This window comes from Imperialibacter sp. (genome assembly GCF_040222385.1).
Classification (GTDB): domain Bacteria; phylum Bacteroidota; class Bacteroidia; order Cytophagales; family Cyclobacteriaceae; genus Imperialibacter.
In genome coordinates, this window is the sequence record NZ_JAVKDF010000022.1 from 519044 (window position 1) to 613888 (window position 94845).

At 47.0% G+C, this 94845-nt stretch carries 80 protein-coding genes and 1 tRNA gene (1 of these 81 running past the window's edge); 45 read left to right on the plus strand and 36 right to left on the minus strand.

The window, feature by feature from the left end:
- From RIG68_RS09795 to RIG68_RS09810, 4 genes are all read right to left on the minus strand, one after another.
- Positions 1-1944, minus strand: the 5' portion of a protein-coding gene (locus RIG68_RS09795; protein WP_350121684.1) for an SNF2-related protein. Its footprint begins 1272 nt before the window's first position; the window shows 1944 of its 3216 coding nt (coding positions 1-1944); it begins with the start codon at positions 1942-1944; its stop codon lies beyond the left edge, outside the window.
- An 808-nt stretch (positions 1945-2752) separates the two neighbouring features.
- Positions 2753-4117: an FISUMP domain-containing protein gene (locus RIG68_RS09800; protein WP_350121686.1), complete on the minus strand. Its 1365-nt coding sequence runs from the start codon at positions 4115-4117 to the stop codon at positions 2753-2755.
- Positions 4118-4895: 778 nt separating this feature from the next.
- Entirely contained in the window at positions 4896-5420 is a 525-nt protein-coding gene (locus RIG68_RS09805; RefSeq protein ID WP_350121688.1) for a hypothetical protein, read from the minus strand.
- Positions 5417-5908 (minus strand): hypothetical protein, encoded by a 492-nt coding sequence (locus tag RIG68_RS09810; RefSeq protein WP_350121690.1) that lies wholly within the window; start codon positions 5906-5908, stop codon positions 5417-5419. Before RIG68_RS09810 ends, RIG68_RS09805 begins: the two co-directional genes overlap by 4 nt.
- A gap of 311 nt (positions 5909-6219) precedes the next feature.
- Here RIG68_RS09810 and RIG68_RS09815 point away from each other — a divergent pair, with 311 nt between their 5' ends.
- The 5 genes from RIG68_RS09815 (at position 6220) to RIG68_RS09835 (ending at position 10283) form a co-directional block, all read left to right on the plus strand.
- Entirely contained in the window at positions 6220-6546 is a 327-nt protein-coding gene (locus tag RIG68_RS09815) for a hypothetical protein (protein WP_350121692.1), read from the plus strand.
- A 10-nt stretch (positions 6547-6556) separates the two neighbouring features.
- Positions 6557-7030, plus strand: a complete 474-nt coding sequence (locus tag RIG68_RS09820) for a hypothetical protein (protein WP_350121694.1) — start codon at positions 6557-6559, stop codon at positions 7028-7030.
- Between the two features lie 313 nt (positions 7031-7343).
- The gene (locus RIG68_RS09825; RefSeq protein ID WP_350121696.1) at positions 7344-7955 is read left to right on the plus strand and encodes a hypothetical protein; all 612 of its coding nucleotides are present in this window, start codon (positions 7344-7346) and stop codon (positions 7953-7955) included.
- Positions 7952-8542, plus strand: a complete 591-nt coding sequence (locus tag RIG68_RS09830; RefSeq protein ID WP_350121698.1) for a hypothetical protein — start codon at positions 7952-7954, stop codon at positions 8540-8542. Before RIG68_RS09825 ends, RIG68_RS09830 begins: the two co-directional genes overlap by 4 nt.
- Positions 8543-8564: 22 nt before the next feature.
- A complete protein-coding gene (locus RIG68_RS09835; RefSeq protein WP_350121700.1) occupies positions 8565-10283 on the plus strand; it encodes a hypothetical protein in 1719 nt (572 codons plus the stop codon).
- Between the two features lie 193 nt (positions 10284-10476).
- On the opposite strand, the gene RIG68_RS09840 is transcribed toward RIG68_RS09835, so the two are convergent.
- The 3 genes from RIG68_RS09840 to RIG68_RS09850 form a co-directional block, all read right to left on the minus strand.
- A complete protein-coding gene (locus RIG68_RS09840) occupies positions 10477-13086 on the minus strand; it encodes an ABC transporter permease (RefSeq protein ID WP_350121702.1) in 2610 nt (869 codons plus the stop codon).
- A gap of 1 nt (position 13087) precedes the next feature.
- Positions 13088-13426, minus strand: a complete 339-nt coding sequence (locus RIG68_RS09845) for a PadR family transcriptional regulator (RefSeq protein WP_350121704.1) — start codon at positions 13424-13426, stop codon at positions 13088-13090.
- A gap of 152 nt (positions 13427-13578) precedes the next feature.
- Positions 13579-14223 carry a YceI family protein gene (locus RIG68_RS09850; protein ID WP_350121706.1) on the minus strand — a complete coding sequence of 215 codons (645 nt, stop codon included), beginning with the start codon at positions 14221-14223 and terminating at the stop codon, positions 13579-13581.
- 279 nt (positions 14224-14502) lie between these two features.
- Between RIG68_RS09850 and RIG68_RS09855 the strand changes: the two genes are divergently transcribed.
- Both RIG68_RS09855 and RIG68_RS09860 read left to right on the plus strand, forming a co-directional pair.
- Positions 14503-14576: transfer RNA gene (locus RIG68_RS09855), tRNA-Asp, on the plus strand.
- 1048 nt (positions 14577-15624) lie between these two features.
- A complete protein-coding gene (locus RIG68_RS09860) occupies positions 15625-16143 on the plus strand; it encodes a HEAT-like fold family protein (RefSeq protein WP_350121708.1) in 519 nt (172 codons plus the stop codon).
- A gap of 6 nt (positions 16144-16149) precedes the next feature.
- Here RIG68_RS09860 and RIG68_RS09865 read toward each other — a convergent pair whose 3' ends face one another.
- The 3 genes from RIG68_RS09865 to RIG68_RS09875 all read right to left on the minus strand — a co-directional run bounded on the left by RIG68_RS09865 (position 16150) and on the right by RIG68_RS09875 (position 19118).
- Complete coding sequence (locus RIG68_RS09865) at positions 16150-16860, minus strand: LytR/AlgR family response regulator transcription factor (RefSeq protein WP_350121710.1); 711 nt, start codon at positions 16858-16860, stop codon at positions 16150-16152.
- On the minus strand, positions 16850-17887 hold the full coding sequence (locus RIG68_RS09870) for a sensor histidine kinase (protein WP_350121712.1): 1038 nt from the start codon (positions 17885-17887) through the stop codon (positions 16850-16852). Before RIG68_RS09870 ends, RIG68_RS09865 begins: the two co-directional genes overlap by 11 nt.
- A gap of 76 nt (positions 17888-17963) precedes the next feature.
- Positions 17964-19118 carry an acyltransferase family protein gene (locus tag RIG68_RS09875; protein WP_350121714.1) on the minus strand — a complete coding sequence of 385 codons (1155 nt, stop codon included), beginning with the start codon at positions 19116-19118 and terminating at the stop codon, positions 17964-17966.
- A gap of 339 nt (positions 19119-19457) precedes the next feature.
- On the opposite strand from RIG68_RS09875, the gene RIG68_RS09880 reads away from it, so the two are divergent.
- Positions 19458-19829 (plus strand): hypothetical protein, encoded by a 372-nt coding sequence (locus RIG68_RS09880; RefSeq protein WP_350121716.1) that lies wholly within the window; start codon positions 19458-19460, stop codon positions 19827-19829.
- A 23-nt stretch (positions 19830-19852) separates the two neighbouring features.
- Here the strand turns inward: RIG68_RS09880 and RIG68_RS09885 are convergent, their stop codons facing one another.
- The 3 genes from RIG68_RS09885 to RIG68_RS09895 form a co-directional block, all read right to left on the minus strand.
- Positions 19853-20269, minus strand: coding sequence for a hypothetical protein (locus tag RIG68_RS09885; protein WP_350121718.1), 417 nt, complete (start codon positions 20267-20269; stop codon positions 19853-19855).
- 127 nt (positions 20270-20396) lie between these two features.
- Positions 20397-20936: a peptide-methionine (S)-S-oxide reductase MsrA gene (gene msrA, locus RIG68_RS09890; RefSeq protein WP_350121720.1), complete on the minus strand. Its 540-nt coding sequence runs from the start codon at positions 20934-20936 to the stop codon at positions 20397-20399.
- Positions 20937-21056: 120 nt separating this feature from the next.
- A complete protein-coding gene (locus tag RIG68_RS09895; RefSeq protein ID WP_151996778.1) occupies positions 21057-21284 on the minus strand; it encodes a hypothetical protein in 228 nt (75 codons plus the stop codon).
- Positions 21285-21491: 207 nt separating this feature from the next.
- On the opposite strand from RIG68_RS09895, the gene mnmH reads away from it, so the two are divergent.
- The 8 genes from mnmH (at position 21492) to RIG68_RS09935 (ending at position 32964) form a co-directional block, all read left to right on the plus strand.
- Complete coding sequence (mnmH, locus tag RIG68_RS09900) at positions 21492-22523, plus strand: tRNA 2-selenouridine(34) synthase MnmH (protein WP_350121721.1); 1032 nt, start codon at positions 21492-21494, stop codon at positions 22521-22523.
- On the plus strand, positions 22516-23550 hold the full coding sequence (gene selD, locus RIG68_RS09905) for a selenide, water dikinase SelD (protein WP_350121723.1): 1035 nt from the start codon (positions 22516-22518) through the stop codon (positions 23548-23550). The genes mnmH and selD overlap by 8 nt, the downstream gene beginning before the upstream one ends.
- Positions 23551-23625: 75 nt before the next feature.
- The gene (locus RIG68_RS09910; protein ID WP_350121725.1) at positions 23626-26304 is read left to right on the plus strand and encodes a TonB-dependent receptor; all 2679 of its coding nucleotides are present in this window, start codon (positions 23626-23628) and stop codon (positions 26302-26304) included.
- Positions 26305-26309: 5 nt separating this feature from the next.
- A complete protein-coding gene (locus RIG68_RS09915; RefSeq protein ID WP_350121727.1) occupies positions 26310-27404 on the plus strand; it encodes a DUF4249 domain-containing protein in 1095 nt (364 codons plus the stop codon).
- Positions 27313-28455, plus strand: a complete 1143-nt coding sequence (locus RIG68_RS09920) for a DUF4249 domain-containing protein (RefSeq protein ID WP_350121729.1) — start codon at positions 27313-27315, stop codon at positions 28453-28455. Before RIG68_RS09915 ends, RIG68_RS09920 begins: the two co-directional genes overlap by 92 nt.
- 4 nt (positions 28456-28459) lie before the next feature.
- Positions 28460-29521 (plus strand): DUF4249 domain-containing protein, encoded by a 1062-nt coding sequence (locus tag RIG68_RS09925; RefSeq protein ID WP_350121731.1) that lies wholly within the window; start codon positions 28460-28462, stop codon positions 29519-29521.
- Positions 29522-30583, plus strand: coding sequence for a DUF4249 domain-containing protein (locus RIG68_RS09930; protein WP_350121733.1), 1062 nt, complete (start codon positions 29522-29524; stop codon positions 30581-30583). It begins immediately after the preceding gene.
- Between the two features lie 2 nt (positions 30584-30585).
- Positions 30586-32964, plus strand: a complete 2379-nt coding sequence (locus tag RIG68_RS09935) for a hypothetical protein (protein ID WP_350121735.1) — start codon at positions 30586-30588, stop codon at positions 32962-32964.
- An 89-nt stretch (positions 32965-33053) separates the two neighbouring features.
- On the opposite strand, the gene RIG68_RS09940 is transcribed toward RIG68_RS09935, so the two are convergent.
- The 4 genes from RIG68_RS09940 to RIG68_RS09955 all read right to left on the minus strand — a co-directional run bounded on the left by RIG68_RS09940 (position 33054) and on the right by RIG68_RS09955 (position 38685).
- On the minus strand, positions 33054-33509 hold the full coding sequence (locus RIG68_RS09940; protein ID WP_350121737.1) for an Hsp20/alpha crystallin family protein: 456 nt from the start codon (positions 33507-33509) through the stop codon (positions 33054-33056).
- A gap of 298 nt (positions 33510-33807) precedes the next feature.
- Positions 33808-35511 carry a glutamine--tRNA ligase/YqeY domain fusion protein gene (locus RIG68_RS09945; protein ID WP_350121739.1) on the minus strand — a complete coding sequence of 568 codons (1704 nt, stop codon included), beginning with the start codon at positions 35509-35511 and terminating at the stop codon, positions 33808-33810.
- A 151-nt stretch (positions 35512-35662) separates the two neighbouring features.
- A complete protein-coding gene (locus tag RIG68_RS09950; protein ID WP_350121741.1) occupies positions 35663-38068 on the minus strand; it encodes a TonB-dependent receptor in 2406 nt (801 codons plus the stop codon).
- An 86-nt stretch (positions 38069-38154) separates the two neighbouring features.
- Positions 38155-38685 (minus strand): hypothetical protein, encoded by a 531-nt coding sequence (locus RIG68_RS09955; RefSeq protein WP_350121743.1) that lies wholly within the window; start codon positions 38683-38685, stop codon positions 38155-38157.
- Positions 38686-38935: 250 nt separating this feature from the next.
- Here RIG68_RS09955 and RIG68_RS09960 point away from each other — a divergent pair, with 250 nt between their 5' ends.
- From RIG68_RS09960 to RIG68_RS09980, 5 genes are read left to right on the plus strand one after another with little or no spacing between them, the layout of a single operon-like run.
- Positions 38936-41968 carry a SusC/RagA family TonB-linked outer membrane protein gene (locus RIG68_RS09960; RefSeq protein ID WP_350121745.1) on the plus strand — a complete coding sequence of 1011 codons (3033 nt, stop codon included), beginning with the start codon at positions 38936-38938 and terminating at the stop codon, positions 41966-41968.
- A gap of 11 nt (positions 41969-41979) precedes the next feature.
- Positions 41980-43338, plus strand: a complete 1359-nt coding sequence (locus RIG68_RS09965; protein ID WP_350121747.1) for a RagB/SusD family nutrient uptake outer membrane protein — start codon at positions 41980-41982, stop codon at positions 43336-43338.
- A 14-nt stretch (positions 43339-43352) separates the two neighbouring features.
- Positions 43353-44141: a hypothetical protein gene (locus RIG68_RS09970; RefSeq protein WP_350121749.1), complete on the plus strand. Its 789-nt coding sequence runs from the start codon at positions 43353-43355 to the stop codon at positions 44139-44141.
- Between the two features lie 3 nt (positions 44142-44144).
- A complete protein-coding gene (locus RIG68_RS09975) occupies positions 44145-44633 on the plus strand; it encodes a hypothetical protein (RefSeq protein WP_151996794.1) in 489 nt (162 codons plus the stop codon).
- 6 nt (positions 44634-44639) lie between these two features.
- Entirely contained in the window at positions 44640-47057 is a 2418-nt protein-coding gene (locus tag RIG68_RS09980) for a M43 family zinc metalloprotease (RefSeq protein ID WP_350121751.1), read from the plus strand.
- A gap of 112 nt (positions 47058-47169) precedes the next feature.
- Here RIG68_RS09980 and RIG68_RS09985 read toward each other — a convergent pair whose 3' ends face one another.
- On the minus strand, positions 47170-47697 hold the full coding sequence (locus RIG68_RS09985; protein WP_151996796.1) for a hypothetical protein: 528 nt from the start codon (positions 47695-47697) through the stop codon (positions 47170-47172).
- A gap of 188 nt (positions 47698-47885) precedes the next feature.
- Here RIG68_RS09985 and RIG68_RS09990 point away from each other — a divergent pair, with 188 nt between their 5' ends.
- Complete coding sequence (locus RIG68_RS09990; RefSeq protein ID WP_350121753.1) at positions 47886-49037, plus strand: tetratricopeptide repeat protein; 1152 nt, start codon at positions 47886-47888, stop codon at positions 49035-49037.
- On the opposite strand, the gene RIG68_RS09995 is transcribed toward RIG68_RS09990, so the two are convergent.
- A complete protein-coding gene (locus RIG68_RS09995; RefSeq protein ID WP_350121755.1) occupies positions 49034-49807 on the minus strand; it encodes a type III pantothenate kinase in 774 nt (257 codons plus the stop codon). The two genes, RIG68_RS09990 and RIG68_RS09995, sit on opposite strands and share 4 nt — an antisense overlap.
- Positions 49807-50844 carry a zinc-binding dehydrogenase gene (locus tag RIG68_RS10000; RefSeq protein ID WP_350121757.1) on the minus strand — a complete coding sequence of 346 codons (1038 nt, stop codon included), beginning with the start codon at positions 50842-50844 and terminating at the stop codon, positions 49807-49809. Before RIG68_RS10000 ends, RIG68_RS09995 begins: the two co-directional genes overlap by 1 nt.
- A 130-nt stretch (positions 50845-50974) precedes the next feature.
- Between RIG68_RS10000 and RIG68_RS10005 the strand changes: the two genes are divergently transcribed.
- Entirely contained in the window at positions 50975-51331 is a 357-nt protein-coding gene (locus RIG68_RS10005; RefSeq protein ID WP_151996799.1) for a hypothetical protein, read from the plus strand.
- 74 nt (positions 51332-51405) lie between these two features.
- Positions 51406-51609, plus strand: a complete 204-nt coding sequence (locus RIG68_RS10010) for a hypothetical protein (protein ID WP_350121759.1) — start codon at positions 51406-51408, stop codon at positions 51607-51609.
- Positions 51610-51657: 48 nt separating this feature from the next.
- Here RIG68_RS10010 and RIG68_RS10015 read toward each other — a convergent pair whose 3' ends face one another.
- Entirely contained in the window at positions 51658-52254 is a 597-nt protein-coding gene (locus RIG68_RS10015) for a YkgJ family cysteine cluster protein (RefSeq protein WP_193217749.1), read from the minus strand.
- Positions 52255-52378: 124 nt separating this feature from the next.
- Here RIG68_RS10015 and RIG68_RS10020 point away from each other — a divergent pair, with 124 nt between their 5' ends.
- Complete coding sequence (locus RIG68_RS10020) at positions 52379-53035, plus strand: ankyrin repeat domain-containing protein (protein WP_350121761.1); 657 nt, start codon at positions 52379-52381, stop codon at positions 53033-53035.
- Here RIG68_RS10020 and RIG68_RS10025 read toward each other — a convergent pair.
- Genes RIG68_RS10025 through RIG68_RS10040 form a run of 4 tightly spaced genes read right to left on the minus strand, consistent with a single transcriptional unit; the run spans position 53032 to position 57173 of the window.
- Entirely contained in the window at positions 53032-53754 is a 723-nt protein-coding gene (locus tag RIG68_RS10025; protein WP_350121763.1) for an N-formylglutamate amidohydrolase, read from the minus strand. The two genes, RIG68_RS10020 and RIG68_RS10025, sit on opposite strands and share 4 nt — an antisense overlap.
- The gene (locus RIG68_RS10030; RefSeq protein ID WP_350121765.1) at positions 53751-54992 is read right to left on the minus strand and encodes a carboxylate-amine ligase; all 1242 of its coding nucleotides are present in this window, start codon (positions 54990-54992) and stop codon (positions 53751-53753) included. Before RIG68_RS10030 ends, RIG68_RS10025 begins: the two co-directional genes overlap by 4 nt.
- A gap of 4 nt (positions 54993-54996) precedes the next feature.
- A complete protein-coding gene (locus RIG68_RS10035) occupies positions 54997-56457 on the minus strand; it encodes a RimK family ATP-grasp domain-containing protein (protein WP_151996805.1) in 1461 nt (486 codons plus the stop codon).
- Complete coding sequence (locus RIG68_RS10040; RefSeq protein ID WP_317491948.1) at positions 56454-57173, minus strand: C39 family peptidase; 720 nt, start codon at positions 57171-57173, stop codon at positions 56454-56456. Before RIG68_RS10040 ends, RIG68_RS10035 begins: the two co-directional genes overlap by 4 nt.
- A gap of 110 nt (positions 57174-57283) precedes the next feature.
- Here RIG68_RS10040 and RIG68_RS10045 point away from each other — a divergent pair, with 110 nt between their 5' ends.
- Positions 57284-57649, plus strand: a complete 366-nt coding sequence (locus RIG68_RS10045) for a methylglyoxal synthase (protein ID WP_350121767.1) — start codon at positions 57284-57286, stop codon at positions 57647-57649.
- A 109-nt stretch (positions 57650-57758) separates the two neighbouring features.
- Here the strand turns inward: RIG68_RS10045 and RIG68_RS10050 are convergent, their stop codons facing one another.
- Entirely contained in the window at positions 57759-58799 is a 1041-nt protein-coding gene (locus RIG68_RS10050; RefSeq protein WP_350121769.1) for a PA0069 family radical SAM protein, read from the minus strand.
- Between the two features lie 148 nt (positions 58800-58947).
- Here RIG68_RS10050 and tyrS point away from each other — a divergent pair, with 148 nt between their 5' ends.
- Positions 58948-60234 (plus strand): tyrosine--tRNA ligase, encoded by a 1287-nt coding sequence (gene tyrS / locus RIG68_RS10055; RefSeq protein ID WP_350121771.1) that lies wholly within the window; start codon positions 58948-58950, stop codon positions 60232-60234.
- A 107-nt stretch (positions 60235-60341) separates the two neighbouring features.
- Here tyrS and RIG68_RS10060 read toward each other — a convergent pair whose 3' ends face one another.
- The 5 genes from RIG68_RS10060 to RIG68_RS10080 form a co-directional block, all read right to left on the minus strand.
- Entirely contained in the window at positions 60342-61721 is a 1380-nt protein-coding gene (locus RIG68_RS10060) for an efflux RND transporter periplasmic adaptor subunit (protein ID WP_350121773.1), read from the minus strand.
- A 3-nt stretch (positions 61722-61724) separates the two neighbouring features.
- Positions 61725-63191, minus strand: a complete 1467-nt coding sequence (locus RIG68_RS10065) for a TolC family protein (protein ID WP_350121775.1) — start codon at positions 63189-63191, stop codon at positions 61725-61727.
- A gap of 15 nt (positions 63192-63206) precedes the next feature.
- On the minus strand, positions 63207-63884 hold the full coding sequence (gene sdaAB, locus RIG68_RS10070; RefSeq protein ID WP_350073877.1) for an L-serine ammonia-lyase, iron-sulfur-dependent subunit beta: 678 nt from the start codon (positions 63882-63884) through the stop codon (positions 63207-63209).
- A gap of 55 nt (positions 63885-63939) precedes the next feature.
- Positions 63940-64845 carry a thymidylate synthase gene (thyA, locus tag RIG68_RS10075; protein ID WP_151996812.1) on the minus strand — a complete coding sequence of 302 codons (906 nt, stop codon included), beginning with the start codon at positions 64843-64845 and terminating at the stop codon, positions 63940-63942.
- Positions 64846-64913: 68 nt separating this feature from the next.
- A complete protein-coding gene (locus tag RIG68_RS10080) occupies positions 64914-65456 on the minus strand; it encodes a phosphoglycerate mutase family protein (protein ID WP_350121778.1) in 543 nt (180 codons plus the stop codon).
- Between the two features lie 73 nt (positions 65457-65529).
- Here RIG68_RS10080 and RIG68_RS10085 point away from each other — a divergent pair, with 73 nt between their 5' ends.
- Together RIG68_RS10085 and RIG68_RS10090 are read left to right on the plus strand one after the other, a co-directional pair.
- Positions 65530-66003 carry a peroxiredoxin gene (locus tag RIG68_RS10085; protein ID WP_350121780.1) on the plus strand — a complete coding sequence of 158 codons (474 nt, stop codon included), beginning with the start codon at positions 65530-65532 and terminating at the stop codon, positions 66001-66003.
- The gene (locus RIG68_RS10090; RefSeq protein WP_350121782.1) at positions 66000-67142 is read left to right on the plus strand and encodes an amidohydrolase; all 1143 of its coding nucleotides are present in this window, start codon (positions 66000-66002) and stop codon (positions 67140-67142) included. Before RIG68_RS10085 ends, RIG68_RS10090 begins: the two co-directional genes overlap by 4 nt.
- A gap of 51 nt (positions 67143-67193) precedes the next feature.
- Here the strand turns inward: RIG68_RS10090 and RIG68_RS10095 are convergent, their stop codons facing one another.
- Positions 67194-67994 carry a hypothetical protein gene (locus RIG68_RS10095; RefSeq protein WP_350121784.1) on the minus strand — a complete coding sequence of 267 codons (801 nt, stop codon included), beginning with the start codon at positions 67992-67994 and terminating at the stop codon, positions 67194-67196.
- A 318-nt stretch (positions 67995-68312) separates the two neighbouring features.
- Between RIG68_RS10095 and leuS the strand changes: the two genes are divergently transcribed.
- A complete protein-coding gene (gene leuS, locus RIG68_RS10100; RefSeq protein ID WP_350121786.1) occupies positions 68313-71084 on the plus strand; it encodes a leucine--tRNA ligase in 2772 nt (923 codons plus the stop codon).
- A gap of 81 nt (positions 71085-71165) precedes the next feature.
- On the opposite strand, the gene RIG68_RS10105 is transcribed toward leuS, so the two are convergent.
- The gene (locus RIG68_RS10105; RefSeq protein WP_350121788.1) at positions 71166-72296 is read right to left on the minus strand and encodes a PQQ-dependent sugar dehydrogenase; all 1131 of its coding nucleotides are present in this window, start codon (positions 72294-72296) and stop codon (positions 71166-71168) included.
- Positions 72297-72562: 266 nt separating this feature from the next.
- Here RIG68_RS10105 and treF point away from each other — a divergent pair, with 266 nt between their 5' ends.
- From treF to RIG68_RS10120, 3 genes are all read left to right on the plus strand, one after another.
- Complete coding sequence (treF, locus tag RIG68_RS10110; protein WP_350121790.1) at positions 72563-74173, plus strand: alpha,alpha-trehalase TreF; 1611 nt, start codon at positions 72563-72565, stop codon at positions 74171-74173.
- A 52-nt stretch (positions 74174-74225) separates the two neighbouring features.
- Positions 74226-75116, plus strand: coding sequence for a 3-hydroxyacyl-CoA dehydrogenase family protein (locus RIG68_RS10115; RefSeq protein WP_350121792.1), 891 nt, complete (start codon positions 74226-74228; stop codon positions 75114-75116).
- Positions 75117-75453: 337 nt separating this feature from the next.
- Positions 75454-76629, plus strand: a complete 1176-nt coding sequence (locus RIG68_RS10120; RefSeq protein ID WP_350121794.1) for a porin family protein — start codon at positions 75454-75456, stop codon at positions 76627-76629.
- A 37-nt stretch (positions 76630-76666) separates the two neighbouring features.
- Here RIG68_RS10120 and RIG68_RS10125 read toward each other — a convergent pair whose 3' ends face one another.
- Positions 76667-77890, minus strand: a complete 1224-nt coding sequence (locus tag RIG68_RS10125; RefSeq protein ID WP_350121796.1) for a BaiN/RdsA family NAD(P)/FAD-dependent oxidoreductase — start codon at positions 77888-77890, stop codon at positions 76667-76669.
- Positions 77891-77978: 88 nt separating this feature from the next.
- Between RIG68_RS10125 and RIG68_RS10130 the strand changes: the two genes are divergently transcribed.
- Both RIG68_RS10130 and RIG68_RS10135 read left to right on the plus strand, forming a co-directional pair.
- Positions 77979-79013 (plus strand): DNA/RNA non-specific endonuclease, encoded by a 1035-nt coding sequence (locus tag RIG68_RS10130; RefSeq protein ID WP_151996824.1) that lies wholly within the window; start codon positions 77979-77981, stop codon positions 79011-79013.
- On the plus strand, positions 79010-79723 hold the full coding sequence (locus tag RIG68_RS10135; RefSeq protein ID WP_350121798.1) for a tetratricopeptide repeat protein: 714 nt from the start codon (positions 79010-79012) through the stop codon (positions 79721-79723). The genes RIG68_RS10130 and RIG68_RS10135 overlap by 4 nt, the downstream gene beginning before the upstream one ends.
- 6 nt (positions 79724-79729) lie before the next feature.
- Here RIG68_RS10135 and RIG68_RS10140 read toward each other — a convergent pair whose 3' ends face one another.
- Positions 79730-80335, minus strand: a complete 606-nt coding sequence (locus RIG68_RS10140) for a tetratricopeptide repeat protein (protein ID WP_151996826.1) — start codon at positions 80333-80335, stop codon at positions 79730-79732.
- A 94-nt stretch (positions 80336-80429) separates the two neighbouring features.
- The gene (locus RIG68_RS10145) at positions 80430-81242 is read right to left on the minus strand and encodes a 2,3,4,5-tetrahydropyridine-2,6-dicarboxylate N-succinyltransferase (RefSeq protein ID WP_151996827.1); all 813 of its coding nucleotides are present in this window, start codon (positions 81240-81242) and stop codon (positions 80430-80432) included.
- Between the two features lie 486 nt (positions 81243-81728).
- On the opposite strand from RIG68_RS10145, the gene RIG68_RS10150 reads away from it, so the two are divergent.
- From RIG68_RS10150 to RIG68_RS10195, 10 genes are all read left to right on the plus strand, one after another.
- A complete protein-coding gene (locus tag RIG68_RS10150; protein ID WP_350121800.1) occupies positions 81729-82415 on the plus strand; it encodes a glycosyltransferase family protein in 687 nt (228 codons plus the stop codon).
- A 126-nt stretch (positions 82416-82541) separates the two neighbouring features.
- A complete protein-coding gene (locus RIG68_RS10155; protein WP_350073907.1) occupies positions 82542-83198 on the plus strand; it encodes a metal-dependent transcriptional regulator in 657 nt (218 codons plus the stop codon).
- A gap of 2 nt (positions 83199-83200) precedes the next feature.
- A complete protein-coding gene (locus RIG68_RS10160; RefSeq protein ID WP_350121802.1) occupies positions 83201-84133 on the plus strand; it encodes a metal ABC transporter solute-binding protein, Zn/Mn family in 933 nt (310 codons plus the stop codon).
- 9 nt (positions 84134-84142) lie between these two features.
- Positions 84143-84937: a metal ABC transporter ATP-binding protein gene (locus RIG68_RS10165; RefSeq protein ID WP_350121804.1), complete on the plus strand. Its 795-nt coding sequence runs from the start codon at positions 84143-84145 to the stop codon at positions 84935-84937.
- A 21-nt stretch (positions 84938-84958) separates the two neighbouring features.
- Positions 84959-86248, plus strand: a complete 1290-nt coding sequence (locus tag RIG68_RS10170) for a metal ABC transporter permease (RefSeq protein WP_350121806.1) — start codon at positions 84959-84961, stop codon at positions 86246-86248.
- A 3-nt stretch (positions 86249-86251) separates the two neighbouring features.
- A complete protein-coding gene (locus tag RIG68_RS10175; RefSeq protein ID WP_350121808.1) occupies positions 86252-87148 on the plus strand; it encodes a metal ABC transporter permease in 897 nt (298 codons plus the stop codon).
- Complete coding sequence (locus tag RIG68_RS10180; RefSeq protein ID WP_350121810.1) at positions 87145-87594, plus strand: thioredoxin family protein; 450 nt, start codon at positions 87145-87147, stop codon at positions 87592-87594. Before RIG68_RS10175 ends, RIG68_RS10180 begins: the two co-directional genes overlap by 4 nt.
- Before the next feature lie 178 nt (positions 87595-87772).
- The gene (gene mnmE, locus RIG68_RS10185) at positions 87773-89155 is read left to right on the plus strand and encodes a tRNA uridine-5-carboxymethylaminomethyl(34) synthesis GTPase MnmE (RefSeq protein WP_350121812.1); all 1383 of its coding nucleotides are present in this window, start codon (positions 87773-87775) and stop codon (positions 89153-89155) included.
- Positions 89156-89265: 110 nt separating this feature from the next.
- Positions 89266-90219: a sugar phosphate isomerase/epimerase family protein gene (locus tag RIG68_RS10190; protein WP_350121814.1), complete on the plus strand. Its 954-nt coding sequence runs from the start codon at positions 89266-89268 to the stop codon at positions 90217-90219.
- A 442-nt stretch (positions 90220-90661) separates the two neighbouring features.
- Positions 90662-94845: choice-of-anchor D domain-containing protein (locus RIG68_RS10195; protein ID WP_350121816.1), on the plus strand; the 4184-nt coding region annotated here is incomplete at its 3' end.

Here is a 94845-nt window from a genome sequence, read left to right on the forward strand (position 1 = left end):
CCCTCGAATCTCCCCAACTTTCGACCTTTCTCGCTGGGAGCTCATTTCATTGAGTTGTGAAATGATGTCTTGATAAATAGAAATCTCTTCTTTACATGCTTGATTATATTCTTCTTGATTCAGTAACCAAGAAGGAAAACTGTTGCTAATGAAATTCTTCTCTGGAAGCTTGTCGATCAACTGAGTGATCGTCTCAACTACATTCCCCGTTAGATCCTTATTGGTATCTAAATCGTAATCTGTCTTTGCTTTTTCAGTTCCTTGAAGGTATTCTATAAGTGCAGGCTTTGAAGATCGAAGGCAAGCTCTAATATTGTATATAGCCAAGCTTTTCGCCGCTTCAAGCCTTTGTTTGATATACCTATCCTTGTCCTTTTCATTATTAACGAGGTAATGGGCAGGTTCAAAATGAGTCAAAAAGTTCACGCCTCTCAATTTGGTCGCCAGAACCGAAATATCCTCTGCTATAATCTTATCTTTATTAGTTTCTCCAGTATTGTAGACAGGGTTCTCGGCATCAGGGAACCTACATTTCCTGCCGGCTTTGTTTCTATACTTGTCCGGGTCTCTAAATATGATCTGGTTCAGCTCTGTTTTTGTCCTTCGAACTAGAAAATTGTCAATAAACCCCTTCAGCCTATCTCTTTCGTCCTTGTTGGCGGCCTCAAAACGATTCTCTTTAATTTCTTTGAAAAAATCAAAATCTTCATCGCTAAGATTGTCGACATCAAGCAATTCTATCATTCTCAAAAGATCCTCCAATCGCTTATTTACCGGAGTAGCGGTGATCAAAATTTTATAATCCGCTTTGTTAGAAGCAAGCTTTTTACTCCTTTTTGAAATTGGATTCAAAAGGTTGTGGGCCTCGTCTACGACTAGTAGGTTAGCCAAACTCAATTCGGTAAGAATATCTTTCAAATTATCCTCTGAGGCATTGCTTAGAATCCCCAAGGAACGAAAAGTGTAATTCAAAAAATCAAGGCTCCTTAGCTCCTGTTCCCAATTTGACTTAACAATTGGTGGTGAAAAAATCAGAAGATTTGAACTGAATTTTTCACCTATTTGCCAAAGCCAGTAGATGAACGAAATTATGATAGCCGAACACATTTTTGTCTTTCCAGACCCAGTAGGGTCAGCTATAAGCACATTTCCTTTATCAATTAATATATTAATCGCCTCAATCAGCCCCTCATACTGAGTGGGCCAAAATTTCTTTGAAGACAGCTTTTCGAAGAAATCATTATTATCAGAGAACCACCTCCCTTCCAGCACTTCTGCGATCGCTCTCGCCAAAGCTTCTTGCCAGGTTACATCTGCGAGTAGCTCTTTCAGAAGGGATACTATTTCTTCATTATGTTGCGCACCTTCATGGTAAATCAATTCGGCGAGTCCTTTTATCTCCTCATACTTCCCTTCTGCCGACTCCCTTATATTTGCTTCAATTTGATCCTCAAGCCCCGATTTACTGAAATTCGAAGATCCTAAAAGCGCATGATGCTTTCCAACATATATTTTAGCATGAGCCCTCTTCTTGAATTTAATATTTATATCGCCTCTTTCAATTCTTTCGATAACATTCAGTACTGAAGAGCCTAGATAGAGTGAAACACCCTTTTGTATCCAATAGTCTCTGAGATTTAGATCAATATACCCGAATGGATATTTGTTCCGTTTTCTGACGATTGGATCATTTCCAAGAAGAATCTTAATAGCTCTCAAGTTTGGAAACTTGTCTGTACCGAACCATTCAATAATTCTTATCAAAGAAGTAAATCCTGTTATGATAATACACTCGGTCGATTCACTCAAATCTCCCTCTAGAACATTTCCAACTTTTCTGTTCTGATCTGGGACATTCAAAGGAAATACACTTTGCTTTGGCCATTTTGGCTTCTCAAAGTCAAGAAATCCTTGGATTGAATCTGTCCAGTTAGAATTGTCCATTTACTAAAATTAATACAAAATAATCCAATTGTACCAGCCTAGCTGTCAATGTGTTTTCCATTTTATTTCGGATTCGATCCATCATCAGAACACTGTAGTCTCTCTGGATATGTTGTAAAAGCTTTTATACAGCATCCGACAGGCAACTTTCCACCCTCACTTCATAGCTAAACAGGTAATCGCCATCTCTTCGCACATGCACTGAATAGCTTCCTACGTTATCCCACTTCCTGACAAGCCTTTGTCTCAATAGCAGTGAAGCCCTTATCTGGGTAGGTGATAAGCCTTTACGTCACTACCTGTTAAGCCCTTATCACATATACAGTAAAGGCGTTAAAAGACCTGAGACAACGCCTTATCGGAGGTGAGACAAGCGCTTATCAGGAGGCTGTGGTGCGCACCAGACATAGTGAGTGGTGCGCAGCAAAAGTAGTGAGTGGTGCGCAGCAAACGGGCTTGCTAAGGGCTGAGTGGAAACGGAGCAAAAAATAAGGTGAAATGGCTCTTGTATGTATGAATATACGGAAATCAGGCCAGTTTAGGTGGTTGAAAGGGTAATAAATATGGCATTGGCATTGGCTTAAAACTCAGCATTCTTTGTGGGAGACGCTGAGGGAAAGCAAATTCGTTCTGTCACAGAGACTACAAAAGTTTCGGCGGATACTGGCTGCCCCGATGGGTAGGCAGCAGGGTATCAAACCCGCAGGAAGACGGGGCTACAAACTTTTGTAGTCTGAGGTCGTCCAGCCATCCTCAAATAATGGCTTTGAACTCACTATTGATGAAGGCTCAGCGTCCCTTGCAGCACCTACTCTTTGATACAGCGAACGTTAAGACCAACCCCGTATGTATAGTCACCCCAGGGAAAGAAATCAGCGGTAATGCCGGATGAATAAGGGCCCGTATAGTAGGCATCTGGAGCGATCCACCAATAGGCAATTTCTCCTACGTAGCCAAAAGTGGGGCCTCTGTAGCCAGCGGCTACAGCCGAGAATCCGAACGCATTTGTACCATTGTTGTTGTTGGCCCAGCCTGAAGTTGTCTTCAGGGCTTCTCCCACCGAGCCTGGGTAGCCATCGTTGACGACAAAACTCTCCAAATCTGTCCAGTCTTGAATGGTTGGCATATGCCATCCGGCCGGGCAAAGCTCTTTGTGCTCGATGACATAATAGTTATAATAGGCTCCATACGGTTTTTCATAAGTCGCCTTGTCATTGTAAAGCCAGCTGTATGCCGGCGTATTTAAACTCGGCCACCAGACAGCATCGGCCTGCACTTCTGGGATCGGCTCACCATCAGGATAGGCGACTGCCCGCAGGTTTTCGTTCATCCATACCTGGCTACCAATTTCCACTGTGCCATAGGCTTCACCGTCCCTTTCATCGATCCATTCATCTCCCGGCGCCCAATTGGCATTTGGGTTGCCTGTCGCATCTCCCAAATCAATATCTACTGTATCAAAACCTTCATCCACGATGATATTGAAGACAATCTTTCCATCTTCCAGCGTAGCATCCACATTGATATTGTACAAAGTCTTCGGCTGAGGATCGGCAATCGAAGCTGTGAACGTGCGGTCGATGGTGGTGCCGTCCAGTTTGGTGTAGCTCAGGTTCACTTCAATATCGAACGGAGAGGTTAAAAAATAGCCTTCTCTCGTTTCGCCCTGGGCGTAGAAAAGGCTGGCTCCGCTGCTTACTACTGTTACCGTGCCGGTGTAGCTGTGGAACGTGTTCACCACATTCGCTGAATAGTTGATCGCCACTTTGGTATTAGCCAGTTCAGCTTCAATGTCGATGGATTTGAGTTCCTCCTTGTCGATGGTAAAGTTGTCGGATCGGCCGAAATAGTAGGGATTTTCGAAAGCGGCATCCACCAGGTTGTTGCTGTGGGCCTCTACATAGTATTCGCCCGTCGGCAGTGATACTTCCGCCGGAGCCGACGAAAAGGGATCGAAGACCATCACTTCGGTGCCGTCAGCGGCGAAGATAGTGACCCGGAAATCGTCGGTATTCACCGCCAGGGTTCTGCCGTTGGCTGGTTCGGAGGTGATGGTGAGGGATAGGTTGAGCGACAGGTAGCCGTAGTCGAGGGGCTCCGGTGTTTCGCTTTGCTGCTGGCAGGCAACAGTTAAAAACAGGAAACTTAAAAGGAGAGCTTTTAAGGCTTTCATGGTGGTAGGGGATTAGTTTAAAAACCACTAAGAAAGGGAAAATGCTGGCAGTCAACGGCTAGCTTTTGTAGGTGGCCCGATATCCTTCGTGAAGGCGCCAAAAAGTTTTGTGAATGCCTTGGCCTGTATCGGGATACTTGCTGAGGGACGACGAGTTCGTTCTGTCACAGAGACTACAAAAGTTCCGAGTGATACCAGCGGCGCTGATGGGTCGGCAGCCGGGTATTCAATTCGCAGGAATGTGGGGCTACAAACTTTTGTAGTCTGAGGTCGTCCAGCCATCCTCAAATAATGGCTTTGAACTCACCATTGATGAAGGCTCAGCGTCCAAACCCTTTTAAAGGTTTTGTGAATGCCTCGGCTTAAGTCTGGACACATGCCAAACGACGACAAATTCGTTCTGTCACAGAGACTACAAAAGTTTCGGCTGATACTGCCTGTCCCGATGGGTAGGCAACAGGGTATCAAACCTACAGGAAGACGGGGCTACAAACTTTTGTAGTCTGAGGTCGTCCAGCCATCCTCAAATATTGGCTTTGAACTCACTATTGATGAAGACTCAGCGTCCAAACCCTTTTAAAGGTTTTATGAATGCCTCGGCTTGTGTCGGGACACATGCCAAACGACGACAAATTCGATCAGTTGCAGAGACTACAAAAGTTTCGGCGGATAATGGCTACCCCGACGGCTCGGCAGCCTGGTATCATACTCGCAGGAAGACGGGGCTTCAAACTTTTGTAATCTGAGGTCGTTGGGCTCCAGGGTTTCATTTCAAAAATCATTTTGCTAAAAAACTCAAAATCGTTTCCTCCATTTCCACACTTTCGCAGGCACCCTGCACCGTATATTCGAAAACCTTCCCCTCAGGCTTGTACTGGCAAAAAACAATCAGCAGCGCTGCTTCGGTTGGCTTTATGCCGCCTTCATAGTCCTGATAGATGGGGATTTTGCGAATACCCTTGTTGTAGTACAGCTTGTGAACCGTGAGCTTTCGTGAGTAGTCGGCCATTCTAACTTTGAGATTCACTGCCGCCACCTCAGGCACCTCCTCCCTGCTACTCCGAAAAAGCACTTTTTCGATCACATAATGGTGGTAAATGACCTCAAACGGCGGCTTCCAAAGCCACAGCGACGTTCTTTTCTTCGTCCCCGAAGTGAATGGTTCCGCCCGGCTCACGATCACTATCAGGTCCGACTGCGAGACCAATTCTTCTGTCGTAACAGTGTCATCATGCGCTTGCGACATTATATTAGTAGCGTTTAGTAACAGCCAGGGGATCAAAAAGGCCAGTCTTATGTTCATAGCGTCAGGCATTTTTGTAAATACTCCTCATAAGATCCGGCAGCTAGTTTCATTTCGCTGTAGTCGTTCCAGGGAGAGTTGTTGACCCCCAAAAGTACCTGCCCAAAGTAGTTGCTGCGGGGTGTGCAGCACAAAAAGGCCATTGACCGCTCCCCCTGCTGGCCTATGCACAGCCAGCCCTCTCGTTCAGAAGAACCTTCATAATAGTCTTGAGTGGCCCAATATTGCGTATGCTTAATGATGCTTTCAGCGCCCCAAAGAACTCCTCCCTTTGTTCCTGGCAAGTATACGTCCTGGTCGCCCAAATAGTCAATGCCGTCTCTGAAATCAGTCGGCAGCTCAAAATCATCGTCCTCCAGACGGAAGTAGGTCCAGAAGTAGTTGTACATCTTGTCTGAGACCGTTTGGTGGCAAGCAGGATCGGGACGCTGTTCGGTCGGCGGCACCCCTGCTATCGAGCGTAGTCTGGTGATAAGTTGCGCAATCATTGTTATATTTAACTAACAGGTGCTCAGGCTGTCATGGCCTCAATCAGCTTCGACAGCTTTTATACTACAAGATGCAAACATTGTGGTATTTCCATATTTCCAGGTCTATTAATTTAGTCAGTGCAAAGCCTCACAGCGTCCCTGGTTGACACAAGGTTAAAAAAGTTTGATCTGAATTATGGAATAGCTGGCCTGACTGCATCTTACCTATAATGTACGCAAAAAATCTCTTCATCCTTTTAATCGTCCAGACCGGATATACCGCTATGGCACAGGAAAACTGCAAAAGCTTGTTTGATAAAAATCAGCAAATGGACAGTATCACGCTGAGTGGTTTGAGTAGTGTTTTCAGAACACTAAAGTTTGAAAATGGCCCGTGCAACAGCCGATGGGGAAGCGATTTGCAGCTGGTGATGGAGGCGCTGGGGAAGCAATTGGGTGTAAAAGGAACTCCTTACGGTGAGGTGTTCAAAAGGATAGGTCCGCCTGATGAGCAGTCGGATGCCTCTGAAATAGTGAAGCTGCTACCGGGAGAAAGCATTTTGATCTACTACTGGCGGGGAAGGCACGACTTCCTGTATTTTATCACGGAAAACAAGGTGATAAAACGAAGTGACTGGTGGTACGCTTACGAATAAATTTAATGATATGACTTTAATTACGCCCAACTTGATCCAGTTCGAAGGCAATTATTATCAGCTCGTGAGACCTTTCAACCTGAGCAGCCCGAAAGACGTGGGCCTGTTTATTGGCCGTTTTGCTTCAACCGACAATCCATCCGGGTTTCTGTTCACTTATATGATTGAAAAAGGCCAGCTATTTCTGGACACTATTTTCTGTAGACCAGGCCCTCCAAAGGGATGGAAATACAAATTTCTTTACCGGTTCAAAAGCTATCCCCCGGCGATCAATGGAGTCAAGCCGGAACAGGACAAAGCTATGGACGATTATTTCCGATACGAAAATTTGTCAGTGCCATTAAAATATTCGGGTGAGTTAATCATTGGCAATAGTCGCTACGGAATGGATTCAGAAATTCATCCTGATCACCCGGGTAGCTATGCCGAGTTGCTGACACTCACGTTTGAAAAAGGAAAGCTTGTACAACGTCGTATGCACTGAAGTAACATTGAATAATACATTGAAAATCAATATCTTGAATAGATGAAATAGCCATAGGGAATACCATACCCAACGGAACCGGCGTGGAACGATGAATAAGTGGATCGAAAAGCTAAATATTCATTCTAATTGGTAAAAGCTATTCCATCGCACCGGCGAACAGGTGGCCGCTGAGAAATAAATTATATACACATGAAATAGCCATGAGGAGTACCACACCCAGCGGAATGAATAGAGCCATTTAGACAAGTGATTTTCATTCTCAAAGGGTTTGGGCTATTCCATCTGGCCGCTAAAATTAAATTTTATACAGATGAAAGCGCTGATGGTAAGCATGTTGGCAATGGTCTCACTGGCGGCCCACGCCCAACGGACAGATGCGGTGGAAAAACTGCTTGAACTAGGCAAGGACTCTGTGGTCCGGCTGGCCATTGCACGGCTTGGGGAAGCTGGCTTTGCTGATATTGCCCCTGATCAATTCGACTGGTTGAAAGTGCAAACGGATGGCCACGATGTGAGGGTGATTTTTGACAGAAGCATCCAGTATTTCCCGATGAACACATTTGTAGTACACACGGCGACGGTGGAGCTGGTAAGTACAGCTGTTGGCTGGATGCCGTACGGAGAGCCCAAAGACCCGTTTGCTCCGATCCATTTGTATGAATACACAGCAGCGGACAGAGAGGTAATTGCCATGGTACTCAGTGTGCAAGATTGGCAACACGACGAAATCGCTCTGATGATTGCAGAAGAAAACGATAGCTACCTGATCACTGAGTCGACCGGTAGCGGTGAAACTGTATATAGGTGGCACAAGACTAGCGGAGCGCTGAGTGAAGAAGGCCACGGCGAGTTTGCCCCCGACGACTTCGATGATGGTTTCAGGGAGGTGGATTGGGAGAAAATCAAAACATCGAACAAATGAAAACCCTGACCTCCCTCCTCCTCGTAGCCTGCTCGGTCACTGCCCATGCCCAACTATTCGAAGATCCGGACAAAATACTCGCCCTGGGGAAAGATTCGGTGATACAACTTGCAGTTGCACAACTTGAAAAGTCGGGCTTTACAGAGATTGACCCTGCCCGGTTTGACTGGCTAAAAGTCCGCACCAATGGACAGGAAATTCAGGTCATTTTCGATAGAAGCATTCAGTATTTCCCTCGGGACACCTTTGTCATTCACACTGCCGCTGTAGAAATCATGTATGGCGATGCCGGCTGGGAGCCACGTGGGATTGAAAACGACCCACCCGAATCGAGAAAATTTTATTCTTACACCGCTAACGACAAAAAGAACCTCGATTTTGTCATGGCTCATATTCATACCGCTCCCGGAAGCAGACTCATCATCAATGAGTCGGAGGACTATTATAGCGTTTCAGAAATCACGCAATATTGGGAAACAGGGTTTAAGGTGGAGAAGCTCACTGGAAATGTAAAGGACAAGTGGCATGCTCAGTCCGGGGCTGGATCCGGAAAAATTGACGATGGCTTTAAAGAAGTTGACTGGTAATGGCAACCCATAACGCAACACAATGAACTTAAAAAACCTAACACTCATCTGGCCGTTGGCGTTTTTGCTGGTTGGCACATTGCAAGCGCAAACTAACTGGCCGCTGAAGCAATTCAGGAAAGCGCAGCCGGCAGCGGAGCTTATGCCCTACGCTATGGATCAACTCTGGGGATTCGGGAAACCAGGAAGTCGTGGCATATATAGCCAAAGCCAGGCGGCCGTAGTAGTGCCCCCTGCCTACGACCTGGTGCTCCCCACCATGGAAAAAGATCTTTTTTATGTAGTAAGAGGCGATTTTGCAGGACTTTACGCAGCCAACGGTGGGGAGCTGGTGCCTCCTGATCAATTCCAGAACTTTAGAATTTTCACCAATTCAGAGGGTAAATTGATCGCCGAGAATGCAGTAGAAGTCCGCAGTGAAGGCGCAGGCTATGCAACAACCTCAGTCAAAAAAGTGGCTTTTTCACTGCTGCGTCTGGCTGACAGTGCCTGGCAGGCTGTTGAAATCAAGCCAGCCTTTTGGCTTTCAGAGGATTTAAACCGGCAGGAGGATCGCATAGAGCGCTATGCCAAAGGCCAGTGGATTCATCACCACTCATTGCTGGGGATTAAGCCGGTAGACATGGCTGGCTTTGTGGAGCCTGGCACGCAGGTAACGAAAGTGGTGCAGGAATCGTCCATTATCACCACAGGCAATGCTGGCTATCTCATACCGCCCAGCTTTGTCTACATCCTCCCGCAGGACACCTATTTGGAGGTGGGCGTAGTGAAACCCCTGGCACACGAACCGTCTCAGTCCAGTGTTTACACCCAAAAGGGCGTATACTCGATGGTCTTCAAAGAGGTCATTCCGCCCACATCAGGGTCGGTATTCCCAACAGAGCCAAGTGGTTTTGCTGTCTACAACAATCCATCCCTTTCCATATTTGACACTGAAGGTTCAAAAATTGGTGACATAACAGGATTTGAACAAAGTATTGATCATATAGCCCTGATAGGCGACAAGGTATATATTGCCTGCTTTTCCGAGGATGAAGAGCAGCTGGAGATGAGCATTTTCGATCAGCATATTTACAAGCTGACAGGAGATTTCCTGGGTTCCTTTCCCTTCACTTTTCTTTTTGTGCCAGAGAACGGGACAATTGCCTCAATCGAAAAAATAGACCCAACCACGCCCTTTGGACTAGCTTATGGGCTTTTTGACCTCCAGGCCAGCCAATGGGTAAGCGATCCAACCTACAGTAGGGTTATCCAGCCGCACTTCAGGGAAACCCTATCACCATGGGAAAATGGTAAGTGCAGCTACTACTTTGATCTCTCGAAAGCTGAAAAGCACGATTATTTTGACTGCGAGGGGCACCCAATCAATGGCGTAGCGGCAACAGTCATTGGCTCGACCTACAAAATTATTACTGCCGAAGAAGATGCCTCCATGGCTTTTCACGAGCCAGCCACGGCCCCGTTTGAGTTTAGCCATGTGCTTATTTCCATCGAAGAAGAGGTGGATTTTGAGCCAGGGATGGCAGCAGTTAAGGAAGCAGAGAAAAGAGGACTGGTTATTTACAAGGCCTATTCAGCGTACAACGACACCACTAAATACGGGCTCGGCTATTCTGATGAAGACCATTTGCTACTTGCACCAGTATTTGACAGCATCCAGTTCATAGATGCTACAGAAGAGATAAACCTGACATATCGTGGCGAAGTCTACAAATTTCCCCTCAGCCGGTATCAAAGATGAGTCGTTATCGGATAAAAGTAGTTGAATGGCCATGAAGTATATTCTCTTCGGCTTGACCTTGTTGCCCCGCTCGATCTGGAGGGCATACATTAGGGACACTTTTGGTCGCCAGTGCGGGAAATGGAATACCGAAGGCACCCTGGCTCTTTCCAAGACACACCTTTTAGCGCTCAACAATAAAACTCCGGCCGACTTATTCCACCCTTAGCCCATTCACAGGGTTGAACTTGCGCAGGCGAGCCACCTGAATGGCCACGGTGAGCAGCAGCACGCCAATGAGCACAAACACCGCCACCGCCACACCGGAAAACCCAATAGGCATATGGTAGGTATAGGCTGCATCGAACAATAGGTTCATCGCCTGGTAGCTCAGCGGGGCTCCCAGCCCCAGGGCTATGGCAAAAAGTGCGGCATAACGACGGGTGATATTAGTGGCAATGCTGCTCAGCCCGGCACCCAGCACCTTCCTGATGCTGAACTCCCTGATTCTTCCCACCACATTGAGGCTAATGAGCCCATAAAGGCCCAGGCCTGCAAGCAAAATGGCCATGGTAGCCACCACCTGCCACACGATGGCGTGGATGTCAATCACTTCGTAGTAAAGGCCCCACACGTCTTCCTGGTAGCCGCCCATAAACGGGGTTTCAGGAAACAAGGTCGCCCACTGCCCCTGCAATGCCTCGTAAACTTCCTTTTCGGTGCCATGCTTCGTTTTCATGGTGAGGTAACGGTAGTTGTTTTTGTCGGCCAGACTGAAAAAGGCGGGTTCGACCTTGTTGGAAAGGTCGTAGGCGTGGAAATCGGCCACCACGCCCACCACCTCATACCGTGTACTGTCGATATCGAAGACCTGCCCAAGCACCTCGCTGGTCGGTACGCCTGGCGCTATACTGGCCGCCAGGGTAGCGTTGAGTACCACGGCCTGCTTGTCGTTCGCAGCATTTTCCCGGAAGGCTCTGCCCTCTACCAGCTGCAAACCCAAGGTTTCAAAATAGCGGGCATCCACCTTTAGCTCCATGGCCTCATATTGTCTGTCGGGGAAGTGCAGCACAGCTGTTTGCTCGCTGCGACCCAGGTGATGAAATGATCCAGAGATAGAGACAATGTCCGGATGACTGCTGAGGGCATCCCGTAGCTGGGTAAACGCCTGCGCATCGGGCAAGCCGGTATAAAGCGCTTCGTGCTGGCTATAGCCCCAGCTTCTGGCACCTAGCCAGGCACTGTTTTGGGTGAAAGTAACAGCGCTGGTGATGAACACGCAGGCAAACACAAGCTGTAAGCCCAGGAAAACCCTGGTGAGGGTATTCTTTTTGCCAAACTTCACCGACCCCTTGATGATGCTCACCACCTGGAAACGGGAAATGTACAGAGCTGGATAAATACCCGACACCAGGCTGGTGAACAGCAGCGTGGCCGACAGAAAAACCCAGAGAGACGTGTCGCTGAAACGAAAGTCCATATCGAAACCCCACATTTGTTCAAAACCCCGGATGAAAAAGCCCATCGCCAGGCCAACGCCCAGCAACATGGCGAAAAAGGTAATCAATACATTTTCAGCCAGAAACTGAACGGCTACTGTGCGCCGGGTTGCACCAATCGTTTTCCTGATACCAATCTCTTTCAACCGTTTGGCGGCTGACACAATCGCAATATTGATATAGTTAAGGCAGGCGAGGGCCAGCATCAGCACCGCCACAATGGCCATGAACACAATCGACATATAGTTATCTTTCGAGCTTCTTGAAATGCCATCTTTGATATACTCCGACGTTTCGTGCAGCGTGACCAGGGGCCGAAAGGCGAAGGAGGTAATTGCCCAATCGGGCTGCACGGCACTGTTTTGCATCGCCATGTATTTGTCCATAGCAGGCTCGATAGATGAAATATTGAAAGGGTCGTCAACCTGAACAAAGGTGGCGGCCACCGTGCTGCTCCAGTCGTGGACATTGTAGGCTGGCGACGTTCGGAGGTTGTCGAAGTTGACCAGAAAGTCAAAACTGATAGTGCGGGAAGCTGGGAATTTGGCCGCTACTCCTGCCACCTTGAAGAGTTTGCCATTGTCCTTATCAAACTTCACCAGCACCTCTTTGCCCAATGGGTCTTCGGTGCCAAAGTACTTCTCTGCCATGTTTTCACTCAGCACAATGCTATTCAGGTCAGCCAGCGACGCCTTACTGCCTTGCTTAAGCGGGAAAGTAAACATGTCGAGAAACTCAGGGTCGGCATAACGCACCCTTTCGTGGTATACCCGATCACCATATTTGACAACTACCGGCCTGTCTTCTACCCGGCAAACTTTCTCAATGTGCGAAAAATCTTCCCGCAGCATGGCACCCAGTGGTCGTGGCGTGGTGCCGTATTCCTGCGGCGTGCCGTCTCTGTCGGCCAGAAAGGTGACAAGGAAAACCTCGTTTTTGTGCTCGTGAAATTGATCAGTGCTAAAGGTCCAGCTGGCAAAGGCATAAACAAACACAGCAATGCCAATGGCGACGGATAACCCGAACACGTTGATGGAGGAGTTCAGGGGATTTTTCATCAGGCTGCGCAACGAGATTTTGAAATAGTTGCGAAACATGATAATGCCAGCATTGGTCGGAGCTGTTGGTCTTCGCCATGCATAGGGCTGGAAGCAGCGCAAAACGTCCCACAGGTAAAGTAATTTGGCTGTAAAAAGGCCCTTTTCTGCCACCCTTTCATAGAAAAACTCCTCAAGGTCGCCGTGCATTTCTTCGTACATACCAGGCTGGCAGTACCATTTGAAAAAAGCGTGTGGCAGGCGGGGAATGGTAGGTTTCTTTTCCATATCAGTTGGTTTGCCATTTAAAAGCCAGTTCGGGGATCTGCTTTCTCAGAGACATCCGAAGGTCCATTGATTCATCAAGGGCTTTCTTTCCATAGGGTGTGATGTTGAACAGGCGTTTCCGCTTTCCCCCTCTTTTTGATTCAGGGTCGCCCAGCCGGGAGTCGAGCATGCCTTTCTTTTCGAGGCGGTACAGCGATTTGTGTACAGCACTCACATTGACCGAGCGGTCTGACTGCTTTTCAACCTCCTTGGTAATGGCCACTGCGTAGGCATCGTCGTACAGCACCCCTACTGTGAGCAGCACCAGCTCTTCAAATTCGCCGAGATATATTCTTTGCATGAGTCGTATATAATTGACATTTGTCTGTAATATACGACAAGCCCATGATAAAGTTTACTTTTGTCAGTTTAATTGTCTTCACCCCGGCGTTTTCAACGAAAAAAGCCACCCCTCCCGGAATGGCTTTTCTGCTTTTTGAAGCAATCTGTAGCTTAAGACTTCGCAGCTTTGATGCTTACTTTGATTTCGATGTTGTCAGCCAATACCATGTCTTTCATGAAGTGAACCCACTTCACATCATAATCTTGTCTGTTAAATACCAATACGCCTTCAGCAGATAGTCCGCCGTCGGTTACTTCCATTGAAGAAAGCTCCATTGTTTCCTCTTTTGTCTTGCCTCTGATGGTAAGGTCGCCAGTCACTTTGCTGCCCTCCTGAGATTTGATGGTGAAAGTAGCTGTAGGGAATTCTTCAACAAGGAAGAAATCGCCTGTTGACAAGTGACCAACAAGGTCGCTTGCTCTTCTACCCTCTTCGTCTTTGAAAGAAGCAGAATCTAAAGGAACGATAGAAGTCATATCGATGGTGATATCACCACCAGTGAGTTGAGTGCCCTCTGCTATTACTGATCCGTTGGCTACCTCAATCACGCCGTTGTGGCCATACACGCCAGCCACTTCGCCCTTCCAGGCTACTACAGAGCTGGTGGGGTCTACAGTGTAAGTCATAGCGGCTACTTCTTCTGTAGCAGCGGTTTCTGCCGATGATTCGGTTGTTGCGTTTCCACCACCACAGGCAGTAAGGAAACCCGCTGCGATCAATGACGCAAATAATGTTTTTGTGCTTGTCAAGTTCATAGTTGTAATTGGTTTGAGATACAAAGCTAATGAAATAGCTACATTAAATGTAGCTACATTAAATATTAACTTGATTATTGGCTATTTGTTTGCACTCGTCGGTAAAAAAATTGACTCAGTGTAACATTTTGAATAACAAGTAATTGCCACACTTACCAGGAATGCCACCTGTTCGCTTGGAAAAATATTATCAAAATTTTGGTTTTCCCTTTTGCAAAAGCGGAACAAACGCATACTTTTGCATCTCGATTTACAAACGGTAGTCGAGACACAACGAAAGGAGTGGTAGTTCAGCTGGTTAGAATGCCTGCCTGTCACGCAGGAGGTCGCGGGTTCGAGTCCCGTCCATTCCGCAAGGAGCCTTAGAGAAATCTAAGGCTTTTTTGTTTTCAAGGAGTTCTGGTGTGGAGACACAATTTTCCGGTGTGAGGACACAACCGGAAAAGGGAAGCTGTGAAGACACAAGCAAAAACAGTGGTAGTTCAGCTGGTTAGCATGCCTGCTTGTCACGCAGAAGGTGGCGGCGGTTCGCCGGTGCGATTCGAGTCACGTCACAACAGACCGCCTTAGAGAAATCTAAGGCTTTTTTGTTTTCGGGGAGTTCTGGTGCGGAGACACAATTTTCCGGTGTGAGGACACAACCGGAAACGGGAAGCTGTGAAGACACAAGCAAAAACAGTGGTAGTTCAGCTGGTTAGCATGCCTGCTTGTCAAGCAGAAGGTGGCGGCGGTTCGCCGGTGCGATTCGAGTCACGTCACAACAGACTGCCTTAGAGAAATCTAAGGCTTTTTTGTTTTCGGGGAGTTCCGGTGTGAAGACACAATTTGCCGGTGTGGAGACACAACCGGGAGCAGGGAGCTTGTGAAGACACAAGCAAAAACACTTGCTGGTTAGCATGCATGCCTGTCACGCAGAAGGTGGCGGCGGTTCGCCGGTGCGATTCGAGTCCAGTCTCAAAAGACTGCCTTAGAGAAATCTAAGGCTTTTTTGTTTTCGGGGAGTTCCGGTGTGAAGACACAATTTTCCGGTGTGGAGACACAACCGGGAGCAGGGAGCTTGTGAAGACACAAGCAAAAACACTTGCTGGTTAGCATGCCTGCCTGTCACGCAGAAGGTGGCGGCGGTTCGCCGGTGCGATTCGAGGCCCGTCACAGTGGATTGCCTTAGAGAAATCTAAGGCTTTTTTGTTTTCAGGGGTTTCTTGTGTGGGGGCACAATTTTCCGGTGTGAAGACACATCCGGAAGCAGGCAGCTTGTGAAGACACAAGCAAAAAAACACTTGCTGGTTAGCATGCCTGCCTGTTGCGCAAGACGTTGTCAGCAGCGCCTTCCTCTGTCACCAACATTGTTGATAATTGGCTCCCCACCCATTAGTTTTATCATCAGCAACAAATAGCTCGATGGAAAGTGACTTGAAAAGCCGGCTGATGGCAGACCGGTCAAAGCAGAACATAGAAAGGCTGGCACAGGAAATAGGTGCCGACGAGGAGAAATTTGCGGAAGTGATGGACGTCTTCTTTAGCGGGCCATATCGAATCACCCATTTTTCGGCTCACCTGCTGGGCAAATGCTGCGACCTCCACCCCCACCTGATCCTCCCCTATTTGGGCAAAATGATAGACCTACTGGATGAAAACGTACATGATTCACTGAAAAGGAATATCCTCCGTACTGTGCAGTTTATCGACGTTCCGGAAGAGCATTGGGACAAAACTGTGCAGTACTGCTTCGAGCTGCTTCAGTCTAAGAAAGAACCGATAGCGGTAAAAGTGTTTGGCATGACCGTGCTGGCCAACCTGTGCCAAAAGCTGCCTGAGCTTAAGAATGAGCTGAGGATCATCATCGAAGACCAAATGCCTTATGGCTCATCAGGCTTTAAGAGCCGTGGAAGCAAAATCCTAAAAAAGCTTCAGCAATAGCCGACGCTACTCCCTGCTCCAAAGCTTGTGCTGCAAGATCTTCTCCAGCACGGCCTCTCTCCAAAGTTTACTGATAGGCACGATTCCCTTTTCAGTGGCAATCTCATTTCCTTCGATAGACTTCACCTTATCAATATTCAATACATACGATTTGTGCGTTTGAACAAACTGATTCGACGGCAGCAGCTCCATTACCTTTTTCAGCGTCAAATGCGCAATATGGGTTTCTGTCAGTGTGTGCACCTTCACATAGTTCTGCATGCTTTCTACATACACCAATTCCGCAAGCCTGATTCGTTCAATTTTCTGGCCAGTCTTTATGAAGAAATAATCGGCTTTTGCGTCGTTTTGTGTACTGGCTTGCAGGTAATCAAAGGCCTTCTGCACCGCCTTTAGAAACCGATCCAATGAGATGGGCTTCAGCAGGTAGTCGATCACGCTGAGCTCATAGCCCTTTAAGGCGTACTTTTCATAGGCCGAAGTAATGATCACCAGCGGTGGGTTTTTGAGTGAAGCGAGGTAGTCGAGGCCCGTGATATGGGGCATCTCAATGTCCAGAAACAGTAAATCTGGCGTTTCCGATTTCAGCATGGCATCGAGCTGCAAAGCATTTTCACAGGTGCCAATCAGCTCCAGGTAGTCCACTTTTTCCACATAGCTTTTTATCCCTTTCACTGCGAAAGGCTCATCATCGGTTATGATGCACTTAATCTTCATCCAGTGTCAATTTAAGCTTTGCGGTAAAAACCTCTTCACCTTGCTCAGTCTTCAGCGTATGTTTGCCGGGGTAAAGCAATTCAAGCCGCCTTTTCAGATTGGAAAGCCCTAGTCCGCCCCTTCCTGGCTCTTCTATCAGCACACTATGCAACGCTATGGGCTCCGTAGTGTTGGTAATACAAAATTCTATCCCATCGTTGCCGACATCAGACATCTTCAGGCTGATTAATTTTTTACCACCCACATACTTAAAGGCATTCTCGACCAAGGGAATGAACAGCAATGGGTACACTTTTTTGTTTACAATGCCCGCATCGAGGTTGATGTCTACCTGCAGGTTAGACCCATGCCTCACCTTCTGTAGATCGATGAAAGCATTGATATGGTCAAGTTCCTTTGCCAGGGTGGCCTTTTTATCTTTTTCCTCATAAAGCTGGTAACGAAGGAGCTCCGCCAGTTTTTCCACTGTTTTCTTCGCATCGCCCACACTTTCGTCCATTTGAAAGTAAATAGTGTTCAGGCTATTGAAAAGGAAGTGCGGATGGTACTGACTCTTAAGTAGGGCAAGCTCCGTTTCCACGCTGTCTTTTTCTATCTGCTCCAGCCTCTGCGCCTGCTGCATCAGGCTTCTGAGGTAGTATCGGCCTCGCCTGATCGTAAATATGAGCAGCAGATACAGGATGGGGATGATATTGATCTGAACAAAGTCCCGCAGAGAGAGCCCATCGTCAGTAAAGGCGACGAATATCGTGACGGTCGAATTAACGGCAGCCGCAAAAACCAGGTATGAGATCACCATCTCTCTGACAATTGCCTTCGATGAAGGCTGGAAGTTTTTGTTAAATCTTCTCTCCAAAAGAACAAAGCACCATTCGAAAATATACCCCACAGAAATAGCCATAAGCAACTCCAGTAGATATATGTTCAGCGGCCTGCTGCTAGGGAATCCGCCCTGATTTGGGTTGTCGATCAGGCGGATGGATACATATACAACCAACCCGAAAATGAGCGGCTGTATGCGTGTCATCTTGCTCTTTTTGTCGTTCAAAGGTTCTTTCTCCATCGAAGCATCAATATAAGCAACTACCGTTTTGAAGTCAGGTTTAGGCTTTTGTTTTCTCCACTTTCAATTCCTTTACCCCAAACAAAAACCTTGCGATGCGGAAGGGTCGGATCAGGTATTCATAAATGACCAGCGAGCCTATGAGAGACAGCGTGCTGACAAACAGGTACTTCGCCAGGATGGACTCCTGCACCTGAATCACATAGTAGCCAATGGCGATGATCACTGTTTGGTGCAGGATGTAGAATGGATAGATAGCCCGGTTGGCGTAGTCAATGATGGGGTGATGCTTGTTCAAATATCGCTTGGCGTAGCCCGATGCCGCCAGCAGCCATAGCCAGGCATCTACCGCAAGGATACAAGTTGCCAGGTATTCCCATGCAGGGTTGATGCCTTCTATGTCCCACGGCTCAAGTTTGTTCCATCGGAAAAAATTGATAACAGTGATGCAGAGAATGGCCAAACCGAGCAGCTTTCGGCGATGAAGCTCCACGGTGTCCCATAGGCTGGGAACGGCTCCCACAAGGTAGCCTGCCACAAAGAAAGAGCACCAGTAAAAATGCCACGGCAGGTCGTTGACTAAGTCGTGGGTATCGGGATTCCAAAAGGCCCAAAAGCCACCAATGAGGATGGTTGGCAGCATGATCAGGGCAATTTTGAAATTGCCCATGGAACCAACCAGCCTGATGGCCAGTGCTTTACCCTTCTCCGACCTGATGTAAAGAAACAGCGGCAGACAGACCACTGAGTAAACAAACAAGTACAGCACAAACCACATGTGATGCCAGGAAAAATTGCCTGCCGGGTAAGGGATAAACTCCAAAACCTTCGGGTAGAAAGAAAAGAATGATGTGTAGTTGGCACCATTGAACTGCCTCTCGAAATAGATCTGAGGTGGTACTACCACAAACATGGCAAACAACAACGGAACCATCAGTCGGTTATTTCTCTCCTTCACATACTGCCACGGGCTTCTTTTCCTCAGCGCCAGAAATGTGCCGTAGCCAGAAACAAAGAACAGTAGCGGCATCCGAAACCTTGAAAGCCAGAAATTGAACTCCAGCCAGAGGTTGCTTTGCTCTGCATTTTTGATATGCCAGCCGGATTCAGCAGCAAAAAGCATGGCGGTGTGAAAATAGAGCACCAGCAGTATGGCTATGATCCTTAGCCAGTCAATGTCGTGTCGTCGTTCCATGAGTTTTTTCTGTAAAAAAATTGGTTGTGGTTACATACTTCAAATCATTTTGACGAAAAGACTTTGTCAGGTGACGAAAACGTATCCTGCCTTCTCTTGCGTTTTTCCATGGCAATCAATTTCAATGCTCGCCATACTCCTTTGGAGGAAGAAGCGTCAAAAAACTATGTGAAAGCGCTCTCCAAACAAGACCGGGACAACATGATCAGCTTTCTTAATTCTTTGTAAAAGCCTTCTTGCCGTTGGCTAGCTGGCCGACAAAAACGTCGATTATCGAGAGCGCTCTATTCCCTTTCTTCTGAGGAGTGTGTATATTGAGTAACAAATACCTCAGATCCGATGACCCGATTCACGTTAGCCGTACTCATGGTTCTCGTCTCCTCCTGCCTCGATCCGCTTGAGGCACCAGCACCCGACTGGCAACCTCAGACGTTTGCCGACGGCATGCCGAATCTGGTCTTCAGATTAAGGGTCAGTGGCATTAGTCCAGGCAGTGTGCGTTTCAACAACTACTCAAGCGGTATGCATGAATTTACCTGGTATCTTGGTTACAATAACGAAAACGGAATTGAGGCCACTACCCATACGCCAGCTCCTACGCTGAAATACCCCAGAAATGGAAGATTTAATGTGCGACTGAAGGGGCTCGGCACCGACAGCACAATTTACTGGGGTTCCGATTGGATAGAAATCACAAATTTACCTGACTAAGGTTTCAAAAGTCAAATAGCTGCCTACCTATCCATCATCTTCTCAACCAGTGTCGAAACTTCACTGGTTATTGCATCCAACTCATCTTTTAGGTTCTTTTGCAGCTCGGAAAGTTCATTTTCTGTGAGCGTTTCAATTTTGATATGATTGTGCGGGTGGTAATGATCTTTATGGTCTGCTGCTTCTCCAACGGCCACCACCTTCTCCTCCCAGGCTTCCAGTTTTGCACTCAGTGCTTTCAATTCCTCTGAAAAAACAGCCAGCGTCGTATCTCTGGCCAGAATTTGCTCCATCGAATCAAAAATAGACCTTGTTTCGGCTTCGGTGGCCAGCAATTCCTCATGAGCCTCAAAAGCTTGCTGATATTCCTTGCCCGGCTTTCCGGGGCTACAAGAAAACCCGAGCAAAATGATGATAAGAACGAAGGGCTTAAAATTCATAGATAGTCTCTTTTTTACACGCTAACACCCAAGCGAAAGCTACGAAGCCGCAAGGTATTACCTCGTGCAATAAAATCAACTGTTTGATGAATTTTAAGCCCTAAAATCAAGTATCCCAGCCGATAGCTCAGGCCTGGCTCAACTTAAGTTTATCCCCATACTTCTTTTTGAGTTTCTCTACTTTCGGGCGAATAACAAATGAACAATAAGGTTGGGATCCATTGAGCTCAAAATAGTGCTGATGATAGTCCTCCGCCACGTAGAATTCACTGTACGGACTTATTTCCGTAACTATTGGCGAAGCGAAAACACCGCTCTTGTCTAGTTGCTCTTTGTACCTGACAGCGAGTTCCATTTGTTCCTGATTGTGGTAGTATACGACTGACCTGTATTGAGGCCCCACATCATTGCCCTGACGATTAAGTGTGGTGGGATCATGTGTATTCCAAAAAATTTCCAACAGCTCGTCGAATGAAACTAATTTTGGATCAAAGGTAATCTGCACCACCTCGGCATGGCCTGTTCTTCCGCCACACACCTCTCTGTAGCTTGGATTCTTCTCCTTGCCGCCGGAGTAGCCCGACTCTACTTTTATTACGCCTTTAATATTTTGAAAGATTGCTTCGGTGCACCAAAAGCACCCAGAACCGAACGTTGCCTTTTCCAATGTGATCTCCTTTTTTGATATGGTTTGCTACTTATACTACTGCACTTCCAAATAACATAAACCAAGCCCAATAGTTTCCAAAGCGCCAGTTATTCCCGGAGATTGGTTAGACAGCCGACATTAGCCCAATACCCTGCTCTCGTAAATGTTTTGCAGCTTGTTTCTGTCCTCATCCGTTAAGTGGGGGTTTTGCAGCATGCGGAACAGGTCGCTGCGATTCGATATGCCATATTTGGCGAGGACATCGTTTTTCTTCATCTTCTTTTTCCTCTGCCTAATCACAAAGAACATCACGATTTGTAACACAAGAACGGGGACGAGGAACCAGAGAAGATTAGTAATACTCATTACTTAGAATTTTCGTTATCAATAATCAATAGACAATATAGCCAAAAAAAAGTTGCATCAACAGCCACCCCAACCGACAAATACCGTCGTGTGGAATGCCCCTTTGCTTACCTACTGTTATTTAACGGATAAGTTTCATGAAAGTAGGTTAATAATCGCTAATTTTTGGATTGAATAGGAACAGCCGACAGTAGAGCCCAAGAAAAAATGGTCAAAAGCGTTGATATTGAAGAGTTTCTGGAGCTTAGCAGGCAAAACCCGGTGGTAGACGTGAGGTCACCATCGGAGTACGCTTACGGTAGAATCCCAGGGGCGGTGAACCTGCCACTCTTTGAGGATGACGAACGGGCTGAAATTGGCACGCTCTACAAGCAGCAAGGTAAGGACATCGCCGTGAAACGTGGGCTGGAAATAGTGGGCCCCAAAATGCGGCCAATGGTTGAATTTGCAGAGCAGCTCACCTTCAAAGACCATATTTTGGTGCATTGCTGGCGGGGAGGCATGAGGTCGGGCGGTGTAGCGTGGCTGCTGCAAACGTATGGCTTGCCGGTGGTTACACTCAAAGGCGGCTACAAACGGTTCAGGAATCATGTGCTGGATAAATTTGGCGATAAAATGGAGCTCATGGTCATTACGGGCCCTACTGGCTCCGGCAAAACGGATTTAATCAAAGCCCTGGCGACCACTGGTCAGCAGGTGGTTGATTTGGAAGGCCTGGCTCATCACAAGGGATCGGTTTTCGGGGAGTTGGGCCAGGAGGCGCAGCCTTCCTCGGAGCATTTCCAAAACGAGCTTTTCTGGGCCATCAAGGACTTTGATTTTTCGCAACCCGTCTGGCTTGAAGACGAATCAATAGGCATTGGCAAAGTGATGATCCCTGAAGCCTTCTGGCGGCAAATGGGCAAAAGCTCCCGTGTGCATTTTAATATGGACAGGAATATCAGGATCAAACGCCTGGTATCCGAATATGCCAGCTTCCCGCAGACGGTTCTGGACGAAAAAATCACCGTACTCGAAAAGAAACTGGGAGGACAGCACGCCAAAAGTGCGCTGGAGCTGCTTAGATCGGGCGACTTTGCGGGTGTGGCTGACGTGCTGCTCGTCTACTACGACAGGGCTTACAAAAACGCCTTGATTCGACACAAAAATGACTTGTTGCTGGAAATAGAAGCCGATCATGAAGACTTTGCCAAATGGGCTGAACTAGTTATAGAAAAAACGAAAACTCAATATGTCTGAACCAATAAAGCTTACCCAATACAGCCACGGCGCAGGGTGTGGTTGCAAAATATCACCCAAGGTGCTGGAAACCATCCTGAGCAAATCAACTGACAAAACATTCTTTCCTTCTCTGCTGGTGGGCAACCATACCAACGACGATGCCGCTGTGTATGATTTAGGAAATGGCACCGCCATCATCAGTACCACCGACTTCTTTATGCCCATCGTGGACGACCCATTCGACTTTGGAGGCATTGCTTCTGTAAACGCCATTAGCGATGTCTACGCTATGGGAGGCACTCCCATCATGGCCATTGCCATACTGGGCTGGCCCATCGACAAACTGACACCTGAGGTGGCCAATCAGGTGCTGAACGGAAGCCGCAAGGCTTGCGAAGAGGCAGGCATTCCTTTGGCTGGCGGCCACAGTATTGACGCACCAGAACCCATTTTTGGACTGGCTGTAACAGGTACCATACCGGTAACCAATATTAAGAAAAATTCAACGGCCACGGCAGGATCGTACCTGTACCTCACCAAGCCCCTGGGCATTGGCATCATCACCACAGCCCAAAAAAGGGGCATTGTGACTGAGGAGCACCTGGCTGTCGCTAAAAAGAGCATGCTCACATTGAATAAGCTGGGAGCGAAGCTCGGAACCCTCCCCTACGTGTCGGCAGTGACAGACGTAACCGGCTTCGGACTGCTGGGGCATTTGGCTGAGGTATGCGAAAGTAGCGGCGTATCAGCCACCATCGACTTCGACAAGGTGCCAAAATTTGATTTCCTTGACGATTATCTCAATCAGAAAAGTATTCCCGGAGGCACCGTTAGAAACTGGGAAAGTTATGGTCACAAAATCGGTGATATTTCCGACTATCAGCGATCCATTCTGGCAGATCCGCAGACAAGCGGCGGATTGCTTATTGCCGTTGATGAAAATGAGGTTTCAAATTTCGAAGCTTTTTTGAAAATTGAAGGAATACAGTTACAGCCATTTGGTTATCTGTCGCCGGAAGAAGAATATGTAATTCAGGTAAAATAAACCAATTCCAACCTGAAATGCTATAGTGGTTTCTATTAGAAAGCCTGTTGTAGCTTGTGATACCAAACAATGCCTATGAAAAAAAACTACTGCTACCTCCTCCTGTTGGTCTTGTTTAACTATGATGGAAACGCTCAGGATGTTTCTGAATGGAAAACAAAAATAGGACAACTGGAAAAGGCATTTGGCATCGACATATACTATCGGGATGAATGGGTTGACGCTTCCAAGGTAACTGTCCCTGACACTTCTCTTCCAAGGGATCAGGCGTTAGGTGCGTTCCTCTACCCCCTTAACCTTTCCTACATCACCTATCGAAAAAAGCTGGTTGTATTACTGCCCGACTCAACTGCCAGAAGGTTCGCTTCCAGCTCGGAAGACTATGGTTCTCAATTAAAAATTCCGGAGGGAGTCACCATCATAGGCGACCTAAAATCTTTCGGAACCCAAAGGAATGCCACTATTCGGGGGCGTATCCTTGACGCAAATAGTGGTGACCCGCTTGTCGGGGCGAATGTGATGCTTGTAGGCACCAATAGATCGACCAGCACCAACGAAAAAGGCGAGTACTCCTTTCAGGTGCCTGTTGGCTTGTACGACCTGCTCATTACAACGGTAGGATACATCGAGGAAAGAAAGCCCGTGGCAATTGTTGGCGATGGGCAGCTAAGCACCGAACTATTTGACACCACTTACGAGCTTGAGGAGATTACTATCCGGGAGCGAGCGTTTGAGAACAATGTGACAGATGCGAAAATGGGCATTAATTCGATAGATGTGGCCTCCATCAGGCGATTACCTTCATTCCTCGGGGAGGCCGATGTGATAAAAAGCCTGACATTTCTACCCGGGGTAAGTTCCGTGGGAGAGGGTTCTTCCGGTTTTAATGTGAGAGGAGGAAATTTTGACCAAAACCTCATCCTCATGGATGGAGCCCCTGTGTTTTACCCATCGCACATGCTGGGTTTCTTCTCTCTCATCAACTCAGAAATGGTGGATAACCTTACACTCTACCGGGGCGGGGTTCCTGCCAAATACGGTGGCCGGATAAGCTCAGTGCTGGACATCCGACTCAAAGAAGGCGACAAGAAACGGTGGAACGGCAACGTGGGATTAGGGCCTATCACCAGCAAAGCCTTTGCAGAAGGGCCACTGATAAAAAACAAAGCGTCGCTTGCCCTCGGCGTTCGGGTGGCCAGCGCCGACTGGATTTTGAAGCGAACAAGAAGTATTGAACTTCGGGAAAGCGGAGCCAGGTACATCGATTTTCAGGGCACCATCGACGCATTTGTCACCGACAAAGACAAGGTAAGGCTCTCCGGCTATATGAGCGGCGATAGATTTTCATTTGCTCAGGACGCTATTTACAGCTATCAGAACAACATCTACTCAGTTTCATGGACACACTCCTTTCCTCAAAACATTTATCTCAAAGTAAATGGTGCCTCCAGCGACTATGATTTTGAAGTGGAGAACACCGAAACATTGCGTGAATACATCATGCAAAGCGGTATTCATTATAAAGATGTAAAAGCAGACCTCACCTACGATCCCGGAAACGGCTTTCAGGCAGAAGTGGGGGTGTTGGCCGGTAAGTATAATATTGAACGGGGCGAATTGGAGCCTACTACCATCTCTTCACTGGAAGCAGCCCGCAGTCTTCAGGACATGAACGGAAGAGAAAAGGCAGTATACGGATCTCTCGAGTGGAAGCCTGCTTCATGGCTTACCTTGTCGGCAGGCAGCCGGTATACAACCTTCGATCAAAAAGGCCCATTGAAAATCTATTCCTATGATCCGGCGCTGGCCAGGGATGACGACGCCATCATAGACTCTACCAGCTATGCCAAAGGTGATGTAATCAATACTTACTCAGGTTTTGAGCCACGGGGCTCTGCCAGCATCAAAATAGCCGAAGAGCAGTCGATCAAGATTGGGTACAACCGGATGAGGCAGTACATTAATATTGTTTCAAACACTGCCGCCGTCACGCCTTTCGATATCTGGACCACCAGCGGCACCCATTTCAAGCCTGTTATCGGCGACCAGTACGGCATTGGCTATTTCAGGAACTTCACAAAGAATAAGCTGCAAACATCGGTTGAGCTGTTTTATAAGGAAGTGCAGAATGTGACCGAGTACAAGAACAATGCTGACCTTTTCCTAAAAGACAATATTGAAACAGAATTGCTTCAGGGTTTTGGCCGGTCTTATGGCGCCGAATTTCTCGTTCAAAAGGATGCTGGATTACTTACCGGATGGGTTAGCTATACCTACTCCAGAAGTCTGAGAACGATAAACGGAGAGCTGGAGGAACAAAAGATCAACAGGGGCAAAGAATATGCTGCCGACTTTGACAAACCTCATACGCTGAATATTGTCTCCACTTATAAGCTGTCACGACTCTGGAGGTTTTCGGGCAATTTCACCTACAGCACAGGGCGCCCTACCTCCTACCCAATTGATAAATATGTATTCAATGGGATTGTGGTCGCTCAATTTTCGGAGCGAAACCAGTTCAGGGTGCCAGACTATCACCGGCTCGATATAGCATTTTCGGTTGACGGCACCAACAAGCGGAAAGCCAAGGTGGAAACCTCATGGACTTTTTCGCTATACAATGTCTACGGCCGCAAAAATGCCTATTCAGTCTTTTTTAGCCAACGGAACTCCGACCCGCCTGTAACTCCCTACAAGCTTGCCGTGCTCGGGATACCATTCCCTTCAGTCACCTTCAATCTTAAATTTTTGTAGAGCAGATGCGGTTCAGCAACCCAATACAGCGATTACAAATAGCACCAGGAGGAGTTCGCAAAAGAATTACCTCGAATCTGTTCTGCGCATTTGCGCTGCTATTGACATGTGTTAGCTGTGTTGAACCATATGAAGTTGACGTACCCAAACAAGACAATATCCTTATTGTAGAAAGTATGTTGCTGGATCATCCCGACTATCAACGAACCAGGTTGTATTTCCAACACCAGGATGGGCCTCGGGAGCTCATCTACAATGCTATAGTCAGCATTTCAAATAAAGCCGGAGACTCCTGGCCGCTGGTCGTCACCTACGACGGATCATACGTCCCCCTTTCTGGCAGCATTGAGGTGGCGGCCGGGGACGAATTCCAACTGGAGATTGCTATCGGAGATTCGATCAGAGCCGTTTCAACCTGGGAAAAAGTTCCTGAGCCATCGGAGATTGATACCGCTTTCATTGAGGCGAAATACCGATCCGTCGTTAACAACAGAGGGATTGAGACGACTTCGAAAGGAATTGAAATTTTTGTAGCAACAAAGCCAGTTGCTTCGGAAAACACCTACTTGCGCTGGACTTATGAAGACACCTACGCCTATGATGCACCCATGGCATCAGACCTCTGTAGCGAGTGTCACTACTGCTACATTCAGGAAGAAACAGAGAACTTTATTGTACTGGCAGAAGTGTTGAACAGCAAGGGGAAAGTTCTTTCCGGCAAGTCAATTGAGTTTATTGAGTTCGACGAACGGTTTGGGATCAGATTCAGCGTGTTGGTCCAGCAGCTTACCATTACAAAAGCTGCCTACGAGTACTACAAATCCATCAATCAACTCAATGAAGCACGGGGCAGCATTTTTGATCCGCCACCGGCAGTCCTAAGGGGAAATGTCAGCAACAACCTCAGGCCCACCGAAACAGTTTATGGCTTTTTTGAGGTGGGAAAATACAGCGAAGCCTCTGCCATGATAACGAAATCTGACATTGACTTTCTGATACCCTCATTTTATGAAAATTGTTTGGTTTCAGACCCTGGAGCCGACTGTTTCGACTGCCGGGCAAGGGAAGGCGCCACCAAAGTCAGGCCCCACTACTTTTGATCTTATGATTATCAGGAAACTATCATATGGCCCTTTATTCACGCTCGTGCTGCTTGCCGGATGCATCGAACCATTTTCTCTTGACATTGAGCGTGTTTCCAACCAGGTAATTGTTGAGGCAATTCTCTCTAACCACCCCGAGTTGCAATCAGTAAAGCTTCGTCAAACACCAAACGACCCTCTCGGGTTTATTGAATTAGAAGGAGCGATAGTAAAGGTTGAAAATTCGAACGGCATAAAGTTTTCTTTTTCCGAAGCCTCTGCAGGCACCTATTATCCCACCACTCCCATTGAAATCACCAATGAAGAGAAGTACCGATTGCTCGTTGACCTTGGAGATTCCATGCAAATAGTATCAAACTGGCAAAGTGTTCCGCCACCGCTCAAAATAGAGACGGCATATGTGTCGCCCACCATTGAGCAATCTCTTAACGACAATGGCTACTTAATACCCTATTACGGCTTTTCCTACTACGTCACCTCTGAGTATACCAATGCTACGAGCACTTTTGTCCGTTATTCCTACCAGTCGGCCTACATTATGGAGTCGCCAATGCGGAGCTCCCTTTGTTGGGATTGCACTGGCTGTTACATTGTCAGCAATGCAAAGGACTTCATAAAAACCGCATTTGTGGAGAATGGCAGCAGAAAGAGACTTTCAAACTATCAGATTGCATTCATCAACTCCTCCTACGAGTATTCCATCAAAAAAACCCTCCGGATATTTCAACACTCCATTAACGAAGACACGTACGAGTATTACGCTACCATTGAGCAACAAAAAAACCTGAAAGGCACCATATTCGATCCGCCTCCGGCTATAGCGAAAACCAACCTAAAAGACGTAAGGAACCCTGAACGAGCCATCTACGGCTTCTTTGAAGTTAACAGCGTTGATGAAGCTTCGGTAAGTACCAATGGCAATAGTGCGCCTTTTGCAGTGCGCACATTTGATGAAATATGTACTCCGTATAACTTATACACCAATCCGCAGTGCGCCGACTGCCGTGTGAAAGAAGGTGCTACGAATGAAAGGCCAGCCTGGTTCTAATAAAATGATCAAAAAAATAGCCACATACTGTTTCGTCATTGCAGCTGTCAGTCTGACCAGCTGCATTGAGCCTTTTTCAATCGACCTGGCTAGCGCTACAAATCAGACAATTGTTGTGGAGGGAATGATTTCGAATTCACCAGAATTTCAGGAAATAGTACTTAAGTTACATTACCCTAACGACAGTGCTCGCATGATTAGTGGGGCCAGGGTTCTACTGGAACACGAGACCGGCAGAAAATCAGAGTTTTCAGAATTGGGAGCAGGTAAATATCACCCCAGCGGAACCCTAACAATTGTTGAAGGAAGTAGGTACAGGCTACTTATTGATATGGGTGATTCTGTTTCCATCGAATCGAATTGGCAAACAGCTCCTTTGCCCCTCGGAATTGAAAATGGCTATTTTGACGCTATACCTCAGATAGCTGTCAATGATTTGGGGTTTGACATCCAAACTAACGGTTTTAATTATTTCGTTACAACAGCGCCATCGGTAAACGAAAATACCTATATGAGGTATGACTACCAATATGGCTACCAGATGGAAGCACCTTTCAGAAGCACTCTTTGCCCTGATTGCAATAGTTGCTTTATTCTTGGTAAGAGTAAAGACTTTATAAAGACTGGTGATATCCTGGGCGGCAGCGACGGCCAGTTGAAAGATTTTAAGGTGTTGTTTATTCCATCCAATGTAGAGTATTCGCTGGTGAAAACAGTTAGGATTATCCAATTCGCCTTAACAGAAAAAAGCTACGAATACTATCGGCTAATAGAACAACAAAAAAAGCTTGAAGGAACAATTTTTGATCCTCCTCCGGCCGTCTTCGAAACTAGCTTTAAAGACTTGAAAAACCCTGCCCGAAGGATTTATGGGGTATTCGATCTGAACGCAGTGACCGAAACTTCGGTGACGGTCAGGAAAGGCGATGCTGACTTCAGAATAGACACTTTTACAGAGGTGTGCACGGAGAGAAATGGCTTTGGCAACCCCGATCGGTCAAAACCAGAATGCTTTGACTGCAAAAGAAAGGCTGGATCAACTTTTAACAGGCCAGTCTGGTTCTAAATGAGATCAGTTAAACGATATTGGCTCGCCCCTTATTTGGCCGTTTTGCTGCCAGCCTTCTTGCCAGCATGCGTAGAGCAGTTTGAGCTCGACATACCAAGGTCAACGCAAAACTTTGTGGTAGAGGCCCTCCTGTTGGACGACGCAAGGTTTCAGAAGGTGGTACTTTCAAAGATCAACCTAGACGGGAAGTCGGAGCCATTCGACGATGCCAGGGTCGTTCTGCAATCAGACAACGACGATATAGAAATAGTATTTGAGTCGAGGGGCGAGGGACTGTACACCCCACTAGCGTTTCTGCAGATTGCCAGGGGAGACAAATATCGTTTGGTGATCGATACTGATGAGGAGACAAGAATTGTGTCAGACTGGGAGGAGGTGCCTGACGCAGTAGCACTTGAAGGAGGCTACTGGGAGTCACACACCTTTGAGTTTGTGAACGACAATGGCGTGACGATAAAAAGAAATGGAATTAATTTCAAAGTCAATACGGGTACTTTTCAGTCTCCAAACACCTTTCTGAGATACGACTTCGAAACCGCCCATATCAATGAAGCTCCCTTTAGAGACCCAAGGTGTGATTGCCTCAACTGCTATATTATCTCTGGCTCGGACGAGTTCCTGAACATCACCAATGCCACGGAATCGGAAGGTAAATCGATTAAAGATCACCTCATTACGTTTCTACCTCTTGATAAGAGATTCAGCTTCCGGCTTACCATGCTTGTTCGTCAGATTGCCATTACACGGAATGCTTTTCTTTTCTATCAGTCTATTGATCAGCAAAGAAACCTGAACGGCAGCATCTTCGATCCGCCACCGGCAATTATCAAGGGCAACCTGTACGTGGAAGGGAAAGAAGACATAAATGTGTACGGGTTATTTGAGGCAGGACGACTGTCAGAGATTCCAATTACTATTTATAAGAGCAACATAAAAAACGAGTTCCTTACCTACCTCGACATTTGCTATGCAGGAGCGAGGATCAACAATATAGAATCCTTTTGCTTTAGCTGCTATGCCGAAGAAGGAGCGAGTCCGAGGCCCTATTACTTTGAATAACTATGAAATACCTACTGTTACTTCCGTTATGCCTTCTTGGTCTGGCTAAAGCCAGTGGCCAAGACGATTCACCAGAAAAGCTTGTCCCCGAATTCATTCACCTGACTACGGACAAGCCTTTCTATTTCGAAGAAGAACGACTGATTTTTCAGGCTGTTGCATTAAGCAACAAAACGTTCAAGGTGGTAAAAAGAAATGACGTCATCTATTCGGAACTATTGAACGCCAGGGGAGAAACAATAGGGTCGGCCAGGTTCTTGTGGGTAAATGGCGTAGCCAGCGGAGAATTTCGGCTGCCTCTCCTATTCGATGAACAAGCGATACACTACCTCCATGTATTTACTCCTTCCCTTCTTAACAATACCGAATGGGTAGAAGCCTCTATCCCCATCAGCACTTATCAAATACCCTCGTCGGCCATTGAAGAAAACTCAATAGCCCAATTGGCTACAAAAGAGGAGCCCGGTTTGGTTATTTCTCCTGACAACGGAAGAATATACTCTCATCTCCCCAACCAGGTCTTTTTCAGGGTAACGAATCCAGAACCAGGGATAGGGTATAAGCTTACTGTTGAAAGAGAGAACGGCTCTAAAGACACCGTCTCTACTGGCGGAGAATTGATGGGAGATTTCATAGTCAACCCTACTACCACTAAGCCCATTGGGTTGCAATTGTGGGACAATGCAACGGTCGTTGCCTCCACGACAATACAACCAGTGGAAACGCCAGGTATCACACTCGAAGTGGCAACCGACAGTGCCAAAAACCTGGAGTTAAAAATCTACAGCACCTTCGACCTGTCCAAGAAAGTCGAACTGGAAATAAGGCAGGGCGACTTGCTTGCTTTCAAAAGAATAGTGAGTATTAACCAGCCCACAATGACAATGCTGGTACCAGCCAGTGCCTCAGAGAGAACGGCGGCTTATTCAATCATTGTTCGGGACGAGGCAAAGAAATTGCTGATCGAGAGGTTTGTTTTTGTTGAGGATCCAATTGAGGAGAGACTAAAATGGATCAATCAGCGGGGCAAACTTCCATCTGGAAGCACCCCTAACCTACTGTTTATGGTCAACGTGGATAGTATCGATTTTTCGGAGACCTACCTCTCTGTCAAACTGGTCGATGAAGGGCTTCCTACACTAAACGGAAACAACCTGAGAACTTCAGGACAAACCTATGCCACCTATCAGTTAAAAAGAGCTGGGATATTTTCGGACGACGTTCCGCTGGCGTTTGATGACTTGGCTGCCAGCCAAAAAGAGGCCTGGGTTCAGACCAACCGCAGCAGTATCACCGTCAAACCTCCGGTTCTGGTGTCAGACTCTATACAGCTGGCGCCTGACCCATTCCAGAAAGGTTTTAGAATAACGGGTAGAATAACGTTTAAAGAAACCGGAGAGCCTTTACAATACTGTCCCCTGGCCCTGGCTAACACCAGTGACTTTTCACTATTCCGGTTTGCCAAAACCACGAAAGACGGGTTCTTCAAGTTTGAAAACCTCACATTCGAAGGTGAAAATGAGCTGTTTCTGGCTCTCCAGAAGTACTATGACCATGAAGTGGACATCGTAATTGACCAACCCGTGTTTCCTCAATTCAAAACGTCAGTTGCAAGTCCTCCCAAGATGGTTTCACGAAACAAAACGGCTTTGCTAAACGAAGCCCTGGAGAGAAGCATCATCGACAGTGTGTACACCGGCACATCCGATGTTGTAAAAGTTTTCCAGGAGAACAATTTCATCAGCAAAATTGCCGGCTTTTTCCTCGAACCAACGGAAGTGATTGATCCGCTCGTATATGTGCCCTTCAACGAAATGAAGGATGTCTTCAAAGAAATTTTGCCCAGTGCCTATTTGCGGTTCAAGAAAGGGAAACCGCTGATACGGATGGTGCACAACACCATTCAGCTGCCTTCAAATGCAGTTGTTACCGGATTAATGGACGTTCCTGCGCTGGTCATTGTCGATGGCGTGCCTATTTTCAATCAAGCTGAAGTATTAAGTATTAATCCAGCCCTGGTCACCAAGTATGAATTGTACCACGGCCTTTTTACCCTTGGACACGAAGTGTATCTGGGGCTTGTGCACATAGTAACCAATGTCGACTACCTGAACCAAAAGGAAATCAAAGGGCTTCACAAGTTCAAGTACATGGGAGTTAATGCTTCGAACCCGATCGCCATCGGGCCAAAAGGAGAAGCCAACAGTCCTTATCTTTCTCCGGTAGGTTTTTGGGTTACCAATATTAACCCTGACGACAAGGGAGTGGTGCAGCTACCCATCAGGCTAACCAGCGTGCCTGGCGACTATTGGCTTATGTTAGAAGTTGTGACACCCAACGGAAGGGGTATGGTGGAAAAATGGCCGTTACAAATTGAATAGTACCGAAGCGTGACATCCTTAGGCCTTGCCAATAAAAAAAGCAGGCCACCAATGACAGCCTGCTTTCCATTCAATTATGTCAATAATATTTAAGCAATCGCAATTTGCCTTACGGGCCTTGGTTTGGCCTCCTCACGCTTAGGTATACTGACATGAAGTATGCCATTTTCGTAAGTGGCCTCAATTTTTTCTGTGTTTACCACATTTTCAGGGAGTGTAAAGCTTCTTTTGAATGAACTGTAGCCGAATTCCCTTCTTGTGTAGCGGCCCTTTTCGTCCTTTTCCTCATTTTTCATCTCTTTTTCAGATGAAATCGTCAACAGATTGTTGTTAACCTCAATATGAAAGTCTTTCTTGTTGAAGCCCGGCGCCGCCACTTCGACATCAAAACCTTCTTCAGTCTCCTTCACATTCACCGCAGGCACGCTTGCACCAGGTGAGTTCACCAGTCCATTTTCAAAGTCAAACAAATCCCTCCCAAGGAAGCTGTCAAATACGCTTGGAAATTCTGGGAACAAGTTGTTGTTTCTTCTAATCAGTTTCATATCTCTTTTAAGTTTTTAGTTGAACATCTATGACACCAACTATACAAGAGAAATGCCAGCCCAGAGAAAAGCCAGAAAACATCAAAAAAAACAGACATTATGTCTTAATTGGAGGTAGTTTTGAATAAAATGATGACAAAATGTCTTTATTGACGATGACAGTACTTACTCAGAGCTATCAACAGGGGCTGCTGGTTTAATAGAAAAATTCAGCTTTTCCACCCCAAAAGAAACATACTCAACAAAAAAGCCCTTGTCTTTCGAAAAGGGCTCTGTTATAATCGTTTCGTTTGTACGCCTAGTTGCCTGCCTGCTGAATCTTGGCCCAATCGTCTTTAAGTGTTACCGTTCTGTTAAACACCAATTTATCAGGTGTTGAGTATTTGGTGTCAACGGTAAAGTATCCTTGTCTCTCGAATTGGTAACCGACACCTGTTTCAGCCTGAGCCAACGATGGCTCAAGCGCAGCAGCCTCAATGATCTCAAGAGAACCCGGGTTGATGTTCTTCTTCCAGTCCTCCCCTTCTTCTACATCGGAAGGGTCTTCTACATTGAACAAACGGTCGTACAAGCGAACTTCTGTTCTGTAGGCATGCTTCGCAGATACCCAGCTAAGCGTACTCTTCACCTTCTTGCCGGTTTGGTCTTCTCCACTTTTAGTCAGTGGGTCATAGGTACAGTAAACCTCCAGAATTTCCCCTGTATTAGGGTCTTTTTTAAAATCAACGCACTCAATGATATACGCATATTTCAACCTCACTTCCCGACCTGGCCCCATCCTGAAAAACTTCTTCGGTGGGTCTTCCATAAAGTCCGACTGTTCAATGTATATCTCTCTTGAAAACGGCACTTTCCTCGTTCCACCATCCGGATCCTCGGGATTGTTGGTGGCATCCATTAATTCTTCTTTGTCCTCAGGATAATTAGTGATAATCACTTTCAATGGCCGCAAAACACCCATTTTCCTTGGAGCGATTTTGTTGAGGTCTTCCCGTACACTCCATTCGAGCAGGCCTACGTCAATGATATTATCCCTTTTGGCCACACCAATCCTGTCAGCAAAGGTGCGAATAGATGAAGGCGTATATCCTCTTCTTCTCAAGCCCGATATCGTTGGAAGCCGGGGATCATTCCACCCGTCTACGTGCCCCTCCTCCACCAGCTCAAGCAGTTTACGCTTGCTCATCACTGTATAATTGAGGTTAAGCCTGGCAAATTCTATTTGCTGTGGATGGTAAACACCCAGCTCGTCAATGAACCAATCGTACAGCGGTCTGTGCACCTCAAACTCAAGTGTACACAGGGAATGTGTGATGCCCTCAATGCTATCCGAAAGGCCATGTGCAAAGTCGTACATGGGGTAGATATGCCATTTGTCGCCCGTGCGGTGGTGATGGGCATGTTTGATGCGATACATCGACGGGTCACGCATGTGCATGTTTGGATGCGCCATGTCTATTTTTGCCCTCACCACATGCGCACCATCGGCAAACTCCCCCTTGCGCATCCTGTCAAACAAATCAAGATTTTCTTCGACTGATCTTTCTCTGAATGGGCTATTCTTGCCAGCTTTTGTCGGCGTGCCTTTATAGTTTTTGGCAAAATCCTCAGAGGAAAGGCTATCCACATAAGCCTTACCCTTTTTTATCAGTTGTTGGGCGTATTCGTATAGTTGATCGAAGTAGTCGGAGGCATGATAGCGCCTTTCTTCCCAATCGAAGCCTAGCCATTTTACGTCCTCCATGATGGAGTTTACATACTCGTCGCTCTCCTTGGTAGGATTCGTATCGTCAAACCTCAGGTTACAAAGCCCATTGTATTTTTTGGCGGTGCCAAAATTAAGGCAAATAGACTTGGCGTGGCCAATATGCAGGTAACCATTGGGCTCAGGAGGAAAACGGGTATGCACCTTACCGGCAAACTTTCCCGTTTTGTTATCTTCCTCAATGATTTGATGAATGAAATTGATCGATTCTTTCTTTTCTTCCGTGTTTTCAGCCATGAGCCCAACCTGTGTTTTAAAAGGTGCAAATTAAAGCAATATTCCGCAACGAAGGTAATTTGCGCTGACTAAGATGCGGCAGAAAAAGAAAAGCCTGAAGCCGTCGGGTGATTACCTACACAAGACAGCTTCAGGCTAACCAGTTGACAACTTAAAAACTTGTTCTGAGCGAAATAATGAAATTTCTCCCAGCACCAGCCATTCCTGAAGAATAGGGCTTATAGCGTTGGTCGGTCAGGTTTTCGACACCACCGGAAATGATAATATCATCGGATATTTTCTGGCTCACTTTAAAGTTAAGTGTATACCACGATGGTGAATAAGGGTTTCCTTCCTTATCCGCCGCATAAATCTCCGTCTTTCCTTTTTCCTCCTCAGGCATGTCGGCAAAGCCTACACCCCCACTGTATTGAGCGTAAAAATCCAGCTTCAGGTTTTTCACACCATACATAAAATGACTAGCGCCAAAAGCTGGTGCAGCATGCCTGGAAGGGCTTTTCGATCCGTCATCTAGCTCCTCTTCCCCCACTTGAACATTGTAGCGGGACGACAGTGTGAATCCATCAGGCAATTTGACTTCAAGACCCGCCTGAAAACCATAAACCGTTGCCCTGGCAGCATTCTGAATAGCCTGCACCTGGCTCAGCTCACCGTCGTACACAATGCTATCAAGACCATTTAGCGTAAAGTCCCTGCGCACGAGGGCATTCGAAAGCACTGTGAAGAAGGCGGTGGCATCCAACTTGAGGAAATCTCCAACTACTTTAGCAACACCAATCTCAGCATTGTAAGCGTATTCGGCTTCAAGGTCAGGATTAGGCACTACCACCGCACCAGGCTCTGAGTCGAACACCTTTCCCACATCGTCCACATTCGGAGAACGGAAACCGGTGGAAAGGTTGGCACTGATTGACAGCTTCTCCCCCGGCGTCAGCACCACGCCTGCACTGCCGGTCAAGGCACCATTGTTCAAATCAGCGGTGGAAAACGGAAATGGGTAAAATGAATTATCGAAGGTGGCATTCAGGCCAAAGCTATTGAAGCGGGCACCCGCCTGCACTAAAAGCAGGTTACTCAATCTATTCTGGTAAGTAGCATAAGCTGCATACGACGACCAATCGGACTGTGGGTACCTGGCAGGGCCTACCACCTTTTCTCCTGTCGAAATATCCTCATCAATGCCTTCGGAGTCCACTTTGTCGTAAATCATCTCCAACCCATAGTAAAGCTTCTGCCCTGCAACAAGTGACTTGGAGAAGTCGAGATTGGCAGAATAGGCATTTACTTTTTCAATGCGGATGGCTCGGGTTGAACCATTAATGTCCCGGTCAATCCGGCTTTCTTCGAACAACTGATGTGCCAGCCTCAGCGTGACCTGGTCGAACACCCCCGTTTTGCTGTTGTAGGAAGAAGTCAGGTTGTTCATCATCCACTTCTGCGGGCCGTACGACCATTCGCCGTACCTGGGCAAGCCATTTCTATAACGGATATGCCTGTCGTAGCGAGCGTAGTCAGAAGTTTCCGAATAGTGAAATGCATAAACGATGTCCCATCGTCTATTTGGTACAAAACGCACCTTCTGCATCATGTTGGTTTGCTGGTAGCCGCTTGGCCGCTGCACGAGCGGATTGTCGTTGGTTACCACCCGGTCGACACTATCGATTCGCTGCACATAAAAAGGCCTGAGATAGCCGTCGGGGCCCTTGGTTCCCATTCGAAGATCGCCATAGTCGTTGTAAGAAAAGCTGGTCACCGACGACCATTTTTTCCAGCCAACATTGAAATCCAAATGGGCAGTTTTCTCACTATTGGCTGACGAAAACCTGGTGGCAGCACTTCCTTTCGTCAGCGTTTCGTTAGTAAGGCTAAGGTGCGGGGTGAGCGTTGTGAAACTCATCACACCGCCAATGGCGTCACTTCCATATATAACCGACCCGGGGCCAAAGAATACTTCTGTGTTTTCAGTAGCAAAGGGATCCAGGGAAATAACGTTTTGCAAGTTTCCCCCTCTGAAAATAGCGGTATTCATGCGTACGCCGTCCACTGTGAGCAGAAGTCGATTGGTGGCAAAACCCCTGATCATAGGGCTTCCTCCACCCTGCTGACTTTTTTGGATAAAAACCTGGCCAGAAGCTCCAAGCAAATCAGCTGCGGTTTGAGGGTTGAGAAGGGCAGCATCCTTGGGCGTGATGGTAGCAATGTGCACTGGTACATCCCTTGTCGACTGGCTCCATTTGCTGGCAGAAACCACAACCTGATCCAGCGCAATATTAGAAGGCTCCATCACCAAAACCCGATCACCAGCCGCCAGCTCAGCATAAGAGCTAACAATACGATTGTAGCCCACCAGCCTGACTTCTATTTTATCAGCGCCTTCAAATTCAGAAATGTCGACCATTCCTGACGAATTGGTCATAGCAGTAGCCCTTGGCGCTTCACTGTAGAGCGTCACCAGCTCTAAAGGTTCATTGTTTTCTTTGTCTTTTATTGTTATTATTTGCGCATAACTCACCAGCACCAGGCTTGTGAGCAAGCATGACAGTATCAGTCTTCTCATCTTATGATAGTCAGTTTAATCGAAATACAAATAAGCGCTGGCACCAATTCTTCAGAAGAGGCCAGGCCTTGACTAAAATGCAGAAATCAAACTGATTTAGGTGGTGGGCTCGGAGGGCTTAAATTTTTTGGATTATAAATTTGCTGGGTTTGCTGGTGTTTTCCGGGTTGAGGCAGCCTATCGAGTGCTGACCAGCTAAATTGATCCAGTTTGTAGGGCGTCTTTATCACTTCCACAAGATGACTGGCAGTAGCATCATCCTGAAAATCGTGCGTCAATTCTTCAAACAGTATTCCCTCAAAGAGGTCGGTAATAAAAGTTTCTTCTTTATCCCAATAGCAAGTGTAGTAAACCGAGTCAGGCAATTCCTGCACGGAGATGATATCATAGAATTGCCCTTTGTAGCGAAACTCTTTGCTGTGCTCCCAAACAATCTCCTTTTCAGCTTCTTGTTTGGATAACCTAAGCACCGTTTGTTCTGACTCGCCCAGCCCCTCAAAAATTCTCCCGATCACATCGGCCTGAATATTCATCCTGCTCCAATAGAAAATTGAGTAGTTCAGCCAAAAGGGAGCTGAAATACAAAGCAGAAGAAATATAGACAGTAGCCTTTTCAATTTTCAGTGTGCGAATTCCCGTTCGGCTAGAGCGCCAACGGTGATGCAGGCAATGTAATTGGGTTTACCATCAAATCAAATACACATTATTTCAAGTGCTTTGCTTGATTATCAAAGGTAAAATTGAGTTTATTGAATGAGGGTTTGAATATCCAAGAATGTTTTATGCCATTATAGAGGAAACTCTAAAACTTATTTAATTTCGAGGGGTTTGTACTTTGGTCCTGGTTTTACACCTGTTAAGCATTGAATGAAGCATCTACTACTTTTGGTTTTCTCTGGTTTGACACTGCTTTTAGTTGCCCCAACCAGCTCACAAGCCCAATCAAGAGTCATTACCGGCCAGGTAACTGACATCGACAATTTCTCACTTCCGGGGGTAAACATCTATATCAAAGGAACCACCACGGGAACCATCACCGACATTGAAGGAAATTACAGGCTTGAAGTGGGTGGCACAAACGACGTGCTTGTTTTTTCATACATAGGCTACCTGACAAAGGAAGTGCCCGTGACTGCAGCCGCCACAATTGATGTGAAACTTGAAGAAGACGCCCGTCAGCTCAACGAGGTCATTGTTACAGGCTATTCCTATGTAAAGAAAAGAGATATTATTGGCGCCATAGCGTCTGTTTCGGCCGATGACATCAAAAACCTTCCTGTAGTGAGTTTAGATCAGGCCCTTCAGGGAAAGGCAGCCGGGGTGCAGGTGACACAATCATCGGGAACGCCCGGTGGCGGCATCACTGTGAGGGTGAGAGGCAACACCTCCATTTCCGCCTCCAACAGGCCGTTGTTTATAATAGATGGCGTGCCTGTAGAAGACGGAGCACTGGCCCTGAGAAGCTTCGGAGGGCAAAACGACAATGCACTTTCTACTCTTAACCCTAACGACATAGAGTCATTTCAAGTCTTAAAAGATGCATCAGCCAAAGCCATTTATGGAAGCAGAGCAGCTAACGGCGTCGTATTAATTACCACAAAAAGAGGCAGCAAAGGCGCCAAAACCTCGGTGACCTTTGATGTGCAAAGAGGTGTTATCGACCTCACCAACAAGCTGGACTTACTTTCATCAGAAGAGCTGGTGACCCTTCAGCGAGAGGCCATTACAAATGCGGGGCAAGATCCTGACGAGTCTGGTATTATTAAAGGAGTCACCGACGCTGTGAATACCGACTGGATTGACCAGGTGACACGCCAGGCTATTATGGAGCAATACCAAATGAGCATTAGTGGTGGCGATGAGCAGACTAGCTTCTATTCAAGTTTCAACTACCGGGGAGAAGAAGGCGTCATTTTGAACAACCAGTTTTTAAGGTTTGCAGGCACGCTTAACATCGACCACAAAGTGACCGATAAGCTCAAGTTTGGCAACAATCTTACCATATCAAAAACCAGGAACGACAGAATCAAAGGTGACAACTTCCTTGATGGTGTTTATTCAGGCGCAGTAAAAAGCCTTCCCTACTACTTTCCGTTTGACGAAAAAGGGAATATCATCGGACCAGGAAATTCCAACTATGCAGGCTTCCCCAACTTCAACCCTGTAGGGCAGGCGGTGCTGCCAAGGTTTCAGACGAATACTCTCAAGGTGCTTGTTGGTGTATTCAGCGAGTATCAGTTCAATCAGCATTTCAGGGCCAGGGCTAAGTTCAGTGTAGATTATAACGATGTGGCCGAAGATCAATTTGAGCCCTCCAGCACAGCTATCGGTGGCTTTCTGGCATCGGTGGGAGGTCTGGGCTATGGCGTCAACTCCACAGGCACCTACGTTACCTACATCAACACCAACACTGTTTCTTACAATCAGACTTTTGGCGACCACGTTGTCAACGCAACGGCCGGCACGGAGTTTCTTCAGCGGACGGAGACTTCCAACTTTGTTCAGGGTCGGCTTTTTCCGAGCGATGATTTTACCTACATCACCTCAGCTGGCATAGTGGATGCCGGAAGCTCCAACAAAGTTAACAGCGGACTCAACTCCTATTTTGCCGAGGCACGCTACGACTACAAAGAAAAATATTTTGCCAGTGTCACCACTCGCTATGATGGCTCCTCCAGGTTCGGCACCAACAACCGATTTGGTCTCTTCCCTTCGGTGTCGGCTGGTTACCGGATCACCAACGAAGCCTTTTTCCCTAAAAACACCATTGTTGATGACCTGAAAGTGCGTGGTAGCTATGGCTTTACCGGCAACGAAAGAATAGGCGACTTTGCCTTTCTGGGTACTTTCGCCTCCACCACGTACAACGGAGTGACCGGCACAGCTCCAGCCAACCTGGAAAACCCCGACCTTCAGTGGGAAGTGACCCGTGAAGCCAATGTTGGCATTGACCTCTCCCTTTTCAGCGGCCGCCTGCAAACAAGCGTGGATGGCTACAGCAACCTGACCAGCAAACTACTATTTAGCCAGCCAATACCACTGACGACGGGCTTCGGAAGCATTCAGGGAAACATTGGAGAAGTGTCGAACCTTGGTGTAGAGCTATCAGTTAACAGCATCAATTTCGATGGCGACTTTCGTTGGTCGACTAACCTCAATATTGCCAAAAACGACAACCTGGTAAAATCGCTGGCCGACACCTTACCCCTGTTTCGTGGCTACACTGCCAATGGCGCTGGCAATACCAATATTGTAAAGCCAGGGTATCCTCTCGGCACATTTTGGGGCCTCAACTTTCTTGGCGTTGACCCTGCCACCGGCGATGCCATTTATGAGGACATCAACGGAGATGGACAAATCAGCCCCGACGACGGCAAAGTGATTGGCACAGCGCAGCCCGACTTCGTTGGTGGAATAACCAACAACCTCTCCTACCGGGGATTCGATTTGAGTGTCTTCATACAATTTAGTTACGGAAACAAGCTGCTTAACTTCAGCAACACTGCCCTGCTGAACTCTGGTGAAGACATCAATAACAATCAGGTTCGAAAGGCACTCGACAGATGGCAAAAGCCCGGCGACATCACCGACGTTCCCCGGTACGAACTAGGAAACACGCAGAATAACTGGCACAGCAACAGGTTTCTTGAAGACGGTTCCTTTCTCAGGGTAAAAAATATTTCGCTCGGTTATAACCTTCCAGTGAGGTATGTAGAGAAAATCAAGGCGCAAAGCATAAGAATCTACGGCTCGGCCACCAACGTGTTTACATGGACAAATTACACGGGCAACGATCCGGAGGTGAGTACACTTGACGGCTCTACCACAGCGCAAGGAATTGACTTCTTTACCTTGCCGCAGGTAAAAACAATGATGCTGGGTATTAACGTGAAATTTTAGGAGCTAAGAAAATGAAGAAAGCAGCATTGATCATATTGTTCTTAGTTACAGGTTTTGGATGCACCAATTTTCTTGATCCTGAGCCCGTTGCTCTTTTGATAGACGACCTGGCGCTGAATGAGGCCAAAGATGTGCCCTCTGTTGAGATTGGGCTCTATGGTGCCTTCAGAGGCATTGCAGCACCGAAGGTTATTGCCGGCGATATGACTGCCGACATGCTGATTCATATTGGCACATTCAATCAGTACCGGGAGTTCTCCAACAAGCAGATTACCTCAACCAATGCTTCAGCAGCGGCGCTGTGGGGAAGCATTTACCGCACCATATACGTGGCTAATTTCATCCTCGAAAAGCTGCCGGGAGTGCCTGGAGTTACCGAAGCAGAGCGAAACGAGGTCACAGCCACCGCACGTTTTCTGAGAGGCTACGCCTATTTCGTTGGGGTGTATACTTTTGGGGCAATGCCTATCACAACAACCTCAGACCTGGAATCCAACAGAAACGTGCCCCGGTCAAGCGTTGAGGATTTACTGGCATTTATTGATGCAGACTATACAGCTGCCTCCGGCAACGCCCTTCCTGAAGATCCGGTGAATGCAGGCTTTGTCAGCCAGAGCGCTGTGCTGGCAGCAAGGGCCAGGCTTGCTTTGTATCGGCAAAACTGGGCCGAGGCTGAGGCGCTAACTTCGCAGGTCATCGACAGCGAGAACTATGCGCTTGTCGACGACTATAGCGACATTGTTCTGAGCGACTTTACCGATGAGTCAATACTTGAAGTTGGCTACACGGTGAACGACGATCCGGGCACCGATGCCAACTATGGACTCAACGACCTCTTCCGGGGAAGAAGGGAAATCATACCAAGTAATCAAACGGTGGTGGCCCTGAACAATGATGAGGCAGGCGACCGGTTCCGCAATATTTCATTTGACCTTTCCGAATTGGGCGGCGTCGACAACGGCTGGTCTGTTGCCAAATACGGTACGGCTGATGAAGACAACAACAATATCATTGTTTTCCGCCTGGGCGAAATGTACCTGATAAGGGCCGAGGCCAGGGCGCAGCAAAACAAGCTCTTCGGGAGCGGTAGTGCGCTGGAAGATGTTAATGTGTTGAGAAGCCGGGCCAATGGAGCGCCGGCGGTGGCTAATTCTAAAGAACAGGTGCTTCAGGTAATTGAGAGAGAAAGATTGTATGAGTTGGCCTACGAAGGTCACCGTTGGTATGACCTTGTAAGAACCGGCAGAGCAAAAGTGGTAATGACAACATTCAACACCAATTGGCAGGACAAATTTGAATTGTGGCCCATTCCACTAAGAGAAATTCAGTATAACCCAGCGCTTCAGGGCGCACAAAACCCAGGCTACTGATACCTATGAGCAAATTGAAAACATATAGATGGGTGATCGCTGCCGCTTTTTTGTGCTGTTTGGCTGGTTGTGAGCCTGAGAGGTTAATTTTCAAGGGCCCGTATCATGTTCGCTTCACAGAGGAAACTGCCTCAGAGCTGGAAAGCTATAGCGAAGAAATAGAACTCTCGGTGCACCTGGTAGGCCCACAAAGAAGTGAAAAAATACAGATGAGCTACTCCATTGCCGGCGATGCCAGGGAGGGAATAGACTACGAAGTGTTAAGTGAACAGGGCATTGTGGAAATTCCGGCCAACGAAAGCTTTGGTTATATCACCATTCGCCTGATTAACAATGCCAACAATATCCTGGAGTCGCAGGACATCGTGTTCACCCTGGAGGGAGTTTCTCCTGTGGATTTAGCCATCGGACAAGGCGACAGCGAAATCGGCAGAACATCGACATTTACGATTTTTGATGACTGTATTCTCGGCGGCTACTATACAGGGTACGGCCCATCGAATACCGTGCCTATTGAAGACATTCGCATTACCAGTGCCGATTGCAATGAGTATTTTCTTTCCAACTGGGACATCAATTTGCCTATTTTCAATTCCAGCACAGAAAGAAACCTCATTTTCAACGACAACTTCGACAATACGCTCACCATACCGGAACAGGAGGAACAAACGCTGGTAGACGACCAGGCAACAATACGTGGGTCAGGTATTGTCAATCCGTTGACTGGCGAGATCACCCTTACCATAGAGTTTGTGGATGTAGAGGACATTGAGCCTCAAACGGTAACATTTAAACGACAATAGGCGATGAAAAAAATTCGACTATCTGCATATATCTCCTGCTTGCTTCTGCTTGCGTTCTCTTCGTGCCGGGAACAATTTGAGCCCGAACCATTCACCTACTCGCAACTCCTTACAGGCAAGGTGTCCAAAACATGGAGGTTAACGGGTATTTCCATTCTTGAGGATGGTGCACCTACACAAAATATTCCTGTGCAGGACAATGACTGCGTTTTTGACGACAGGTATGTCTTTTACGCCAATGATGAAAAGAAATTTGAAGTACTGAATGGTGCCACGAAGTGTGATGACACTGAAGGCGATATTGTAGTAACAGATATATGGGCTTTTTCCAATGCCAATGCCACCCTGGAGATGATATTACCTATTCTGTCGATAGACGCCAGGCTTCCTTTCATTGTAAAAAGCCTCAAAGACGACCGGCTCTCAATGGAAATTTTCTTTGATGGCGGCAGCTATCGTTTCGTACTACAGGCAGTAAATACCCAAGACTAGAACAAAATGAGGTTTTCCATATCTATCGTTGCTTGCATTGCCTTGTTGCTTACCGGGTTTTCCGACAATGTGTATCAGGTTCAGCAGCAAACTGAGCCCAACCCTCCTATGCGAACCTGCGAAACGATGGAGCAGGACAGCCTGAATCAGCTGAAATATGCTGATATGCGCAACAGGCTTGACTTTGAGACCAGGATTCAGCAGAAGACCAGGGAAATAGAATTGCAACAAGCCAGTGGCAGGGGCTTTGCAGAGATCATTACACTTCCTGTTGTGGTGCATATCGTTCACAATGGAGAGCAAGTTGGGCAGGGTCGGAACATTAGTGCAGCGCAAGTGGCCTCCCAGCTTGAAGTGCTGAACGAAGATTTCAGAAGAGCAACCGGCACGAACGGCTTCAACGACAATCCAGTAGGTGCCGATATTGAAATTGAATTCTGCCTGGCATCGCTTGGCCCCAACGGCGCCGAACTGGCTGAGGCGGGTATTCATAGATACAATGGTAACAAAGCAGCATGGACTCGCACCGACATCGAAGGCTTTCTGAAGCCGAATACCATCTGGAACCCCAACGACTATGTTAATATCTGGACGGTTGACTTTGAAGGAGAAAGTGAGCTTCTGCTGGGGTATGCGCAGTTCCCCAGCGACTCAGAGCTTACAGGCCTTCCAACAAGCGGCGGATCGGCTTCCACTGACGGTGTGGTGGTGAGATACTCCAGCTTTGGGTCTTCAGAAAAAGGCACATTTTCGGTGATGTCGCCCCCATATAACAAAGGCCGGACATTAACACATGAAGTAGGACATTGGCTGGGGTTAAGGCATATTTGGGGCGACGGACCATGCGGTTCCGACGATTTTGTGACCGACACCCCCGAAGCTGCCGAACCTACCAGAGGGTGCCCGGCAGGCAAAACTTCATGCGGTTCAGTCGACATGGTGCAGAACTATATGGACTACTCTGACGATGCCTGTATGAACATCTTCACCAAAGGGCAGAAGACCAGGATTTTGGCTGTGATGGAACTGAGCCCAAGGCGAAAGTCGTTGATCAACTCCCAGGTTTGCGGTGAGCTGGTAGCAGAAGCGCCCGTTCCTGACTTCACATCAGACAAGCAGCTTTCACTCCGTGATGGCAGCATCCGTTTTACGGACCTCTCGTCCAATTTCCCAACAAAATGGTCTTGGATTTTTGAAGGAGGCACTCCTACCTTGTCCAGCGAGAAGAATCCTTTTATCAAATACACCGCCGAGGGTAGCTATGCCGTAAAACTCGTCGTTTCTAACGAATATGGCATTGCCGATACGCTAACAAGGGAAAACTACATCATTGTTTCCAGCGAAGGAGTGTGCAATACGCTCGATAACTTTGGCATATCGACACCGACCGTGCAGCCACTTCCAACCATTTATAAGGACAATCCGCTTTCCAATCCAAAGGGCTATCTTTCCGGACACAACAGTATCAGAACCTCGGCAATCTCGGAGTTTTTTGAGAACAAAGCTGGCTATGAAAACCTTAGCGGAGTATCCATCCATTTTGGAAAAGCTGTCTTTGCAGATGCCGAAGCCACAGCTCGTGTTGTGGTTTGGAATGCCAGAGGGCCGCAGAGTAGCCCCGGGGCCATTCTGGAACAGCGGGAAATCCTGATCAGAGAAATTGCAGATAACATTGCCCAGAACAAACCTACCGATATTGTGTTTGGGCGAAGGGTACCACTCTTCGGCGTTGGCTTTCATGTTGGGATAGAACTCGACTACGGCCAAGGAGACACACTGGCCCTGAAGAGCTCAAATGATGGGGAAGTGGCGATACCCACTGCCTGGGAAAAAGACAGCGACGGCAAATGGAGCCCGTTCAGCACCTCCTGGGGACTAACACTCAGCCACCAAATGGTTCCAAAAGTGGGGATGGATGCCTCGGTGCAGCTAAAAACAAACAAGCTCATTGTAAACCCAGGAGAGCCCGTTACCTTGAGTGCCACCGGAGCGTCCATTTTCCAGTGGGAGTCTGTGGATGGAAGCCTAACAACCACGTTGGGCCCTACCGTGGTAGGCAAACCCTCGAAGACCGCTACCTACAAAGTGCTCGCCAGTGGCGGCGATCTCTGTGTTTCGGAAGCTGAAATTACAATTTATGTGCGAGATGTTACCTCCGTTCTCCAGCCGGAGGCTACTGAATTGACGATTTACCCTAACCCTGCTGTGGATGGGGCTGTTACACTCGCTTTCTCGAATACATACGTTGGACAAGTGAGTGCTACTGTATACAATGTGCTGGGACAAAAAATTGTCTCTCGCCAATGGCTCAAGTCAGGCACAGCATTTCAGGAAAAGCTAGAACTGCTGGGAGTAAGAGGTTGGGTTATTATGGAGGTTAGAGCGGGAACCGAGCTCCACAGGAAGAAGCTGATCGTGAGATAAACAAATGAGGGCATGCTGGAAACACGCCCTCATTATATCCCATCCTAAATGCATTTAGCTGGCGAAAATTTGGCATCATCAAGCCTAATCCGATCCGCCAGAAAGCTATTTCTTATTTAGCAAAAACGTAGTTAAGCGTAATATTCACTGGAACAAACAGCGCATCAAATTCTTCGTCAGTCAACGTGTCAACATAAGCCTGAGTCAACGTGTCAGCCACAGCATCTTTGATCAGTCTTAGTGAAACCGCTTCGCTCCAAATCAATTCTACTTCATCAACGCTTTCTATGTTATACTCTTCCTCAATGGCACCAGAGTCATTTGATGTAATTGTCAAAGTTTCGCCATCCTTCACCCATACACCGTCGTCTGTTGAATCTGCACCGGGTAGAAATATTCGTCTTTTAAAGGTGGCATCAGCCAAAAACTCAATCTGATAATTCTCCCAGCTAACCAATTGTCCCAACGGAAGAACTGCCCCCTCCCAGGAAGTGAACTCTACTGGTGCATTCGTCAGTTGAAACTCTGACAGCAACCATTTGCCCTCAATCGGATCAGGAACCCTTGGCTCGTCGTCCTTTCCGCAAGACGCCAGCAATACCAGGCCAGCGAGTCCCATTAATAGTAGTCTTCTTTTCATATAGTTGAATTTAATTTCTTCACGATTTCGTTGTCTACTTTAGAGGTATAACAAACACCCCGGCAAACGCCTCTATTTATTAAATTTAAAAATTATTTTAGGAGTCGTTTATGAGTAGCACCAATTATATCGCCCTATGTATTCTCGCCTTTCTGCGGCTAACATCAGCGTCTGCTCAAACCAATCCTGTGCAAAATAGAAAACAGTCGTTAGAAATTGCTAATAAATTCTATCAAAGTGGTCTGCAACTTCAACGAACTGGTTATTTTATTGAATCAACGTCTGCTTTTGATTCCTCTCTCCACTATAATCCGCAAGTAGCCGATGTGTATTTTTCCCAGGGGAGCAGCTACGAAGCGACAGATGATTTTGCCAGGGCACTTTATGCTTACGAAAAAGCCATCAATCTTCAACCTGGTTTTGAAGGTGCCCTCTTCCGCAGGGCTGTTTGTCTCTACAAACTCAACCTTAACGAAGACTGCATTGAACAACTCAACGGTTTGATTGCAGGCAATGGTTCGTCCAAGGAAACAAAAGCTATCTTCTATCGCTACTCTCCTTCTGGGGAAGTAAGCATCACTACTGACAATCAACTCAATGCTGAGTACTACCTTTATCGAGGTCTTGCTTTGGCAGCTCTCAAGCGGGAGCAAGAAGCAATAGAAGACCTTGACAGCGCTGTGAGTATTTCCGGCGGGGCATCCGACTACCTGGTCAACCGTGGGTTGACGCTTCAGAAGCTGGGCAGGGAATCGCAGGCCACTGCTGACTACGAAGCTGCTTTGGTAAAGAACCCTGACAACCAAACGGCGCTCATCAACTTATTTACACTTGACGCTGTCAGGGCAAGGAAATACATGAAAGAAAACGAGAACATCATCACGGGAATTATGGTGCCGGAGCTGCTGGCGCAAATGGCGTTTGATGCCCACAACAGAGAGCAATATGACGAAGCGATAAATTACTATTCAAGGGCTTTGGAGCTTGTTCCTTCAGATCCTGACTGGCAGATGAACAGGGCTATTTGCTATGGAAAAGTGGGATTACTGGAAAAGGCCGAAAATGAGTTGTTACGGGTAGTGTCTCTTTCGGAGTTTTCAGAAAAGGCCTACTTACACCTGGCCAACATACTTTTTCTGGAAGAAAAGTATGAGGACGCTATTTCCTTCTACAACCTTTACCTGGCCATCGACATCAACTACGGCACTGCTTATTTCAATCGTGGTATTGCACTGAGCAAAACAGGCGAAACCGATGAGGCTTGCAAGGACTTGACGAAAGCTGGACAGTTGGGTGTGAAAGAAGCTATAAAGCCGATAGAATCCATCTGTGGCAACTAACTGGCCTTTTGATTTTGATACATCAGGTGCAGTCCCTTTAATGTGAGGTGAGGATCTGTTTGGTCGAACACCTCCTTCAACGGCTCCAGCACAAGAGATAACCCGCCAGTGGCAATCACCTTAAATGATTCAGCAGGCTCCTGCTCTTTGATTTTATTGATTACCTCTTTCACCAGCCCCACATAGCCTACCAGGATGCCTGCCTGAATAGCCTGAACGGTGTCCCTGCCAATAAACGTGGTTGGGTACTCAAGTGGAATAATCGGGAGCTGTGCCGTTTCCTGAAAAAGAGACTTCATAGCGGTCTTGATCCCTGGTGCAATATTCACCCCAAGTATTTCTCCTTTTGCTGAAACGACAGTGAATGACAAGGCGGTACCAAAGTCGACGACAATAGCCGCTGACTGGTGATAGGTAAAGGCGGCGGTAGCATTGGCTACCAGGTCAGAACCTATCTCATAGGGGTTCTTTATTTTCAGGCTAAGGCCCTTGTAAATGGCCGGACCGGCAAGCAGCGGCGGCACAGAAAACAACCTTTCCACCACTTCCTCCATCACCGGTGTGAGATTGGGAACAACACTGCTAATTATTATTCCGCTAATGTCGGAATAGCTAAGTCCGTTTTCGAGAAACCAGGCCCTTATTCTCTTTTCATATTCAGAGGCTGGAAGATCACGTTGTGATGGGGTTCTGAAAACAAGCCGGGGTTCTTCCTCCGTAAACAAGCCAAAAACAACGTCTGAATTACCTATGTCTACTACCAGTTCCATTATGCTATGGTTATGACCACCTTGCCTGTTGTTTTTCCACTTTGAAAGAGGGCAATGGCTTCTTTCATATCATCGAAATCAAAGGTATGACCAACCATTGGAGGACCAATCTCCAATTTTTCGAGCTCAGCCAGAGAATACTGCAAGATTTCCTTTTTCTCATACAGCCAGATCAAATTGAAGCCCATCACCGACTTGTTGTCGCTGATAAGCTTGAGAGGGTCTATTTTTGGCCTGCGCAAAAACTTCAAAGCAAGCTTTATTGGATTTAGCTTGCTCCCCGTTTCAGCGAAATGCGCTGACCCATAAATGATCATCCTGCCCTGCGCTGCCATCGCTTTGTAGCTCATATCCAACACCTTCCCTCCAATGCACTCCAGCACCATATTGAACGGACGCTCTTTCGCCGTCGCTTCCAGTTTAGTTTCAAATGATTCGTCTCTTACCAGCACCTCATCGTAACCTTCCTTCATAAGAAGTTCCCTCTTGGCGGCTGACCCAATCGTTCCGACAGTGTACGCATCCATTTTTTTTGCGATGCGGTTAGCCAGTATACCGACGCCCCCGGCTGCACTGTGGATCAAAATCTTATAGCCTTTTTGTATACTCCCCAAAGAAAACAAGGAATAGTAGGCTGTTAGAGCCTGCACCAGGTATGCTGCCCCTTCTTCGAACGACCAGCCTTTTGGAATTGGGCTGAGGTAGTCAGGAGATTGTACAATATGAGTAGTATATGCACCGAAGCGTGTCACTCCCATTACCCTGTTGCCTGTTTTGAATTTGGTCACGTTTTTACCCACTCGAAGTATTTCGCCTGAAAACTCAAGCCCGGGTATGAAAGTACCTTTAGGGGTGGCGCTATAAATACCCAACATGGCGAAAATGTCAGCAAAATTTAGGCCTATCGCTTTAACGGCAACCAACACACTGCTATCATCCGGCTCAGCTATCGTCGTTTCCACCTTTAGCAGCCTGTCCATACTTCCGGCTTTGACCATTTGCCAGGCCCTTCCACCTGCCTCTCGTTGTTCGTTCATGGCTGCAAAATATGCCTAAATTTAAATTTTAAGCTACTTGTCGAAAAAATTATCGAAAATGCTTGACAAATAGTGGTGTAAACGATTTATAATTACATCAAAATTCAAAAGCCCGTACTGTTTATTTCAAATGGACAAAAAGAGAGTAATCAAAAGTTATGAGAAGCTGGATCAGGCGATGAAGGACCTGCTTCAAGAAGCCTACCCTTCTGGGTTTACCGGCAATGTGATCAGGCTCACAAACGCACAAAATGAAACTTATTTTGCTGTACCTCTAGAAACTGAGGAAGCCAACTACCTAATTAAGGTGCCCCTGGAATCGATGAAAAGTAAGGCTGCTGCCAATGACGACGACGACGATGATGGGTTCGATGCAGGAGGAGATGATGACGTGGATGAAGTTGCAGGGGCCGACGATGCGGACGATGCAGAAGACTCTTCCAGCGACCCTTCTTACAATCAGGGATTCGACGACGACATCGATTAAAAAATAATTATCTCCCACATTGCAATAAGTGAAATAACTTACCGATACATTTGCGTCCTAAATCAAAACCTAATATGAAAAAGACGCTTATGTTGCTGGCTATGACCAGTTTCATTGCAATTAGTTCTTGTCAATCAACCAAAACGGAAACCGCTGAAGTTGCAGCAGACTCTACAACCCTTGAAACTCCAGCAGTAGTGATGGAGGAAATTTCACCGGCTGATAGCACGCTGTCATCGGATTCAACCGAAATTGTTCAGACTGACTCTATTCAGTAATAAGAAAGGCCCTTTACGGGCCTTTTTACATATATATTATCAGCCTTACTAGCTTGCTCTCCTTCCCCTAAACTGATAGTAGAATAAAACCATTTCAACAGCCTTTCTGATCGCTGTGTTGACAGGGTAAAACTTGCTCCCCAATTCCCAGTCTATCCCCATCAGCTGTGACTGATAGTCCGACATCATTGGCACGGCCATGGTTCCGGCGCTAATCGCTCCCACCGTTGTTTGGTATTGCACTGGCTGATCTGCTTTGATCAATTGGCAGGTGACCAGGGTCTTTTGCCCATTTTTATCCCGGGAAGCGGCATAGCCAAACAGTCGGCAAATGAGGCCTCTGTACTTATAGTTACCGCAAAAGCCTGACCCAGCACCAACTACCAATGGGTTAAACAAATGACAAATTGTCGATTCGCTTTCTTCATCCATTTTGGCGAGCATCTCCTCTGCTTTGTCGGTTTTGTAGAGGTGATAGGCCAACGGGAGAAATTCAAGAATTGTGGCTGAAAGGTCTGACTTGGTACAGCACTTTCCGCAGCCAGTAAGGCATTTTAATGATGATTGTGCCTGGAAGGTGCTAATCTCTTTTTGCAGGCCGTCGAAAACCCTTTCAACAGCGGCAACTTTCTTATATATTGACAAATAATAACGATAGAGTCACAAAGCTACGCATTGAATCAATCGGTTGTGCGTACTGCGAAAAATAAAGTGTAAGCAAAAACTAACTAACCAATTCTATTCATTTCGCTCTCAAAAACTTCAGGCCATGCCGCTCGATCAAATTCAAAACCTTGTTTCTTCCGGAGCTAATGAACAGTTAGCTGTTGCGCTAAAGGAAAGCCCGGAAAAAGCCCACCTCGTCACTTCCATGGGCGTATCGTTGATCACGTTTGCAGCCTACTACAGAAACCTGGAAGCCGTAAGAACAATAAGGTCGTATCTCGGCAATGTCACAATTCATGAAGCCTGCTGCATTGGAGAATTAGAGACCGTAAAAGAGCATATTGATAAAGTACCAGAGGCATTGAACTCCTTTTCCGCAGATGGATTTACACCGCTTGGGCTCGCCTGTTTCTTTGGGCACTCGAACCTTGCCGCTTACTTGATAGAAACTGGCGCTGATGTGAACATTGCTGCCAACAACGACTTTCGGGTAGCGCCCATTCACTCCGCCTGCGCCATTTCAAATGTGCCCATTGTAAACTTGTTGATAGCGGCGGGCGCAAACGTAAACCTGCCTCAGCAAAAAGGTATTTGCCCCATCCATTCAGCCTGCCACAACGGAAGTTTAGAGATTGTCAGAATACTTGTAGCTGCGGGAGCTGACCCTACAATCGCAGATGAGGGTGGGAAAACACCAACCGATTATGCGCTGGAGAAAAACTATGATGAATTGGTAGCCTACCTGAAAACGTTGCCTTAGTGCGTTTTATCAAACACCTTTATCTGCTCCCCATAGCTTGTTAGGATCAGGTCGAGAATATCTTGAGGCCACTGATGGCCATTGCCAATGTAGAATTTCTGGTTGACCTCTAATTCTATACCAGCATACGACGAGTCATCAAATTCCTTTCTCAGGAAAGTAGTAAACCCGTCGGACTTGCCCAGGTAGGGCTCATTAAACTTCACCGTAAAATTGCTATTGAGTGCCTTCATTTCGCTCTTCCAGCCAGCGCAAAATTCTTTCTCAAGCTTCTTTTTCGGATCGAAAAGCAGCCCGACGTCAACCTTTCTTTCCTTCCCTTCAAATATTGGTGTAAAAGTATGCACCGAGACATGAACTACCTTGTGTCCTTTGCTTACCCATTTGTGTATTTTGGCATAAACGGTGTTGCGGTAAGGAGTATAGTATTTTGCTACGATATGCCTGCGAACTATTTTCTGCAGAGGCTTTGTATACTCAGAAAACAGCGATTTGTGATTGGGCGACCTGTTGAGTTCCACGAGCAATCTGGAGGTGGTTGAAAAATAACTACTGTCAGCTTTTATCGTTTTCAACCGCTCAAACAACGCCAAAGCGCCTATGTCGAGGCCCCTGTGGGTTTTTAATACCTCCGGCTCTTTGTTGAACAGGTATTCATACTCTTCAGGGACTTCATTGCCCCCATGCTCACAAGTCAATATGAATTTTACCTTACTCATCCTTTGGCCGACGGCAAAAACATTGTGTTGTTTTCAAGGCAGCTTGCCAGCTTTTTGTAAAGACCTAGCAAGGCTTCATGGTCAAAGCCGCCTCCAAGGTGCTTGGCAATTCGCTCCGACAGGTTTCCTTCTCCCAGGATGGTTCTTACTATAGTATTCGATTGAGCCTTGTCTGCGATATCGATCAAATGCTCCCAACATTTCGCCGCAGTGGCAACGTTTTGTTTCAACCCAAAAAGCTTCAGGTATTCGCTGTTATCGATGGTGTATTTGCTTCCCTCTTTTACAACCCCGAGAAAAATAGCCGCCAAATCGTCTTCATGCCAACTCTTTTGCTCGTCGAAGCTACAGAACGTCTCCGAGACAAGTTCCTTAAGCAACGCTACGATCAGCTGCAGAATGGCGATGTCGGCAGCCGGGCATTCCTGAATATCTATAATTCGGATTTCAATTGCGCCACGGTCGAACCTTGCAATAGCCCCTCTCGAATTCAGGAAATATTGATCCAAAATACCATCGGTATCGTAGCTGTTGATGTCTCCTCTGATTCGCTGAAAGATTTGCTTGTCATATTCTGCCTGCGTAAACAATTGCTCCGGCACCACTTTGCCTGCAATAGATGGTACTTTCTCCTGGTTGTGCCGATATGTCTCAAGTCTCGAGTCGGTGAAGCCAGTCAATTGTCCGTCCAATATGGGAGAAGATGCCGACAATGCAGGAATAATGGGCAGCACGACCCTGATGGCGGCATGCAGCCTGGCAAATTCCTCGTCACCCTGAAAAGGCAGGTTGATATGGGTACTTTGCAAGTTACTCCATCCGTGTCCACGGCAGTCGAAGATGCGGTTATAGAGCTCGTAGATATCGTTGTTCTCATGCGGCCAAATCACGGTTTCCTTAAATGGATCCATCCAGGGGTGTGCACCACCGGGTAGGAGCATGGCGTCGAAGGGTGCCAAAAGGCGGTTGATTTCCTGAATGTTTTCATGAAAGGGCTTATCCAGGCCGTTGAGTGTGGCTGCCGGCCCGTTAGTCTTTATCTCAATTACGTGAGACACCAATTCGTTGGACCAGGCAATGGGCCCCCGATATACGTCTGCAACAAACTCCCCGGTCACTTCCTTGAAAAGCTTGTCAGCTATTGGCCGGACATCCAACTCCTTTCTGGAAACGATCATATACTCCATTTCCACACCAAACCCTTCGAACAAGTGCAAGTTTCGCTTCTGCTCTGCCATAGACTTAGAGGGTTTTCTTTTGCTCTATTCTGCGTAAAAGGGAGCCAAGCACCTTCCTGTAAAGCTCATCCTTCAGGCAATAGTCTTCTATGCCATGATCGAGGCTGGGGTTGTCATTTACTTCAATAATATAGACGCTGTTGCCTTTCTGCTTGATATCTACTCCATACAACCCACTACCAATCAGGTTAGCGGCCTTCAGCGAGGTTTCCAACACGATTTCCGGCACCTTTTCTACAGGCATTGTCTCAGCATTGCCAAACTGGTCATCAGTCTTCGATTTCGTCCAATTATAAATCTGCCAATGATCTTTGGCCATGTAGTACTTGCAAGCATAAAGCGGCTTGTTATCCAAAATGCCGATACGCCAGTCATAGTCGGTGGGCAGAAACTCTTGTGCGATAACCAGGTCCGAATCACTGAGCATTTTGTCCAGAATCTGGTCCAGGCTTTTTCGGTCAACTGCCTTCATGACTCCCACAGAAAAGGCGCTGTCTGGCTGCTTGAGCACAATAGGAAAGCCCAGCATAGCCTCGAGATCATTCCGGTTGTCTTTGTGAACGATGACCGTCTTAGGTGTAGAAATTTTAGCCTTGCCCAATGTTTCTGCTAAAAACACCTTGTTGGTGCATCGCATAATCGAAATGGGGTCGTCTATCACCGGAATTCCATCTGCAAATGCTCGCCTGGCAAAGCGATAAGTGTGGTGATTGACGGCGGTAGTCTCCCTGATAAACAACGCATCGTATTCAGACACTCTGCTATAATCCTCTTTGGTAATTAGGTCAGCATAAAAACCCAACTCCTCCCCTATATCGATAAATTTTTGGATAGCCTTTTTGTCAGAAGGTGGTGCCTTTTCGTTGGGGTTGACCAAAATAGCGAGGTCGTAAATCGTTTTGGAAATGCGTTTGCCGTCGTAGCGCTTTTTCTTAAAGTACTCGTTGGCAGACTCCTCGAGAAATGGCTTGTGACTTTCTGGTATTTCTTTTACCGAAATGGGGCTTATGCCCTGTAGCACCCATTTTTTCTGAAATTGGAATTGTGCCCTGAGAATCGGTGCCTGGAACAGGTTGTATAGTGCCTTACTCAGTGTGTCGTATTGAGGACTGAGGTTTTTTCCAAAGTAAATACTTAGGGCAAACTGATTGGATTTGATCTTAGAAAGGCTCTTTTGGATCAGTTCATCAATTTCGTCGGTGATCACCCTAACGATGGTGCTTGATTTCAAATCCTGAATCGTTGTCACACTGGGGATCACTTTCTGCCCCCTGGCTTCAGCCAGCAACGACACGTAGTATCCCGCCGACTGGTACCAGTAGTTCCTGGCCAGATTAAAAATTCTAACGTTCTTTATGTCAGCGTATTGAGGGTTGGTAAGGTAAGATCTAACTGCCACCACCTCCACTCCTTCAATGTTAAGCTGCCAGTCTTTAGGGTTGTTGATAACAACAATTTTTCTCATTCTTTATCTGTCGGTTCTAAAATCAACAAGTTAGCATCATAGGTCACAATACCCAACAAAATGGAGTTGATAAGCCTATGCACATCGACTTTATATTCGTTCTCTCCCGAAAGAGGATTTTCCTGATATGGATCGGACACTGAAACAATTCCGTTTTCGTCGATGGCAGTAAGCACTACGAAGTGCCCCATTGGGTAGCCTTTCAGGTCGTCATAAACCGAGCGGCCTTCATCGTTAGCATACTCCCTTTTGCAGTCGTACAGGTAAGTTGCACTTAAGCCAGTGAGGATCGGGCGTCGTCGGTCGAGGTACTTTCTAATAAGGTCCACCGTCAAATCCTCAAAAGCGATTTCACCTCCTCTGGTCAGAAATTCGATGTACGAGTGGGTTGCGTTTTCAAATTTTTTGCCTCTCTTGTACTTGAGCTGTGCTTTTAATTTCTCAATCAGCTCATCGTGTGTCAGCGTGGACCAAACAGGGTCAAAAACATTGAGGTTATAAGAATGCATTTTCGCCTTGTATCCCCTTTTCAGCGCATGAATACCTAATAGGTTCCCCAAGGTACCACCCTCTTCCAAAAATGTAACCTCGTCAATTACCTGCTGCAGATTAATAAAGTCATGGTAATAGTTGTAAACCGCATGCAGACTGGTTGGGCCGCAGGTTTCGTCATCGGGCTGGTTTAGTATTTTGAAGTAGGAGATTTTTGAGTGCATACTTTCCTGGGTTCACACATCAAAGATTACTTAAACAAGTCAGATTTTAATGTGAACAAACGCTAATTATTTTATTGAAAGGGTAACTTTGCCCCCAACACAAAGAACTTATGAAATTAGCATTGATAGCACACGACGGTAAAAAACCAGAGATGGTCGCTTTTCTGCTCGGCAACAAGGAGTTGCTCGGAGGCATTGAGCTGATCGCCACAGGCACCACTGGTAGGCATATTGAAAATGCCGGTCTGCAGGTTCACAAAATGTTATCAGGCCCGCTTGGGGGTGATGCGCAAATTGCAGCCATGGCGGCAGAAAAAAACCTCGATATGGTCATCTTTTTCAGAGACCCGCTCGACAAGCACCCGCACGAACCCGATGTTCAAATGTTGATGAGGATTTGTGACGTTCACAACATCCCCCTGGCCACCAATCCAGCGGCCGCTAACCTTTTTCTCAAGGCAATCAAGAAGAACTAATAGTCCAACTTTGACATGTTAAGTATCGTGTGATTTTTGTCCTGATTTACCCCTACCCTGAAGGGAGTCAGGAAAAAAATGTATCAAAGTAGACATAGTCTGGTTCTGATTAAAAAAGATTTAGTACACCTTTGCGCCGGAAACGAGTAAAATCGTAGTCCGGCATTTTTTTGTCTTTGAAATACCTGTCCTGCATTTTGGAAAACATGGCATGGATGCTTTCTGCCAGCGGCCCTTCCCCCCTCATTCTGCGGCCAAACTCACTGTCATTTACCTGTCCGTCATGAATAGCGCAGATTTGATTCCACACCTTGGCAGCTCTGTCGGGAAAGTGAGTTTCGAGCCAGTCCTTGAACAAAACGCCCAGCTGGCCATTAAGCCTGACGAGGGTGAATGTAGATGTAAGCGCTCCATACTCTGATGAGAGTTTCAGTATCCTTGGAATCTCCGTATTGTTGAGACCTGGAATAATTGGCCCCATCATCACACCGCACGGAATGCCCTTCTGGGTCAGCTTCTCCATCACTTTTAGTTTCTTCAGGGGATGAGATGTTCTCGGTTCCAATACCCTTCTTAATTCTTCGTCTAGCGATGTAATGGTGAAAATTACATGAACGAGGTTTTCTGAGGCAAGATCCGACAGTACGTCCAAATCTCTTTCGATCAATGCATTTTTGGTGATAATGCCGAGCGGGTTGCCATACTTCTGAAAGACCTTCAACAATTCTCTTGTAATGCCGTACTTCTTTTCCGCCGGTTGATAACAATCGGTATTGCCTGAAAGCATCACTACCTGGGCCTTCCATGACGGGCTCAGGAAAGACTTTTCCAGCAACCTTGGAGCGTCGGGCTTCACCACAATTTTCCGCTCGAAGTCCAGCCCCATGTTGTATCCCCAGTATTCATGTGAATTGCGTGCATAGCAGTAAATACAGCCATGCTCACACCCCTGGTACGGGTTGATGGAATAGGTGAAGGGAATATCCGGGCTGTCGTTTTTACTCATCACCTTCTTGGGGTGCTCCATGATATATTCGGTGGGCACTCTCTCCTGCAGCAGCTGTTCATCAATCCCCTCTTCGTGATAATTACCTCTCTCCTGACTGGCAAACCTGTTGTTAGGCTGCAAACCTGTTCCTCTTCCTTTCATTTACTAATTTTATTAGGCTAATATAATTAGTATTTTACACTAAACCGGCGCCTACTACTAAATAATTTATAACCGAAGAAAAAATTCGGTTGCGTTAGAATGGTTAAGCTGAGTCCTTTATTTTTGAGCCCTGAAATCAAAAAGCAGTATGATCGACTTTATAGAAGAGCTTAAGTGGAGAGGCATGTTGAACGACATGATGCCGGGAACAGAAGACCAGCTGAAAAAAGAAATGACTTCAGCCTACATCGGCTTTGACCCAACTGCAGCATCACTCCACATAGGCAACCTGGCTACTATTATGCTGCTTGTCCACCTCCAACGGGCCGGGCACAAACCTTATGCCCTCGTAGGCGGTGCCACTGGTATGATCGGGGACCCGTCGGGTAAGTCGGAAGAGCGAAATCTGTTGGATGAAGGGACGCTGCGCAAAAACCAGGATGGTATTAAAGTACAATTGGAGAAGTTTCTAGCTTTTGACAGTGGGAAGAATGCGGCTGTGATGGTCAACAATTACGACTGGTTCAAAAAGTTCGGTTTCCTTGAATTTTTGAGAGATGCCGGCAAACACATCACGGTGAATTACATGATGGCCAAAGATTCGGTAAAGAACCGTTTGGAGACAGGCCTTTCCTTTACTGAGTTTTCCTACCAGCTCCTGCAAGGTTACGACTTCTATCATTTGTATACCGAGCATCAGGTAAAGCTGCAAATGGGTGGCAGCGATCAGTGGGGTAATATCACCACCGGCACAGAGTTTATCCGCAGGAAAGCCAGTGGAGAAGCTTATGCGCTGACTACCCCCCTGGTGACCAAGGCAGACGGCACCAAGTTCGGCAAAAGTGAAGGCGGCAATGTATGGCTCGATCCTGAGATGACCAGCCCCTACAAATTTTACCAGTTCTGGCTCAATTGCTCTGATGACGACAGTCACCGACTGATCAGGGTATTTACGCTGCTTGGCAAGGACGAAATAGAAACACTAGAGAAAGAGCATGCCGAAGCGCCGCATTTGAGAATTATGCAGCAGGCCATTGCCAAAGACGTAACCATAAGGGTGCACTCAGAAGCTGACTACAACATGGCTGTAAAGGCGTCAAGCATTCTTTTTGGCAAAGATGTAACGGCCGAGTTGGAGGAAATAGATGAGAAAACCTTGCTGCAAGTGTTTGAAGGTGTGCCGATGGTAGAGATCACCCGGACAACCCTCGACAGTGCCGCTACCATAACGGATTTGCTCTCAACGGAAACCGGCAGCGAAATCTTTACATCGAAAGGCGAGGCACGCAAAATGATCCAGCAGGGTGGTGTGAGCATCAACAAACTAAAGGCAACTGACCCCAACGAAAAGCCAGCTTACAGGCTGCTTCAGAGCAAATACCTGCTTTGCCAGAAGGGAAAGAAGAATTACTATTTGATCAAAGTTGGCTCATAAGGAACGGTAATTGCCAAATTTTCTGCATGGCGTTTACTTCCTCCTTTTTGACTAAAAAAACCGTGGCTCTCACCACGGTTTTCTGTTTTTAGCCTAATTGCTATTTACTATTTTTTTTCTTCTTCTTTGCTGGCAACTGCTTTGTCCTCGCCTCCCATTTTTTGCACTGCCTCTCCATCTTTCAGCCTTTTAGAAACAGCAAGGAAGGGGCCGGAAATAATCTCGTCTCCCTCTTTCACACCACTCAGCACTTCAATATTTTCAAAGTCGCTAATGCCGGTTTTAACCTCCACCATTTTGGCTACGCCATTGTCGTTGAGGAATACCACCTGTAGCACTTCGTCTTTTTCACCCGGCGCAGGAGTGCTCGCTTCAGCGCTCTCTCCCTCTTTGCCTTCGCCAGCTTTCTCATCTTTACTGCTTCTGGTAGTAACAGCCGCCAACGGAACAGACAAGACCTTATCTTTTCTTTCCGTGATAATGTCAACGCTGGCAGTCATACCCGGCCTAAGCGGGTTCTTAATGCCCTTTTCATTGATCAAGTCGTTGTAGGAGCTGTTTAGTACTCTGATACGCACTTCAAATTCAGTCACTGCATCGGCAGATGCTTTATCGTTGGCCGTGTTGGCAATCTGCGTCACAATACCTTTAAACTCCTTTTCAAGGTAGGTGTAGCTGTCTACCTGAATAAGGGCGGTGTCACCCACGGCAATTCTTATGATGTCATTTTCATTCACATTCACCCTCACTTCCATTTTGTTCAGGTCGGCAATGCGAAGCATCTCTGTGCCGGCCATCTGCTGGGTACCAACCACACGCTCTCCTTTTTCCACACTGAGCTTAGATACCGTTCCATTCATAGGCGACAACACCGTTGTCAGGCGAAGGTTCTCTTTCGCCTCATTTACTGACGCCTGAGAGCTCTTCACGATGTACTCGGCGGCATTTACATTCTCTTCGGCGGAAGAGAGGTCGGTTTGCGCCACCTTGTAGTTAGAGTCGGCCAGCTCCCAGTCTGCATCAGAAATTACTTTTTCCTCGTACAGCTTCTTTTGGCGGGTATACTCCAGCTTCGCTCTGTCAAAATTAGCCCTGGCCCTTTCCAGCCTCGCTCTTGCATCTGCCTCATTGGCTTTTTGCTGATTAAGGTTGGCCAATGTTCTGTCTACAGCTGACTGCCAGTTGTCGGGACGTATCTTTATCAGGCGGTCTCCAATCATCACTGAGTCACCTTCCTCAACGTTCAGTTCAATGATCTCACCAGCAACGTCCGGGGTCATCTTTACTTCTATTTCAGGCTGTATAGCCCCAGAAGCACTGACTTTTTCGACGATAGTTTTCCTGGCGGCATTACTAAATTCCACCTCCATCGACTGCTTTTTACCAATCCAGCCCTGCGATTTGCCAACCAGCACTACCACGATCAGTACAGCAACAACCCCGAGAAGAATGTATATTAACTTATTTGATTTCTTTTTCTTAGCCATGATTTAGAAGGTTAATTCTTTTCCCTGATAGAATTCTAAAATTTTTAAACGAAACAAATAGGTGTATTTAGCTCTCACCAAACCAGAGCGTGCCCTGAACAGGTTGTTGCTGGCCACCTGGTACTCAACAAAGTTGACAGCACCTAATGAGTAGCGATTTTCAGTGTTTTTGAAGGACTGTTCCAATGCGCTTACCTGCCTTTCTGAAGCGTTGTATGACTTCAAAGCCGCATTTGCATTGTTATAGGCTGTTTCAATATTTTGCCTCAATGTGTTTCTGGTTTCAAGGGCTGATATCTCTGCAGTTTTCTGAGTGATAATGGCTCGCTGCACATTGGAACGAGTTGTAAACCTATTGAAAATAGGTACTGATAGGTTCAGGTTGATCTGTTTGCTCAGGTATTCGGAGAATTGGTCGAAAACCGGAAAGTCCGGCTCGGTGCTGACAACATTGGGCACTTGTTGACGAGTGTATACAAGCTGTGACCTGTCATTTTCAAGAAAGCCTATCGGAAACTCAGCGAAAGTTGTCCCATCATATATTTCCCGCTCTCTATCGGCAATTTCGGAATAATTGGTGTTGAAACTTGCCCCCAAACTTAAAGTAGGCATGATGCCGCCTTGTGCAACTCTCAAACCCACCTCGGCAGACTGAACATTCAGGTCCGCACTTTTTATCTCAGGCATAGCTTCTAACGCCGTTCTATAAATGCCTTCCACATCATCGTCAAGATTCAATTCATTGGGGACGTCCACCTCAGGAACAATCAGCTCAACTTCCGTCGTGCTGGGCAGCAACAAGGCCTGCTTCAGGCTAAGCTGCGACAAAGCAAGGTCGTTTTCAGCATTGATAAGATCCAACTCATTGCTCGCCAGCTGCGATTCCAGATCAAGCTGGTTCGTGATTGGTAGCGACCCGGCATCAACCAACTTAACCGTTCTTTCCAATTGATTCTGTGTAGACTCCGCCTGAAGCCTGGCAGTCTCCACCAGCTCCTGGTTAAGAATGACGTTCAGGTAGGAAGTGACCACGGTAACGATTACGTCATTTTTTGACTTTTCAAGGTCAAATTCGTTGGCGTTTTTGGTCAGCTCATTGCGTCTCACGGTGTTGTGCAACTGCATGCCATTAAATAGCGTCATGTTACTACTACCCTGTACACCGGCAAAATAGAGCGGTAGCGTGATGAACTGATTAGTTGTTGGATCGACTGATCTACCCCAGTTTCTGCCGGCGCCCACTCCCACATTGGCATTGGGAAGCCTGTTCATTTTCGACTGCGTCAGATTCACCTCCGCTCCTCTCAATGTCAATTCGCTCCTCTTAATATTGAGGTTTCGCTCCAGGGCTATGTCCACTGTCTGTCGCAAATCCAACACCATCTTTCCTCCGTCGATGGCAGGGGTATTCGATTGACCATAAAGGAAATGAGAGGTAATAATTAGTCCTAAAAAAAGTAATCTTCTCATTGTTGACCTTTTTATTTATTTATCAATATCTGGTATGTATATGACTTCTTTCACCCAGTCGAGGTTTCTCAGGTATTCAAGAGAAATTGCTTTCAGACCCGAGTCCATCTCAATAATCAGGCAAGCCAAATCGTTTTTTCCTTTTCGGGAAACCGTCATCGTCGCAATATTGCAGTCGTCGTGAGAAAGAATATTTGCTATATAAGCGATGCTTCCCTTTGTATCCGACGCTGTGATAATGATCGTATGAAGGTTGGCTGTGAAGCCAGATGAAAATCCATTGACTTCAGTAATTTTGATCAGCCCGCCTCCCCTGCTTTCTCCAATCACCTGAACCACCTTTTCTCCTGCTTTCAGGTCAAGTTTAACTGTATTTGGGTGCCGTGTGAGTGCGTTACCGACCGACTTGAAGGTGTATTTCAGTCCTTCTTTGGCCGCATGTTCAAAGGCCTCCTTAATTCTCTTATCGTCTGTTTTATAGTCGAGCAACCCCGCCACAATGGCCCGGTCGCTGCCATGGCCTTCGTAAGTACGGGCAAACGAATTGAAGAAAGTGATGGTTACTTCCTCCGGCTGCCTCCCTAAAATTTTTCTGGCCGTACGGCCTATGCGTACAACGCCAGCTGTGTGCGAACTGGAGGGGCCTATCATCACAGGGCCTATCATGTCAAACACACTGCTTCTTTCTACCATTTGTTTATGTTCGATTCAGTAAAATTTTATAACTCGCCCAATTTTCTGATCGAAATCATACTGCAACCGGTGCCTTTATCCCTGGATAGGGCTCGTAGTTCAACAGTTTAAAGTCTTCGTATTCGAAATCAAAAATCGATTTCACGTTTTTGTTCAATTCCATTGTCGGCAATGGCAACGGCTCCCGTGAAAGCTGAAGCTCAGCCTGCTCCAAATGGTTGGAGTAAAGATGAGCGTCCCCAAGGGTATGCACAAAATCACCATAACCAAGCCCGCATACCTGTGCCACCATCATGGTAAGCAGCGCATACGACGCAATATTGAACGGCACACCCAAAAACACATCGGCACTGCGCTGATAGAGCTGGCAACTCAACTTACCGTCTGCCACATAAAACTGAAAAATAGTATGGCAAGGCGGCAAACCAGATTTAGCCATCACCGGAATCTCTTTCGGGTTCCAGGCCGACACCATCAGTCTTCTGGAGTCGGGCTTGCTCTTGATGTCGTTAATCACATCTGTGATTTGATCTACACCTTCAAAGTCCCTCCACTGCTTGCCATATACCGGCCCCAGCTCCCCATATTTCCTAGCGAATGCAGCGTCCGTTTTTATCGTTTCAACAAACTCCTTTAGCTTTTCTTTCCACTCCTCGCTGTATTTTGGATAAGCTTCCTCTTGCCCCGTTTGCTTCAGATAACTTTGGAATGGCCATTCGTTCCAGATTCCCACGCCATTCTTCACCAGGTATTCAATATTTGTATCGCCCTGCAAAAACCACAACAACTCATATATGATAGACCTCAGATGCACCTTTTTGGTTGTTACCAGAGGAAACCCCTCCGACAGGTCGAACCGCATCTGATGGCCGAAAATACTGATCGTGCCAGTGCCGGTTCTGTCTGTCTTTTTGGTTCCCTTTTCAAGGATTAACCGCATAAGATCATGGTATTGCTTCATATTTTTTGCTTGTCTCTTTGATCCTTCAAAGCTACTAAGCCACAGGTAATTGAGCTAACGTTTTTTATCTATTTAGGACTTACAGAGGGTGCTCCATAGTGAAGTACCTGAAAGGTTGTATCCTGACCTATATTAACGATATAAAGAAAGTCGTACTGCCAGTCTTCCAGGTTTTCAAATCTGTCACTTCCAACCAACTGATTTACCATAGCTGGAACGGTGTTTGAGTGGCCTGAAACCAGCAGGCTGCCTCCTCTGTTTTTGTTCACCTCCACAGTCAGAAACTCTTTGTTCCCCGGATCATACTCGGTCACTGCCAGGTTGTTTTCCCTGGCAATGGCATCGACTGTTTCATTTGTTCTTTTGTAAGGTGTGCTGTAAACGCCTGTTAACTGAACATCGGACAGCGTCTGCATCAAAGCAATGGCTCTCCTTATACCCAGGCTATCTAAAGATGGATCTTTCGTGCCATCGTCAGCTTTTTCAGCATGCCTGACCAACACAATAGTGGTCGGTTCAATGGCTGCTACCTTCTCTACCGGAGCCTGGCAACCAGCAAACACAAAGCCGATTGCCAAAAAAAGAACTAAAAACCTTCTCATTTCCTTCATTAAGATTCGGGCTAAACCGTTTCTTTGCATTAGTAGTTAAACATTTTGAATTATTACAACCAAATAAAAAAATATGCCACAAAGCAAGGAGATGCTGAAGGTAGGAGATAAAATACCGTCTTTTGAATTACCTGACCAAAGCGGCAAACTTATAGATATCGACAGCCTTGTTGGGAGCAAAAATCTCGTCATCTACTTTTACCCGAAAGACTACACTTCGGGCTGCACAGCCGAAGCATGCAGCTTTCGTGACCAATACGAAGTTTTCAGGGAGCACGATGCGGAGGTAATAGGCATCAGCACTGATGGCGCCAGTCGACACAACGCCTTTGCAAAGTCCTACCAGCTTGGCTTTATTTTACTCAGCGACAAAGGCAAGAAAGTGGAAAGGCTTTTCGGAGTGCCCAGGGCACTTTTCGGACTTATGACTGGTCGGGTTACTTTTGTTGTGGACAAGAAGGGAATTATTCGCCACGTCTTTCGGTCGCAAACGCAGGCAACAAAGCACGTGGATGAAGCCCTTCGAATAGTGAAATCGTTAAAATGAAAGAACAGGAAATAGAACTGCTTACATCGTTTCGAAAAGAATTGCATCGGCATCCGGAGCTGTCAGGAGAAGAGGTCGAAACTGCCTGCCGGGTCATCTCCTTTTTGAAGCCAACTAACCCGACCGCTGTTCATGCTGGCATAGGTGGAAATGGTCTGGTAGTCGTGTACGACAGCGGCCTCCCCGGCCCGTCTATTGGGTTTCGATGTGAATTGGATGCCTTGCCTATTGTTGAGCAAAATACATTTGAACACAAGTCTGAAAAGGGAGGCATTAGTCACAAGTGCGGGCACGACGGGCACATGGCTATAGTAGCCGGTGTGGGGCTGCACTGTAAGGAAAACCCTGTACGTCGGGGAAAGTTAACACTCATTTTTCAGCCAGCGGAAGAAACCGGGTACGGGGCCCAATCGATGTTGAACGATCCAAAGCTTGAAAACTTTTTACCCAAACAACTCTTTGCCCTACACAACGTGCCTGGTTTTGAAACAGGTGCAGTCATCTGTAAAAAAGACGTTGCTTGTCCGGCGTCCGAAGGATTGATTTTTTCTCTGGAAGGCAAAACCTCCCATGCGGGCCAGCCAGAAAAAGGAAACAACCCAGCACCTGTTATTGCAGCCATTCAGCTAAAAGCGCAGGAGTTACATGACCAGCACTGGCAAAACCAAAACCGTACAAAGATCACCACAGTAATGATGGATTTGGGTGGCAGGGCTTTTGGGGTAAACCCCGGCAAAGGTTTGATTGCCTTTACATTACGGTCAGACAGTAATGAAGAATTGGCGAGTGTTAGGTCGGAGCTGGTCAGCTTTGCTAAAGCCAAATGTGATGCAGCTGGGGTGCGTCTGAGTATGGAAGAAAGCGATCCCTTCAAAGCGGTGATCAACGACCCTGACACATTTGAAGCAATTCAATGGGCCGCCGTGTCGCAAGGCCTGGCTTTTGAAGTAGCGGAAACACCTTTCCCCTGGTCGGAGGACTTTGGTCGTTTTAGTGAGGTGACCTCTACTGGTTTCTTTGGACTTGGAGCAGGCCTGGCCTCTCCCGAGCTCCATCACGATACATACGACTTTCCCGACGAGCTGATTTCAGTTGGTACGGGGTTGTTTTTGGAACTTGGCAAAGAATTGTGGGCATAAAAAAAGGCAAGCACTTCGCTCACCTTCTTCGTTATTTTGAGTTTTTGCCCTTTAAAATCCTCCGACCTTCAGCGTCAGGAAGTAGTTGATGCCATTGAAGTCTTTCTCCGTCGTTTCGGCAAGATCAAGGTCTTGAGTGAAGCGCTTGGAAACCCCAAGATCAAGCCTGAAATTCCTGGCGATGTTTACTTCCAGGTCAACACCAGGTTCTACATACCAGAAAACATCGTTGTCCTGAGAGATATTAGGGCCTCTGTTGGTGCCATTGTAGTCCTCCCAGTCGAGTACATAACCCAGCCAGCCTGCGCCAGCCGAAACGGGGAAAGTAATGTGCACAACCTGATTGCTGAAGAAAATAGGCTCAAGGAAGAAGCCCCCATAGCCGCCCACAGCCACTACCCTGTTCAGTGGATCTATGTCATCGAACTTGGCGGTAGGCACAATGCCATGTCCTTCAAATCCAATGCCCAGCGACCGGTTGACAATCCAGCCTCCCCGAACTCCACCTAACACCATGGGTTGCCCCCTAAATTCCGTTGCACGAAAGGAAAGGGCACCAAAGCCACCACTATGGTTCAAGTTCCCGGAAAGTGTTTTGATGTCACTTTTCCGGCGTGATCTCGATTTTACATAGTACTGCCTTTCTGGCTCATTGCGGTCGTCACGATCCGACGGCAGTGTTTCGTAGTACTTAATGGTTTTGTTGCCCTCAACTTTCTCTTCAGGTTGGGTGGCAGGGATGGTATCTGCTTTGACTGTCGTGTCAGCCTTGTAGGTGATGGTTTGTGCATGGGTCACCGTACCAAAGACTGCCGAAAGTGAAAGCAAGCTTAAAAAAAGGATCAGTTTCATTGACTATAAGTTAAATTCTGAAGCAAGGACGAGACTTGGTGAAAGAGGTTTCCATCTTCGCTGAAAAATCTGTTTGATTTTTTTCGCCGATTACAATTCTAGTTCTTTTCAACTCTTGAAACCATAGCTATTTGTTGAAAATCATGCAAAGGCGCAACCTGATAAATCAGGCCGCAAAGGCATAGTGTCCTCCTTTGCGGTCTTTGCGACTTTGCGTGAATCCCACCCTCTAAATTAAACTCACCTTTCCTTTCGCAAAATCCACTCATTTCTGACTGTAATCATTAATTTTGCCAGCTAATTGAAAAACCCCTGGTAATGGCTGAGTACAACTTCAGAGAGATTGAGCAAAAATGGCAGAAAAACTGGAAAGAGAAACAGGTATTCAAAACCGGCTCCGATACGTCCAAACCTAAGTTCTATGCGCTCGACATGTTCCCTTATCCGTCTGGCGCCGGATTGCATGTGGGTCACCCGCTGGGGTATATAGCTTCCGACATTGTTAGCCGCTACAAAAGGATGCTGGGCTTCAATGTGCTGCATCCCATGGGCTTCGATTCTTTCGGCTTGCCCGCTGAGCAGTATGCTATTCAAACCGGCCAGCACCCGGCCATTACTACCGACACCAATATCAAACGATACAAGGAGCAACTGGAAAATATCGGTTTCTCTTATGACTGGGAAAGAGAAGTGCGCACCAGTGATCCATCGTTCTACAAGTGGACACAATGGATTTTCAAGCAGTTGTTCAACAGCTGGTACAACAAAGACAGCGACAAAGCGGAACCCATTGCTGGGCTGATTGCCAAATTTGAAACTGAAGGCAATGGCAAGGTAAACGCTGTTTGCGATGATGATACAGCGCTATTTACGGCTACAGACTGGAAAGCCATGTCGGTAGCCGACCAGCAAAGAACTTTGCTAAAGTACCGGCTGACATACATTAGCGAAACTACCGTGAACTGGTGCCAGGCACTTGGCACCGTGCTTTCCAACGACGAAGTGAAAGACGGCTTCTCTGAAAGAGGCGGCCACCCCGTCATCAAAAAGAAGATGCCGCAGTGGAGTATGCGTATCACGGCCTATGCCGAGCGTTTGCTCGAAGGGCTGGACCGCATCGACTGGCCAGAGCCTATCAAAGAAATGCAGCGCAACTGGATTGGCAAATCCATTGGCGCTGAAGTTGACTTCAAAATAGAAAACTCAGAGAAGAACATCCGGGTGTTCACTACCCGAATAGACACTATCTACGGTGTCACTTTTATGGTGCTGGCACCAGAGGCCGACATTGTAAAGGAGCTCACTACTGCTGCTCAAAAAGCAGAAATTGAGCAATATGTAGAAGTGGCGAAAAACCGTTCAGAAAGAGACCGGATGAGTGATGTGAAGACTGTCTCTGGTGTTTTCACGGGTTCTTATGTGATCAATCCATTTTCCGGCGAAAAAGTGCCTATCTACATAGCTGATTACGTACTGGCAGGCTATGGCACGGGTGCTGTAATGGCCGTGCCGAGTGGCGACCAGCGTGACTTCAACTTTGCGAAGCATTTCGGTTTGCCGATCACACAAATCATCGACGAGCAAAAAATCACAGATACCGAAGCTGACCCCACCAAGCAGGGCAAAATGGTGAACTCCGGCATGCTCAACGGACTATCTCCTTTGGAAGCCATTGAGAAAGCAGGACAATATGTGGAAGACAAGGGCATAGGCGTACGTAAGGTCAACTTCCGTATGCGTGACGCTATTTTTGGTCGTCAGCGCTACTGGGGTGAGCCTTTGCCTGTATATTTCAAGGATGGAATCCCCTATTTGCTGGAAGATGGCGAATTGCCGTTGGAGCTTCCCGATGTCGATAAATTCCTCCCAACGGAAGACGGAGAACCACCCCTTGGCAGGGCAAAAGACTTCAAAAGCAAGGAAGGCCATCCTTATGAGCTGACCACCATGCCGGGCTGGGCTGGATCAAGCTGGTACTTCTTCCGCTATATGGATCCGCAAAATGACAAGGAGTTCTGCAGCAAAGAGGCTCAGCAGTACTGGAAGTCCGTCGACCTTTACATCGGCGGCTCCGAGCATGCCACCGGCCACTTGCTGTACTCAAGGTTCTGGACGAAATTTCTTTACGACCTTGGACTGGTAACAGTGGACGAATATGCAACCAAATTGGTGAACCAGGGAATGATTCAGGGAAGATCGAACTTCGTTTACCGGGTGAAGGGCGAAAACAAGTTTGTATCACACGGGTTGAAAGCCCAGTACGATACTGTGGATTTGCATGTAGATGTCAACATCGTCACCAATGACGTGCTTGATATCGAAGCCTACAAGAAATTTAACAAGGATGCTGCCACAGCGGAGTTTGTACTCGAAGGTGGAAAGTATATTTGCGGCTGGGAAGTCGAAAAGATGTCTAAGTCGAAGTACAACGTAGTCAATCCCGACGACATGATCGAGAAGTACGGCGCTGACACGCTGCGCTTGTACGAGATGTTCCTCGGGCCGCTGGAACAGTTCAAGCCATGGAACACCCACGGTATCGACGGCGTGTTCAAGTTCTTGCGCAAGACCTGGAGGCTGTTCCACGACGACAAAGGCGAGCTGAGCATCTCTACCGACAAGCCAACTGCCGATGAGCTGAAGGTGCTTCACAAAACCATCAAAAAGATGGCGGATGATGTGGACAAGCTGTCGTTCAACACCAGCGTGAGCAGCTTTATGATTTGTGTGAATGAACTCACTGACCTGAAATGCAACAAGAAGGATATTCTTGGCCCTTTAACGCAGATTATTGCGCCTTATGCTCCGCACATAGCCGAAGAACTTTGGGAGAAGTTGGGTAATGCAGAGAGCATTACATATTCAAAGTTTCCTGAGTTCAACCCTGAGTTCGTCAAAGAGGATGCGTTCGAATACCCGATTAGTATCAACGGAAAGATGAGGCACAAAATGAGTTTCTCTGCTGATGCCTCACCTGCTGAAGTAGAAAAAGCGGTGCTGGCCGACGAGGCTGTGCAGAAATGGACCGAGGGAAAGGCACCTAAGAAGGTAATTGTGGTGCCTAAGAGGATTGTGAATATTGTCCTTTAAAGAACAACAGGTGAAAAAACGAATGGGAGAGTAAACTGAATTTACTCTCCCACTCTCCTGCTACTAATTCTCCGCTTTGCTTTATTTTGGCATCAAACGGATAATCTGTCCCGGCCCTTCCATTGACACATAAAGGTAGCCATCAGGCCCCTGGGCTACATCACGGATACGACCCATGCCATTTAGCAGGCGCTCTTCTTTCAGCACTTTGCCGTCTTTTACTTCAAGTCTGGCCAGCGTTTGTCCCGCCAAAGCACCTACAAACAAGTTGCCTTTCCATTCAGGGTATTTGTCGCTGGTCACGAAATCCATCCCGCAAGGGGCGATGGATGGCACCCAGTAGTGAATGGGCTGCTCCATTCCGTCTTTTGCCTTGTCGTTGCTAATGATGCTGCCATCATAGTCGATACCGTAAGTGATTCTTGGCCAGCCATAGTTTTTAGCTTTGCGAACGATGTTTACTTCGTCGCCTCCCCTTGGGCCATGCTCGTGCTCAAACAGTTCACCTGTGGTTGGGTGAAACTTTAGTCCCTGAGGGTTTCTGTGTCCATAGCTCCAAATAGTAGTTCTGGCGTCAGGTATACGCACGTAAGGATTGTCTTCCGGCACTCTGCCATCATCAAAAATTCTGTGGATCTTACCACAATCATTCGTCAGGGTTTGGGCATTTTCCATCTCTCCTCTCTCTCCTACTGAAAAGAAAAGATAACCATCTTTGTCAAACGCCATACGTGCACCAAAATGCTGTCCTTTCTCAGTCAAGGGGCCGGCCTTGAATATCGTTTCCTGGCTTGTTAGTTCATTTCCTGAAAGCTTTCCTCTGATGATGACGGTGTTGGCTCCGCCGTCGCCAGGCCCTGCATAGCTGATGTATATCCATCCCGTACTTGCATAGTTAGGGTGCAGTTCTACATCGAACAGACCACCCTGGCCTTTAGTAGACACAGCAGGAATGCCTTTGATTTCAGTTTTCTCTTTGCTGCCTTTGGTGATCTTCCAAAGCTTGCCTGGCTTATCTGCCACCAGCATATCGCCATTTGGCAGCCAGGCCATAGACCAGGCACTTTCAAAGCCTTTGGCAAACACTTCTGTTTCAAAGGCAAAAGGTGCCTTTTCTTTTGTTTCGGCGCTGTCACTTAGCCTTCTGCTAAATCCGGTGATGATGATCAAAGATGCCAGGAAGGCAAGGGCGTAGATATTTTTTTTCTTCATGTTTATTAAAGGTCTCGCAGTTTAACTGGGATAAGCACTTAATTGTTACATTTCAGGAGTCAGGAGGGCTGGTGGCAATGAAAAAAATCTCTTGACTGATCATGAGCCAGCACTCCTAAGAAATGTCAGCTTTTGTAAAAATAGGACAATTCTGGCTGAGATTGGTCTGCTTTGGATAATTTTACATTTTATGACAATTTTAAATGAGTTAAAGACTTCACTTTGAGAAGTAAATGACTGTCATGATTCTTACCAAAAGCCAACCCATGCAACGTTCCATTTGGAAGTACACCCAGCTATTATTTTTAGCCCTTCTTTTTGCTTGTCAGCCCAGCGACCAGCCGTCAAATGTTGACGTCAATGCCTCCTACAGCCCCAATGAAGACCTGGGAATGCTTTTTCACGACGTGCAAATGGCTCAAATTTTTTCTGACTCAAAAACATTTGTGGACAGCGACCCTTTACGACCTGCCGGTGAGATTGTGGCTGAGTACATGGAGAAAAAAGATCAGCCTGGCTTTAGTCTTGGGGAGTTTGTGAGCGCCAATTTCAGAGGCCCGAAGCCCAGGGGTGCTGATTATGTGCCCGACACGACGAAGAGCTTTACAGAAATACTTACCGAGAAGTGGGATTATCTTACCCGGTCTCCAGATGAAAAAACTTATAGTTCATTAATTCCTCTGCCCTACAAATACGTGGTGCCTGGTGGACGTTTCGGTGAGATCTACTATTGGGACAGCTATTTCACCATGCTCGGCTTGCAGGTATCTGGTCGGGAAGACCTGATGGAGAACATGCTGGACAACTTTGCCTACCTGATAGACTCGATCGGCTTTATTCCGAATGGAAACCGCACCTATTTTCTCAGCAGATCCCAGCCGCCTTTCTTCGCTGCTATGGTGAACCTGCTGGCTGACTCAAAAGGTGATTCTGCAGTGGTGAAGTACCTGCCAGCCCTCGAGAAAGAATATGCTTTCTGGATGGATGGCAGAGAGACCCTTAACCAGGGCAACCCGGCCTACCGCAGGGTGGTGATGGTAGATAACGGCCTCATAATGAACCGTTATTTCGATGACAAACCGGAGCCAAGGCCGGAATCGTATCGGGAAGACGTAGAGCTTGCGGAAGGGCTTAGCGAAAATCAGAAAGTGGAGCTTTACACCAACTTGCGGGCAGCCTGCGAGTCGGGCTGGGATTTTAGTACCCGCTGGTTCGCCATTGCGGGTGACTTCAAAACGATCGTTACCACCGAAATCCTGCCGGTTGACCTGAATAGCCTTATGTACAATCTGGAGGCAACCATTTCCAGACTGAAGTCTTTTGGTGGCGATGATGATGGAGCGCAACAATTTGATCAGCTGGCCAGCGATAGAAAGGCACTCATCCTCCAGTACTTCTGGAATGACGAAAAAAACTACTTTGTTGATTACCACTGGCCGTCGGCGGCGCAAAGAAACTTCATCACACCTGCCGGTATGTATCCCCTTTATTTCGGACTTGCAGACGACGCCCAGGCTCAAAAGGTTGAGGGAGCAGTCAGGCGTAACCTGTTGAAACCAGGTGGCATTACCACGACCAACATCATCTCGGGTCAGCAGTGGGACGCTCCGAATGGTTGGGCTCCTTTGCAGTGGATGACCATCTATGGCTTTCGCAGATATGGCAACGACCTGCTGGCCGACCAGATCAGCGAAAGGTGGCTGAGTTTGAACTCCCGTGTATTTGATAAAACAGGCAAGATGATGGAGAAATACAATGTGCTCGACCTGAGTCTTGATGCGGGAGGCGGAGAATACCCTACACAGGACGGCTTCGGCTGGAGCAACGGCGTTGTGTTGCGCCTGCTGCACGACGAAAGAATCGACACCAACAGGTAGCCTTTCCAATATCCTTTTTAGCTTTGCCATCAAAGCATTAACCCTACAACGAATGAAGAATATAGCAGTGATTGGATCAGGCACCATGGGCAACGGCATCGCTCATGTTTTTGCATTGAAAGGTTTTAAAGTGGCTCTTGTCGACGTGTCGGCGGCGGCGCTTGAGAAAGCAAAGGCTACAATATCAAAGAATCTAGACCGCCAGGTAAGCAAGGAGCTGATCAGCGAATCAGACAAGGAAACGGCCCTCTCCAACATCACCACCTTCACAGAAACTGCCAAGGGTGTTGCGCAGGCTGACCTTGTGGTGGAAGCTGCGACAGAGAAAATGGATATTAAGTTGGAGATTTTCCGACAATTGGACCAATTGACAACGCCTGATTGCATACTTGCCTCTAATACGTCTTCTATTTCTATCACCAAAATCGCTTCAGCCACTTCAAAACAGGATAAAGTGATAGGTATGCATTTCATGAACCCCGTGCCTGTAATGAAGCTGGTGGAGGTGATCCGTGGCTATGCCACGAGCGACGAAGTGACAAAACAAGTGCTGGAGTTGTCCCGAACCCTCGACAAGATACCAACCGAGGTAAACGACTATCCTGGCTTTGTAGCCAACCGCATACTGATGCCCATGATCAACGAGGCCATTTATTCTTTATACGAAGGTGTGGCTGGTGTGGAAGAGATTGACACTGTGATGAAGCTTGGTATGGCGCACCCGATGGGGCCGCTTCAGTTGGCCGATTTCATCGGACTCGATGTGTGTCTTTCCATCCTTAAAGTAATGTACGATGGCTTCGGTAATCAGAAGTACGCCCCGTGTCCTTTGCTACTCAACATGGTGACAGCTGGAAAATTGGGTGCTAAGGCGGGTGAAGGATTTTACCAGTATACGGCTGGGTCAAAGGAATTGGTGGTGGCGGGACGGTTTAAGAAGTAGTGTAGATCCTAAGGATGGTGACATCCCCCATCGTTATAAAATACGCCGTGGCATACGTCATTGAGCTGGCTGCTCACTTATAGATTTCTCAGCCCCCCCTGACCAGGCATTCTGGAAATTAAAACCGCCCGTGATGCTGTTTTCACCCCCTACTTTAGCACCGACCCAAATTTCACAACTGGACAAATATGGAGGTATGATCCGAAGACCGGCTTACACAATGATCTTAGCCAAATCAATATACTTTTTCAAAAAAAATTTACCAATACAGTAACAATTTGTCAGTAAATATGATTAATTAGCTATAAATCAGGATGTAAAACTATAATTAAACTTGATGAAGAATTTATATTTAATTCTTTTTTTATTTGCCTTTCTGGCGAACCACAACCTACTTTCACAAGACTTCAATTCGGTTTCAGGCTATATAGTCAAAGTAACCGGTGACACTATCAATGGATCGATAAAGCGAAGAAGTGATCTCAACGAGCAAGTGTCATTTCGGGCTTCGGGGAGCCAACAATATACTGACCTCACGCCTAACGAATTACGTAGTTATTACTTTGACGGAGGCTACTTTTATGAAACAATGACAATCCCAAGCCTTGGCAAACGATTTGCCCTTCGTTTATTCAACGGAGAAATCAGCCTTTTTCAAATTGAAGAAAAACTATTTGTGATAAAAAATGGAGGTGAAGAGCTTCTTGAATTATTACATGAAGAAGATAAAAAACAAGACTTCAAGCTTATCGAAGACAAGCGTTATGTAAGAACCCTACTATTTTTAACATCTGATTGTCCCTCAGTCAAAGGGAAAATAGAAAATGTCTCCTACAACGCCAGTAACATTTCAAAGGTGTTGGCAGCCTATCAGACTTGCATTGCCCCCAATTCTCAGAAAAGCGATAAAGACATTAGCAAAACAAAGCTATTTTTTGGGGTAAGGGCAGGAGCTGCCATAAACCGACTGACCTACTTTGTAGACAGCAAGAACAATTTGTATTATGATCATCGTTTCGACTCAAAAATCGGCTTCCTAATAGGGCCATTTTTAAACATGGTTCTTACTGATAAGTTGTCGGTGCAAACAGAAATTATTCTTGCAACAAAGGCTTCCTACCTTTCCGATGTGTTATTTGTTTACTCAGGCCAACCTTGGTATGATGAAACGAATGTGGCAGTATCGTACATTGAATTGCCTATAAGTTTTAAGTATACCCTTCCAACTCAAAACATTAAGCCTTACATTCTGGCAGGGGGAAGTTTCGGTTTTAAGGTTGCAGATAGCTCCACCAGAATATATCATGAAATTGAAAGGGAAGTTGAAATTAGCCAAGACATGCTTGGTCTTCAGTTTGGTGTCGGCCTTAGCAAGAACCTAGACAGTGGACGAAAAATAGATTTTGGATACAGATTCTGCCCTACCCTGATCAATCGTTCTTACTTCGACTACAAGGCCAGATGGATAACACAACAGATTGGCGTAAGCTATTCCTTCTCAACAAACAATTAAGTAATTTGCGACCTATTGATAAGTCAAATCTGGACTACTAGCGGCCTATTTCCCTCGCAGCCACCCACCCCCCTGACCAGGCGTTCTGGAAATTAAAGCCGCCAGTAATACCATCAATATCAAGCACTTCACCTGCAAAATAGAGGCCGGGAACAATTCTGCTCTCCATAGTGGCGGGGTTTACTTCATCCAGACTCACGCCTCCACAGGTAACAAATTCTTCTTTGAAAGTTGTTTTGCCATCCATATCGAATGTGCAGCGAATCAGCATCTCGCATAGTCTGTTCTTGTCTTTTTTGGATAGGTCGAGCCAGCGTCTTTCGGGCGTAACCCCTGCTCTTTCAACTATTTTTTCCCACAGGCGACCAGGCAGGCCGTACATTGGATTTCCAAAAACTACCTTTTTGGGGCTTTGCGCTGCATGTGATTCTATCTCACCCCGCAAGGCTTCTTCCTTTTTATCGCCCAACCAGTTCACCAGAAACACTGACTTATAGCTAATTTCTGCCAAATCCCGGGCGCCCCATGCCGAAAGGCGCAATACAGCCGGGCCACTAAAGCCCCAGTGCGTGATCAGCAGCGGGCCTGTTGCCGCCAGCCCACGGCCAGCCACTTTTACTTCTGCCGATGGCACTGACACGCCAGACAATTCTTTAAGTCCGCCTTCCGGCACGTTGAAGGTGAACAACGATGGTACTGGTGCAACTATGGTGTGCCCCAGTGCCTTGACCCAGCTAAACCCATCTTCTTTGGGTTGCCCGCCTATGGTGACCAATACTTTATCAGCCTCAAGAACGATGGTTTCACTTTTCACAAGAAAACTGTTAGGAGCCTTTTCCAGCTCTTTTACAGCAAAATGAGGAATGAGCTCAACATTGTACTTCTCAGCCTCCTTCAACAGGCAATCAATAACTGTCTGCGACGAATTGGTCACCGGAAACATTCGTCCGTCTGCTTCCACTTTCAATGGTACTCCCCTTTCTTCAAACCACTTCACTGTGTCCCTGGCGTCAAACTGATCGAATACCTTTTTAAGGAAGTTACCACCTCTTGGATAATGCTTTACAAGCTGTGAGGCATACTGGCAGTCGTGTGTCACATTGCAGCGACCGCCGCCCGACACTTTCACCTTCCCGAGCCACTTACTGGTCTTTTCCACAACTGCGACCTTCAAGCCTGGGTTTTGAACACAGGCGTTCACCGCACCGAAAATTCCCGCCGCCCCTCCTCCTATTACTACCAGATCGTACCTGACCGCCATTTGCAAATTTCCTTGTAAGAAGGCACGAAAATACGGGATTCATTCAAACAGATAAATTAGATTTGTCTTTAGAGATCAAAAAGCACCAATGGCTAAGAAAAAAGCACCAGCAAAAAATAGAAGTACCCGTAAATCGTCTAAAGACTCAGGAAGCAATTCGGGGCTCATACTCGGAATTGTGATGATCCTGGTAATAGGACTGGCATGGTATCTGAAAAATAATGATGGCCTGCCAGACTTTCTTCAGGCCGGGGGTAAGCAAGAACAGACTGTAGAATCCTCTAAAAAACCTTCGAATCAGGTTGAAAAAAAAGAAAGTGGCAAAAAGTCGTCAGCTCAAAAGCCTGTTAAGACGGAACCTAAAACTGGAAAGTCATCATCTGACAAGCCTGCTGAAGAGGTAGAAATACCCACAGACTACGACCATTACTACTACACCACCTCCTTCGACTTTGCCTGGCCAGCTTACAGCCAGGACGACCTTATCGTGGAGCATGAGGGCTACACCCTGGCCTACGACGAGGACATTGAGCAGCCTAAGTGGGTGGCCTACCGGCTAACAGCCGAAAACATCAGTAAGAATGCGGCCCAAAGAAAGGATAACTTTCGACCAGACAAAGACGTGCGGACTGAGTCTGCAACTTTAGCCGACTATAAAGGGTCTGGGTATGACAGGGGACATCTGGCACCAGCCGCCGATTTTAGCTGGTCGCAGTCGGCTATGGATGGCACTTTCTTTCTGAGCAACATGAGTCCTCAGGATCCCTCGTTCAATCGGGGAATTTGGAAACAGTTGGAGGAAAAGGTCAGGGATTGGGGAAAGAGAGACAAAGAGCTTTTTGTGGTGGTAGGCCCAATCGTAGAAGGTGGTGCCAAGAAAATAGGAAAGAATAAAGTGGCTGTTCCTCAAAAGTTTTACAAAATTGTGCTGGACATTTCTGAACCCGAGCTGAAGGCAATTGGTTTTGTGATGGAGAATAAGGCCTCAACCCTTGGAATAATGGAATATACCGTGACTATTGACTCCATCGAAAAGATCACAGGGCTGGATTTCTTTCCAATGATTCCCGATGAATTAGAAAAGAAATTGGAGAGCACAATTAATAAAAACCTCTGGAAATGAGAAGTTGGACAATGAAAAGCATGGTATTCTGCCTATTGATCATCTCATCGAATGGTGGGTGGGCTCAAACTGGTCAGGGCCGTGCCAAAGCATTGCTCGAAGAGGCCAAAGGGTATATGGCCAAAGAAGATTATCGGGCTGCTGACAAAAAATTCCGCCAGATTCTCTCTCTCAACGAAGTAGTACCTACCGAGGCGTTGTACTTTTTCGCTTTCACGCTGGAAAAAAACCACCAACTTCAAAGCAGCCGCAATTTCCTTAATAAGTACACAGACCTTACGGGCAAGTCTGGCGAGTATTTCAACGAAGCCAAAATGCTGCAAAACCGGCTTGACGTGCTGGCAAGGGAGATAGAGGCCTGTGAATATTGTGATAACGATGGCTTCAGGTTGATCACATGTAGCCAGTGCGATGGCTCGGGGCACATCGATGACAAGTGCCCGCTATGTCATGGATTCGGAGAGATAACGTGCCACAAATGCCTTGGCGAAGGCGTTCAGATTTCCAAAAACCAGTTTGGAGAAAATGTATATAAAACATGTGATGTTTGCACTGGAAAAGGCAAAGAAACCTGCACACAATGTCGGGGTGAAAAGCATGTGGTGCAGGACTGCCCCCGTTGTAACGGGCTGGGAAGAAGTGGATCGGACGTGCTCTGCAATCACAAAGAGCACTTCATTATCCCCTCAATGACCCAAATAAAAAATTAAGGCCTGTTATTTACAGTATTGGGAAAGAGCTTCATCTGCGTCCTTCGCTCCCAGTGATTTTGCCGTTTTAAAATCATTGCAAGCATTGTTCCCTTGCTTAAGATTGACTTTCAAAGCACCTCTGTACAAGTAAGCCTCTCCAAGGTCATTGTTAAGGCTAATGGCATTGTTGTATGCTCCCATCGCCTCTTTCATCATGCCTTGCAGGTGGTAGCTTCGCCCCAGCAGGAAATAAGCCTGTGAATTGGAGCCGTCAATTTCAACAGCTTTTCCAAAATTGAAAGCCGCATTGTCATACTGGCCGTCTCTGTAATAGTACTGACCAATGCTCAAAAGTGCCGGCACATTCTTGCCGTCAAGTTCAAGGGTTCTTCTGAAGGACTCCAGAGCCTTATCGTACTGCCCCAGTTCCTCATAAGATCGCCCCTTGTTGTATACAGACTTTACATGCGTCGGATTGAGTGACAGATACTGGTCGTAGGCCTCAATGGCCTCCTTGTACTGCCCCTTTTCATAAAGCAGATCGCCCTTCACCACAGCCTCGTCTTTGCACGAAACCAAACACACCATCACTATTAAAAATCCCTTGAGGAAATTTCTATTCAAACTCATCTGACAACTTTGAGATAATAAAATTGGTCGCACCCAACCAAAATGAAGGTGCAAATAAAGTGAAAATAATTAAGTAGGCAGAATTGATTGTATATTACACTGCAACGTCGTTCTCACGTAAAGCGCTATTCAGCGACGTCTTTTTATCTGTGCTTTCTTTTCTCTTTCCTATGATCAACGCACAGGGCACCTGGAACGTACCTGCCGGAAACTTCTTGGGAATTGTGCCCGGTATCACCACCGAGCGCTCGGGCACATAACCCTTATACTCCACTGGCTCACTACCCGAAACGTCTATAATTTTAGAGCTGCCCGTCAACACAACATTGGCACCAAGCACAGCTTCCTTGCCAATCCTGATGCCCTCTACAATGATGCAACGTGAACCAATAAATGCATTGTCTTCCACGATAACCGGGGCCGCCTGAACGGGCTCAAGTACACCACCGATTCCGACGCCTCCACTCAGGTGAACGTTCTTCCCGATCTGCGCACAGCTTCCCACTGTTGCCCACGTGTCAACCATAGTTCCCTCGTCGACATAGGCTCCGATGTTCACATAGCTTGGCATCATCACCACGCCTGCGCTTAAATAGGATCCGTATCGAGCCACAGCATTTGGCACCACCCTCACTCCCAGTTTATCGTAGCCAGTCTTTAGCTTAATCTTGTCGTGATACGAGAATGGCCCTACCTCAATGGCCTGCATTTTCATCAGAGGAAAATAGAGAATGACCGCCTTCTTGATCCACTCGTTCACAACCCAATCGTCTCCCACTTTTTCGGCCACACGACGAATCCCTTTGTCAAGGTCATCGACAATTGTTTTGATGGCAATTGCCGTTTCCTTGTCCTGCAAAGTTGCCCGGTCGTCCCACGCATTCTCTATTAATTCTCTTAATTCCATTCAGTAGAAATTCTATTAAATTATCTTCGGCCAAAGGAATCGACTTTCCTTAGCACCATGTTAAAAAAACAAATTGTGATTGGTTCGGTATTGAAACCTGTGGATGACATACGTCACTATCACAAGCTTGCCCTATCAATGACGAAAACAAATAAATATGGTTTTAATATCATAGGATTCAATTCGAAAAATCACTCAGCACATCCCGATATTATATTTACCCCTCTCTTTTACTTCAAAAGAATCTCATTTGGGAGACTTTTTGCTCCCGCCAGGTTCTTCCTAAAGTTAGTTAAATTAAAGCCTGAACTAATCATAGTTAACACATCTGAATTTCTGATTGTTAGTTGTCTATACCAAATAATATTTGGCACCCGGATTGTGTATGATATTCAGGAAAATTACCAACTGAACATCAAATACCTTTCCCCTCTTCCCTCCTTTCTAAAACCTCTTGCAGCCGCATGGGTCAGACTGTCTGAAACAATGAGCGCTCCTTTCATTTCTCATTTTACTCTGGCAGAAAACAGTTACACTGCCCTTCCTTTTATCGGCACCCGGTGGACCGTTCTTCAAAACAAAGCACTGCCCCTTGCAGTCCGCACCGCCCGAAAAGCAAACCTCAACGCTCCCGTATTTCTCGTGACTGGCACGCTGTCTCTCACCTATGGGGTTCGGGAAGCCATCGATGCTTTTATGAAAATTCACGAAACGATTCCAGGAAGCCAACTCCACCTTTGTGGCAAAGTACCCGACAAAAAGTCGAATCAATTTATTGCTGAAACGATCAGCAGTCATCCCTATGTCACACTGACGGGAGGCTCCTATGGGGTACCCTACGAGACCATACAATCTGCTATTGTTCACGCCGACTTTGGAATGGTTTTTTATCCAGACAATCCGGCCATCAACGAATGCTTCCCAACCAAAATTTGGGAGTACATGTCGCATCGCCTGCCGATAATCATTCAAGAAGATAGGACGTGGACCAACTACTGCCTTGAAAAAAATGCCGCTGTTATTTTTTCGGCGGAGCAGGGTTCTGCCAGCGAGTTGTTGCCAATGCTCGGCAGCAACTTTTACCCTGCGTCTATCGACTACAGCGACATCTACTGGGCAGCTGAGGAACACAAGCTTACCGAGTTGATTAACACGCTTATGTCGGATCACTAGGCACCTGTTCAGGCCTCTTTGACTAAGGCGTGAACGTACCATCCTGTTTTTCCGTTATAACATCGAATGAAAAATATTTTTAGATAACTCTAAAATATTTTTACCTTTGACTCAAAATAATTGCTAATGCTAAGCTTTGCGGAAGAAAACTACCTGAAAGCAATTTTTCATTTGTCCGACAGTGGAGCTACTGAGGTATCCACCAATGCGATTTCTGACCACATGAACACGAAGCCTGCGTCCGTGAGCGACATGATCAGGAAGCTTGACGAAAAAGGGATGGTCACGTACAAAAAGTATTATGGTGTCAATATTTCCAGGAAAGGAAAAGTGATGGCTTTACAGGTTATTCGGAAACACCGGCTTTGGGAAGTGTTTCTGGTTGATAAACTAAAATTCAATTGGGATGAGGTGCATGAAGTGGCTGAGCAGCTGGAGCACATCAGATCCGGTCTCCTTATCCAGCGCCTGGACGAATTCCTCGACTACCCTAAAGTAGATCCTCATGGCGACCCTATTCCTGACGAAAACGGTGACATGGCCGTTGCAAAAAAAACACCTCTGGACAAAGTTGAGGTGGGAGTCAAAGGAAAAATTGTTGCGGTGAACGACGAAGGCTCTTCCTTTTTACAATACCTCGATAAAATCGGCATTTACCTCGGTGCCAAGCTGGAAGTAACTGAGCGAGTCGACTTTGATGGTTCAATGGAGATACTAATAGATAATAAGCAAAAGGTATTTATTTCCAGAGAGGTATCACAAAACATTTTGATCACAGATTAAATATGAAAAAATTGATGTTGAGAATAACCCTGTCAGTTGCAATCATCAACATGCTGTTCTTTGGCTGCACCCAAACAAGTCAAAAAAGGCAGAAAGATACCAAGCTCAAAGTGCTGGCGACGACGGGAATGATCTACGACGCCGTATTGAATATCGCAAAGGACTCTGTCGAAGCGGACGCCCTGATGGGCCCGGGTGTTGATCCTCACCTCTATAAGGCAACCCAGGGAGACCTTCAGCGACTTTCGGCGGCGAACGTTGTTTTTTATAATGGGCTGCACCTTGAAGGCAAGATGGGCGAAGTACTGGAGAAGCTTGGGCGGCTGAAGCCAGTGGTGGCAGTTTCGGAAGAAATACCGAAAGAAATACTCAGGGACACTCCTGTTTTCGCAGGAAACTATGACCCACACATTTGGTTCAATGTGGATCTGTGGAAAAACGCTGTGCTTGAGGTTGGCAAGACGCTGAAGGAAAAAGACCCGGAGAACGCAGCCTACTATCAGGAAAATTTGGACGTCTATCTGCAGAAACTTGATTCGCTTCACAGCTGGGTAACGTCAGAAATAGCCACAATTCCTGAAACTCAGAGAATTCTGGTTACAGCCCATGATGCATTCGGCTACTTTGGTGATGCTTACAACATCGAAGTAAACGGTCTTCAAGGTATCTCCACGCAATCGGAGTTTGGCCTCAAAGACGTGGCCGATCTGGTGAATCTTATTGTTGACAGAAATGTCAAAGCTGTTTTTGTTGAGACTTCAGTATCTGAAAGAGCCATCAATGCGGTGGTAGACGGCTGCAGGCAGCGTGGACATCAGGTAGTGATTGGTGGCAAACTCTATTCTGACGCAATGGGCGAATTTGGCACACAAGACGGCACCTATATCGGCATGGTTACGGCGAATGTAAACACAATAGTATCCTCTTTAAAATAATCTGGTAAGATGAACATACATGCAGAAGATCCGATCATTGAAGTGCACGATCTCACGGTCAGCTACAGTCAAAAGCCGGTGCTGTGGGGTATCGATCTCTCTCTTCCCAAGGGCAGCCTGGTAGGGATTGTGGGGCCCAACGGCGCTGGTAAGTCGACCCTCATCAAGGCCATTATGGATCTCGTGCCGCTTAGCAGCGGTTATGTGAAGCTATTTGACACGCAACTCGACAACGTGAGGGAAAAGATCAGCTACGTGCCCCAGCGGGAGTCCGTCGACTGGGATTTTCCGGCTTCAGTATATGACGTGGTAATGATGGGCCGTTACGGAAAGCTGGGGCTTTTCAAAAGGCCACGGCAAGCCGACAGGGAGGTGGTGCAGGAGAGCATGCGCTTGGTGGGAATGGAAGCCTTCAAAAACAGGCAGATTTCACAGCTCTCAGGTGGACAGCAGCAGCGGGTGTTTCTGGCCCGGGCGCTGGCGCAGCAGGCAGAGGTCTATTTTATGGATGAGCCATTTGCAGGTGTAGATGCCGCTACTGAAAAAGCGATTGTAGAGTTGCTGAGGAGAATGTCTAAAGAAGGGAAGGCGGTAGTGGTGGTGCACCACGACTTACAGTCCGTAGCCAAGTATTTCGATTGGCTCATTTTGCTGAATATGCGCCTGGTAGCTTCCGGGCCGACAGTCGACGTGTTTAAAGAAGAGCTTTTGCAGGAAGCATACGGTGGCAAGCTCACCATTCTGTCGGAAGTGGGAGATTTGCTTACGAAAGGGCGCTTCCCAAGCAGAGAGAAAACAGTGTAGGCAAACCAGGCGACCCTTATTATGGAAGACTTTCTCTATTTCTTTTCTTTTCAGGATCCCAACATCAGGTACGTGGTGGTGGGCTCGGTGTTGCTGGCTATCAGTGCGGCCATAGTGGGTTGTTTTACTTTTCTCAAGAAAAGAGCACTCATTGGGGATGCCGTGGCACATTCGGTGCTACCAGGTGTGTGCCTGGCCTTCGTTGTTACAGGTACCAAGAACCCCATTTACCTGATTATTGGAGCGTTCATTACCGGCTGGCTCTCCCTCCGGTTTATCGACATGATCGTCAGGTACTCCAAACTAAAAGAAGACACAGCGATTGGTCTTACCCTGTCGGTCTTTTTCGGCCTTGGCATTCTGATCCTTACGGCTATCCAGCATTCCGGCAACGCCAATCAAAGCGGGCTGGATCAGTTCCTGTTTGGCAAAGCAGCTTCTCTTGTTGGCCAGGACCTGATCGTGTTCGGCTCTGTCAGTGTCATTTTGCTTCTTGTTGTTGGCCTTCTCTTCAAAGAGCTTACCCTTCTTGCCTTTGACGAACAGTTTGGAAAAGCCATTGGCATGCCTGTGAAGGGGCTGGAGCTCGTTTTGACAACCCTCACAGTGCTGGCTGTAGTTACAGGCATTCAGGCTGTGGGTGTGGTGCTCATGGCAGCCATGCTTATTACGCCTGCAGCGGCAGCCCGGTTCTGGACCGACAAGCTGACGACAATGGTGTTCCTGGCAGCACTCTTTGGGGCGATCTCCGGTGTTTCAGGTGCCTACATTTCCTTTGTGGCCCCGGCCATGCCTACGGGGCCGTGGATTGTGCTGGTGATTTCCTTCATCGCCATGAGCTCGTTCTTCATTGCGCCAAAGAAGGGCATTCTGTATAAGCAATTCCAGCAAAGAAAATATCAAAAGCAGATCCTGGAGGAAAACATCCTCAAGGCATTTTTCCACCTGGGTGAGGCCGATGAACAATACTATGGACACCGAAAGATAAGCGACCTGATCTCCCAAAGGCGATTCGTAATAGGACGATTGAAAGGCGGCCTACAAAAACTAGTGAGAAGCGGTTTCCTGAAGCAAGATCGTGAAGGTTGGGTACTTACTGAGGAAGGTAAAAACAAAGGACAGCGCATAGTGAAGCTGCACCGGCTTTGGGAGCTTTACCTTACCGAGTACTTGCGAATTGCGCCCGACCATGTGCACGATGAGGCTGAAACCATTGAGCATATCATAACACCGGAAATAGAGGCCAGGCTGGAGAAAAAACTCAACTATCCGTCGGTTGATCCTCACAACGAAACAATCCCTTACAGATAAGCCATGGAAGCGATATATATTATTTTAGCAGGCTCGTTGGTGGCGGTGTCCTGCGGCCTGGTGGGGAGCTACCTCATCCTTCGAAAAATGGCCATGGTGGCTGATGCCATTTCTCATGCCGTGTTGCCGGGTATTGTGATAGCGTTTTTCATTTCTGGCAGCCGGGACTCCCTGCCCATGCTTTTGGGAGCAGGTACACTAGGCATCATTACCACATTTCTTATCGAGTTCTTTCACAAGAAGGGCAATCTCCAAACGGACGCCTCCATCGGTGTCACGTTCACCTGGCTCTTTGCTCTTGGTGTCATCCTGATTTCCACTTTTGCTGGCAAGGTTGACCTCGACCAGGACTGCGTGCTTTACGGTGAAATTGCTTACGTGCCCATTGATCTTTGGATCACCGACACCGGCACTATCATGGGGCCAAGAGTACTGTACATCTCCGGATCAGTGCTGCTGGTGGTCATTGCTTTCATCTTCATCGGATACAAAGAGTTGTTCCTCACCACGTTCGACCCCTCCTACGCCGCCATCATTGGCATCAATACCACCCTTTGGCACTACTTGCTCATGGGAGCTGTGTCGCTAACAACGGTGGCATCTTTCGAATCAGTAGGGGCTATTTTGGTGGTGGCCTTACTTATTGCACCACCAGCAACAGCCTATCTACTAACTGAGGATTTCAAGAAAATGCTCATTTTCACTTGTATCATAGGGGTGATTGTCTCGGTGCTGGGCTATTATCTTGCGTCCTTTATTGACGGATCCATCGCCGGTGCTATGTCGACGGTGGCGGGTTTAATCTTTTTGGTTGTATTTTTGTTCTCTCCTACGCAAGGAGTAGTGTTCAGAAATCGAAGATCGAAACTTTCCATGACTTTAAAAGAGGAACCGATATGAAACAATTGATTGGACTACTGTCAGTGGCAATACTCGCCATTGTGGTTACGGCTGCTACTCCGGCTGAACCAACGGCTACGGAATGGACATCTATTGACCAGTTGGCTGAAAAGCTGAAAAAAGAACCCAGACCGGTGATTGTGGAGATGTACGCCAACTGGTGTGGCTGGTGTAAGAAGATGGACAAAACCACTTTTACCGACCCGGAGGTTGTCTCGCTTTTGAACGAATCGGTTTATGTGGTCAAAATAAATGGAGAAACAACTGATAAGTTTACATTTTTGGGTAAGGAAACCAGTGGCCGGGAAATGGTGAAGGCGCTTGGGATACAAGGATACCCTACCTTCATTTTGGTAGACAATGACCAGGACAGACTTGAAATAGTTTCAGGTTACAAGACTTCGCCGCAGCTAAAGAGGATCATCTCCAAACTCGCAAAGAAGTAGCTTGTCAAAAAATACAAAAGGCAAATAACAAAAACACAAATAGGCACCAATGACCTAAAATTCAAATTCCAAACGGTTTGGTGCTTCGGGATTGATATTTGGAATTTATTTGATCCTTGGGCTTTATTATTTGTGATTTCCATAAAAAAGTTTTCAGACAATTAACCCCCTTTTTAGTTTGGGTGCTCTCTCCTACTCTCAGTTCGACGATACCATTGTGGCGCTTGCCACTCCCCAGGGCATTGGTGCCATTGCTGTCATCAGGCTCTCAGGCCCTCGAGCGATCAGTTTAGCCAACTCCGTCTTCCATGGTAAAAACCTTGAAAAGGTGGAGTCACATACGATCCATTTTGGTACGGTAAGAGAAGGCAAAGACATCATCGACGAAGTGCTGATGTCTATTTTTGTTGCGCCAAAGTCGTTCACAAAAGAAAACGTGGTGGAGATTTCCTGTCATGGCTCTTCATACATTATCAAGCGCATCATCAACCTGGTAGTCAGCAAAGGAGCCCGACTGGCCAAACCAGGCGAATTCACAAAAAGAGCTTTTCTTAACGGGCAATTCGACCTGGCGCAGGCCGAGGCTGTGGCGGATGTGATCAGCTCCGATTCCGAAGCTGCCCACCAGGCGGCCATGTCGCAGATGCGGGGGGGCTTTTCGAAAGACATCAAACAACTGCGGGAGCAGCTCATCCACTTTGCCAGCATGATTGAGTTGGAGCTGGACTTTGGAGAGGAAGACGTGGAGTTTGCCGACCGTCACGACCTGGCTAAATTGGTCAAAGATTTGAAAACGATCATCAACCAGTTGATCAAGAGCTTCGATTTGGGCAACGTGATCAAAAACGGCGTGCCTACCGTGATTGCCGGAAAACCCAATGCCGGCAAGTCCACCCTGCTCAATGCCTTACTCAAAGAAGACAAGGCCATTGTCTCCGACATTGCCGGCACCACCCGTGACTCCATTGAAGATGAAATCAATATTGAAGGAGTAGCGTTTAGGTTCATCGACACAGCCGGCATCAGAGAAACGACCGACATCATCGAGGCGCTGGGTGTGGAAAGAACCCACAGCAAAATGAAGGAGGCCTCGCTGATCCTTTACCTTTTTGACCTGGTGAACGACAATATCACCGAGATCAACAAAGAAATCAACAAGCTGGAGAACCTTGGCAAGCCGTTTATTCCTATTGGTAACAAGATTGACAAAGCACCAGATGATCTCGTAGCTCAACTAAAAGAAGATGACAGGTTTATCTTTATCTCTGCCTCACAGCAGCAATACCTGGAAGAGCTGAAAGACAAGATTCTCGACCAGGTCAACCTCAAAAACGTGCGGAGCAGCGACACCATTGTGACCAACGCCCGGCACTTTGAAAGCCTGCTAAAGACCAATCAGGCCCTGAACGATGTGCTCACGGGAATCGGCTCCAACGTCACCGGCGACTTCCTGGCTCTCGACATCCGTCAGGCCCTCCACCACCTTGGTGAGATTACGGGTGAGGTGACGAATGATGACTTGTTGGTGAATATCTTTAGTAAGTTTTGTATCGGAAAGTAACCCGAACAAGCTCTCGACCTCGTCTGGCAACCAAGGAATTACCGCACATCCACTTTCTCTTTCTAAAGTCCTTGCCAATCCTCTATCTTATGACATTATAAGCCAAAATCATGCATCGTAGAAAATTCATCCAGTCATCCGCTTTGGCCATTGCAGCTGCCAGCAGCCCTTCGTTTCCCTTATTTTCGGCTACCCAAGCGCAGAGGAAGTTCAAATTGGCACTCAACCCCGGCATTATCGGGGTAAAGGCCAATTTTGCTCAAACGCTGGATTACGCCATCCAGCACGGCTATGAGGCTATTAGCCCTTTTACTCAGGAGGTAATGAAAGACTATTCGTCTGCGCAATTGAACGAAATCATGGCGAAGATGAAAGCAAATAAGATCAGCTACGACTCCACCAATATTCCGGTGGAGTTCCGTCGTGACGAGGCTAAGTTCAAAGAGGATTTAAAAGACCTTCCCAAGTTCTGCGAGGCAATGCAAAAGCAAGGGGCAACCCGGATCAACACGTGGATCATTTCTTCTCATGGCACACTTACCTACAATGAAAATATGCGCCAGCACGCAAGTCGGCTAGGTGAATGCGCCAAAATAATGAATGACTATGGCATCAGGCTTGGTCTTGAGTACCTCGGCATGCGAACGCTGGTAGCAGGGAATAGGTATACCTTTATCAGCTCCATGAAGGAAGGCAAAGAACTCATTGCTGCCATAGGAACCGGAAATGTTGGTTTTGTGCTGGACAGCTTCCACTGGTATTGCGCCAACGATACTCTGGAGGACATCAAAACCCTCACCCCTTCCGATATCATTACAGCCGACATCAACGATGCCAGAGCTGGCTTCAAACGAGAGGAGCAGCAGGACGGAAAAAGGGAGCTGCCGCTTGCCACCGGCGTGATCAACATGAAAGACTTCCTACAGGGATTGATCGACATCGGCTACGACGGGCCGGTAAGAACCGAACCGTTTAACCAGGCACTCAACGAGCTCGAGAACGACGAGGCTCTTGCTACCAACATGGCCGCCATGAAAAAATCGCTGGCGCTGGTGGGTATGTAGACATGCCCGACACTGGAATCCGCCTACCCACACCATGTAGTTTTTGGCAGGTATAATTTTTTTTCGTTCGGAGGAATACCTACAAAAGCTAACTCATCGTCGCTTCTATGCCCTTCAGTGCAACCTCGGCAAAGTGCAGTTCTTCGTATGCAGGCTACACTGGCCCTAATCGGATTGAGGCAGGTAGGAACAACATCCCTGGCCTGCTCCGTTGGCTTTCATTTACTTCGGACAGCATAATTTGAGTTGCAATGAAGGGTAATTACTTTTATAGGAATAATACAATTAATAATTTACATAATACAGTGATCAATCGACAAACAATCAAGGTGACAGTGGCCTACCAATGCTGCTACTGCTATCAAAAACCTACCCTCTTCTATTGAAATGCTCTTTTTCATCCGTAGATTAGCAAGAGTTCGATCAGCTTTTTCCTGTACCTATGTCAAAATATCACTGGGTCATTTTTTTAATCTTGTTCGGCTATGACGGTGTTTCCAGAGCCGCAGCCCCTATCATCAAAAGCTTTTCTCCTACCTCTGCCAGAGTTGGGGAGCAGGTCATCATTACTGGCGAAAACTTTGATGACAAATTCAACACCATGCTGGTGTTTGTTGGGGGTGTACCCGCGACAATTAAGGATGGAAGTACAACTGAACTGTCGGTTACTGTTCCGCTGGAAGCCAAAATGGGACCGATCATTGTCATCTCTGTGTCTGGCTTGCTGGCAACTTCCAATGTAAATTTTATTCCGACCTATGCGAATGGCGTCTCAACGATCGACACGAATGCTTTCGGTGCTGAAAATAAAATAACAACGGAAGACAATCCTGAACGATTGGAAAGCGCTGATTTTGATAAGGATGGGCTTATTGACCTTCTTTTGACACATTCGGGTGGCGCTATCAGCATTTACCAAAACACCACTAAAGGCATTCCTTCGTTCGACGTCTCAAAATTTGCCGTCAATGTCCCTAGCGGTTTCGGGCCAAAAATCCATGATCTTGATGGTGATGGTTTACTTGATATCGTTTTCTGGGGATCAAGTGCAGTTGCAGGTACCTATTTGGCTTATATGGTCAATAAGAGTACCCCCGGAAAAATAACTTTTGAGGCTGGCTCAACATTCCCTATCGAAGGTACACCCAGTATAGGACTCGTACTGTCTGACCTCGATCAGGATGGAAGAGTTGATGTGGCGGCCATGACAAGCAGTACAATCAGTATTTACCTGAACACAAGTTCAATAGGCAAAATAAGCTTTTCCGGCCCAACAACACTACCTACAGGTGGCGGAGACCTTACAGCAGGTGACTTGAATGATGACGGCCTCCCGGAATTGATACATGCCGCAGGAGCCAATTTGGAGGTTATCACGAACACCAGTACCCAAGGGAAGCTGACTTTCGATCGGACTGATACTTTTAAACCTAACTCATCGGTTGCCATAGTAAAAGCGGCAGATATGGATCAGGATGGCTTTCTGGACATCATTGTTGGGTCTCAAACGCAAACCATCATTGAAATATTCAGAAATGCCTACGCCAGCGACGGAAAAATTACATTAGATGAGCCTATTGGATTCAATACTGGAGAAGGCTCGTCGAGCTATGGTGACTTCTTTGATGTAGGTGATATCAATGGAGACAAGCTACCCGATATCGCCGTTCCCTCGGTGACCGAAGATCGGGTTTTTGTATATGGCAACAAGAGCGAGAAAGGCACTATTGCTATGAACGAAGTCGTCGTCTTTGCCACCTCAGCAGCGCCATTTGCCGATCAGTTGGATGATATCGACGGCGACGAAAGACCTGACCTTATCTACACTAACCGACAGGCCGAAGGGAAGGGAACGTTGAGCATCAGGCTTAATCAGACAGAAGCGCCACAGCCCGAAATCAATGTTTACAATGGTGCCGACGACACAAAGCCGTCTATTGCAGACGCACAGTCCACCGCTATCAACTTTGGCAGTGCGCTACAGGGAAACAATATTACCAGGACTTTTGCCATCAAAAATACAGGAACGAGTTCGCTCAATGTCAGCAGCATTACCGTTTCCGGCACGGCCTACAGTGTTACCAGTTCAATTACCTCCATTGCTGTGGGTGCCACCCAAACGTTCACCGTTCGGTTGTCTGGCACAAATGCGGGTACTTTCAATGCCACGGTCACTATCAACAACAATGACACCGACGAAAATCCATTTACTTTTCCTGTAACAGGCACTATCCTTGCGCCAGAGATCAACGTTTACAATGGTGCCACCGATGTTTCCCCTGCAATTACTGACGCACAAGTAACCGCCATCAACTTTGGCAATGCAGTACAGGGCAACGACATCACAAGGACTTTTGCGATCAAAAATACCGGAACGAGCGTACTCAATGTCAGCAGCATTACTGTCTCCGGCACGGCCTACGCTGTCAGCAGTGTGATTACCACAGTGGCTGTAAGTGCTACGCAGACCTTCACTGTGACTCTTTCCGGCTCCAACACAGGCACATTCAATGAAACGGTGACCATTGCCAGTAACGACGCCGACGAAAACCCTTTTACCTTCCCTGTAAGAGGCGTCATCACCTTTCCTGAAATCAATGTTTACAACGGCGCCACGGACGCCTCTCCTGTAATCACTGATGCACAAGTCGCTGTCGTCAACTTTGGCAGTGCGGTGCAGGGCAACAGCATCCCACGAACTTTTGCCATCAAAAATACGGGAACAAGTGTACTAAATATTAGTAGCATTACCGTTTCCGGCACGGCCTACAGCGTCAGCAGTGCCATCACCACAGTGGCTGTGGGCGCTACCCAGACTTTCACTGTGACTCTTTCCGGCTCCAACACAGGCACATTCAATGAAACAGTGACTATTGCCAATGACGACGCAGACGAAAACCCTTTCACCTTTCCTTTAAGGGGCACTATCACCTTTCCCGAAATCAACGTTTACGACGGTGCCACTGACGCCTCTCCTGTAATCACCGATGCACAAGTCACTTCTATCAACTTTGGCAGTGCGCTACAAGGAAACAATATTACCAGGACTTTTGCGATCAAAAACACAGGGACGAGCGTGCTCAATGTCAGCAGCGTTACTGTTTCGGGCACTGCCTACAGTGTGGTCAGCGTCATCGCATCTGTTGCCGTGAATGCCACGCAAACTTTTACCGTGACCCTGTCGGGCACCAACCCAGGCAGTTTCAATGAAACAGTGACCATTGCTAGTAACGACGCAGATGAAAATCCTTTCACTTTCCCCGTAACAGGCACAATCACCGCCCCCGAAATTAACGTCTACGACGGCCCTAACGAGGCCTCGCCAGCGATAATCGATGCGCAAATCACACCGATCAGTTTTGGTGGCGCACTACAAGGAAACGACATTACAAAAACGTTTGCTGTTAAAAACTCCGGGACTAGTACGCTAACTATCAGCAGTATAATTGTTACAGGATCGGACTATACTGTCAACAGTTCAATCGGAGCGTTGAGTGCCGGCACTACTCAAACTTTTACAATTACCTTATCAGGGGCAATTACAGGCACCTTTGATGCGATGGTCACGATTTCGAGCGACGATACCGACGAAAATCCCTTTACGTTCTCCATCACAGGCGGCATATCTGAGCCAGAGCTAGACGTTTTCTATGGAAGTAGCAATGCTGGTATTCCCATCATGGACGGGCAGTTGTCAGCCATCGATTTAGGATCCGTTTTGCAGGGAAATGATATCATACAAACATTTGCTATAGAAAACACCGGGTCATTGCCTCTGGAGGTAAGCAGCATTAGTGTTTCGGGCACTGACTTTATCGTTACCAGTTCAATCTCGACAGTTGCGGTCGGCATAACAGAGACATTTACTATCACCGTTTCTGGCGCAACCATGGGCACCTTTAATGCTACAGTGACCATCACCAGCAACGACACCAATGAAAACCCATTCACCTTCCCTGTAACAGGTGCCATCACCTTGCCCGAGATCAACGTATACGACGGTGCCACTGATGCCTCACCGGGGATTACCGATGCGCAAGTGACCGCAATTAACTTTGGTAGTGCGGTACAAGGAAGCGAGATCATAAGAACCTTTGCAATTAAGAATTCGGGGACGAGCACACTCAATATCAGCAACATCACCGTTTCCGGCACCGATTACAACGTAAACAGCGCCATCTCGACGGTTGCTGCGAACGCAACGGAAACCTTCACTGTCAGCCTTTCAGGCACCAACACAGGCAACTTCAGTGCTACCGTAACCATCACAAGCGACGATGCGGATGAGAGCGATTTCACTTTCCCTGTGACTGGCACAGTCACCTTCCCTGAGATCAACGTCTTCGATGGTGCCACTGATGCCTCGCCGGGAATTACCTATGCGCAAGTGACTGCAATCAACTATGGTAGCGCAGTACAAGGAAGCGAGATCATAAGAACCTTTGCAATTAAGAATTCGGGGACGAGCGTACTCAATGTCAGTGGCATCACCGTTTCCGGCACCGATTACAACGTAAACAGCGCCATCTCAACGGTTGCTGCGAATGCAACGGAAACCTTCACTGTCAGCCTTTCAGGAACCAACACAGGCAACTTCAGCGCTACCGTAACCATCACAAGCGACGA

What these genes read in the sequence shown, in the direction of transcription:
- RIG68_RS09800 (WP_350121686.1), bottom strand. Translation starts at nt 4,117, where the DNA reads ATGAAAGCCTTAAAAGCTCTCCTTTTAAGTTTCCTGTTTTTAACTGTT.
- RIG68_RS09805 (WP_350121688.1), bottom strand. Translation starts at nt 5,420, where the DNA reads ATGAACATAAGACTGGCCTTTTTGATCCCCTGGCTGTTACTAAACGCT.
- RIG68_RS09810 (WP_350121690.1), bottom strand. Translation starts at nt 5,908, where the DNA reads ATGATTGCGCAACTTATCACCAGACTACGCTCGATAGCAGGGGTGCCG.
- RIG68_RS09815 (WP_350121692.1), top strand. Translation starts at nt 6,220, where the DNA reads ATGGACAGTATCACGCTGAGTGGTTTGAGTAGTGTTTTCAGAACACTA.
- RIG68_RS09820 (WP_350121694.1), top strand. Translation starts at nt 6,557, where the DNA reads ATGACTTTAATTACGCCCAACTTGATCCAGTTCGAAGGCAATTATTAT.
- RIG68_RS09825 (WP_350121696.1), top strand. Translation starts at nt 7,344, where the DNA reads ATGAAAGCGCTGATGGTAAGCATGTTGGCAATGGTCTCACTGGCGGCC.
- RIG68_RS09830 (WP_350121698.1), top strand. Translation starts at nt 7,952, where the DNA reads ATGAAAACCCTGACCTCCCTCCTCCTCGTAGCCTGCTCGGTCACTGCC.
- RIG68_RS09835 (WP_350121700.1), top strand. Translation starts at nt 8,565, where the DNA reads ATGAACTTAAAAAACCTAACACTCATCTGGCCGTTGGCGTTTTTGCTG.
- RIG68_RS09840 (WP_350121702.1), bottom strand. Translation starts at nt 13,086, where the DNA reads ATGGAAAAGAAACCTACCATTCCCCGCCTGCCACACGCTTTTTTCAAA.
- RIG68_RS09845 (WP_350121704.1), bottom strand. Translation starts at nt 13,426, where the DNA reads ATGCAAAGAATATATCTCGGCGAATTTGAAGAGCTGGTGCTGCTCACA.
- RIG68_RS09850 (WP_350121706.1), bottom strand. Translation starts at nt 14,223, where the DNA reads ATGAACTTGACAAGCACAAAAACATTATTTGCGTCATTGATCGCAGCG.
- RIG68_RS09860 (WP_350121708.1), top strand. Translation starts at nt 15,625, where the DNA reads ATGGAAAGTGACTTGAAAAGCCGGCTGATGGCAGACCGGTCAAAGCAG.
- RIG68_RS09865 (WP_350121710.1), bottom strand. Translation starts at nt 16,860, where the DNA reads ATGAAGATTAAGTGCATCATAACCGATGATGAGCCTTTCGCAGTGAAA.
- RIG68_RS09870 (WP_350121712.1), bottom strand. Translation starts at nt 17,887, where the DNA reads ATGACACGCATACAGCCGCTCATTTTCGGGTTGGTTGTATATGTATCC.
- RIG68_RS09875 (WP_350121714.1), bottom strand. Translation starts at nt 19,118, where the DNA reads ATGGAACGACGACACGACATTGACTGGCTAAGGATCATAGCCATACTG.
- RIG68_RS09880 (WP_350121716.1), top strand. Translation starts at nt 19,458, where the DNA reads ATGACCCGATTCACGTTAGCCGTACTCATGGTTCTCGTCTCCTCCTGC.
- RIG68_RS09885 (WP_350121718.1), bottom strand. Translation starts at nt 20,269, where the DNA reads ATGAATTTTAAGCCCTTCGTTCTTATCATCATTTTGCTCGGGTTTTCT.
- RIG68_RS09895 (WP_151996778.1), bottom strand. Translation starts at nt 21,284, where the DNA reads ATGAGTATTACTAATCTTCTCTGGTTCCTCGTCCCCGTTCTTGTGTTA.
- mnmH (WP_350121721.1), top strand. Translation starts at nt 21,492, where the DNA reads ATGGTCAAAAGCGTTGATATTGAAGAGTTTCTGGAGCTTAGCAGGCAA.
- selD (WP_350121723.1), top strand. Translation starts at nt 22,516, where the DNA reads ATGTCTGAACCAATAAAGCTTACCCAATACAGCCACGGCGCAGGGTGT.
- RIG68_RS09910 (WP_350121725.1), top strand. Translation starts at nt 23,626, where the DNA reads ATGAAAAAAAACTACTGCTACCTCCTCCTGTTGGTCTTGTTTAACTAT.
- RIG68_RS09915 (WP_350121727.1), top strand. Translation starts at nt 26,310, where the DNA reads ATGCGGTTCAGCAACCCAATACAGCGATTACAAATAGCACCAGGAGGA.
- RIG68_RS09920 (WP_350121729.1), top strand. Translation starts at nt 27,313, where the DNA reads ATGAAAATTGTTTGGTTTCAGACCCTGGAGCCGACTGTTTCGACTGCC.
- RIG68_RS09925 (WP_350121731.1), top strand. Translation starts at nt 28,460, where the DNA reads ATGATCAAAAAAATAGCCACATACTGTTTCGTCATTGCAGCTGTCAGT.
- RIG68_RS09930 (WP_350121733.1), top strand. Translation starts at nt 29,522, where the DNA reads ATGAGATCAGTTAAACGATATTGGCTCGCCCCTTATTTGGCCGTTTTG.
- RIG68_RS09935 (WP_350121735.1), top strand. Translation starts at nt 30,586, where the DNA reads ATGAAATACCTACTGTTACTTCCGTTATGCCTTCTTGGTCTGGCTAAA.
- RIG68_RS09940 (WP_350121737.1), bottom strand. Translation starts at nt 33,509, where the DNA reads ATGAAACTGATTAGAAGAAACAACAACTTGTTCCCAGAATTTCCAAGC.
- RIG68_RS09945 (WP_350121739.1), bottom strand. Translation starts at nt 35,511, where the DNA reads ATGGCTGAAAACACGGAAGAAAAGAAAGAATCGATCAATTTCATTCAT.
- RIG68_RS09950 (WP_350121741.1), bottom strand. Translation starts at nt 38,068, where the DNA reads ATGAGAAGACTGATACTGTCATGCTTGCTCACAAGCCTGGTGCTGGTG.
- RIG68_RS09960 (WP_350121745.1), top strand. Translation starts at nt 38,936, where the DNA reads ATGAAGCATCTACTACTTTTGGTTTTCTCTGGTTTGACACTGCTTTTA.
- RIG68_RS09965 (WP_350121747.1), top strand. Translation starts at nt 41,980, where the DNA reads ATGAAGAAAGCAGCATTGATCATATTGTTCTTAGTTACAGGTTTTGGA.
- RIG68_RS09975 (WP_151996794.1), top strand. Translation starts at nt 44,145, where the DNA reads ATGAAAAAAATTCGACTATCTGCATATATCTCCTGCTTGCTTCTGCTT.
- RIG68_RS09980 (WP_350121751.1), top strand. Translation starts at nt 44,640, where the DNA reads ATGAGGTTTTCCATATCTATCGTTGCTTGCATTGCCTTGTTGCTTACC.
- RIG68_RS09985 (WP_151996796.1), bottom strand. Translation starts at nt 47,697, where the DNA reads ATGAAAAGAAGACTACTATTAATGGGACTCGCTGGCCTGGTATTGCTG.
- RIG68_RS09995 (WP_350121755.1), bottom strand. Translation starts at nt 49,807, where the DNA reads ATGGAACTGGTAGTAGACATAGGTAATTCAGACGTTGTTTTTGGCTTG.
- RIG68_RS10000 (WP_350121757.1), bottom strand. Translation starts at nt 50,844, where the DNA reads ATGAACGAACAACGAGAGGCAGGTGGAAGGGCCTGGCAAATGGTCAAA.
- RIG68_RS10005 (WP_151996799.1), top strand. Translation starts at nt 50,975, where the DNA reads ATGGACAAAAAGAGAGTAATCAAAAGTTATGAGAAGCTGGATCAGGCG.
- RIG68_RS10010 (WP_350121759.1), top strand. Translation starts at nt 51,406, where the DNA reads ATGAAAAAGACGCTTATGTTGCTGGCTATGACCAGTTTCATTGCAATT.
- RIG68_RS10020 (WP_350121761.1), top strand. Translation starts at nt 52,379, where the DNA reads ATGCCGCTCGATCAAATTCAAAACCTTGTTTCTTCCGGAGCTAATGAA.
- RIG68_RS10025 (WP_350121763.1), bottom strand. Translation starts at nt 53,754, where the DNA reads ATGAGTAAGGTAAAATTCATATTGACTTGTGAGCATGGGGGCAATGAA.
- RIG68_RS10030 (WP_350121765.1), bottom strand. Translation starts at nt 54,992, where the DNA reads ATGGCAGAGCAGAAGCGAAACTTGCACTTGTTCGAAGGGTTTGGTGTG.
- RIG68_RS10035 (WP_151996805.1), bottom strand. Translation starts at nt 56,457, where the DNA reads ATGAGAAAAATTGTTGTTATCAACAACCCTAAAGACTGGCAGCTTAAC.
- RIG68_RS10040 (WP_317491948.1), bottom strand. Translation starts at nt 57,173, where the DNA reads ATGCACTCAAAAATCTCCTACTTCAAAATACTAAACCAGCCCGATGAC.
- RIG68_RS10045 (WP_350121767.1), top strand. Translation starts at nt 57,284, where the DNA reads ATGAAATTAGCATTGATAGCACACGACGGTAAAAAACCAGAGATGGTC.
- RIG68_RS10050 (WP_350121769.1), bottom strand. Translation starts at nt 58,799, where the DNA reads ATGAAAGGAAGAGGAACAGGTTTGCAGCCTAACAACAGGTTTGCCAGT.
- tyrS (WP_350121771.1), top strand. Translation starts at nt 58,948, where the DNA reads ATGATCGACTTTATAGAAGAGCTTAAGTGGAGAGGCATGTTGAACGAC.
- RIG68_RS10060 (WP_350121773.1), bottom strand. Translation starts at nt 61,721, where the DNA reads ATGGCTAAGAAAAAGAAATCAAATAAGTTAATATACATTCTTCTCGGG.
- RIG68_RS10065 (WP_350121775.1), bottom strand. Translation starts at nt 63,191, where the DNA reads ATGAGAAGATTACTTTTTTTAGGACTAATTATTACCTCTCATTTCCTT.
- sdaAB (WP_350073877.1), bottom strand. Translation starts at nt 63,884, where the DNA reads ATGGTAGAAAGAAGCAGTGTGTTTGACATGATAGGCCCTGTGATGATA.
- thyA (WP_151996812.1), bottom strand. Translation starts at nt 64,845, where the DNA reads ATGAAGCAATACCATGATCTTATGCGGTTAATCCTTGAAAAGGGAACC.
- RIG68_RS10080 (WP_350121778.1), bottom strand. Translation starts at nt 65,456, where the DNA reads ATGAAGGAAATGAGAAGGTTTTTAGTTCTTTTTTTGGCAATCGGCTTT.
- RIG68_RS10085 (WP_350121780.1), top strand. Translation starts at nt 65,530, where the DNA reads ATGCCACAAAGCAAGGAGATGCTGAAGGTAGGAGATAAAATACCGTCT.
- RIG68_RS10090 (WP_350121782.1), top strand. Translation starts at nt 66,000, where the DNA reads ATGAAAGAACAGGAAATAGAACTGCTTACATCGTTTCGAAAAGAATTG.
- RIG68_RS10095 (WP_350121784.1), bottom strand. Translation starts at nt 67,994, where the DNA reads ATGAAACTGATCCTTTTTTTAAGCTTGCTTTCACTTTCGGCAGTCTTT.
- leuS (WP_350121786.1), top strand. Translation starts at nt 68,313, where the DNA reads ATGGCTGAGTACAACTTCAGAGAGATTGAGCAAAAATGGCAGAAAAAC.
- RIG68_RS10105 (WP_350121788.1), bottom strand. Translation starts at nt 72,296, where the DNA reads ATGAAGAAAAAAAATATCTACGCCCTTGCCTTCCTGGCATCTTTGATC.
- treF (WP_350121790.1), top strand. Translation starts at nt 72,563, where the DNA reads ATGCAACGTTCCATTTGGAAGTACACCCAGCTATTATTTTTAGCCCTT.
- RIG68_RS10115 (WP_350121792.1), top strand. Translation starts at nt 74,226, where the DNA reads ATGAAGAATATAGCAGTGATTGGATCAGGCACCATGGGCAACGGCATC.
- RIG68_RS10120 (WP_350121794.1), top strand. Translation starts at nt 75,454, where the DNA reads ATGAAGAATTTATATTTAATTCTTTTTTTATTTGCCTTTCTGGCGAAC.
- RIG68_RS10125 (WP_350121796.1), bottom strand. Translation starts at nt 77,890, where the DNA reads ATGGCGGTCAGGTACGATCTGGTAGTAATAGGAGGAGGGGCGGCGGGA.
- RIG68_RS10130 (WP_151996824.1), top strand. Translation starts at nt 77,979, where the DNA reads ATGGCTAAGAAAAAAGCACCAGCAAAAAATAGAAGTACCCGTAAATCG.
- RIG68_RS10135 (WP_350121798.1), top strand. Translation starts at nt 79,010, where the DNA reads ATGAGAAGTTGGACAATGAAAAGCATGGTATTCTGCCTATTGATCATC.
- RIG68_RS10140 (WP_151996826.1), bottom strand. Translation starts at nt 80,335, where the DNA reads ATGAGTTTGAATAGAAATTTCCTCAAGGGATTTTTAATAGTGATGGTG.
- RIG68_RS10145 (WP_151996827.1), bottom strand. Translation starts at nt 81,242, where the DNA reads ATGGAATTAAGAGAATTAATAGAGAATGCGTGGGACGACCGGGCAACT.
- RIG68_RS10150 (WP_350121800.1), top strand. Translation starts at nt 81,729, where the DNA reads ATGAGCGCTCCTTTCATTTCTCATTTTACTCTGGCAGAAAACAGTTAC.
- RIG68_RS10155 (WP_350073907.1), top strand. Translation starts at nt 82,542, where the DNA reads ATGCTAAGCTTTGCGGAAGAAAACTACCTGAAAGCAATTTTTCATTTG.
- RIG68_RS10160 (WP_350121802.1), top strand. Translation starts at nt 83,201, where the DNA reads ATGAAAAAATTGATGTTGAGAATAACCCTGTCAGTTGCAATCATCAAC.
- RIG68_RS10165 (WP_350121804.1), top strand. Translation starts at nt 84,143, where the DNA reads ATGAACATACATGCAGAAGATCCGATCATTGAAGTGCACGATCTCACG.
- RIG68_RS10170 (WP_350121806.1), top strand. Translation starts at nt 84,959, where the DNA reads ATGGAAGACTTTCTCTATTTCTTTTCTTTTCAGGATCCCAACATCAGG.
- RIG68_RS10175 (WP_350121808.1), top strand. Translation starts at nt 86,252, where the DNA reads ATGGAAGCGATATATATTATTTTAGCAGGCTCGTTGGTGGCGGTGTCC.
- RIG68_RS10180 (WP_350121810.1), top strand. Translation starts at nt 87,145, where the DNA reads ATGAAACAATTGATTGGACTACTGTCAGTGGCAATACTCGCCATTGTG.
- RIG68_RS10190 (WP_350121814.1), top strand. Translation starts at nt 89,266, where the DNA reads ATGCATCGTAGAAAATTCATCCAGTCATCCGCTTTGGCCATTGCAGCT.